Origin of the sequence: Kitasatospora sp. NPDC058046, from assembly GCF_042885595.1 — a bacterium.
Lineage (GTDB): Bacteria > Actinomycetota > Actinomycetes > Streptomycetales > Streptomycetaceae > Kitasatospora.
In genome coordinates this window covers 224,432-339,774 of the sequence record NZ_JBHVRS010000007.1, presented here as the reverse complement: position 1 = coordinate 339,774, position 115,343 = coordinate 224,432, and the positions used below count along the sequence as shown (strand labels likewise).

Here is a 115,343-nt window from a genome sequence, read left to right as displayed (position 1 = left end):
CCTTCAGCAGCTCCCTGGCCTTCGCCGGGTTGCCCGTGGCACCGGCCGGGAACGGGTCGTACGGCGTGTGCCCGAAGGTCTCCTGGGCGGGCAGGTAGGTGGTGGCGGCCTCGGCGAGCGAGGAGCCGCCGGCCGCGTTGACGACCGAGGTGCGGTTGATCGCGTAGGCGACGGCCTGCCGGACCTTGGGGTCGTCGAAGGGCTTGACCTTCGGGTTGAACGCCAGGTAGTTGACGTAGCCGAAGTGGCCGGTGCCGACGCGCGCGGCGAGCGACTTGTCGTCCTTCACCTGGGCGAGCTCGGAGGGGCCGAGGTTGGTGTCGGTGGTGACGGCGGCCGCGTCGGCGCCGGTGCCGGCGGAGAGCCGCTGGTTGATCACCGCCGGGTCGAGCCCGGACTGCACGTCGATGGTGTCCGGGTACGCCTTGCGCTGGTCGTCCGTCGCCGCCGACCAGTTGGGGTTGCGCTTGAGGACGAGGTGGGCGCCGTCGTTCTCGTTCTTGACGACCTGGTAGGGGCCGGAGGAGACGGGGTGCTCCTGGTACTTCGTCCCGGTGTCCTTGGCCTTCGGGACGGGGGCGAACTGCGTCTGGGTGGCGAGGTACGGGAAGTCGCCCTCGGGCTTGTTGAGGCGGAAGACGATGGTCTTCTCGTCCGGCGTCTCGATGGCGTCCAGACCGCGCGCGTCCTTGTACGGGCCCTGGTAGTCCGCGGCGCCGACCAGCCAGTCCCTCAGGAACGGTGCACCGCCCGAGAGTTCGGGGGCGAATGACCTTTCGATGCCGTACTTGATATCGGCCGTGGTGATCGGCGAACCGTCCTCGAACGTCAGGCCGTCCTTGAGGTGGTACGTCCACACCGTCGCGCCCTCCGACGGGGTGCCGGTGTCGGTGGCGAGGTCCGGGACGACCTTGGTGCCGGCCGCGCCGTCGGCCCGGTTGCGGGTGGTGAGGGTGCGGAAGACCAGGGAGGGGACGTTGCCGCCGCCGGAGGTGTAGAGCCGCGCGGGGTCGAACTGGTCCTGCGGGTTCTGGTTGAGGACGGTGAGGGTGCCGCCCTGCTGCGGCGCGGCGTCCTTGCCGGAGCCTCCACCGCCGTCGGCCTTCGGTCCGCACGCCGCCAGCCCGACGACCAGTGCGACGGTGACGGTCGCCGTGGCGAGGCGGCGAGGGGTGAAGGTGGTGGTTCGAGACATCGGAAAGGGGGCCTTTCGCTACCGATGGTGTACGGAGGAAGGCGGGCGACAGTGAGGCCTGGGGAAGTGAGCGGCACCGCGCCCGCAGCAGGGGGCGACGCCCCGACGCGGCGATCACCGCTAAACGCGTCGGGACAGGGAGGATTCAGCGACAGAGATTGTCGGAAACGCAGTGCGCGGCCACGCCGATCAGCGCCAGCTCGATGGCGGCGCACGTGATCGGGTGACGGTCAGACATGCCGAGAAGAATGTATGACGATAAGGAGGATGTCAAAAAGCCCGACCACCATTCGGACAACACGTGAACACCGCGAACACCGGGGGCACCGGGAACACCACGAACACCGCGAACACCGGGAATGTCCGCGACGTATCGGTGGGATGGCCGATGTGCGCGGGTGGGGGGCGTGGCCGGTTCACATTTCGCCGTCGACGCCCCCACCCGGGCCCGCGGCCCTCGGCTCGAGGACGCCGACGGCCCTGCCGCGCCCGCCGTCGCGCCCCGGCCGATCAGATCTCGGAGCGGGCGGTGGCCGTCAGCGGGGCGAAGGTCTGGCGGAGGTCGACGACGGTGGTCGGGCCCTTCACCCAGGCGAGCGGGGCGTGGTGCACCCGGACCCCGGCCGGCTCCTGGAGCAGCGCCTCGCCGGCCGCGTTCCGCGGCCACTCCACCGACCCGGTGGCGGTCCGGGCGGGGACCAGCCAGTAGTCCCCCCGGGTGTAGGCGCCGCCGGGCCGGAAGTACACCTGGACGCCGTCCTCCAGGTCGAGCCAGGCGCCCTCCGCGAGCTGCAGGGCGCCGCCGGCCAGGGGCAGGGCGTCCCGGCCGCGGGCCTCCCGGTGGTCCCAGCGGCGCAGGAAGGGGTGGAGCTCGGACAGCCGCCCGACCCCCGGGACCGGCTCGGCGGACAGCCGCACCCGGCGGCCCGGCAGGTCGATCTCCTCCACCTGGAGCAGGTTCGCCGCCTCGTCCCGGCTGACGTACGCGCTGTCCGCGACCTCGACCCGGTCGCCCACCGAGAGGCCGAGCTTGTCGTCGTCGCCCAGCGTGTCCAGGGCGACCCAGACGCCCTCGACCGAGGCGATCGGGAGGACGACCGAGCCGTTCTCCCGGGACCACTTGAAGGTGGCGCCGCCCTCGGCCGAACCGCCGTGGTGGACCTCCACCCGGTACAGCTGGTTCTCCGGGCCCCGGTAGCCGGCCTCGGGGTGCGCCAGGCACGGGTCCTCGCCGGCCCGCTCCGGCCGCCGGGCCCGCGCGGCCAGCCAGGAGGAGGGCCGTTCGCGGGGCGCGGCCCAGGCGTCGAAGGCCTCCAGCACCCGGGACGGACCGCCGTCCGGCACGTTCAACTCCGAGGCGGGAAGGGCCAGTACCTGCCAGACGACCTTGGCCCGGGCCGCCGTGTCGGGCATCGCCGCGCCGAGCGCGACCTCGCGGATCTCCGGGTCCTCCACGGCGGTGACACTGCGCTCCCAGACCTTCAGGTAGACCAGGAACGGGAACGCGTCGGGCAGCCGGTCGCCGGGGCGCTCCTGGTCCCGGTAGGCGTCCGGCTGGTCCCAGTACGTCCAGCCGGCGGGCGCCTCCCGGGTCTCGGCGCCCCAGACGCCGTCGTCGGGCACGGCGGTGCCGGGCCCGGGCCGGTCGGCCTCGCACAGGACGCCGTCCACGTAGTACCGGCCGCCGCCGATGGCGAGGTCGTCCAGGTCGTGGTTGCCCGGCAGGTAGCCGATCGCGAACCCGGCCGCGCCGGCGGGCCCGCCGCGCCGGCCGATCAGGTCGGTGGCGAGCGTGCGCAGCTGGTGGCGCTCGATCGCGGCCTGCTCGTTGGCGTCGGCGTCGAGCTGGACCCGGCCCTGCTGGGTCAGCACCGCGGAGTAGTGCCTGCCGGGCCGGAAGGTCAGGCGCGAGAAGTCTGCGTGCACGGGGTCCCTCTCACAGTCAACGGTCTTCAGTCGGTTGGGAGTCGGTCAGGGGTCGGTCAGGTGGCGAAGAAGAGGCCGGCGTCGGTGCCGGCCGGGGTGTACTCGGCCAGCCGCGCCCGCAGGTTGTCCTCGCGCTGGGGCTGGAACAGGTCGTGGAAGGCGCCCAGTTCGGAGCGGTCCTCGGCGCCGCGGGTGATCTCCGGCGCGCAACCGGCGGCCGGCCGGCCGTAGCCGGGCGTGCCGTACCGGAGGCTGGTGAAGAGCGGGCGCACCCGCTGCGCCTCGGTCTCGCGCAGCCGCTCGGCCCGCGCCGGGTCCAGCTCGCCGCGCTCGACCAGCTCGGTCACCGCCGAGCGCACCCGGTCGGGCTGGCACTCGTACCGGCGGGGGGTGCGCGAGCCCGGGGGCACGTAGCAGAACCGCAGGCAGCCGAGCGAGCGGCGGGCCACCCGCATCCGGCCGGTGAAGACGCTGTCCTCGGCGATCCGCACCGCGTGGGTGTGCACCTCGCCGACCACCGTGGAGCGGTGCGCGTGCAGCACCGCGTAGGCGTGCTCGCAGTCGGGCCCGGAGAGCGCCGGGCGGTCCGGCCCGGTGGCGTCCAGGATGCTGTCGGCCAGGTGGATCTCCAACGGGTCGTCGTCCACCTCGTCGCCGACGACCTGGATCGTGCCCAGGATGCTGCGCTCGATCCGCACGCAGGCCGTGGTGTGGTCCAGCACCAGGCTGGGCTCCTGCGGCGCGTGCGGTTCGCAGTGCGGCTCCAGGGACCAGCCCGGCACCAGGGTGCAGTGCCGCAGCGTGACGGAGGCGAGCGGCCCGGTGACGTTGACCCCGCGACCGGTGACCAGCAGGCCGTCCAGGACGAGCCGCCCGCCCGCGCAGGTGCCCCGGACGTTGAGCGCGTCCGGCCGGTTGCTGTACCAGTCGAGCAGCCGGATCACCGGCCGGGCGCCCTCGGCGGCGCGCAGTTCGAGCCGGTCGTCGGCCTCCAGGTCGAAGTCCAACTGCTCCTGGTAGGCGCCGCTGTGGGTGATCTCGATGACGGCGGAGCCGCCCGCGGTGCCGTCCCGCTGGTCGGCGCGCCACTGCTCGTACGCGTCGTTGATCCGCTCGAACGGCCGGCCGGGGCCGACCTGGTAGAGCGTCCGGTGCCGGGCCTCCGGGCGGTCGCGCGGGTACTCGCCGCCGCCGGTGTCGTCGCCGAACGCGTAGTGGTAGTCGACCCAGACGCCGCGGCGCGGGGCGGAGCGGGCGCCGAAGGCGATCCGGCCGAGCAGCGGGTCGACGGCGACCTGGCCGCGCTTGGGCCGGTAGGTCCAGTCGGTCAGGTCGGCCACCACGATCTCGGCGGGCGGGACGGGCTCCGGGGAGCCGTCGCGCCAGATGGCGAAGCTCTTGCCGGGCCCGTAGTAGTCGGCCGTGCGCTCGGCCAGCTGCCGGCGCCGGATCGGGGCCGGCACGGTGTCGGCCGTCGCGGGGTGCGCGCCGGCCGGCCCCGGCTCGGGCCGGGTGACCAGCGGGGCGTCGTTGCCGAGGACCGAGAAGGTGAAGAGGTTCCTGGCCCGGTCGACGCAGTAGGCCGGCGCCCGGGTCACCGGGTACGGCTTCAGCCGCCACACGTACAGGGCGACACCGGCCGGGGTGTAGCCGCCCTGGCGGCGCGGGGAGGCGGCCCGGCGGACGTCGACGGTGTGCGCCTGGCCGTCGAAGGGCCCGCCGAGCAGGTCCAGCGCCGCGCCGCGCCGGACGTCGACCAGCCGGCCCCGGCCCAGCCGCTGCCGGTCGGCCGGCTCCTCGTCCGGGCGCAGCAGCCGCACCGGCTGGGTGCCGGCGAGCAGCCGGGAGAGCTCCACGGCGCGGGCAGGCCAGTCGGCGACCGAGGCGGACAGCTCCTCCAGCAGGGCGAGGGTGCCCTTGCGGCGGCGGTTGGCGACCGTGTTCGCGACGTCCTGGCGGGGCGCCAGCCGGGCGGCGAGCCGGTCGCGGGCCGCGATCCGCTCGGCGGAGGCCTCGCCGTGCAGGCCGGTGGCGAGCACCTCCTCGTAGCCGGGCAGGATCCGGTAGCCGACCAGGTCGCCGAGGTAGGCGACGGCCCAGTCGGCGGCGGTCTCCACGAACCAGTCCTGGTAGCCCTGGTCGACGCCGCCGCGGACGACGTCCACCTGTTCGGCGATGACGGCCAGCAGGGCGCGCAGCGGCTCGCCCGCGTCGGCGTCCCGCAGCCGGTGCCACTGGGGCAGCAGCTCCAGCAGCCCGTCCGGGTCCCTGGTCATGCCCACCTCCGATGGATGCGCTGGTTCATCCGCGGATCTCCTTGAGGATCAACGTGTCGGGCAGGTCCGGTGCCAGTACGGCGAGTTGGGCCGGCCGGATGCCGCGGAACACCGTCACCACGCGGCCGGCCGGCAGCGGGCGGGTGTCGGTGACGGCCGGGTTGAGGCGCAGCAGTTCCGCGAGCGGGACGCCGTTGCGGGCGGCGATGTCGGTGAGCGTCTCGCCGGCGGCGTCCCGCACCCGGTAGCGCTGCTCCTCGTAGCGGGCGAGCCGGGCCGGGACCGTCGGCTGCGGCCGCGCGAGCCGGGCGGCGAGGTTCTCCAGGCCGTCCGGGGTGAGGCTGCCGGGCACGCCGGTGAAGGCGTCGACGTCCACCCGGTCCACGCCGGGGATGGCCTGGGCGGCGGCGAGCACCTCGGACAGGTGGGCGGGCTGGCCGAGTTGGCGTCCGGCGTAGCCGAGCCGGTCGAGCAGGGTGCGGCGCACCGCCGGTTCGACGAGGTCCCAGGAGTGGTCCGGGGCGACCTTGACGCCCGCGGCGACGACCAGCAGGACGAGCTCGCGCACGGCGACCCGGACGGGCAGCCGCGGGTCGCCGTAGGCGGTGAGCGAGGACCGCAGGGTGCGGAGCAGGTCGGAGTCGGCGGCGAGCGGGATGTCGTCCACCCCGGCGACCGTGACGTGGACGAGCTCGCGCCGGCCGTCCGAGAGCCGGGTGGCGCTGGCGCGCCCGATGCCGGCCCGGGAGCGGGTGAAGTCCTCGTAGTCGGGCACCGAGACCAGCCGGTCCAGGGCGGTGACGGCGAGCGGGATGGTGCGCCTGGCCAGGCCCGGTCCGTCCGGTCCGGCGCCGCCGGTGGCGGGCAGCGGGTTGACGACGGCGGAGACGCCGAGCGGGCGGGTGGTGAGCTGGGTGATCCGGCCGGCGCCGACGTTGCCGCTCTCGCCGATGCCGATCCGGTAGCGGGCGCGGACGTTCTCCCGGCCGGTGGCCAGGCGCGAGCCGTGCACGCCGTCGCCGAAGGTGACGGTGGTGCGGCCGTCGGCGGCGGTCGCGGTGACGTAGACCCGTTCGTCCGGGCCGCGTCCGGTGAGGCTGTCGACCTCGTGCCAGAGCACCCCGTCGACCCGGACCTCCAGGGTGCTGCGCGCGCCCCCGGGGGTGTCGGCGGCCAGCCAGGTGAGCGGCGACTGCCAGAGGGTGAAGCGCTGGCCGGGGACGCCCGCGTCGCCGCTGCCGATCGCCTCGTCGCGGGTGGCGCCCTGGGTGGCGCGGACGACGTTGCCGAGGACCTGGACGGTTTCGCGCCGGTAGCGGAAGGCGAGCGGGGCGCTGAGCGTGACGGTGGTGCGGACGGTGTCCCCGGGCAGGAGCGGGTCGACGCCCTGCTCGACGCCGGCGATCATGGCCAGTTCGGTGCCGCGGACGCCGGTGGTGTGCGGGAGGTCGGTCCGCTCGCCGCTGACCGCGATCCACCGGCCGGGGGTCAACCCGTCGTAGAGCCGGGCGAGTTCGATCCGGTCGCCGCGGACGTCCTCGGTGACGGGCTCGTCGGCGAGCCGCAGCGACTCGCCGCGGGCGTAGACGGTGGCGTCCCGCAGGTGCGAGAGCTGGGTGTCCTGGTCGTCCAACCAGGGCTGCTGCAGGGAGAGTTCGGTCACCTTCCCGGTGATGCCGAAGTCGGCGCGGGAGACCACGCGCACGTCGGTGACCCGGGTGATGACCTCGGCGAGGTCGCGGCTGCCCGGGATGCCGCCGTCGAGGCCCTTGCGGGGGCGCTGGATCACCACCCAACTGCCGGGCGCGATCTGGTCGTACACGGCGTCGAGGGTGAGCACCGTGCCGGAGACCGGCTGCAGCTTGGTGGTGAGGGCCACCTCGACGGCCGGTGCCGACTGGTCGGTGCCGGCGTAGCGGTGCACCCGGACGTTCAGCTCGCCGGACTCGCCGGTCCGCTCCTGGCCTGGGTCGAGCTGGTAGTCGAGCGCGGGGCCGGGCCCGCCCTCGACCTTCACGTGCACGCGGCCGTCGGCCTGGGGGCGGGACACGAAGACCGTGCGCTCCGGCAGTTCGGCCAGCAGCTGGGCGCTGACGCCGGGCTCCGGGGCGGGCGCGGGTACGGTGGTCCGCAGGGCGGACGGCGGCGGTACGGGCGGTGCCGTCGGCTCGGTGGTGACGATCTTGACCTGGCCCGGCCCGAACGGGAAGGTGTGGTCCCACGGCAGCGAGAACCCGCTGTGCACCAGGCTGCCCGCCTCGACGTACGTGAAGTCGGCGGTCTTCGGGACGGCGCCGGCGTCGTCGAAGGCGATCCGGACGCTGACCAGCGTGCTGCCGGAGAGCGGCCAGTCCACGTAGCGGTCGATCCGGCCGTCGGTGCCGTAGACGGGCTTGAGCGGCGCGGTGGCGCCGAACGGGGTGGCGACCACCCGCATCGCCTGGATCTCGTGCACGGCCAGCGGCGCCGTCAGGTCGACCTGCCGCCAGGCGGGGTAGAGGCCGTCGCGCAGCCGGGGGTCGAGCGCGGACAGCAGCTGCGCGCCGAGGTCCGAGCCGGGCGCGAACAGGCGCTGCGGGTCGCGGGCGAGGTCCCGCGCGCTGAGCGGGGGCCGGGTGGGGGCGGTGCGCAGCGCGGCCAGCAGCGAGCCGAGTCCGCGGACGGCCGGGTCGGCGGTGCCGGGGCCGGGGGGCCCGGGCTTGTCGGGGGCCTGCGGCGGCTCCAGCTGGTGGGCGCGGTCCCGCAGGCCGGTCAGCTCATCGCCGAGGTGCCCGAACCAGTCGGCCACCGGCTGCTGGGCGTGGCCCAGTTCGGCGGCCTCGGCGGCCCGGTCGACCACCGGGGCGAGCCGGTCGGCGAACTCGGCCGGGGTGCCCAGCGGGCCGGACGGCCGGTCGAGGTCGGCGCGCAGCGGGGCGAGCACCTGCTCGTCGAAGTCCCGGACGATCCGGCTGTGCCCGGGCCTCGGGTTCGGGGCGGACTCGGAGACGGTGATCCAGTCGGCGAGTTCGGCGCGCAGGTCCTTGAGGGTGCGCAGGTCCCGGGGCAGCCCGATCACCGTGACGTCGTTGTCGCGGTCGAGCCGCACCTCGGGCACCAGCCGCAGCATCCGGTGGACCGGGTCGGCGGCCTTGTCGGCGCTGAAGACGAACAGCAGCCGGTCGCCGGGCCGCAGGTTGTTCGCGGTGCCGGCGGCGAAGAGCTCGGCGCGTCCGCCGGGGTTCAGCTGGCCGGGCGTCAGCTGGTACGGGCGGCGGCGCAGCACGGCCAGTTCGTTCCAGGCCGAGCGGGCGGGGAGGTCCTCGGCGGTCTCGAAGGACTGCGGGTCCTCGCCGGGGCCGGGGACGCTCTGGCTGCGGGCGCCGCGCGGGACCACCACGGTCGGGTCCTCGGCCGCCCTCGGGTCGTGGTCGAGCGAGTAGGCGAGGTAGGTGTCGGCGGCCACGCCGGGCCGGGGCCGGTGCCCGACCAGCCGGCCGAGCAGGGCGAGCGAGTCCTCCTCGGTGGCGGTGCGCAGGTAGCCCTCGTTGGCGATCCGCTCCGAGTAGAAGGTGAGCAGGTCGGCGAGCACGGCCCAGGCGTCCAGCAGCGCGATCGCCGGGTCGTCCGGGGTGCGGACGGTCAGGTCGCGCAGCGCCGGGTAGGCGGGGCCGGACAGCCGGGCGAGCAGGCTGTCGAGGAACTCCCCGTAGCGGCCGACCCGGTAGCCGATGGCGTCCAGTCCGGGCGGGTTGAACACCGGGACCGGGGTCGCGGTGGCGGTGCCCGCGCAGCCGCAGGTGCACTGGCCGCTCATCGGCCACCTCCGAGGACGATCGAGAGCCGGCCGTTCTCCGGCCGGTCGGGGTCGTTGTCGCACGCGGCGATCTCCAGCGCGCCGAGCCGCAGCAGCCCGTCGTCCAGCTCGCCGTCCTCCCGTCCGAACTGCCGCCGCAGCCTGGTCACTTCAGCGCTGACGACGCCCGGCACGGCGGCCGCCGCGGCCACCAGCCTGGAGACCCGCACCGGTTCGCCGAAGCCCAGCGCGTCCGGGTGGAAGAAGCCGAGCCGGCCGTCCGGCAGGGCGCGGTTGCCGAGCACCCGGCGCAACTCGGCCAGGACGTGGCCGCGTTGGTAGCCGGCGGCGGCGCAGACCCGCAGTTCGAGGTCGATCGGCACCAGCAGGGCGGGCCGGACGACCAGGTCGTGGCCGATCCGGCGGTACGCCTCCAGACCGTGCCCGACCGCCTCCAGCAGGGCCGGGCCGGCCACCGCCTGCCCGAACGGCTCGACGGCGACGTGCACCTCCTGCACACTGCCCGTCCAGCGGAGCGCGGCCGCGGCCCGCCGGACGCCCGGCAGGGCGGCGGCCAGCTCCGCGTAGTCGGCGGCCGTGACGGCGCGCAGCCTGGTGCGGCCCAGGGCCAGCGGGGCGAGCCGGCGGACCTGGTCGACCGGTTCGGGCTCGACCCCGCCGGTCGCGGGCAGCGGGTTGCGGACCAGCCGCACCGCCTCCTGCGGCCGGGCGGCGGCGCCGCGCCGGTTCGACTGGGGCGGCCGGTCCCGGCAGACCACCAGGTGGTTGACGGCTTCCGCGCCCACGTTCCCGGCCGTGCCGTTGCCGATCCGGTACGCGACCTCCAGCGTGCCGCCGGGTGCGGGCGGCAGGCCGTGGCGGCCGTTGCCGAAGCGCAGCGCGAGGCGCCCGTCGTCCTCCAGCTCGCCCACGAAGTGCCGGTCCCGGCGGCCGTCGGCGAGCAGGTCCCGGCGGGGCGTCCACTCCTGGCCCGCCGAGGCGGCCCGGACCTCGGGCAGGGCGGCGCGCGGGTCCTGGACGGCGATCCCGGCCGCGGGGCCGGCCAGCGCGGGGGAGTCGGGGTCGAGCCCGGCGGCGTACCGGGCGCCCCAACTCTGGGCCACCTCCCAGACGGTGGGCCGCCCGAGCACCCCGCCGGAGCGGGCGCGCGCGGTGAGCACCTCCAGGCGGCGCAGCTTGGCGGCGAGCAGGCCGGTGCGGCGGGCCAGCAGCTCGCGCAGCCCGGCGGCGGGCCGCTCCGCGAGCCGCAGCTCCTGCACCACCCGGGCGCCGAACAGCACGGTTAGTTCGGCGAGTTCGGCCCGGGAGAGGTGGTGGCCGTCGCACGCCCGGTGCCACAGCCCCTCCAGCCGCAGCCGGACCCGCTCCGGAACGCCGGCGAGCAGGGCGGCCTGCCCGGCGCAGACGTGCGCCCGGTCCGGGTAGGCGGCCGCCTGGGTCACCGGCGCGTAGCGCAGCAGCGGACGGAAGGGCTGCGGCAGCACGGGGTAGCGGGTCTGGTCGAGCAGGGTCTCCAGCGCCGCCGCCTGGGCGTCGGCCGTGGGCGGCTCCACCACCGCGCCCTCGCCGTCCTCACCCTCCGCGGTCGCGCCGGGCGCGAGCAGCACACTCAGCCCGGCCCGCCGCACCGCCGCCTCGCCGAGCAGCGCGTCCAGGGCGCGGACCTGCTCCGGGCCGAGCTGGCGGCCGTCGCGGGCCTGGTCGAGCAGTTCCCGGATCGCCTCCGCCGCCGGGCTGCCCTCGGCGCGGTCCTCGCAACCGCACCCGCCCGGCCCGCAGGGCGCCGTACGGACCGGCTCCGGCGGCACCGGGAAGGCCTCCGGGGCGCCGCCGCAGAAGGTGAGCGAACGGCCGTGGTCGACCAGGGCGACGTTGCCGCGGGCGACGCTCACGTCGGCGATCGGGCCGCAGTCGCTGCCGCCGTGGGAGGACAGGCAGACCGGGAAGGCGAGCGCGTCCTCCGGCGCCCAGGTGACCTCCAGCACGGGCTGGTCGTACAGCTCGTCGACCAGCGGGGTGACGGAGGTGAGCCGGACGGCCTGGCGGTGCGCGGGGTCGGCGTCGGCGGGCGCGCCGGTGCGCGGGCCGAGGACCTCCTCGATGACCAGCAGGTCGCCGGGGCGCAGCGCCAGGTGGCGGGTGCGGGGCTCGGGCTTGTCGGTGCCGGGCCGGTCGCCGGGCGGGGCGGTGTCCTCGCGCGGGGCCGCCCCGGGCCGGTCCTCGCGCGGGCACGGGTCGGTGTCGGGCCGGTCGTCGCGGAGGGTGGCGGAGGTCGCGCCCCGGGGCAGGACGCAGTCCTGGTCGCCCCAGGTCCAGAACCGGATGGTGTTGTGCGCGGGGTGCAGCACCAGGTCCGCCCCGCCGAGCGGCTCGAACACCTCCACGGCGGCGGTGCGGGCGAGCACGTCCAGGTCCTCGTCCGGGATCACCGTGGACAGCTCCGGGCGCTCCTGCGGGCCCAGCCGGCCGACGTCGACGGCGGCGAACCGGAAGGTGCCGGACCGCAGGGTGACGGAGCGGTCCACCGCCAGCGCGACGAACGCCCGGGCGTTGCAGCCGTCGTGCACCGCGTAGTCGACCAGCCGGACGTGCCGGCGCACCGACACCCGGCGGCGGGCCGTGTCGAGGTACGCCTCGGTGGCCACCGCGTCCTGCTGGTAGGAGAGCTGGTCGGCGGTGTAGGCGAGCAGCTCGACCAGGGTGACGCCGAGGTCGGGCAGGTGCCGCTCGGTCCAGCCGGGGACGGTCAGGCTCATCCGGTCCAGCACGAGCCGGCGCAGGCTCTCGTAGTCGCGCGCGGTGTAGTCGATGACCGGGGCCGGCCGGACGGCGGGCGGACAGCCCTCGTCGGTGCGGCAGTCGTACGGGGACGGGCGGTCGGCGCCGAAGGAGAACCCGGTGTGCGCGTACCGCGGGTCGAAGCCCGGGAACGGGCGGGTGCCCGGCCGGCCGTACGCGTCCGCCAGGACCACGCTCAGCCGGTAGCGGGAGGTGTCGCCCGCCCGGTCGAGGGTGACGAGCATCCGGTCGTCCAGCTCAGGGTCGTCCGCGCGCTCGATGTCGACCGCGAGGGCGCGCAGACCGGTGATCCGGCGGCCGCCGTCGACCCGGATGTTCTCCGGGCCCAGCTCGTCCGGCGCCCGGCCGAGGAAGGTCACCGTCAGCGTGCGCCCGTCGTCGCTCGGCTCGGCGCCGTCCAGCCCCAGCAGCCGCGCCGCGCGCACGTCGGCCCGGCGAAGCTCCGTGCCGCACTGTGAGGTCGGGAATTCCGTCTGGCCGGTCATGCCGCCACCCCGCCCTCGAACACGTCCTGCCGTCGGGTGCCCGTCCGGCGGACGACGTACGCCAGCTCGACCCGCACCACGTTGTCCTCGCTCTCCACGTCGAGCGCGACGACCTCGATCACATCGCCGAGCCACCGCTGCAGCGCCGCCTGGACGGACAGCTGCAGGGTGGCCGCCAGCTCCGGGCTGTTCGGCGCGAAGACCAGGTCGAGCAGCCCGCAGCCGAAGTCCGGGTGCATGACCCGCTCGCCCGGGCTGGTGAACAGCAACTGCTCGATCAGGTCGCGCACATGGTCGTCGTACGCCGCCCCGGCGGTGCGCCCGCGGCTGTCGATCCGGAACGGGAAGGCGAGGTCCGTCCGGGCGGGCCCTGGCGGTGGTGCCATCAACTCGGTGCCGCTGACGGGCTGTTGGGTGGATCGCGTGGTGCTCATACCCCCTCCGCCCGCTGTTGGACGACGGTGACGACCGGCGGCCCCTGAGGGATCTGCTCGGCGCTCTGGCACAGCCCGGTGGCGGACTGCGGCAGCGCGGGCGAGCCGTTCACCCGGATCCGGGCGGACGGCAGCACCCAGCGGATCGTGACGCAGGGCTGCGGCTTCCCCGCCACGGTGAACGGGCAGCCGGTCACGGTGTACAGGTCGGCCGTGCTGGTGACGGCCTGCCCGGCGACCAGCACCCGGCCCTGGGCGGGCACCGCCGTCGCCTGGGCGCCGTGCGGGCAGATCACCGTCGCATTGACGTGCAGCAGTTTTCCGGACAAGACAATCTCCCCCCGTCAGGTCACGCTCAGGGCGTCCTGGTTGATGGTCACGGTGGCGCCGACCAGCGCGATCGAGGCGCCCTGGCCGTTGCTGATCCGGATGCCCGAGTCGTTGATCACGATCGAGGCCCCGCTCGGGATGCGCAGCGTGATCCCCGTGGTCGGGTCGTCGGACAGCACGATCACCCGCCGCCCCGAGGTCTCCAGCACCATGTTCGGGACGCCCGGCGGCCCCGTCGTCGCCTCCACCGGGACCTCCGATGCGGAGCCGTACCAGCAGCCCGTCCAGATCGGGTAGCTCTGGTCGCCCTGCTCGAACTCCAGCCACACGCCCGCCCCGACCGGCGGCACGGCGTAGTGCCCCATGCCCGGGCCGGCCACCGGGAAGCACGGCATCGCCCAGGTCGACACGGCGTCGCCCAGGACGTCGGGCACCTGGGCCTGGATGCGGCCGATCCCGAGCGGGTCGGTGTTGGTCACCACCGTTCCCCGGTACTTGCCGAGGTAGCGGGTCGGTTCGGCCATGCTGGCAACTCCTGCTGGTCGGGGCGGCCTTGCGGGACTTCGACGCTCTGCGGTGCTGCGGTGCTGCGGTGCTTTGGTGGTGCGGTGCTGCGGGACTTCGGTGTTACGGGACGACGGTCGGCTGGAGGGCGATCAGGCCCTCGCGGGCCAGCGTGAAGTTCTGGGTGTACGAGCCGCGCTTGAGGTTGTGGGTGACGCTCTTGACGAAGTACAGCCCGTCGTAGGTGATCCCGGCCCCTCGGACGCCGACCAGTTCGCGCGGCCGCAGCACGTGCCCGTACCGGACGACGTCGAGCTGGCCCGAGCCGGAGACGGCGTCCGCCGACTGCATCGCCTTGGCGATCGTCTCGGCGACGGCCTGCGAGGTGTCCTTCTTGGCGGTGTCGGCGATGACCTTCTTCTTCAACGCCGGCGCCGGCCTGAGCGCGAGCGGCGGCCGCAGGATGCTGACCTCCGGCACCGGCAGGATCGTCGACACCTTGGTCGCCGGCAGCTGGATGCGCGCCTCCGGCTCCTCGCGGGCGGTGCCGTCGAAGGCGAAGGTGAGCTGGTCGACATTGGACAGCGCGTCCATGTTCACGTTCAGCGCGTGCTGCGGGACGCCCAGCCGGACCTCCGGCCCCCAGTAGGCGCGGCTCATCCCCGGGACCGGCCCGGGGTCCAGGTAGAACACGTAACCGTTCGCCTTCGCCAGCTCGTTGACGTAGCCGAGGTCGGTGCCCTTCTGGAAGTCGATCCGCCGGGTCGGCATCGGCGTCTGCGGCACCAGCTCCGGGACGACCAGCGGCACCATGCCGTACTGCCCGTACTTGCCGATGATCGCGGCGACCCGGGCCGCCGGGGACATCGCGGGGAAGGGCACGCCGGCCTGCTCCTCCAGGTCCATCAGCACCGTCAGGTCCTCACCGGTGACGGTGAGCGTGGACTGGCCGGGCTGGTTGCTGATCCCGACCTCCTGGCGGATGATCACCCCGTCCATCAGCACGGCCGGCGTCCCCGTGACCACCGCCATCAGCACGACCCTGATCTTCGGGTCGAAGAAACCGCCCGGCAGCAGCGCGGTGTTGATCAGCCCGTTCTTCGACAGGTCGAAGGCCAACTGGAACCCGCTGCGCTGCCCCGACGCCACCGTCACCTGCGCCGACAGCAGCGCGTCGGTCACCGGCTGCGGCACCGGCACCGGAATCTGCGGCCCCATCAACAGGCTCAGGTGGATCGACCCGATCGCCCCACCCCCCGTCACCGCCGAGGCGTCAACCACTCCCCACCCCCGGCCCCGCCCCCGGCACCGCGCCGGGCAGCGCGATCGTGATCCGCCGCCCCGGCGTCGCCGTCAACTCCCGTGGATCGAGCACCGGGTTGGCGTCGGCGATCCGCCACCACTGGTCGGCGCTGCCGAGGTAGCGGTAGGCGAGCAGATCGGGACGGTCGCCTGCACTGACGGTGTGCTCGGCGAGCGGGGTCAGCCCCTCCGCACTCGGCAGCAACCGTCGTCTGAGATAGGGGACTTGACGCCCGTCCGGCTCCGTGTGCAACGCGACCGGGACACCGTGGTACCGGCTGGTCAACGGGTACGGCGAGGGCGCCGGCAGCGCGTTCAGCGGGTCGACGGTCACTGGAACCCCCCTCCCACCCCGAGCGCGCCCAACCGGCCGTCGGCCGCGGCACCGCCCAGCCGCTCCTTCTGCGCCAGGTGCGCGAGATACAGCTCCGCCCCGCGGTGCCCGGTCGGCAGATCACTGACGGTCAGGACGCGCAGCCCGATCGCGACAGCGGCCCTGATCGGGTTGAGGTCGATGTCGAACGCCTCCTCCGTGATGGTCAGTTCGGTCAGCCGCACCGGCAGGATCCGCTTCCCACCCCAGGTGAAGAGCGTCAGCGGCGCCTCGATCGGCGTGACCTCCAAGGTCCCGAGCGAGGCCAACGCCTGGTTCGCCCGCACCTGGGCACTGGTCGGCTGCACCAGCAGCTCGAGCGTCGCCAACTGCGGATGAATCCCGTTCGGCGCCGGAAGGTCCAGCTGGTCGGTCGCGTCCAACTCCGCCGTGAACTTCCAGGTCTCGACAGCCGGCCCCTTCAACCGCAACGCCTCCGTCCGGTCCCCGGTGCCGTCCGCTCCTGCCACCTGCGGCGCCAACGACCGTTCAAGGCTGTCCGGATTGAACTGCAGCACCACGATCCGCTGCGGCGTCCCCCGCAGCGGATCGACGACGACCAGCCCGGCCCTGATCGGCTTCGGCGCATCCGTGTATCCCGTCACGAATCCTCCAGGCCGAATCGATCGAATGCGTCGAGAACACCCGCCGCGAATTCCTTGATGAAAGTGTTGGGATCGCTTTCTGCTAGCTGTCGAACAGCCTTCCGGAAAATTGGCCATTCAGAATACGAAACCGCCCACAGTGCCCCTTCGCGGATCACGTCGTCGGCGGACCGCAAGGAGCTCGAGATCCGCTGGACCAGACGCTCGTCCGGTTCGAGCGGTGCACCGAGACCCGCACGGGCCACTGCCACGGCCTCGTCGTTCGTCCCACGCGCCGAATCCAGCTCCGCGATCAGTTCGTCGACTGTGACGACCTCGGGATGAACCTCGAAGACTGCCACTGCCATGCCGGCGGTCTCAGGACCGAGGCGACTCGTCACCATGGCGAAGGAACTGCGGATCGTGTCCTCCTCGATGTAGGTGACAGTCAATCCGGGGAGGATCTCCCAGGTGGCCTGCAAAGGGGTGCCGCGCTCGGCATCCGCCGGCCGGTACGCCACCTGGTCCCACGAGGGCCATTCTGTGATCAGCTCCATGACCGGCAGCGAATTCTGTTTCCGGAAGATGTAGCGCCGAGACCGGTGACCGCCGGGTCGCTTGATCACGTTCATTTCACGAGTCCTTTGTCAGGATTCCACCAGGGCAGTTCCTGCTGCAATCGCCGCACGATGCTCTCATATATTTTCCGGCGCGTCGCCTCGGCATTCCCCTGTGATTCCTCGAGATCGATTTCTCCGAACGTGGAGACCCATCGTCGTATGAGTTCTATCTCGCGATCGGCCAAGTTGTTCGCATCCTGCTGCTGCTGAAGCTTCTGGAGGGAGTTGAACTCCGTCGTGCCATGCTCCTTGCGGTATGTTGCCCGGGCGCTCTTGAGCTGTTCCCGGGCGCTCGATTCCGCGTCCGGGTCCTTGGCCTTCCTTGCCTTGTAGAGTGCAATCTCGGCTTGATCCAGCGGCTTCTTGGCATTTTTCGCCTCCTCTTCTCTCTTTCGCCAGGCTTGATTTTTCCGCAAGTCGCCCTGCAGGAACTCGGGAGGCGCTCCCTGGCTCGTCAGTTTATTGATTCTCCTTGCTATTGACGAATCCAGTGCGCCCGGCTTCCTTTTCAGTTCCTTCTTCAATGCGGTGGCCGCACTCGACGATCCCTCCGGCACCATGTTGTGCATATTGACCACTTCCCGGAAAAGGCGGTCCCGCTTCTCCTTGTCCGGCTCCTGTGCGACCAGCTTGTAGAAATCCGAGTGGAGAACGGACAGAACGCTCGTGCCGGGATTCCTCCTCCCCTCGAGATCGTGAGCGAGGAATCCGAACAGTGCAACCTCCCCCGGGTCGGCCCCGAAGTCCTCGGCGCGTGAGCTCTGGAATGTCGAAAGAGCTCGCGCGGTCTCCTGGGACTTTCCGCTGGCTATGACCCTCTCCACGGAATCGGCATAGCGCCCGCTATCGTCCGTTGTGCCGTTCTCGTTCATCTTGGTCAGGAAGTGGCGTCCCTGATCATTCGGGAGACCGCTCAGCTTTCGGTGCTCGACCCGTCCGCCGCCATCCCCCTCAAACCTGATGATATTTTGTTGGAAGGGCCGACCCAAACTCTCGGTCAGGGAATCGCTCACCTGCATCATGTGCTCGTTTTCGCCAATCGTGAGCTCGCCCTCGGTGTTCGTTTTGGCGGTACGCCCGACCTTCACTTGACCGCGTATGTCCTGCTCGACGGCGCGAATAAATACCAGAACAGGCTCGGGGTCCAGGGAGACCCCGTTCAGCACCAGTTTCTGCGGGTTGATCCTGGCGATGTCGGCAAAAGATCCGGTGCCGCTCGAATCCAGTTCGGTCAGGCGGTACCACACCCGTAGGCTGGCCAGCACCGCCTTGTGCATCCGGTGGCCGACGCCCCGGCCCAGCAAGCGCTGAAGCCTCGGCTTGATCCTGGCGACGATCAGGTCCAGGCGCTGCTGCTTCGCCTCGGGCGAGTTCTCGCGCTTGCGGCGTTGGGCGCGTTGCTGTTGGCGCTTCTGGTGCCAGGTGCGGAGGCGGTCGCGTTGCTTGCGGTAGGCGTCGCGGATCCTGTGGGCGCCGTTGGTGAGGGCGCGGCCCAGCTTGCTGTTGAGGACCTTGCGGCCGAGGGTGCGGGCGGCCGTCCGTACCCGGTTGAGTGCCGCCTTGACGGTCTGGCGGGAGGAGTTGAGGGCGCGGCCGACGGGGGAGGTGGGGCGGCGCGGGGTGGTGGGCTTGGGGCGGGTGGCGGTCGGGCGGTGCTGGGCGGGGCGCTCCGCGTGCTGCACGGTGTGCCGGGCGGGGCCGGTGCGGGCAGGGCGGGCGGGCCGGGCGGGACGGCCGGGGGCGGGCCGGCGCCGCAGGGACTGGGTGGCCCGGCGCAGGCTCGCGCGGGCCTTGTTGACGGCCCGGCCCGCCGCCTTGCGGGCACCGCGACCCGCCCTGGCCAGGCCCTTGAGGATCCGCTGGGCGATCCCCTTGAGCTTGGTGCCGACCGCCTTGCCGGCTCCCTTGAGCTTGCTGAGCAGGAAGTTGGAGATGAAGTCGAGCAGCGCGACCACGCCCGCCGCGACGGCGTCGGCGAAGAGGCAGGCGGCCGATCCGGATTTGACGGCCTTGAGGAAGGCGACGAACTTCCCGATCGCCGCGATGATCTTGCTGATGGTGTTCCAGGCCGCCATCAGCCCCTGGATGATCGTCATGATCGCACCGGCCGCCGGCACGATCATCGAGACGAGCTTCTCGACGACGATCGACACGATCATCCCGGGCAGTGCCGCGACGATCGCCTGCCAGGCCATCCGGCCGATCTGGGCCATCGAGATGCAGCCCTTGACCAGGACGTTGACGATCGTGGACGTCAGCCCGACGACCGACTCGACCTTCTCGTTGAACCAGGTCCGTACCGCGCTCTTGATCGCGCCCCACAGGTAGTGCTGGATGCCGTCGACCGCGGCGGTGCCGAGCTTCTTCAGCCAGCCGCCCGGGTCGGGGGCGATGTCGCCGATCAGGGCCGCGAACTCGCCGAAGACGGCGATCGCCTTCTGGACGAAGTCGATCGCGTCCATGACGGCCTTGCGGACCGCCTCGATGGCGGCCTTGAGTCCTGCCTCCAGCGCGTCCAGCAGTGCGTTCAGCCCGGCGGCGAGCGCGTCGAGGAGCTTGTTGACGGCGTTCTTGAGCCGGTCCGCCCACTCGTTGACCTTGGCGATGGCCTTGTCGCGCCACTCCTCGATCTTCTTGCGGAACTTGTCCCGCAGTTCGGGGAAGGCCGCCAGCAGGACGTCGCAGATCTTGATGAGCGCGTCCGCGAGCTTGTCGATCAGCTCGACGGCGAACTTCCGCGCCTGGTCGATCGCCCAGTTCGCGAACTTCCGGAAGCCGTCGATGATGTCGTTGATCAGGCCGCGGAAGAAGTCGAAGACCTTGGTGACGGCCTCGACCAGTGCGTCGAAGGCCGCCTTGACCTTGGACTTGACCCAGCCCCACCAGCCTTCGGACTCCTCCTTCTTGCGGTCCTTCTCCTTCTGGGCCTTCTCCTCGGCCTCCTTCCGCTTGTCCTGGATCTTCTGGTTGTCCTGCTGCTGACGGTCCTGGACGTCCTTGTCGGCCCCGGCGCGCTTCTTGTCGATCTGGCCGGTCTTGTCGGTGTGCTCGGCCCCGGCGTCCTGGTCCGCGGTGGTGATCTTCCCGTCCTGCTCGGTGCGCCACTGCTCGCGTTCGGCCTTGACCTTCTCGGCGGCGTCGCCCCGTTCCCCGGCCTGGGCCTGGGCGTTGTCGGCGACCGCCTGGTCGACCTCGGCCTGGTTCTGCCGCCGGGCGTCGGCCTCGCCCTGCTTCTGTTTGGCCTGTTCGGAGCCCAGCCGGCCCTGGCCCTCGCCGACCGCGGCCTGGATCTGCGGGCCGCGTTCCTGCTGGGTGACGATGCCGATGCCCGGCTTGGTGTCGACGGCGCCGCCTGCCCTGGCACCCCCGCGCTTGCCGCCGCCACCGGGGACGGAGGCGGTGAGGGTCTCCTTCGGGACGTCCGGGTAGATCCGGTCCTCGCCCATCGGCTTGGCGGTGTCCTCCCGGCCGACGCCGAGGATCCTGCCGGAGCTCTCCTTGAGCTTGGCGGCCTGCCGGTCGGTGCGTGCCGGGTCGCTCTCCCCGGTCAGTTCGACCTTGGGCGCGGCGCCGACGGTGGTGTTCAGCGCCGGGTCGGTCGAGGGGACGCCGTCGACGGCGACCTGGGCCTGCTGCACCTCCTGCGCCGAGACCTGGTTGCCCGCGTCGTCGGCGACATTGGGCGGGGCGACCCGGTCGCCGGGGTTCCGGCCCTCGACCTTCTTCTGGTCGGCCGTCCGCTGCCCGCCGTCCGCGCCCTCCGGGCCGACCCGCTCCAGCCGCTCCGTCACGGCTTCGGCGGGCGGCGCGGCCTCGGGTGCGCCGGACTGGGTCTGCGGTGCCCCGGACGGGCGCTGGGTGGTCGGCGGGGCGGCCTGCAGCCGGGCGTGCTGCTCGCCGACCGTACGGTCCACCGAGCCGTCCACGCCGTCCAGGGTGGTGGCCATCTGATCGGGCGGCAGGCTCGCGGCGGTGGCCAGCGCGCTCTGCGGGTCCTGGCCGGAGACGTCGGGCGCGGCCGGTTTCTGCTGCTGCTCCTGCCCGCCCTGGGCGCCCCCGGCGGCGGCCGCGCCTCCGCCCCCGGCCGCACAGCCGCCGCCGGCGCCGCCGGTGCCGTCCTGCTCCGCCTCGGTGGTGGGCTGCTGGGGGCCCGCGCAGGCGCCGCCGCCCGCCTCCAGCGAGGCGTCGGGGGCGGCCTGGGCGGTGAGTCCGCCGGGCGCGTCGGCCTGCTCGGCGGCCGGGCCGGGGGCGGCGTCCAGGGCGGTGTCGGGGGTGGCGCCGGGCGCTGCCCCGGGAGCGCTGTCGAGGACGGCACCGTCCCCGCCGACCGGCCCGCTGCCGCCGACCGGTCCCGGCGTCGCGGGGGCGGTACGGTCCGGGCCGCTCGGCTCGGGCGACGCGGCCGCTTCGGGGGCCGCCTCGGGTGCGGGTTCGGCCTCGCGCGCCGCCTCGGCGGGCGCTTCGGGCTGCGGCGCCTCCGGCTGCGTGGGCTCGGCAGGGGCCGGCGCCGGGGCCGCGGCCGGGTTCGCGGTGGGTTCGGGGCCGATCTCCTGCTCGACCGGCTGCTCCGGCTGGAGGTCGCGGGCGCTCCGGTCCTCGGCCTCGGTGGCGGGGGTCGGCTCGGGGGCGGCCTGCGGTGCCGCCCCGGGCTCTGCCTGCTCGGGGGGAGCCGGGGCCGCCTCCGCGTCGTCCTCCGGGCGGCTGTCCCGCTCGGCCTGCACCTGCTCGGCCTTGGTCGCGGGCGGCTCGGGGAACTCCGGCGCCTCGGCCTGCGCGGGGGGCGTGCCGTCCGCCGACAGGGTGAGCTGATCGGCCGTCGGGACGGCGGATACGTCGAGGTCGGCGGAGGGCAGGAAGTCCCCGGGCTTGAGCTCGGGCCCGGGGACGGCCGACGACTGCCGGTCCTCGCCCGCGGCGGGCGCGTCGTGGACCTCGGAGTCGGCGCCGGGCTCCATGCCCAACGGCCGTTCCTCGTCAGGGGTTTCGCCCTGTCGGTGGTCGCCCTCCAGCAGGCCGTGCCGGGCCAGCGGGCTGTCCTCGGCCCGCGCGATCGCGTCCAGGCGCTCGGGCTTGACCGGCGCGGTCTGCGGCAGAAGCCCGGCGGCGGGCTCCTGCGGCTTCGTGCCGGCCGAGGGCCGGGTGCCGATGCCCTGCTGCTCGGCCTCGGGCGATCTGGGTACGGTGGCGGCGACCGGCTGGGCGGCGCCCTCCTCGGCCGGTACGGGCGCCTGTTCCGGGCCTGCCGCGGGCGCCTCCTCGACAGCCGACGGCTGCGCCTCCGTGGGGAGTTGAGCCTGACCGGCCTCCGGCTGCGCGGCGGGCTGTGCGGCCGGTGGGCTCTGCGCGGCCTCGCCCTCCGCGGGTGGCGCCTGCTGTCCGTCCTGCTGGTCCGGGCGTTCCTCGCCGCCGTCCTTGTCGTCCTTGTCGTTCCTGCCCTCCTTGCCGCCGTGGCCCTTGCGGTGCTTCCGGTGCTTGCGGCGAGCCTTCGGGTCGTCCGACTGCCGTGCCTCGTCGTCGAGTTGTTGCTTCCGGTCCCGTTCCTCGCGGTCCTCCTGGTCGGTCCGGTCGCGGTCGTCGGTGGTCCGGTCGGCGGCATCGGTCACCGGCTCGGGGGTCTGGGCGGCGTCCACGTCGGCCGGGCGGTGCTCGGCGGCCTCGACCAGTTCCAGCACCCGGGTGTAGTCGGAGGAGGGCAGCAGGACCGCCAGCCGGTCCAGGACGGAGGACTGCAACTCGGGCGCGAATCTGGCGAGTTGGAGGCGTACCCGGCCGGAGGAGTCGGTCGGGTCGCCGCGCAGCGAGCGCAGGATGCCGGACGCCAGCCGGTCGACCAGGGTGGCCGGGTCGAGCCGTTCGGTGCGGAAGCGGTCGGCGTCGACGGTCGCGTAGCGGAGCCAGCCCGGTGTGGCGCTGGGCGTCGCCGTCGTCGGCCGGTCCCCGCTCGCGCCCTGCTCCGCCTCGCGTTCGACGGCGTCCTGCGGCAGGCTCACCGCGCCCAGGTCGCGGCCGGCCCGCAGCGCGCCGAGCGGGTTCGGGGCCTGGATGGTGTGCAGCAGCTCGTGGGTGAGCAGCCGGCGACCGTCCTCGGCGGCCGGCCGGTACTTGCCCTCGCGGAAGAAGAGGTCCGGGCCGACCGCGACGGCGTCCGCGCCGATCAGCTCCGTCAGCGCGGCGGAGTCCCGGTCGGTGTGCACCCGGACCCGGCTGAGGTCGTGGCCGAGCCGCGCCTCCAACTCCCGGCGCACGCCCGGGTCGAGCGGTTGGCCCGCGCCGGAGACGATCTCCTTCGGCTCGGGGGTACGGGCCTTCGGGGCCCGGGTCTTGCGCCGGGCCTGGCCGCCCTGCTTGGTGTCCTGCGCGGAGTCCCGTACGGAGGCCTTGAGTTGCGTCACGTCCGCCCCCGTTCCACGTGCCGCCCGGTACCCGAGAGCCGCCCACCACCCGAGCGCTGACCAGTACCCGACAGCCCGGCGTGCACGGCGCGGGCGAGCGCCTCGCCGAGCCGCTGCGGTGAGGCGCCCGCCGGCAGCGGCGGCAGGCCGGAGAGCAGGTCCAGCGCGCGGTCGCCGCCCGCCGCGAGCGGTACGCCGCGCGTCTCGACCAGGCGGGCCAGCTCGCCGCGGAACGCCGTCGTCAGCCGCTCGTGGTCGATCCGGTCGAAGCCGTCGAGGACCAGCTCGCCGATCTCGACCTCGATCCGCCCGGCAGCCGGGTGTTCGGGGGCGCCCGGCCCGCCTCCGTCCCGCGCGTTCACACCCATCCGCCGACCTCCGAGGGCGACAGCGAGCGCTCCAGCTTCAGGTACTCGGTGCGCGCGGCGGCCAGCATGTGCCGCATCTGCACCGGGCAGCCCTCGTCGGCGGCCAGGAAGGCCGCGGACAGCGCGATGTTGCGGATCGAGCCGCCGGCCACGGTGAGTTGGGCGAGCCGCTCGGGGTCGAGGCCCTCGCTGGGGGTCCGCGGGGGGATGACCCGCCGCCAGATCTCGGCGCGTTCCGGCACCCCGGGGAACGGGAAGTCGACCACGAACCTGATCCGCCGCATGAACGCCGGGTCCAGCGCCTTCTTCATGTTGGTGGTGAGCACGGCCAGGCCCCGGTAGGCCTCCATGCGCATCAGCAGGTAGCTGACCTCCAGGTTGGCGTAGCGGTCGTGGCTGTCCTTGATCTCGCTGCGCTTGCCGAACAGTGCGTCGGCCTCGTCGAACAGCAGCAGCGCGCCGCCGCGTTCGGCGGCGTCGAAGACCCGCCGGAGGTTCTTCTCGGTCTCGCCGATGTACTTGCTGACGACCTGGGAGAGGTCGATGACGAACAGGTCCACCCCGAGCCGCCCGGCGACGACCTCGGCCGCCAGCGTCTTTCCGGTGCCCGAGCCGCCGGCGAACAGCGCGGTCACCCCCAGGCCGCGCCGCAGCACCGACTCGAAGCCCCACTCATGGTAGACCGTGCCCCGCCGGTGGACGTGGGCGACGATCTCGCGCAGCGTCGCGCGCTGGCGCTCCTCCAGGACCAGGTCCTCCCAGTCGGCCCGTGGCTCGACCCGCCGGCCCAGCTCGTCCAGGGACATCCGGGCCTCCACCAGTCCGGCGTGCCAGGCCAGTTCGCCGACGTCCTGGTCCTTCTCGGCCGCCCGCCGGGCCGTTGCGGCGGCCGAGCGGATCACATGGCCGGGCAGGGAGAACTGCGCGGCCAGTGCCCGGAGTTCGTCCTCGGCGATGCCCGGCGCGCCGTCCAGCGCCTCGGTCCAGATGCCCAGCTGCTCCTCGGGGCCGAGCGTGGGCACCGTCAGCCGGGCGCGGTCGGAGGCCCCGGCCGACCGGGGCTCGTCGCCGGACACCACCAGCGGCACCGCCAGGCTCGCGAGGAAGGCCTCCGCGCCGTTCGGGGACCGCGGCTGCTCCCGGGCCGGCTCCCCGTCCTCGACCAGCAGCGCGGCCGGGATCAGGATCGCCTCCCGCTGCCACAGCCGGGCGAGCTGCTCGCGTTCGGCGGGCTCGGTGGGCAGGTCCTCGCGGTGCGCGACGTAGAGGCCGAGGCCGGAGCGGTGGGCGGCCGCCGAGGCGATCTCCCAGCGGGTGCGGCGGTCGGCGCCGCTCAGCTCGGCGTGCGGCGGGCCGGTCAGCCCGGCCGCGGACCACCCCTGGGCCAGCTCGGCCGCGCACCGCTCGTGGGGTTCGGGCAGTTCGCCGGGCGGTCCGACCCGGGTGAGCAGGCCGTGCAGCCGTACGTCCAGGTAGGGCACGCCGACCAGGAAGTGCAGCACCCGCTCGTCGATCCGCAGCCGGGAGGCGGTGATCGCCGTCTCGTCGTCCAGCTCGATCAGCCGGAAGCGGCGCAGCGGGCCCACCGGGGTGAGCGCGCTCCAGTGCGGCCGGTCCAGGGCGGCGAGGGCAAGCGAGAAGGTCGGGTACCCGCGCCCGGGGTCGCCGCCGGCCGCGGCGCACCGGGCGGCGGCGGTGGGGTCGATCTCGGGGGCGGCGGCCAGCACGAGGACGTCCCGCTCGAAGGGGGTGAGCCCGAAGGAGGCGGCGAGCGCGTCCAGGGCGGTGGCGGGCTGCCGCCGACCGGTGCGGCGGGTGCCGGGGGCGGGCGGCTCGGCGGTACGGCCCGTGCCAGGGGTCGACGGCGGGGCCGGCTCGGCGGTACGGCCGGCCGCGTGCGCGTCGACCCGTGCGAGCACGGCGGCGACCGCGGCCGACAGCGACTGCCGGTGCGACTCGTCCGCCAGGCCTTCGCGGTCCTGCCTGCGGCGCGTTGCCATCTCTCCCTCCGTCCCGTCCGTTGTGTCGGTGCGTCCTGTGGTCAGTGCGTCAGGTCCACCACGGGACCGGTGAAGGCCCCGTCGCCGGACACCGTCAACTCGCTCGGCACGCCGTCCACTTGGACCCGGGCCAGGTACACCGTCGGCCGGACGCCGGTGACCGGCACCCGGACCGCGTACGGGTCGCTGCGCGGCTGCGACGGCACGGGCGCGCGGAACTGGTAGCTCGCCCCGGTGCGCCCGGTCGGCGGGCTCAACTCGTCCAGCAGCAGCAGGACCTGCTGGTCGTCCCGGAGCGGGAGGTCCAGTCGGACGTCCACCTGGGCCGAGACCCCGGCCGGTCCGTCGGTACGGTCCGCCGTACCGATCGGCGCGGCGATCCGCGGCTGCCGGGCGAAGGTCTGCGCGTTGGACTCCACGGCGAGGTGCTCCGCGGCGGGCCGGCCGTCCAGCGCCAGGCCGTGCAGCACCTGCAACTGGTACACGCCGGGCGGCAGGTCCGCCGGGACGGCGACCACCAGCCGGTCGTCCCGCACACCGCCTGGGGCGACCGGCACCCGGCGCCCGCCCAGCCGGGCCACGACCAGCTCCGCGCGCAGACCGGAGCCGACCACGACCAGCTCCCGGTCCCTGGTCACCGGCCCCTCCTCGGGCGCGCCGGTGGACCCGGCCGGGCGGGACAGCACCCGCTCGACGACCGGCCCGCGGGACGGCACGGCCCGGACGGTGCGGCGCAGCACCGGCTTGCCCGCCACCGGATCGACCTTGCCCTCCACGAACACGGCGGTGGCCTGATAGGTCACGGACAGCGCGTAGGGGGTCTGGAGCAGCGTGCTCCACAGCTTGGACATCTCGTCGACGTCCATCGTGGTGGGGGTGAATCGCACCCGCTGCGGCGAGGCGGCGAGGTCCGTCCCCACGAGGTACGGCTGGGCGGCCGCCTCCTCGATCAACTGCCGCGACAGCGCGGGCTGTTCGGTCAGTGTCCGGACCACGCAGCCGAGCAGCCGCTGGCCCACCAGCTGGGACTCCTCGCCGTAGCAGCTGATCAGGTAGTGCAGGTCGAGGGCGGCGGCCGGCCGGGTCAGCACGGTGCCGTCCGTCGCGCGGGTGGGCGCGTCGTGGTTGCGCAGCGAGGCGTTGGGCGTGACCTGGTAGAGGAACACGGTGATGGTCGGGTCGGCCGGCGGCTCGGTCGGCGGCTTGCGGGTGCCGACCTCGACCGCGAACGGGATGTCGGGTGAGAGCGCGCGGGAGACGAGCAGCCGCAGCGCCTCGGTCACCGTGGCGATCGCGAGGTGGTTGCTCATGCGCCCGCCTCGCTTCGCCCGGCAGGGGCGTGTGCCCGTGCGCGACGTGTGACGGCCCGCAGGCCCACTCGCCTGGTCATGGCCGCTCCCGGTCGAGGTACGCGCCCAGGTCGAGCGCGGGGGAGGGGCGGGCGGCCGCCGCCCGGCGCGGGCCGGCCGGGGCGCGCTCCGCGGCCCTGACCTCCACCCGCCCGATCTGGACCCGGACCACCCGCTCGGCCGGCCGCTGCCGGCCACGCGCCGCCTGAGCGGCGGCCCGAGCGCCCGCGGCGGCCGGGCGCCGGGCGGCTGGCGCGACGCCGAGCCGTCCCGTGGCCGGTGGCGGGGCTGCCGCCTGTTCCGGGCCCGGCGGCCGGACCGGTGCGGTGACCGCCGGTACGGCCGCCGGGCGGGCGGCCGTACCCTCCGTCCCGGGCCCGGCGGCCGCGGCCGGCGCGACGCGAGCGGGCGCGAGCGGGTGCGTGACCAGCAGCGGCGTGCGCGGCAGCGGGAGCGCGGCCGGAGGAGTCGGCGGCGCCTCGCGGAGCGCCGGCCGGAGCGGCCCCTCGGACGGCAGCGGACGCGGTGCCGCCGACGGCCGGGGGAGTGGCGCGGGCCCGGGCTGTCCGGCCTCCCGGCCCGACGCGGCGGCCTCCCCGACGGGCGGCGGCGCCGCCCCGAGCGTCTCGATCCGTTCGAACGGCCCCGGCAGGCGCGGCCGGACGCGGACGGTGTCCCCGCCGGGGCCGCCCTTCGCGACCAGGCGGTCGAAGTAGTCAGGCATCTGCGCACAGCTCCAGGTAGTAGCGGCGCCGCAGCGGGCTGAGCGCCAGGACCTCCGGCTCGCTCCAGCCGTAGGCGGTGGCCAGCAGGTGGACGTCGAGCAGGGTCGCGCGGGCCCAGGCGTCCAGCTCCTCCCAGAGGTAGGAGGCGATGTCCAGTTCGGCGAGGGCCTGCCGGCCGCAGTCGGGGCAGCCGAGGTTGAGCCGGACGTCCGCGCAGGGGTCGGCCGCGGCGGCGGCCTCGGCCACCTGCCGCTGGACCGGCTCGGGGAGCCGCCGGGCGGGCACCGCCTCCCCGTCGTGCTCGGCGCTCAGGACGCAGCGTTCCAGCAGGACGGTCCTGGCCTCGCCCGCGGGGGCCTGTTCGGCGGCGGCCAAGTCGCCGGTGGTGGGCAGCCGGAAGCCGACCCGCCAGCCGTCCGACTCCACCCGCAGCGGCCCGGCGGCCGGTCGACCGGCACCGACCACCTGTCCGGCGTCGAAGTCGAACTCCATCTCCTCGGCGCAGTCCGGGCAGCCCACCCGTACGGTGAGCTGCTCGCCGAACAACTCGCCGCGCAGGCCGAACAGTTCGGCGTCCCGCTCGCCGACCGGTACGGCCAGCAGCTCCTCCGGCCCGGCGGCGGGCCGGGCGACGGCGTGCAGCAGCAGGGCCCGCCCGCTGCGGCCGGCCGCCACCCCGGCCTCCCAGGTGGCCAACAGGGCCGCCTCCCCCGCGAGTTCCATCGCGCTCAGGCCCCTCAGGCCGGCTGCTGGAACGAGGGCTCTTCCGGCTCGGGCGTCTCCTCGTCCCGTTCCCAGCCCTCGACCTCCAGCTTGAGGCTCTGGATGGCCACCGCGTTGGCGTTGGCGTCCAGTTCGCCCAGCACCTGGTACTCGCTCGGCCAGGCCCGGTACAGCTTGTGGGCGACCGCCACCTGGCCGGCCTCGTTGAGCACCTGGATCACCAGGTCCTTGCGGAAGTCCCGGAGCGAGACCTCCGCCCCGCGGCCCGCGCCGACCATCCAGACCTTGTTGGCCCAGCGGTCGAACTCCGGGTCGTGGGTGACCCCGCGCTCCAGGGTGACCGCCTCGAAGTCGGTGCGGCCCGGTGACTTGCGCGGCGCGCTCGGATCGCCCCCGCTGCGGTGCTTCACCACCTCGGTGGTGCGCTTGAGCGGGCTGATCTTGCTGATTCCGGCGACGACCCGTCCGTCCCAGACGACCAGGAACTTGAAGTTCTTGTACGGATCGAACCGGTGCGGATTGACGGTGAACTCGACCATGGAGATCCTAAACCTCGAACTGTCCGGCGAGTTGCTCGATTTTGACGATCACGAATTCCGCGGGCTTGAGCGGCGCGAACCCGACCACGACGTTCACCACGCCGCGGTTGACGTCGTCCTGGGTGGTGGTGTCCCGGTCGCACTTGACGAAGTAGGCCGAGCGCGCGGACGTGCCCTGGAACGCGCCCTGCTGGAACAGCGAGTGCAGGAACGTGCCCACGTTCAGCCGGATCTGCGCCCACAGCCGCTCGTCGTTGGGCTCGAACACGACCCACTTCGTGCCGCGGTAGAGGCTCTCCTCCAGCATCAGCGCGAGGCGCCGCACCGGCACGTACTTCCACTGCGAGCCGAGCACGTCGGCGCCGGCCAGGGTCCTGGCCCCCCACACCACGGGGCCCACCACGGGGAACGTCCGCAGGCAGTTCACCGCGAGCGGGTTCAGCAGGCCGTTCTCCCGGTCCGTCATCGGGACGGTCAGGGCGCGCACCCCGGGCAGGCCGGCCTCCGTGCCCGCCGGGGCCTTCCACACGCCCCGCTGGCCGTCGGTGCGCGCGATCACCCCGGCGACGGTGCCGGACGGCGGGAAGGCGCGCAGCCGTCCGGTGAGCGGGTCGACCAGCTCCAGGTGCGGGAAGTACAGCGCCGCGTGGTCGCCGCGCACCGAGTCGAAGGCGGACAGGCCGGCCCGGGCGGCGTCCAGCGTCGTCCACGCCTGCGGCGAGTCGACGATCAGGAACATCCGCTTCTCCACGCAGAGCGCCTGGGCGGCCGAGACCACCGTGACGGCGTCGTCCACGTCGGCGTAGCCGGCCAGTTCGGGCAGCACCAGCAGGTTGACGTCCTGCACGTCGCGCAGCGCCTGGATGCCGGTCTTGCCCGCCTCGCTGCCGATCAGGTCGGTCAGCCCGGGGGCCCCGCCGTCCTGGCCGCCGGCGAGCGCGAAGACCGGCGGGCTGACCGAGCCCTCCAGGCCGAGGTTGTTGGCCGCCTCGCCGAGGAAGCGGACCACGTCGGCCGGGTCGGTGGAGCCGGCGACGGCCTGGAGCTGCCGGCCGAAGGCGGTCACCCGGGTGCCTGCGAAGACCCGCCTGCCCGGGGCGTCGGGCAGCGCGCGGAGCTTGCGTTCGAGCAGCAGGGCGAGCTCGGTGACGGTGGTCGGCGCGGCGCCGTCCACGGCCGGGTCGTGGATCCTGACCGTCCGCGTGACGTCGCCGATCTTCACCTGGACCTCGTGGGTGAGGTCGGGCAGGGCGGCCGCGAACGGCTTGGACACGGTGCCCACCGGGTCCGGCCGGCTCGCCGCCCGGACCTTCACCCGGACCACCGCCGAGCCGCTGTTCACCACCGTCTCGGCGAACCGCGGGCTGCCGTCCTGGACCGACAGGTCCGCGAAGGACTCCCGGACCGCGCCCGAGGTGTCGAACACCTGGAGGTTGAACGTGTCGCCGGGCGTGGGCGTCCGGTAGTCCACGGCGACCCGCAGCGTCCCGCCCCAGAGCCCCGGCTCGACGGCCGTGACGTCCAGGACCGGGGTCGCGGTGGAGGTCTGCGTCGAGGTGAGCGTGGCGGCCGCGGCGGCGCCGGTGCCGGCCGCCGCGACCCGGACGACGACCGCGACCGAGCCCCCGTTCAGGAAGAACTGCTGGACGGCGTAGCTGACCGGGCTCTGCGCCGCGAGCCCGCCGAAACGGCGTTCGAAGTCCGCGAAGCTGGTGATGGTGACCGGCTGGTCGAGCGGGCCGCGCCGGGTGGCCCCGACGAAGGCGGTCACCGAGGTGCTCACCGCGGTGATGGTACGGACGCTGCTGGGAAGTTCTTCGATGTAGACGCCGGGGTAGGTCGGTATCGTCGGCAAATTCCCCCTCCGTTCACTTCGTGCATCAAGGGACCGATGGTGCCCGATGCAGTGGTGGCAGGCTCAGTTTCATAATCGGGTGACTATTCGTCAAGGCCTGAACTGAGAAACTTAATTGTATTACTGCGCCTATTTCGTGGGGTTGCGGAGCAGGGAATTCCGCAACCCCGGGTCGGTCTCCCGTCCGGCCGGTCAGCCGCCTTCGGGCAGGTTCCGGTAGTCGGGGCGGGCGGCCGGTGGCGGCGTGGGCGACTCGGTCGCCGTCGGTGCGGCCGGTGCGGTGGCCGCCGTGGTCGGCGTGGCCGCTACCGGCTTGGCGGCCGCCGGCGGCTGGTAGGACGGGGGCCTGGCGGCCCCCAGGAACCAGCCCCAGGTCGCGCCGAACCGGTGCTCCAGGAAGCGGAACACCGCGTAGTAGGCCGTACCGAAGCCGGTGACCAGGGCGGAGGTGACGGAGGCGTTGTCCAGGTGGAGGCCGAGCCGCGCCGCCTGCACCGCCAGGAACGCCACGATGTAGGGCACACAGGTGCGCCACAGGGACAGGGCGATTTGGTACATCGATCCTCCTCGGACGACGTCGGCCGGTGACTGCGGAACAGCCGGCGACCGCGGATCGGCCGGTGGCCGTGGATCAGCCAGTGACTGTGGATCGGCCGGTGGCCGTCGATCAGCCGGTGACCGTGAAGCCGTGCGCCTGGCCGAGCCGCGTCAGCGAGTCGATGCCGGGGATGCCGTCCGCCTGCTGCCCGCTGTACCCGTACCGGCGCTGCAGGGCGGCGTAGGCGTCGATGGTGCTGGTCCCGAACGAGCCGTCGACCCACTGCCCGTCGAGCAGCCCCTCGGCGCGGAGCGCCTGCTCCACCGTGTACACGTCGTCCGGGTACGTGGTGGCGCCCTGGGCCGCGTCCGGGTCCTGGCGGGCGGCCGCGACCACCCGGGACTTCGACACCTCGGCCAGCGGGACGGCCCCGCCCAGCAGCCGGCGCAGCGAGGCCTCGCCGGGCACGCCGTCCGCGTCCCCGCCCGAGTACCCCAGACTGCGCTGGTAGTCGGCGTAGTTGAGGGTGTCGGCGTCGGTCCAGTCCGGGCCGGGGCCCTGGGTGTAGTGCGAGCCGAAGTTCGCCGCCACCAGCGCCTCGCCGACGATGGTGACCTGCGGACCGTGCGCGCCGTAGCCGTACGACAGGCCGCCGACGCTGCTCTGGTAGCGGGCCGGCGTCGGGTCGGGCTGCGGCGCGGGCTGGGACGGCGGGGTGACCACCGTCCCGGACGGGCGCGGCGCACCGGACCGCACCCAGGCGTACAGCGCCGGGCCGGGGCAGTCGGTCGAGTAGCCGTCCTGGTGCCCCTTGATCTCCGGGCCCGCCGGACCCTGCTGCTCGCAGTACTCGATCGCGTCCCGCAGCCCGTTGAGCTGCTCCGGGGTCGGCTCCGTCGACCCGGAGGAGCCGACCAGCCCGCACACCGCGTAGTGGGCCTCGTTGAGCGGGACGTCGCCGTTGGCGCTGTTGCGCCGGTTCAGGCCGCGGCCCTCGTACACGAAGCCGTGCTCGCAGACCACGAAGCTGTAGCCGATGTCCGACCAGCCGTCGTCGTTCATGTGCGAGGCCTGGAGGCGCCGCACGTAGGCCGGGCAGGTGTCGTGGGTGTCGAAGGCGTACCGGGTGCCCAGGTAGTGCACCTTCACCCCCGCGCGCGCCCCGGCGTACGGGATCGAACCGTTGGGCTCGCGCCATGCCCGCGCGCCCCACTGGTCCCGGCTCACCAGCTGCAGCCCCGGCCAGTCGGGCACCGAGGGCGTGGGATTCGGCGTCGGCGTCGGCGCGGGCGTGTCGGGGGCCGGGGCCTGGCCGCTGCCGGCCCACGCCCTCAACTCGTCCAGCGAGCCGTTGAAGACGTCCGCGTCGAGCGGGTCGTCGCTGTACTGGTGGAAGCGCCAGGACGCCTGGACGCGCGGCGAACCCGGGGACACGTAGTCCGCGATCCACAGGAAGTCGCCCGCGTTGTCGTCCGTCCGGAACCAGTAGTCCCGGTTGGTGTAGAGGCCGACCAGGTGGTCCGGGTAGCGCTGCTTGACCGCCGCCAGCCACTGGTTCTTCGCCGCGGTCGCGTCGCCGTCGGCGACGGACTGCCCGTACGGCTCGAAGTCCAGCACCAGCAGCTCGCCCGCGGGCACCTGCCCGACGACCCGGCAGAAGTGCTCGATCTCGCCGTCGACCGGGTTCTCCGCGTGCAGGAAGTGGTAGTGCCCGACCACCAGTCCCCGCCCCCGGGCGTCCGCCAGCTTGTCGGTGTACCCCGACTGGCCGGTGCGGCCGCCCTCGGTGGCCTTGATGAAGACGAACTCCGCGTCCCCCGGAATGCCCGACTGGAAGTCGGAGACGTCATAACCCTTCGCGTATGCCATCAGGAAGCTCCCCCTTCGCGCCGATGGCAGCTACGGCCGACCCGCCCGGGCCCGAGCCCGGGACGCGACGCCGACCGGAGCGTCATGCCCACCTCACCGTACCCCTCGGTATGCGTCAACTCCCTTGAAATACAAGGGATCTACGCACTTTCGCCGCATCCGGGAGTGGGCCGTTCCGGGCAATATGCCACTGGCACTGGAGGGTCGTACGCCCTGTCCTGCCCCGGTGTGCAGCCGAGGCTGCCGGGACCGCCGGATCCGTCGGCCGGCTCCGATCGGGGTGCGCGGGGAGGGTGCGCGAGGAGTGCGCGCGCCCTCCTGAGGTCGTACAGGAATCAATGATTCCGGAAATGCTCGATCGCTCACCAAGCACCGGTCACCCCTTGTTGTGACCTTTACCACAGCTTGATGCGGCGGGGCGGATTCCCCTATCGGATTCCCGTGGCCGGATCGTTCCATGATGGCCTGATGTGACATGACCATTCGTCAAACATTGAAATCGAATGGCAATGTGGGCGCCGTCGTACCGACCCTTCTGCACCAGGTGTACTGATCGTGTACACGACGAAGAATGGCTGAACTGTGCGCATGACCCGTTCGGATCGCAACGACGCGACCACGCGGCCCCGCCTCGCCGGCGAAAAGCTCACTCTGGAGGAGTTCTCCGAGCTCGCCGGCCAGGTCGGGGGCTATCCCTATGTGAAAGTCGTACTCGACCGCGACGAGTCGGTGCTCCACTTCATCGACAGCGCCGACGGCACCCTCCACGTCCGCTACATCGCGTGCGAGATCCTCGGCATGTCGATCGACGAACTGGCGCGCGGACTCGATTCGTTCAATGACGACGTGTACCGGAATCCCGACCGTCGCTTCTATCTCGGCACCCTCGCCCGCCACACCCGCCGCGCCGCGGAAAACGGCCACGAGGCCGACACCTTCCTGTCCCTGGAAACCGTCGACGTCGACACCATGTCCCAGGACATGCTCCGGTTCTTCTACCACCGGGTGCGCGAGCACATCGACCCGTCGCTGCCGCTGGTCCTCAAGCCGGCCGGTCACGAGCAGGAGGGCTACCTCGCCCGCATACCGGAGACCGAGATACCGCGCGTCCTGTCCCACGAGCTCTACTCCGCGGCCTCCTACGTACCGCTGAACGCCGGGACCGCCCACGGACGGCTGCGCGTGTTCGGCTCGGAGGACGAGTACCGGGCCGACCCCGAGCCGCTGGAGTGGCGCGACATCGTGGTGATGCCCCGGGTGCCCGAGGACATCCCCAGGGTCTCCGGCATCATCCACACCGAGCACACCACACCGCTCTCCCACATCAACGTGATGGCCGCCGGATGGCGCATCCCCAACGCCGTCGGCGTCGAAGCCGCCGAGCGCATCGACCGCGCCGGGCTGCGCGACCGATGTTGGGTGCACTACCGCGTCGAAGCCGACGGCGGAGAGCTCCTCCTCGAAGCCGCCCGGCCCGGCGACCGCGAGGAAGCCCCGCCGACCCCGCCGGCCGACCGCGTCGCCGTGGACCTGCCCGACCTCACGCCCACGCCGGTCACCCCGCTGTCCGCACTGCGCGAAGGGGACCACGTCCGGTTCGGCACCAAGGCCGCCAACCTCGGCGAACTCACCCACCTGCTCCAGCACGGCTCACCGCGCTGGCTCGGCTTCTACAGCGTGCCCCGGCCGCCCCGGGACAACCTGCTGCGCTACCTCGCCCGGCAACTCGGCGCCCCGGAGGACGCGGACAGGACCGAACTGGACGCCGCCGCGCAGCTCCTGGTGAAGGAGTACGCCCACGTGCCGCGCGGCATCGTGCTGCCGTTCTCCCTCCAGCAGCGCTTCCTCGACTCCTCGGCGGAGCTCCGCACCGCCGTCGACCGGCTGGACTCCGTCCTCCGGGACGGGACTTCGCTCCACGAGGGGACGCGGATCGAGGAACGGATCGAGGAACTCTGCCTCGACGCCCAGCGGCTGATCCGCGACACCCCGCTGCCCGACCCGATCCGCACCGAGATCGACCGGGCGATCGACCGGCACCTGTACGGCGCCCGCGTCCAGGTCGTCCGCAGCTCCTCCAACGCCGAGGACCTGGCCGGCTTCTCCGCCGCCGGACTCTACGAATCGGTGGCCGACGCCAGCGGTACGGACGCCGTCCTCGACGCGGTCCGCGAGGTCTGGGCCTCGCTGTTCTCACCCCGCGCGGTCCTGCTGCGCCGCCAGGCGGGCATCCCCCTGGACCACTGCCGGATGGCCGTGATCGTCCAGGAACAGGTCGGAGCCACCGTCGGCGGCGTCCTGGTCACCTGCAACCCGCTGAGCCCGCAGGACTTCCGCAACGTCTACCTCAACATCTCGCCGCGCTCCGTGACCGACGTGGTCTCCGGCCGGGGCGCCCCGCTCCAGTACCTGTGCAACACCATGGAAGGCGGCAGCCGCACCGTCTCGCTCGGCACCGCCGGCACCGACCTGGACGCCGGAACCAAGGACCTCGTACGCCGACTGGCCCTGATCAGCAGGCTGCTGCAGTCGCACTTCTCGCCCGACGAGACGTACGCAACCCCGGTCGACATCGAGTGGGCGATCGAGGGCGACCAGATCAGCCTGCTGCAGCTGCGCCCCTTCCGCACCGCCGGCTGACGTGGCCGGCCGACACCGTCGGCTGATGTCGCCGGAACACCGCACGGGCCCGCGCACGAGCGCGCCCGTGTGCCCCTCCGCGCCCTTTCCCGCGGCCGCCCACGAGTGAACTTCCCTCAGGAGCAAGTACGTTGAACCGGATTCTGTACGTCTACGTCAAGGGCGGCGCCCCGCTGGAGTACGCCTTCCCGCGCATCGCCGCCTGCGGGGAGCTGCACGTCCTCGCACTGGCGCCGCTGCCCGCGTCCGGGGAGGACGTGTGGCGGCCCAGCTGCACCAGCATCGAGCTGGTGCCCGAGGCGCCGCGCGGGGACGACCTGGTCGAGCTGATCGTGGAGTACGCGAAGGCCATCGGAGCCGACGCGGTGCTGACCCTCTCGGAGTTCGCGGTCCTCGCCGTCGCCCAGGCCGCGATCCGCCTCAACCTGGCCGGCCCCGGCGAGGGGATCGTCCGCGCCAGGGACAAGCGGCTGATGCGCGAGGCCTGGGCCGCCGCCGGGGTGCCGATACCCGCGTTCCGCCGGGTCGACAGCCTCGCCGACCTGGACACCGCGCTGGCCGAGTTCACACCCCCGCTGCTGCTCAAGCCGGCCTGGGGTGCCGGCTCGGTCGCCCAGATCGTGCTGGACAAGCCCGAGGACGCCGCCCCGGCATGGGCCGAGATCGAGCGCGGACTCCAGGCCGGCAGCCGGGTCGGCATGAACGAGCTCTACGCCGCCGACACCGACCACGACCGCCTCGTCGAGGAGATCGCCCAGGGCTCCACCGAGGGTTGGTACGAGGAGCCCGGCTACGGCGACTACGTCAGCGTGGAGGGGATCGTCGCGGACGGCGTCTACCGCCCCCTGGCCATCACCGCCAAGCTGCCGACCGTACCGTCCTTCGTCGAGGTCGCCAGCACCTCGCCCTCCGTCATGACGGTGCCGGTCCAGCGCCGGATCGAGGAGGTCTCCCGACAGGCCGTCGACGCGCTCGGGCTGGAGAACTGCGGCACCCACACCGAGCTGAAGCTGATGAAGGACGGCGAACTGGTCGTCATCGAGACCGCGGCCAGGTTCGGCGGCCTGCTCACCACCAGGCAGGTCCACGAGGTCTTCGGACTCGACCCGATCGGCATGCTGGTCCGCCAACTGCTCGGCGAGCGCGTCGACTACCCCGAGGCCATGCCCACCACCGGCACCCGGGCCGCCGCGTCACTGGCCGTCGTCCCGGCCGACGCCTCGGGCGTGCCCTGGCAGAGCACCCCGCTCTGGAACCCGCAGGCCGTCGACTGGCAGAGCCTGCTCTCCCCGGGCAGCACCATCGAAGCCGTCCCCGCCTTCGCGATGCCCGCCGGCCGACCCGTCCCCGCCTTCGACCCGTCCGCCGGCTCGCGCAACTGGCTCGGGGTCTACCTGCTCAGCGCCGTCGACGCCGCCACCCTGCAGCGCGACTGCAACGCCGTGCTGAACGGCATGGAAGCCGCCCTGCACCGGGCCGCCTCCTGACCCCCTTCCTCCTCCGATCCCCTCCCTCTCCCTCTTTCTCCTTCTCCCCGAGGTTCCATCATGCGTGTACTGTTCGCCGGCGCACCCGGCCTGGGCCACCTCTTCCCGCTGGTCCCGCTGGCCAGGGCGATGCGCGAGCTCGGCCACGAGGTCGCGGTGGCCTCGATGGACGGCGGCGAAGGGGTCGCCGCGTCCGGGCTGCCGTACCTGCCCATCGCGCCCGGGGTCGACTGGCGCAAGGAGATCAGGGAGGCCGGCCGCACCCGGCGGCCCGACCTGATGCGGCGGGTGGTCGAGAGCAACTCGGCCGACCGCGAGGCCTTCGTCCCACTGGCCGCCCACGTCAACAGCCGGGTCGCCGACGAGACGGTCGAACTCGCCGCACAGTGGCGGCCGGACCTGGTGGTGTACGAGTACCAGTTCCCGGTGGCTTTGCTCGCGGCGACCCGCCTCGGCGTGCCCGCCGTCCAGCACGACCTCGGATTCGCCCGCACCCCGAAGCTGCGCGCGCTGATGCTCGCCGAAATGGCGGACACCTTCGCCCGGCACGGAATCGACCGGCTGCCCGACCCGGCGGACACCATCGACCTCGCGCCGCCCAGTATGGCCGGCGACGAGCGGTACGGCTCCTCGATGCGGCCCGTCGCCTACAACGGCGAAGGCGAACTCCCCGCCCAGCTGGCCGCACCCGCCGACCGCCCGCGCATCGCGGTGACGCTGGGCACCGTCCCGCCCAAGACCGACGGCCTCACCAGGATCGAGCGCGTCATCGCGGCAGCCGCCGACATCAACGCCGAGTTCGTCCTCGCCACCGGCGACCTCGACCTCGGCACGCTCGGCAGCCTGCCGGACAACGTCCGCCCGTACGGCTGGGTCCCCTGGCAGGCCCTGCTGTCGACCTGCGCCGCCGCCATCCACCACGGCGGCAGCAGCACGGCCCTCGGCGCCCTCGACGCGGGCATCCCCCAGCTGGTCCTGCCCGACGGCTCCGACCGCTTCATCACCGCGGCTGCCGTCCACCAGCGCGGAGCCGGCCTCAGCGCGACCGCCGAGGAGATCACCCCGGCCCTGCTCCACCGCCTCCTCACCGACGACACCCTGACCCGCGCCGCCCGCGAGGTCAGCACCGAAATCGCGGCGATGCCCAGCCCGACCGCCGTGGCGTCTCACCTCATCACCCTCGCCCGCCGCACCCCCTGAGCCACCCCGCCCGGCAACTCCCGAGAGCCTGCCCCGAGATCCCCACACCAGTTGGCCGCCGTGAGACAGGGGCCCACTCGGTCAGCACCGAGACGCCACAATGAGAGCCCCCCGGCACGCGCCGGGGGGCTCCCTTTCTGCGCGGGCCTACCAGGTAGAGGAGCAACCCCCGCGAGCGCGGGGCCGACAGCACCCGGGCCAGCCTGCCCAGCGCCCTGGTGGAGCAATCCCCGCGAGCGCGGGGCCGACACTTCCTGACCTGCGGTGATCTGCGTCAACTGGCGCCGGTTGATTCAGTTCGATTCGGTGGGCTTCCCAGAGCAGACCTCATCCGCCGATCGTTGTCTATTTGTGAATCCAAGGTCGATTGTCAGGGCCTCGATCTACGCTCCGAAGCGTACTCGGACATGGAGGTCGAGACATGGCCGATGACCGCTGGCAGTGGTACCCGGCGACAGCAGCACCGCCCTCGGCGCACTCGACGCGGGCATCCCCCAACTCATCCTGCCCGACGGCTCCGACCGCTTCATCACCGCAGCCGCCGCGCACCAGCGTGGCGCAGGCCTCAGCGCGACCGCCGAGGAGATCACCCCGGCCCTGCTCCGCCGCCTCCTCACCGACGACGCCCTGACCCGCGCCGCCCGCGAGGTCAGCACCGAGATCGCGGCGATGCCCAGCCCGACCGTCGTGGCGGAGCTCCTCACCACCCTCGCCCGCCCCACCACCTGAGCCAGTCCGCCCGACGCCCGGCGCCGTCCGCACGGGGAACCCCCTTTGTGCGGATGCCGCCCGGCGCCAACGCGCCTTCCCGTCCGGCACCTTCTAAGCGCCTGCATCGCGACCCCTACGCCCGCCTGCCGACGTACGCCGAAGGCCCCCTTCTGCGAGGTCTGTCAGGCAAGGGAGCAACCCCCGCGAGCGCGGGGCCGACAGGATCACGCCGAGACGGTTGGCGTCCCTCCGGGAGCAACCCCCGCGAGCGCAGGGCCGACGTACGGCCAGAGAGCGATGTCGATCAGGCCACGGAGTAACCCCCCGCGAGCGCGGGGCCGACTTCCTGGGGTTGCACGGGGGCCGGGGTGATGCAGAGCAACCCCCGCGAGCGCGGGGCCGACGACGACTACCCGGGGATCTGGGCGCCGGGCGAGGAGCGACCCCCGCGAGCGCGGGGCCGACGTGACCAGGGAGTCGAGGCGGCCGTACACCGTGGAGCAACCCCCGCGAGCGCGGGGTCGACGCCGCGGTCCGGGTTGCCCCGGACCTGACCCGGGAGCAATCCCCGCGAGCGCGGGGCCGACAGCACTGGAAGGCGCATGACTTCCGCGCTCAGGGAGCAACCCCGCGAGCGCGGGGCCGACGGAGGAACCCGATGCAGAGCGAAACGATCACCGGAGCAACCCCCGCGAGCGCGGGGCCGACGCCACCCAGCCGAGGATGGTGGTCGTGGGCGTTGAGCAACCCCCGCGAGCGCGGGGCCGACGAGCTGGGAGAGCGCGATGACCGGGATCTCGAGGAGCAACCCCCGCGAGCGCGGGGCCGACGGGACGACGCTGCCGGTCCACGGGCTCGTGCCGGAGCAACCCCCGCGAGCGCGGGGCCGACTGGGACTTTTGAAGCGTGCAGCACTGTCCGTCAGAGCAACCCCCGCGAGCGCGGGGCCGACCGGGGTCGCGGGGATCTTCTGGTCCGCGAACGGGGAGCAACCCCCGCGAGCGCGGGGCCGACACGATGCGGTACCGGCCGGTGTAGCCGGTGGGGGAGCAACCCCCGCGAGCGCGGGGCCGACCACGCTGCCCAACCAGGTGGACACCGCGAAGCGAGAGCAACCCCCGCGAGCGCGGGGCCGACTCCCACCGGTACATATCCCGATAATCCATCGGAGAGCAACCCCCGCGAGCGCGGGGCCGACAGGGCGGAGGGCATCGCGGAGGTCGAGACCGAGGAGCAACCCCCGCGAGCGCGGGGCCGACCCGCCGTTGGCGTCCGGCAGCAGGAGTCGGACGGAGCAACCCCCGCGAGCGCGGGGCCGACCGTCCTGGCGGGAGCCCCTGACGGTACCGCCGGGAGCAACCCCCGCGAGCGCGGGGCCGACCTGCTCCCACTTGGTCTGTCTGGTCACACCGAGGAGCAACCCCCGCGAGCGCGGGGCCGACGGGATCACCGTCCTGATCCTCGTCCGGGTCCCGGAGCAACCCCCGCGAGCGCGGGGCCGACATCTGCGGGAGGTAGGTCTCGGCGGTCTTCTGGGAGCAACCCCCGCGAGCGCGGGGCCGACGGCCCCAAGGACGTCATGGAGCACGCCGAGAGGGAGCAACCCCCGCGAGCGCGGGGCCGACACTTCCTGACCTGCGGTGATCTGCGTCAACTGGCGCCGGTTGATTCAGTTCGATTCGGTGGGCTTCCCAGAGCAGACCTCATGCGCCGATCGTTGTCTCTTCGTGAATCCAGGACGGATTGTCAGGGCCTCGATCTACGCTCCGAAGCGTACTCGGACATGGAGGTCGAGGCATGGCCGGTGACCGCTGGCAGTGGTACCCGGCGACAGCAGCACCGCCCTCGGCGCACTCGACGCGGGCATCCCCCAACTCATCCTGCCTGATGGCTCGGACCGCTTCATCGCCGCGGCCGCCGTACACCAGCGCGGAGCCGGGCTCAGCGCGACCGCTGAGGAGATCACACCGGCCCTGCTCCACCGCCTTCTCACCGACGACACCATGACCCGCGCCGCCCGCGAAGTCAGCACCGAAATCGCGGCGATGCCCAGCCCGACCACTGTGGCGAAGCACCTCACCACCTTCGCCCACCCCACCACCTGAGCCCCCCGCCCCCGGCGCCGGCCGCCGTCCGCACGGAACCCCCCTCCGTCCGGACGCCGCCCAGCGCCGACCGATCCGGGGGCCCACCGCCCGTCACCGGACGGTCCGTCAGACCCGCCCCAGGTGCAGCGGCAGGTGGTTCAGCTCCCAGCCGACCGGGCGGTCGCCGGGGATCAGGGTGCCGGGGTCGGCCGCGAGTTGCAGTCCGGGGTAGCGGTCGAGGAGCCGCCCGAAGGCGATGGCCGCTTCCAGCCTGGCCAGCGCCGCGCCCAGGCAGAAGTGGATGCCGTACCCGAACGAGAGGTGGTGGTCGGCCTGGGCGGCCCGCTTCCGGGTCAGGTCGAGCCGCTCGGCGCGGTCGTGGTGCCGCAGGTCGAGGTTGGCGGCGTCGAGGTGGGGGTGGACGGCCTCGCCCCTGCGGATTTGCACGCCCCGCAGGACGAGGTCGCGGTCGGCGTACCGCAGGCGCGCGGAGGGCACCGGGCCGCACCAGCGCAGCAGTTCCTCGACGGCGTGCGGCAGCAGCGCGCGGTCCCGGCGCAGCAGGGCGAGCTGTTCGGGGTGGGTGAGCAGGGCCAGGGTGCCGTTGGCGATCAGGTGGGCGGTGGTCTCGTGGCCGGCCAGGACGAGGATGAGGGTCATGCTGACCATCTCGTCCTCGCTCATTGCCGCGTTGGAGGGGCCGCCGTCCGGGCCGCCGTTCGGGCCGATGTCCGCGCTGTCGTCTCGCGCCTGGAGCATCCCGCTGATGAGGTCGCTGCCGGGCTCCGCGCGGCGGCGGTCGATCAGCTCCCGGACGTGCCGGACCAGGGCGGGTGTCGCCGTCCGCAGCCGTTCGGTGTGGCCGGCCGTCAGGTTCCGGCTCCAGTCGGACCAGAGGTGCCGGTCGGGCTCTGGGACGCCGACCAGTTCGCAGATGACGGCGACCGGCAGCGGGTAGGCGAAGTGCTCGACGAGGTCGACGACGCCGAACTCGTCACGGTGGTCGGGCAGTTCGTCGATCAGCCGGTCGGTGATCAGCTCGATCGACGGGGCGAGGAGCTGAATGCGGCGGGCGGTGAACTCGCGGGACACCAGCCGGCGCAGGCGGGTGTGGCGCGGGGGGGTCCAAGTCGACGATGGCGTTGAGGAAGTAGTGGTGCGTCTCCGGCAGTAGCCCAAGCGCGGTCAGGCCGGCGATGCGCGGGTCGGGGGAGCCGTCGGCGGCGAGGGTGGAGGGTGCGCTGGTCAGGCGGGGGTCGGTGAGGACGTCGCGTACCTCGGCGAAGCCGGACGCCACCCAGCCCATGGACCCGTCGGGCATCCGGCTCTCGCGGACCGGACACCCGCCGGCGTGCTCGGCGAGTACGGGTGCGGGTGCAGGTACCGGCGTTGGTACGGGTGCCGGCGATGCTACCGCCTGGTCGTTCGGCATCGTGCGTCGTCCCTTTCCGGGCCGGCCCGGTGCCCCGGGCATTTGGTCGGACCTCTGAGGCGGTCGGACATCTCTGCGGCGGAGGCTTCCCGGGAGGCGAAGGACGTCCAGGGCCCGGGCCCGCCGGGCGCTCACAGGTGAAGCGGGAGGCGGGTGAGGCGGCGGCCCACGCCCGGCACGTGGACGCGTTCCAGCCGGTCCGGGGAGACGGCCAGCCGGAGGCCGGGGAACCGGGCGGTCAGCGCGCCCAGCAGGACCTGCGTCTCCAGGCGGACGAGGGCGGCGCCGAGGCAGAAGTGGGCGCCGTGGCCGAGGGCGACGTGGTCGTCCTGCGCGTCCTGGTAGCGGGTGATGTCGAGCCGGTCGGCGTCGGGGTGGTACCGGCGGTCGCGGTTGGCGCCGAGGAGGGAGAGGACGACGGCCTCGCCGGCCCGGATGCGGGTGCCGTACAGGTCGATGTCCTGAGCGGCGAAGCGCGGCCGGGTCGCCGGGACGGAGCCGCCCCAGCGCAGCAGCTCCGTCACGGCGGAGGGGAGCAGGACGGGCTCGTCGCGCAGCAGTTCCAGCTGGTCGGGGTGGGCGAGCAGGGCGGCGAGGCCGTTGGCGAGGAAGTAGGCGGTGTTCTCGTAGCCGACGTTGGTCACCAGCATCGTCATCGTGACGATGTCCCGTTCCGGGAGAGGAGGTTCACCGTCCGGGGAGGGCGTCACCATCGCGCTGATGAGGTCGTCGCCGGGGGTGCGCCGACGCTCCTCGATCAGCGCGAGCACGTGGTCCACGAGGGCGGGCGCGGAGTCGCGGACGAGGTCGGTGTCCAGGCCGTTGAGGTCGTCCGCCCAACGGCGCCACAGCGGGCGGTCCTGTTCGGGAATGCCCACCATCTCGCAGATCACCGTGATCGAGAGGGGGAAGGCGACCTCCTCGATGAAGTCGACACTGCCGTCGGCGGCCGCCCGTCCGGGCAGCTCGCTCAGGAGCCGGTCGGTGATCTGCTCCACCCGGGGCCGCAACGCGTGGATGCGGCGCGCGGTGAAGTGCGGCGTGACCGCCTTGCGCAGCCGGGTGTGGTCGGGCGCGTCGAGGTCCAGCAGGGCGCGCAGCAGGTACTGGTTCATCCGCTCCGGCAGGCCGAGCCACCGGATCTGCGCCATGCGGGGGTCCTCGCCGGTGAACCCCGGCACGGAGAGCGGGGACTGCACCAGCCGCGGGTCCCCGAGCCCGGCCCGAACGTCGTCGAACCGGGTGATCATCCACGCCGGCAGCCCGCCGGGCAGGGTGATCCGCACGACGGGCGCCTGCTCCCGCAGTCCGCCGAGTACGTCCTCGGGCAGCTCCGGGCACTGCGGATCGAAGATCAACGGGCAGGCGGAGAACGTCGGTTGGCCGGGCGCGTCGGAGTCACGGTCGGAAACCTCGCGCGGATTCGCCGGGCTGGTGGTCATGACGCACCCCACTCTGAGAACGCACTGCTCATGCCCCTGCAACTCCGACCCGCCGGGATCGGTCACGGCCTCGTCCCCCGCAGGTGTGACGCCTGGACACCGCCTTGCCCGCGCTGGCCGAAGCCCGCCGCGGAGTCCGGACGAAGTCCCACAGCGCCATGGCGGACCGGGGCCGCCAGCCGCAACGCACCTACGCCACCACCGACCTCAGCGCGACCGCCGAGCAGATCACCCCGGCCCTGCCCCACCGCCTCTTCATGACGACGCCCTGACCCGCGCCACCCGCGAGCTCAGCACCGAAGTAGCAGCGATGCCAAGCCCGACCGCCGTGGCGTCGCACCTCGCCACCCTCGCCCACCCCACCACTGAGCCACCCCGCCCCACCGGCCACGCCCACCCGTACGGTGCCGAGCGTCGCCTGCACGGAACCTCTCTCCTTGCGGCCGCCGTCCGGCCCCGACACGCGCTCTCGACCGGCACCTTCCGAGAGCCTGCACCGCGACCTCTACACCCGCCTGCCGACGCACGCCGAAGACTTCCTTCTACGAGTGCCTGTAAGGCCAGGGAACAACCCCCGCGAGCGCGGGGCCGACCCAGTGAGGGCCTCGATCAGCTGGGCATTCGACGAGCAACCCCCGCGAGCGCGGGGCCGACCCGGCTGGGCTGGACTACCCGACCGAACTCGAAGAGCAACCCCCGCGAGTGCGGGGCCGACGACCAGGAACTCGGTGCGGCCCCGGGTCGGGAGGAGCAACCCCCGCGAGCGCGGGGCCGACGCGCGGACGGGGGCGCTGAGCACCGGCGACCCGGAGCAACCCCCGCGAGCGCGGGGCCGACATGTGGCGCGTGTCGATGTCGTACGTGACCTGGGAGCAACCCCCGCGAGCGCGGGGCCGACCACTGGGGTGCGGGGCGGTGGGCATGAGCAGGGGAGCAACCCCCGCGAGCGCGGGGCCGACGCAAACCCGCAGCTCAAAGCCCACGTAGAGGGGGAGCAACCCCCGCGAGCGCGGGGCCGACGACCTGAACAACTACGAGCACCTGCGGAAGCTGGAGCAACCCCCGCGAGCGCGGGGCCGACACTTCCTGACCTGCGGTGATCTGCGTCAACTGGCGCCGGTTGATTCAGTTCGATTCGGTTGGCTTCCCATAGCAGACCTCATGCGCCGATCGTTGTCTCTTTGTGAATCCAGGGTGGATTGTCAGTGCCCCGACCTAGGCTCCGAAGCGTACTCGGACATGGAGGTCGAGGCGATGGTCGATGACCGCTGGCAGTGGTACCCGCCTGAGGTAGAGGGCTGGTTGGGTGCCCTGTGGGGCAAGTCTGCCGGGCGGGCCGGAGGGACGGCCAACCTGTTGTTGTCGCACATGCTGGACACCGCTGCCGTGGCGGAGATCGTCTGGGACCGATACCTGCCCCCGGTGACGCGGCGGCGTCTGGACGCCGTCGCGGGCGGGCCGGGCAAGGGGCGACGGCTGTTCGCCTGGCTGTGCGGGATCCATGACTGCGGCAAGGCCACCCCGGTGTTCCAGTGCCTCGACCCCGCTGGCGAGGCCGCGGTCCGCCAGGCGGGCCTGAGCTGGGACAAGTACGCGGTGAAGGGGGTGTCCTGGCGGCACGACAAAGCCGGTGCCCGCGTGTTGAGGGCGCTGCTCACCGAAGCGACGTGGTCGAAGGAGCAGGTCGGTTGGGTCTGGCCGCTGGTCGCCGGCCACCACGGTCTGGTCCCGACCCTGGGGCAGCTGAGCCCGCCGAAGAGGAACGAGAGGCTGCAGGGAAACAGCCGGCCCTGGAAGCTCGCGCAGTCGGCGCTGGTGGAGGTCTTCTCCCGGGAGCTCGGCTACGAGGGCGAGGCGCCGCTTGCCGCCGTCGAACCTCTGGAGGTGCCGAGCCGAGCGGTGCAGCTCCAGCTGGCCGGCTTCGTGGTGATGGCGGACTGGATCGCCAGCGACGAGCGGCACTTCACGGGCGTGTCGGATCTGGCGAGGGTGACGATGCCGCAGGCGCGGCAGCGGGCTGCGGCAGCGTGGGCGCGGCTCGGACTGCGTGGTGGGTGGGGAGCGCTGCCACTGCCCGGTCCGGAGGCGTTCCGGGACCGTTTCGGCCACGGGCCCAGGCCTTCGCAGGAGTTGGTCCTTGACGTGGTGCGCCGGATGGGCGGGCCGGGCCTGGTGATCGTCGAGGCTCCGATGGGGGAGGGGAAGACGAAGGCGGCGCTGGCGGCGGCCGAGCTGATGGCCGCCCGTCACGGCGCGGACGGAGTGTTCCTGGGCATGCCGACCCAGGCGACCGCGGACCCGATGTTCACCCAGGTCCGGTCGTGGCTGCGCGAGGTCGGCGACGGCCTGGAGGACCAGGTCGCGCTGCTGCACGGCAAGCGTATGGTCAACAAGCAGTGGCGCGCCCTCCTGGAGGGCACCGGTGAGTGGGGGCAGGACGCCGACTCCTACTACTCGTCCGTGGGGGAAGACGAGTTCGGGATGTCGACCGACTGCTTCGACGGCTGCGAGGGCGGGGAGCGCAGGGTCCCCGCCGAGTGGTTCCTGGGCCGTCGCCGAGGTCTGCTGAGCCCGTTCGCGGTCGGCACCATCGACCAGCTCCTGTACGCCGCGACCCGCACCAAGCACGTGATGCTGCGTACGGCCGGCCTGATGGGCAAGGTCGTGATCCTCGACGAGGTCCATGCCGCCGACGTCTACATGTCGCAGTTCCTGCTGGAGGGCCTGTGGTGGCTCGGACAGGCCGGCGTGCCGGTGGTGTTGCTCTCGGCGACTCTGCCGCCCGAGCAGCGGCGTGATCTGGCCGCTGCCTACCTGGCCGGCACGCAGTCCGCGGAGGCCCCGGCGGCGCCGGAGCTTCCCGAGCCGCAGGGCTATCCGAGCGTGACGGCGGTCTGGCCGGGGCGGGACGGGCAGCCAGAGGTTCTCGTGGAGAGCACCGAGTCATGGCGCCACGATCTCCAGGTACGGATCGAAGTGCTCCACGAGCAGCCGGCGACCGATGCCCAGGCCGCGGACGACGACACCGGGCCGGCGGACGCCGCCGTGACCGACTACCTGCGGGAGCGGCTGACCGACGGCGGATGCGTGCTGATCATCCGCAACACCGTGGCCCGCGCCCAGGCCACGTTCGACGCCCTCCACAAGGAGTACGGCGCCGACGTGCGGCTCCTGCATGCCCGCCTGCACGCAGGCCACCGGGCCGACCGCACCCAGGAGGTGCTGGAACTCCTCGGCCCGCCGAGAGAAGGATCCGACCGCCCCGGCAGGCTGATCGTCGTCGCCACCCAACTCGCGGAGCAGTCCTTCGACGTCGACGCCGACCTGCTGATCACCGACCTCGCGCCCATGGACCTGCTCCTCCAGCGCATCGGCCGCCTCCACCGCCACGACGGCGTCAAGCGCCCCCACGCGCTGTCCCAGCCCACCGTCGTCGTCACCGGCATCGGCCTCGACGGCGACAGGGCGCCGTACATCCTGCGGGCCTCCGAGGGGATCTACGGCCGCTACCTCCTGCTGCGCACGGCCGCCGAGGTCGGGCGGGCGGCGACGTCCGACGAAGGCGCATGGAGCATCCCTGGCCAGGTGCCGGACCTGGTCGCCCGGGTCTACGGCACGGACCCGGTCGTCCCGGCGGCCTGGGCCGAGGCCGAGGCGCAGGGCTGGCAGGAGTGGGAGGAACGGCAGACCGAGCGTCGAGCGAAGGCTGCCGGGTACCTGCTGACCCGTGCCGGTGAGCACGGGGCCCAGACGCTAGCGGGTCTGCACTACGGCGCCCTCGGCAAGCTGGCCGAGGGGCAGTTCGAGGCGCTCGTCCGGGACGGCGACCCGAGCGCGGAGGTCGTCCTGGTGCGCCGTCTCGGGGAGGACGACGTCCGAGCAGTGACGGGCCGAAGCCTCGGCCCGAACGGCGAGGTCGCGGCGGAGGTGGTGGACGACGTGCTCTCCGGCACGGTACGCCTTCCCGCCAGGCTGACCGAAGCGGCCGAGCAGGCGCTCGGTCCGCTGTCGGGCTGGCGGGACCATCCATGGCTGCGCCACAGCCTGGCCCTGGAGCTCGACGGACAGGGCGAAGCGGTCATTGGCGACTTCCGGCTGCGCTACGACGACCTGCTCGGCCTCGTGGTGAGCGGAGGAAGACCGTACCGATAGCGGGGTGTGTGGGCAGGAGAGACAGAGTGCCGCTCCGCCCACACGACTCCAAACCCGCGAACGCGGGGCCTACTTGCAGCCGGGACCGGCTCGCAGACAGAGCCAGGGGCCATCCCCGCGCACAAGATCCTGCGGGGCCGAGGAGCAATTCAAGCATTCGCCCTACAGCAGACCTTCACCGATGCCACGATGAATCAGCGGCGAGCTAGACAGAGCCAGTTGGGAGACCAGTGCGTGCCTGGGTACAACCTTGTCGATGAACCGTGGCTGGCGGTGCGCCCCGTCGGCGGCGGGCCTCCCGTGGAGCTGGGGATCGCCGAGGCCCTGGCCCGGGCCCACGAACTGGAGGGCCTCGTCGTCGAGTTCTCGACCCAGCTGCCGGCCGTCCTGCGCCAGGTCCTGCTGCCCGTCGTCGCCCACGCCACTGGCGCACCCGCGACCCTCCGGAACAAGGGCGACCGGCTCGCGCAGAAGGACGGGTTCACACAGGACGAACTGGACAGGCTCCAGGCCCACTTCGACAAGCACCGCGCGCAGTTCGACCTCTTCGACCCGGTCTCCCCCTTCGCGCAGGTCGCCGGACTGCGGACCGCCAAGGACGAGACGAAGGGCTCCGCCGCCCTGGTGGCGACCGCGGCGAGCGGCAACAACGTCCCGCTGTTCGCCAACCGCAGCGACGCGGACCCGCTCGACCTGACGCCGGCCCAGGCCGCCCACTGGCTCCTGAACGCCCACTGCTGGGACACCGCCGCCATCAAGACCGGCGTCGTCGGTGACGACCAGGTCAAGGCGGGCAAGACCACGGGCAACCCGACCGGCCCGCTCGGCCAGCTCGGCGTCATCGTCCCCACCGGGCGCACCCTGTACGAGACCCTCCTGCTGAACCTCCCCATCACCCCGCCCGAGGTCCTCGGCGTCCCGCAGTGGATGCGCGGCCCGCACGAACCCGCCTGGAAGCCCCGTAAAGCCGAGGGCCTCCTCGATCTGTGGACGTGGCAGGCGCGGCGGATCCGCCTCATCCCGCACCAGGACGAGACCGGTCGGCCGAGGGTTGCGCGGGTGGTCGTCAGCGCCGGTGACCGGCTCACGCCGATGTCCGAGCAAGAGCCGCACACCGCCTGGGCGTTCACCGCGCCCGCCAAGAAGCCCGCCGCCGCCCTGCCCGAGCGCAGGCCGCGCCGCCACACCCAGGGCAAGGCCGCCTGGCGCGGCCTGGACGCCCTCCTCGCGCCCACCCGCCAGAGCTCCGACGGCGCCTTCGAGACCAGCGTTCTGCTCGACGAGGTCAGCGCCCTGCGGGAGGACGGCCGGCTCCCCGCCGACTACCCGCTGCAGGTCGAGACCTTCGGCATGGTCTACGGCACCCAGTCCGCCATCGTCGAGGACGTCATCCACGACGCCATCCCCCTGCCCCTGCTCGCCCTCCACCAGGACAGCGAGGCCCACCAGCTCCTCCTGGACGTGGCCGAGCAGGCGGAGCAGCTCGCGAAGGCCGTCAACAACCTCTCCGCTGACCTGCGCCGGGCCGCCGGCGCCGACCCCATCCCCTGGGACAAGGGCCAGCGCCCCGGCGACCTCCTCCTGCACACCCTCGACCCCCTGGTGCGCCGTCTGCTCGCGGGCGTCCGCGACGCCGGAGCCGACGACGAGGTCCTGGAGCGGGGCAGGCTCGCCTGGGAGGAAGTCGCCCACCACCGCGCACGGGACGCGGCGAACGAACTCCTGCTGGCCGCCCCGGCCACCACCTTCACGGGCCGCACCGTCACCCCGGCAGGCAAGTCGGGCAAGTCGCAGACCTACAAGCTCGGCACCGCCGGCGCCAACTTCCGGCACCGGCTCGACGAGATCCTTCCCCGGTACGCCGACGCCGTCCGGGAAGCGGCCGCCGCCCGCGCCGCCGGGACCGGACGCGCCCTCGAACCCGATCCCGCCCCTGGAGCGGACCTTGACGACTGAGCACACCACCACCGCCAAGCAGCGCCGGTACTGGGACGAGCACACCGCCCCCGACCACACCTGGCGACTCGACCCCCGCACCAAGCAGCCGCGCCGACCCCCCGGCGAGGACCTCGCGGCCATGCGCTCCGGCCTCGGCCGCCCCGTCATGGACAGCCCCAAGATGTGGCCGCTCTACAGCTGCGAGGTCAACGACGTCCTCGCCCTGCGCGACGAGGTCTCCGACGAGCAGAAGGCCGAGCACGCCGCCCTCGCCCTCTACGGCCTGCACCAGCAGAGCCAGTCCAGGCCGATGCACCGCCGCGGCGTCAAGCTCGGCGAGGCCCTGCGGGCGCTGCGCCGCAGCGGCAAGTTCAGCGAGGAGGCGCTCGACACCCGCGTCGCCCAACTCGCCGGTGCCACCAGCGTCTCCGCGCTGCTGGTCCACCTGCGCGGTCTGGTCACCCAGCTGCGCACCGTCGGACAGCCGCTGGACTACGACCACCTGATGGCCGACATCCAGGCCTGGCACCACACCGACCGGCGCCCGCAGGTCCGCCTCAAGTGGGCCGTCGGCTACCAGGCTTGGAAGGACAAGGCACCCGCCGACTGATCGCCCGCCGACCGATCGCCCGCCGACCTACGCCCGGACCGCCACCTTTCGAGGAGCAGCGCATGACCGACCGCCTCTACATCGACGTGCACATCCTGCAGACCGTCCCGCCGGCGAACCTCAACCGGGACGACAACGGCAACCCGAAGGAGGCCTACTTCGGCGGCAAGCGCCGCTCCCGCGTCTCCTCCCAGGCCTGGAAGCGCGCGACCCGCATCCACTTCGCCGAGAGCCGCGACCGGCAGGACCTCGCCACCCGCACCAAGCGGATCGCCGCCCAGCTTGCCAAGGCCATCGCCGAGCGCACCGGCCTCGCCGCCGAGGATGCGCAGCGGATCGCCGACGCGCTGATCAAGTCGACCGGGATCTCCGCGGGCAAGAAGGAGGGCGACACCGCCTACCTGCTCTTTTACGGGCGCCGCCAGCTGGACGCCATCGCCGCCCTCGTCGCCGACACGGCCGCCGACCTCGCCGCCCTCGACGCCAAGGCCCTCGACGAGGCGGTCAAGGCCCTGCCGGTCAAGGAGCAGCTGCAGACGGGCCACCCGGCCGACGTCGCGCTCTTCGGCCGCATGGTCGCCGACATCCCGGGGCTGAACGTGGACGCCGCGACGCAGGTCGCGCACGCGATCTCGACCCACGCCGCCGAGCTCGAGTTCGACTACTACACGGCGGTCGACGACGAGAACGCGGCCGACGAGACGGGCGCCGGAATGATCGGCACCATCGGCTTCAACTCGGCCACGCTCTACCGCTACGCGACCGTCGGCCTGCACCAGCTGCGGGAGAACCTCGGCGACGACAAGGCCACCGTCGACGCCGTCGACCTGTTCGTCGACTCCTTCGCCCGTTCCATGCCGACCGGTTACGGCAACTCCTTCGCCCACCGCACCCGCCCGAGCCTGGTCGCCGTCGTCGTGCGCGCCGACCAGCCGGTGAACCTCGTCTCCGCGTACGAGAACCCGGTCCCGGCGAGCCGGGGCATCGTCGCGGAGTCCGCGCGCCGCCTCGCGGGGGAGTTCGCCACCGCCACCGAGCAGTGGGGCGACACCCCGCTGTACGTCGGCATCTGCCACACCCTCGGCACCGCCGACGCCGACGAGACCGGGCAGCAGCTGGCGGAGGCCTTCGGCGCGAACCGCACCTTCCCCGAGCTGCGCGAGGGCCTGCGCACCGCGCTCATCGAGCGGGTGAACGACAACTGATGCCCGCCGACCCCACCCCCACGACGGTCCCGAAGGACGAGGCGCAGGCGGTCCTCGTGCTGCGCCTCGCCGGGCCGCTCCAGTCCTGGGGCGACCGCAGCGCGTTCAACCGCCGCGACAGCCGGCCCCAGCCGACCAAGTCCGGTGTCGTCGGCCTGCTCGCGGCCGCCGCGGGCCGCCCGCGCGAAGCGGACATCACCGACCTGGTCGGCCTGCGCCTGGGCGTGCGCATCGACCAGCCCGGCACCCTGCTGCGCGACTACCACACCGTCAGCGACTACCGGGGCCGGGCGCTGCCGCAGGCCGGGGTGAACGCCAAGGGCGTGCAGAAGCCGACCTCCCCGGCCAAGGACACCCACGTCACCCACCGCTACTACCTCCAGGACGCGGTGTTCGTCGCCGCCGTCCAGGGCCCGGCCGCCCTCGTCGAGACGCTCGCCGAGGCGATCCGCCGCCCCGCCTTCCCACTCGCCCTCGGCCGGCGCTCCTGCGTGCCCACCCAGCCGATCACCCTCGGCGCCGTGCGCGACGGCACCCTGGAGGACGTCCTCGCCGACGAGCCCTGGCAGGCGGGCGACGCGGCCAAGAGCGCCTACCGGCGGCGGGCCGAGCGAGCCGCGGAGCCGTTCTCGCCGCACCGGATCGACCTGGCCGCGACCTTCGACGACCCCTCGGGCGATGACACCCTCCAGGACGTCCCGCGTTCCTTCGACCCCCGCGAACGCGGCTTCTCCACCCGGCGGATCCGCCACGCCTGGCTCACCGTCCCCACCGGCCTCGCCCCGTCCACCACGACCGCGCAACCGTCCGCCGCCGCCTCCGCCGGCCACGACCCGTTCGCCCTGCTGGGCTGGTGACCCGATGACCTACCTCTCCCGCGTCCGTATCAACCCGCTGCGCGCCGCCAGCCGCACCCTGCTCGCCAACCCCCGCGCCCTGCACGGCGCCGTGACGGCCGGCATCCCCGACACCGAGCCCGGCGACCGGATCCTGTGGCGCCTGGACGCCGACCACCCGCGCCGCCCGATGCTGCTGGTCCTCACCCCCTCCAAGCCGGACTGGACCCACATCGTCGAACAAGCGGGATGGCCCGACGCCGACGGCGAGCACTACGCGATCCGCGACTACAGCCCGCTGCTCGGCCAGCTCGCCGTCGGCCGCGAGTTCGCCTTCCGCCTCAAGGCCAGCCCCGTCCAGAACACCTCCAAGCCCGAGAAGCCCAGCGCTCACCACACCAAGAGCGCCGCCGAACTCCACCACCGCTCCTACCGCTTGGCCCACCGCACCGCCGCCCAGCAGCTCGCCTGGTTCCTGGACCGCACCGAGCGCTGGGGCTTCACCGTCCCCGAGGCCCGCACCGACCACCCGGCACCGGGCCTTGAACCGTCGGACTCCGACGCCCCCGCCGACGCGCGGCCCGCCCGTGAGGTGCGGATCACCGACCGCAGCCGCAGCACCTTCACCAAACCCGGTACCCGCACCGCCGTCACGCTCACCACCGCCACCTTCGAAGGCCGCCTGCGCATCAGCGACCCCGCGCTCCTGCAGACGGCGCTCCTCGGCGGCATCGGCCCGTCCAAGGCCTACGGCTGCGGCCTGCTCACCCTCGCGCCGCTGCCCGCCGGAGCCCGCTGACCGATGGCCGACATCTGGTGGAAAGCCCACCCCCACGACCTGCACCGCCTCGCCGACCGGGTCTCCAGCGTCTACGTCGAGCGCAGCCACATCGACCGCGACGAGAACGCCGTCGTCGTCATCAACAAGCGCGAGACCGTCCGCGTCCCGGCGGCGATGGTCGCCGTCATGCTCCTCGGCCCGGGCACCCGCATCACCCACGGCGCCGTCAACCTCCTCGCTGACTCCGGCACCACCGTGTGCTGGGTCGGCGAGCAGGGCGTGCGCATGTACGCCGCCGGCCTCGGCCCCAGCCGCGGCGCGGCCCTCCTCAACCGGCAGGCCTGGCTGGTGAGTCGGACGAAGGAACGCCTGGCCGTCGCACGGACCATGTACCGCATGCGGTTCCCCGGTGAGGACGTCAGCACCGCCACCATGCAGCAACTTCGCGGCCGCGAGGGCGCCCGCATCCGCAAGCTCTACCAGGCCGAAGCCCGCCGAACCGGCGTCCCCTGGAACGGACGGGTCTACAAGGCCGGCGACGCGTACGCCGCGGGCGACGACCTCAACCGCCTCCTGTCGGCGGCCAACGCCGCGCTCTACGGGATCTGCCACGCGGTCATCACCGGCCTGGGCGCCAGCCCCGGACTCGGCTTCGTCCACACCGGACTGGCCACCTCGTTCGTCCTCGACATCGCCGACCTCTACAAGGCCGAGTACACGATCCCCCTCGCCTTCGACCTCGCCCAGCAGGGCCACACCGAGGAACGCGACGCCCGCCTCGGCCTGCGCGACCGCATCGCCCAGGACAAGCTGCTGGGCCGCATCGTGAACGACGTCAAGACCCTCCTCAGCCCGGAGGGCACCGAGATGCCCGACGTCGAGGTCAACGAACTCTGGGACGAACGCGTCGGCACCGTCCAAGGCGGCGTCAACTGGTCCGGCACCGAAGGCCCGCCGGTCCCCGCCGCCTCCGACCCGGGCATGGGCGACGACCACCTGGCCATCATCGGCCCGGAGTTCACCCAGGACACGAGCAGCCCATGACCGTCATCCTCCTCATCGCCGCCCCCGAAGGCCTCCGCGGCCACCTCACCCGCTGGATGGTCGAAGTCAGCGCCGGCGTCTTCGTCGGCACCCCCAGCCGCCGCATCCGCGACCGCCTCTGGGACCTCCTCGCCACCCGCATCGGCGACGGCCAAGCCGTCCTCGTAGAGCCCGCCACCAACGAACAAGGCTGGACCGTCCGCACGGCGGGCAAAGACCGCTGGAAGCCCGTCGACTTCGACGGACTGATCCTCTCGGCCCGCTCCCGCCGATAGACCCGCAGGTCACGAAGTGTCGGCCCCGCACGTGCGGGGATGACTCCGCCGTCTCCGGCGTCGTCAAGGCCGCCGGCCTGTCGGCCCCGCACGTGCGGGGATGGCTCCGCGGCCAACCGGATCTCGACTTCGCGCCTGCCGTCGGCCCCGCACGCGCGGGGATGGCTCCCATCGCGCCACCTCTCGGCTCTCCTTCGGAAAAGCCGTGAGGTGGCGGTTTGTTGTAGTTGCGGGAGATATGATCGATCTGTCGCCAACCCTCGCCATGCACCTCGGCCGCATGGCGATCGTCGCGCAGGACCTGCCCGCCTCGACGCGAGCGCGGGTCCCCGGCGCGATCGAGCCGCACTTCACGCCGACGGCGAGGACGGGTCGGTAGGCTGCGGACATGCGTTCCGTGGTGTTCGACATCGGCGAGACCCTGACCAGCGACACCAGGTACTGGGGTGACTGGGCCCGGTGGCTCGGCGTCCCCACTCACACGATGTCCGCGCTGGTCGGGTCCGTGCTGGCCGAGGGCCGCGATAACGCCGACGCGATCCGGATCATCAGGCCGGGCGTGGATGTGGCCGCCGAGTGGCGGGACCGGCAGGCGGCCGGACAGGGGGACTATCTCGACGAGTCAGACCTGTACGCGGACGTCCGTCCGGCGCTGGCCCGACTGCGCGAGGCTGGGCTGTGGGTGGGCATCGCGGGTAACCAGAACTCGGTGGTGTCGGATCTGCTGCGCGGCCTTGACCTGCCGGCGGATGCCATCGCCACCTCTGCCGAGTGGGGCGTTTCCAAGCCCTCGCCGGAGTTCTTCGAGCGGGTGATCGAGTGGGCGCCTGGTGAGCCTGACGGGATCGTGTACGTCGGTGATCACCCGGCGAACGACATCACTCCGGCCCGGGCGGTCGGCCTTCGGACCGCGCACCTTCGCCGCGGTCCGATCGGGCTCACGACCAGTGCGCCTGCCGCAGACTGGACGGTCAACTCGCTGACCGAGCTGGCCGACGCGCTGATCGGCCAGTAGCAGAACCGCCTCGGCGGCGTGCCCGCCGAGGCGATCCAGTCCGGCGCCGGAGGGGTGCCGGTACCGTTCCGAGTGCGACCACGGAACGGAGCCACTCTGTGCCCGAAATCACCGCCCTGGGCCTGCGGATCGAAACAGCGCGGCACTCAGCGAAATTGACGCGTCGTCAACTGGAAGCGCTGTCCGGCGTCTCGTACAGCACCATCCGCAAGGTCGAGCGCGCCGAACGGTGGCCAGGCGACGGCATCCTGGAGGCACTGGCCCACGTACTCGGCCGCACCCCGGAGGAGCTCCTGGACGGCCCCGGCCGTACCGACAGCAGAGTGCACGCGGCCGTCCCCGCACTGCAGCGCGCGATCGCTGCGTACGACCTGCCAGAGGACGGCCTGGTCCGCCCCCTTCCGGAGCTGGCGGCGGCCGTCGACCGAGCGGTCGAGGACCGGGTGCAGTCGCAGTACGCCCGGCTCGCTGAGGACGTGCCGGGCCTGCTGGCGGAGCTGTTCCGTGCGGTCGATCAGGCACTCGCCGCCGACCACGCCCAGGCCGCCCGTTGCCTCGTGCTGGCCATTCGGTCAGCGGACGCGGTGGCCTACAAGTACGGGTACCGTGATCTGTCGGCCAGGCTGGTTGAACTGATGCGGTGGGCTGCCGCGCTGGCCGCTGATCCCGCCCTTGAAGCCGCAGCTGCCTACGTTCGCATGGAAACCTTCTTTTCTGCCAACCAGCTCGACCCCGGCCTGCGGTCGCTCAGGGCCGCCATCGATCGGGTGCCACCGCTCAGTACGGAGCCGCTCATGGCTGCCGCAGCGGCCCTGCACATGCGGGCCGCGGTGGTGGCCGGCCGCATGCGGCGGCCCGACGATGCCCGAGAGCACCTGAGGGATGCCGAGGCGCTGGCCTCCCGGGTGAGGGAGCAGCTGTACGACGGCACCGCCGTGGGCCCGGACAGCCTGGAGATCCACCGCCTGGCGGTGGCGGTGGAGTTGGGTGAGCCGGGTGATCTGCGGGAGGCAGTGGATGCCGCGACACGGTGGGCGCCGCCGTGGGACCTGCCTGCCGAGCGCCGCTCTCACTACTACATCGACCTCGGAAGGGCCCAGGTACAGCTGGGCCGACCGCAGCACGCTGCCGACAGCCTCCTGGTGGCCCGGCAGATTGCGCCGCAGCACGTCCGAGAGCACGGGCAGGTACGGACCGAGCTGGCGACGATGGTCCGGCTGACTCGCGGACGCGATGCCCGGGTGATGGCGCTGGCCCGGTGGGCGCGGGCCGTGTAGAGAGCCGGGGTGCCACAGGTTGTGGCACTTCTGGGGGCAGTGGCCGGGGATCGTGGTCCGTGTGACAGGGACACCGAACGAGATCGCTGTGGACCCGGCCACGATCAGCCCTGCACGTCTCCATGGCGAGGCGTGCGTACGGTGCGGCTCCCCTGAGCCGCCGCTGATCGCGGCCGGTCACGTCTACACCCCGACCAGTGCTACCTCGGCTCCGCTCGGCTGGGCCGTAGTTGCGCACCTGAGCTGCATGGAGGAGCAGTGACCTTCCACCTGCCCACCGTTCAGCCCGCAGCCGCTCGTCGTCCGCCCCGCGCGGCGCCCCCGAGCGACGCGGACGCGACCTGGGCCCGGATGCGGCGAGACGAGCACCGGTCCGTCGCCGGCGGCTGCCCCCGCTGCGACGTGCCGTGGCCGTGCCCCGCCGCCGCGGACGCGCGGGAGCGCATGATGGAGGACCAGTGACGGAGCAGACACAGAGCCAGGTCGACACCCAAGCCCCGGCCGACCCTGGCGAACGGGTGTGCGGTCACTGCCGCACCTGCGGCCGGTACGGCCTCGGTACCTACGACGGGCAACTCGGCGCGAGCCTCTACGACTGGATCGCCGACCACGTCGGGTGCCTGAAGCGAGACACGGAGGCGAAGTGGTGACCGGCGACGCGGATGCGTCCTCTGCCTGGATCACCGCGGAACTCGACCAGGCCCGGGCCGTACGGAGGGACGGGCGGCGGACCCTGGACTTGGGGGGCAACGTTCCCGTCGACGCCGGTCAGGAGCTCTGGCTCCGAGCGGTTGCCGTAGCCATGGTGATCAGCGAGGGCAACGAGTGAGCGCCGTCGGTGGGATGCCTGGCGGGGCACAGGATGAGTGGGGGTTGTGCACTGGCTGCTGGACATGGGTCAGGGGCCCGGTCCTGAGGGATATCACGGCGTACACCTCCGAGGTGGCCCACTGCTAGCCGGACGCCTCCCCTGATCCGAGTACAGGAGGTCTGCCGTCACTGCCCGCAGGGCTGGCCGGCGGACCTCCTCCGGGGCGACCTGCTCGGTGAACGTCAAGGCTGCGACCGTGTGGCGATGCTCGCCGAGGTGGTGTCACATGCGCGTGCAGTCCGTGCCGTACCGGGCCCGGCGCTCTGGTGTCGGCAGCCGCTCCGGGGCGATCCGTGCCGCGTGCGGGACGCCTTCAACAGGGCCCACAGAGTCCGTCACGAGTGAAGCTCTGCCCGACCACCCCGAGGTGCAGAACCCGGCCCACCACACCTCGCAGCCCGGTAGCCTGCCGCACAGCGACCAGCCCGCGGCCGCCATGGCCTGCCCGATGTGCGGGTCGGGCGCCACCTACCAGACCATGGACGGCCGGTGGGGCTGCACCCAGTGCGGCTCGACCTGGGCCTGAGCAAGCAGGAGGACGGCAGCATGCCGATCTGCGCCGAGTGCTGCACAGCGGATGCAGTCATCGAGGACCTGGACGTGGACCCCCCTCGGCCGTGGTGCCTGGGGTGCGCCACCGCCCTGGTCGCCGCAGGTGACCCGGTGATCAACTACCGGTCCCTGACAGCCTCGGCAGCCGAGTACTCGCGTACTCTGACGGCCCGCAGCACCGCGACGTTGCCGTTCGGGTAGTTGCCGACCGACCACACGACGAACGCGCCCCCGCCCGGCCGAAGCCGAGCGGGGGCGCGGTAGTTCAGAGGCAGAGCCCAGCGAGGACAGCCACCAGCGCGGCCAGCAGCCCCGAGACGATCCCGACGACCGAGGACACCGGGCTGCGCACCTGTCACCGGTCCGCTTACGGCACTTCCTCGGCCGCAGTACGGGCGCGCTCACCTTCGACCGGGCGCCGCTCGTGGTCGGCGAGCGTGGGTGCTGTGGAGCCACCCCGCGAGCGCGGGGCCGACGGCGGGTCGCACTTCGTGCTGGGTGAGCCAGCCGAGTAACCCCCGCGAGCGCAGGGCCGACCCGCGACGTGCGGATCATTTGACGTCGAAGACCGGAGCAACCCCCGCGAGCGCGGGGCCGACGCATCGAACGCCGGAAACGTCGATGTGGACATGGAGCAACCCCCCCCGCGAGCGCGGGGCCGACCAGGCCTCGAACCGGCGCCAGGCCAAGCCCGGGGAGAAACCCCCGCGAGCGCGGGGCCGACCGAAGCGCCTGGGCCTCCGTGAGGAGGCGCGAGGAGCAACCCCCGCGAGCGCGAGGCCGACAGCACCGGCCGGTGGTCGGGGATCGGCTCGACCGAGCAACCCCCGCGAGCGCGGGGCCGACCGGGAATCCATCACCATCGTGGACCGCTACCGGGAGCAACCCCCGCGAGCGCGGGGCCGACATATCGGAGTCAAGCCCCGATGTCGGTATCGCAGAGCAACCCCCGCGAGCGCGGGGCCGACGCCCCCGCCTCAACAGGCGGGGGCGCTTCCGGAGCAACCCCCGCGAGCGCGGGGCCGACGCCTTGCCGCAGGCGCCCCGGCACTGGCAGCGGGAGCAACCCCCGCGAGCGCGGGGCCGACTGATTCCGTGACGGAACCGGAATCCTCTACCCGGAGCAACCCCCGCGGCGCGGGGCCGACATCCGCGACCTGAACGAGCATGCGTGGGACACGGAGCAACCCCGCGAGCGCGGGGCCGACGCGCACATGGACATGGACGCCCTTGTAAGCCGGGAGAAACCCCCGCGAGCGCGGGGCCGACATGACGGGCTTGCCACTCACCTGGAATGTCAGGGAGCAACCCCCGCGAGCGCGGGGCCGACACCGGACCGCATTGGGCGGCGAGGGCCGCCAGAGAGCAACCCCGCGAGCGCGGGGCCGACCACGTGGTGCAGTTCAGCGGCGGGATCGGCTCGGAGCAACCCCCCGCGAGCGCGGGGCCGACTCGTCGTAGCGCACGACCAGCGAGCCGTTCTCGGAGCAACCCCCGCGAGCGCGGGGCCGACGGGCTGACGGTTGTCGGCTCGCTCACCGCTGAGGAGCAACCCCCGCGAGCGCGGGGCCGACAGGGCCGTTCTTGTTCGGCTCCGGTCTTTCCCGGAGCAACCCCCGCGAGCGCGGGGCCGACAGAAAGGTCGTCAGCTCCAAGGTGAAGAAGCTGGAGCAACCCCCGCGAGCGCGGGGCCGACGACGACATGGTGCTGCTGATCGCCGACGCCGGGGAGCAACCCCCGCGAGCGCGGGGCCGACAGTCCTGTGGGTGGGGAAGGAACGCAGCCGGGCGAGCAACCCCCGCGAGCGCGGGGCCGACCTCATCGAGCACGAGGCGGGCCCGCGGCCGGAGGAGCAACCCCCGCGAGCGCGGGGCCGACCTGTCGGAGCCGGTCGAGGATGTCGAGCGGGATGAGCAACCCCCGCGAGCGCGGGGCCGACGCAGCCCAAAGAAGGGCCCCAAGAGCTGATGGTGAGCAACCCCCGCGAGCGCGGGGCCGACAATATCTGCGGCATCGGTGACGTTGAGCTGCGGGAGCAACCCCCGCGAGCGCGGGGCCGACGCTTGCTGACCTGCGGTGATTCGCTTCAGCGAGCGCTATTTGATTCAGTTCGATTCGGTTGGCTATCCATAGTAGAGCTCATGGGTTGTTGGTGGTGGAGTTGGCTGGCCTTGTGGTGATGGTGGGCTGGATGGCAAGTGGCGAGCGGGACTTCGCAGGCGGGCTGACGCTGACCAGGGGCACGGTGGAGGTTCCCGGGTCGAAGACGCTTGGGGACGGCGGGGTGAGGAGGTGCCCCGGTGTGCGGTACAACCGCGCGCCGGGGCACCTCTGGGCTGTCCAAGTGGTGTGACAAGCCGGTTAGTTGTCCACGTCGTAGGCCACGGTGACCGGGGCGTGGTCGCTCCACCGCTCGGCGTGGGTGTCGGCGCGCTCGACGCGGGCGTCGGTGGCGCGGGTGGCCAGTGTGGGGGTGGTGACCTGGAGGTCGATCCTCCAGCCGGAGTCGTTGTCGAAGGCGCGGCCGCGGTAGGACCACCAGGAGTAGGGGCCGGTGCGGTCGGGGTGGAGGGCGCGGACGACGTCGACGTAGCCGGCCTCGTCGTAGACGCGGGAGAGCCAGGCGCGTTCTTCGGGGAGGAAGCCGGCGGACTTCTGGTTGGCCTTCCAGTTCTTGAGGTCCTCGGGGCGGTGGGCGATGTTCCAGTCGCCGCAGACGACGACCTCGCGGCCGTCGGCGGCGGCGCGGGCGCGCAGGGCGGTGAGGTGGAGGAGGAATTCCGCCATGAAGCGTTCCTTCTCCTCCTGGCGCTCGGTGCCGACTTCGCCGGAGGGGAGGTAGAGGCTGGCGATGGTCAGGCCGGGCAGGTCGATTTCGACGTACCTGCCCGAATTGTCGAATTCGTCCGAGCCGAATCCGATCGCCGTGCGCTGCGGCTCCGCGCGGGAGAGGACGGCGACGCCGGCCCGGCCCTTGGTGGCGGCGGGGGCCCAGACGGCGTGCCAGCCGTCCAGGTCGCGCAGTTCGACGGGTAGCTGCTCGGGTTCGGAGCGCACCTCCTGGAGGCAGACCACGTCTGCCTCGGTGCCGGCCAGCCATTCGACGAAGCCCTTCCTGGCCGCCGCCCGGATTCCGTTCACGTTCACACTCGTCACCACGATCACCCGAGCAGCCTACCGACTGGGCGTTCCCGGCCCGAACCGTGACGCGCGGGGTCGGGCGGGTCCCGTCGGAGGGTGTCGATGGTGGTGACAGCGGCTGACGGGAGCTGTCGTGAACGCGGCATGAAGATGTGCGGCAGTCCCATCGAGCCCCGCCATTGGTCTTGACCATCTCCGGACGGAGCACCTAGGGTCACTTACTGCAAGGACCTTTAATAAAGAAGGACGGATAAAGGCCCGCTCTCCCACCTGCCGCGACTGCGGACAGTGGGCTCGGGATCCGCCCTCCTTGTCGCAGGGCGGACAAACTCACGGGTGGAGGACGCGGTGGGGACGACAGGACAGCTTTCGGCGGTGCCGGAGCCGAAGTACTGGCACCTGCGCACGGTGCTGCTGCGGGCCATCGACTCGGAGTTCTCCACCGGTCAGGTGCTGCCCAACGAGCGCGAGCTCTCGGCCCGCTTCGGCGTCGCCCGGGCCACGCTGCGTCAGGCGCTCGACCAGCTGGAGCTGGAGGGCCGCCTGGTGCGCCGCCGGGGGATCGGCACCCTGATCGCCGCCCCGCGGGTCGGCGTCCCGGTCAACCGGCAGGAGGAGGGCTGGCCCGGCACCGCGCGCAACCAGGCCTGGCGGACGGTCGACTGCACCACCGCCCCCGCCTCCGCGCAGCTGGCGAAGGGCCTCGGCATCGCCGAGGGCGCCACCGTGCACACCGTGCGCCGGGTCCGCCTGGTGGAGGGCCGCGCGGTGGCCAGCGAGTCGCTGCACGTCCCGGCCGCCGCCCTGCCGCACCTGCCGGGCTTCCGTGCCGAGAGCGACCGCGCCCGTTCGGTGCTGCGCCAGCTGGAGCGCCTGGAGGTGGACGGCGAGTCCCGCTCGGTCGAGCTGGGTGTCGCCGAGGCCGAGCAGGCCGCCCTGCTGGAGCGCCCGCCGGGCGCGCCCGTCCTGGTCATGACCACCCAGTACGCCTCGGCCGGCCGGCTGGTGGCGCTGGCGGTGGCCACCTACCGGGCGGACACCTGCAAGCTGACCTTCGGCGAGGCCGGACTCGTGGAGGTCACCCCGGTCGGTGCGACGGCCGAGGTCCGTACCGCCTCCTGACGCACCACCCGTGAACCCCTGAACCCCTGAACCATTTTCCGGAAACCCTCAGGTCGAGGCCCGGGCGCCAACTGGCGTCCGGGCCTTTGCCGTTGGGGGCTCTGAGGCGACCTCGGTCGGGGCGCCTGATAGCGTCCGAGCGGCAGCGGCGGAGGCCGGAGCACCTCCGGCTGGAGCTGGGCGGGCCGGTGGACGTGGCAGCTCTGGTGGCCGATCCGCCGTGGGACGCGGGCAGCGTCGAGGTCATCGACGAGGTCGAACTGCCGGACGGGCTGGGCTACGTGGTCCACGGTGACAGCGGCCTCGGGCACCTTGGCTTCATCGGTCGGCTCGGACCGGACCGCGGACTGCGATGGCTCCTGACCACGTCGACCGGCAACCCGTTCGTCGGGGCGTCCGTCGACTGGCCGTTGGCGCACTTCGTCAACGACTGGGGCAGCACGCTCACCCTCGACCTGACCGACCCGGACTTCGCGCCCTGAGGTGACCCCCGCTCCTTGAGCGCGGCGTCAGGCCCGGGGCGGGTCGACGGCGAAGAGCTGCTCCTCGACGTGGTCGAGGGCGACGCGCAGGGCGCCCATCGCCACGACCTCCGAGCCGAGGGCCGCCAGGGCGACCTCGGGGGCGCGCAGGGTGAACTGGGCCAGGCGTTCGCGCAGCGGGTCGAGGACGCCGTCGAGGCCGGCCGCCCAGCCGCCGATGACCACCAGCTGGGGGTCGATGGCCAGGACGAGCGCGGCGACGCCCTGGACGAGGCGGGTGAGGAAGCGGTCCATGGCGACCTTGGCGACCTCGTCGCCCTCCCGGGCCAGCCGCAGCACGCGGGCCACGGCGGCCTCGTCCAGCGGGTTGAGGGGCTTTCCGGTGGTGGACAGCAGGCGCTCGGGGGTGACCTCCTGGCCGAGCAGGTGCAGGGCGCCGATCTCGCCGGCCGCGCCGCCGAAGCCGCGGTGCAGCCGGCCGCCGATGAGGGAGCCGGCGCCCGGGCTGAGGCCGGCCATCACGAAGACGACGTCGTCGGCGCCGACCGCCGATCCCTGCCAGTGCTCGGCGATGGCGGCCAGGTTGGCGTCGTTCTCGATCAGGACCGGGCAGCGGAACGAGCGCCGCAGCTTGGCGCCGAGGTCGAGGCCGGTCCAGCCGGGCATCGCGGTGCCCAGTTGGACGGTGCCCTCGCGGTCGACGATGCCGGGGGTGCCGATGCCGACCGCCCACAGGTTGTCGCGGGAGATGCCGGCCTTGCGCAGCACCTCGGCGACGGCGGTGCGGACGGCGGCGAGCCGGTCCTCGGCGTCGAGGGTCTCGTCCACCGGCTTGAAGTGACTGCCCACCACCTCGCCGGTGAGGTCGGCGAGGATGACCCGGATGTCGTGCACGCCGATCTCGATGCCGAGGATGTGCCCGGCCTCGGCGCGGAAGCGGAACCAGCGGGCGGGGCGGCCGCGGCGGCCGGTGCCCGGCTGGCCGTCCTCCCTCGGCTGCTCGACCTCGGCGACCAGTCCGGTCTCGACCAGGCCCTCGATCACGCCCTCGACCGTCGGGCGGGAGAGCCCGGTCTCGCCGACGAGCTGAGTGAGGGTCACGGAGTGGCCGTTCCGCAGCGCCCGAAGCGTGACCGCCGCGTTGATCCGCCGCAGCAGCGAGGAGTCTCCTCCGGTGAGCCGATCCGCCAATGCGATGCCCTTCGCCGTTCGCGCGACTGCCCTGGCGCGCGGTGTCGAGTGCGCGGTGCCCACCGAATGGCCCGCGGGGGTGCGCCCCCGGAGAACGCGGCAGGGCGGCAGGGGGCCGCCTGCGCGAGGGCCGGAGGACAAGCGGAGCCTACCCGGGGACGGGCCCGGGCGGCGAGGATCTCCGCAGCTCATCCAGGCTTCGGTATCGAAATGGTACGGATCGGGTGGCGGTGCGTGATCCGGACTTCACCGCCCGGCCACGGCGGGCCGGTAGGGGAGCCGCCGGGACAGCACCGACCGGAGGGAACGTTCCGACAGCAGCGGGCCGAGACCGCGCCGGGAGCCGACCGACAGGACGCCGAGGGTCGACCAGGCCGAGCCGATCGAGCCGAGGGAGAGGACGGAGCCGATCGAGCCGATGGACAGCACCGAGCCGATCGAGCCGATGGACAGCACCGAGCCGATCGAGCCGAGGGAGAGGGCGGATCCGATCGAGCCGGTCGACAGCACCGACCCGATCGAGCCGGTCGACCGGACGGACGCAATGGAGCCGATCGAGCGGAGGGAGCCGACGGACCCGCGGGCGGGCCGGGCCGGACGCGCGGAAGTGGTCATGACTTTTGAGCGTAGCCAGCCACACCCCCGCCCGCCCGTCAGTCCACCCGGGCCGCGAACAGTCGCTGCCCCAGCAGCCCCATCGGATGTCCGTCCTCCGGCAGGGTCAGCACCGTCGGGCAGCCCGCGGCGGTGAGCGCCGCCCGCCACTGCTCGGCCGGGAGGGCGGTGAGGCCGTGGGCGTCGCCGGTGATCAGCAGGTCGAGCTGTTCGGTGGTGGGGGCGAGCAGCAGGAGCCGGCCGCCGGGGGCGAGCAGCCGGACCAGCGCCGGGACGTCCTGCACCGGTTCCACCGCCAGCCCGCCCGCGCCCGCCACCGCGCCCCCGCCCGCGCTCGCGATGACGACGTCGTAGCGCCCGCCGTCGGGGGCCGAGTGGTGCTCGGTGTTCGGCCGGGGCCGGGTGGCGAGGGCGCGGGCGACGGCGGGCTCGCCGCCCTCCGCGTCCAGTTCGAGGACGCGCAGCGGCCCGGGCCCCTGGTGGGCCTCGGCGGTGCCGCGCACCAGCGCGCCGAGGGCGGCGCCGAGGAAGCCGCGGGAGGCGGCCCAGCGGACGGGGGAGGCGTCCGGCCGGGGGGCCTCCTGGCCGGTGATCAGCCGGGGCAGCCGCAGGGCACCGCGCCGGACCCGGTCCAGGGCGGCGGCCGGGCCGAGCCCGTCGGCCCAGGTCTCGGCGGCGGGGCGCCAGGCCTCCCGGACCTCGGCGGCGTCCGGCCCGGGCCGGCCGTGGAAGACCGGGCCCTGGGCCCCGCCGTCGTGCCGGGTGAGCAGGCCGTGCCGGGCGAGTGCGTCCAGCCAGCGGACGACCCGGGGGCGCTGGGCGGGGGTGACCATGGCGGCGGCGAGGACCTCGGCCTCGGGGTAGCCGCGGGCGGGGTCGGTGAGCACGCCGTTCTGCTGGAGGGTGTGCAGGAGGGCGGCGAGTACGGCCCGGTCGAGCTGGGCGCCGAAGTCGTGGACCTGCTCGGCGGTGACGCCGATGCCGTACTTCCAGGCGGCGGCCGAGGCGTTGGCGGCGTCGGCGCGCAGTCGGCGGTCGGCGGCCTCGGCGTTGCTGTCCGGGGCGCGGACGTGGGCGAGGACGGCGCCGAGCGCGTCGACGGCGGCGTACACGTCCTCCTGCCGGGGCTCGGGGCCGACGTGCAGGACCAGGCGCAGCGCGGCGAGGTCGTGGGCGGCGAGGCCGGGCTGTCCGCTGAGCCGCCAGAGCAGGGCGGAGGGCAGGCTGAGGTGGGTGGCCCGGGCGGTGGCGACGGCTTCGAGCTGCTGTTCGGGCCGCTGGTCGGGGTCGCCGCAGTGGACGGTGCCGCCGGCGAGCAGGGTGGCGAGGGCGAGGTCGACGGCGAGGTCGGTGACCGGGTGCAGCACGGTGTGCCGGATCGGGGGTGCGCCGAGGACGCCGGCCCAGTAGCGCAGCCGCTGTTCGGCGGCCCGGGCGGCGGAGGGCGGCAGGGCGGCGTGCTCGGCTATGCGGCGGGCGAGGGCCTGGGGGAGTCCGCCCGGCGGGGAGACGCCGAGCAGCAGGCCGATGCCGCTGATCGCGCGCCCGTCGGCGACGACGGCGGGTCGGTCGCCGAGTTCGCGCAGCGCGCTGACCAGGGCGGGAGTCGTGGGCACGGTGATCACTCCGGGGTGCGGGACAGAAACCGCACTACTGAACCATGGGGGCGGGGCGGTGAAGGGCGGAAGCAAGTCAAACTTCTGTAATGATTTTCATATCGGCTAGCCAAGCTCTCGACACGAAGTCGCCGCGAAGCGGTCGGAACTTCACATTCCGGAAGGTCCGCGCGATCCCTTGACAGGTGGTTCGGGTACTGGATCAATGGAGCGCAGGGGGGCTGACCGAACGATCGGTCGGCGATCTCGGCCTGAGCGTCCTCGATGCGGGCGAACCTCGGCAGAGCAGCGAAATCGGCAGAGCAGCGCGAAATCGGCAGAGCAGCGAAGGAGCGACGATGACCGGCACCGCACCCGTCCCGCGCCGACACCTCGGGGAGCCGCTACCGCCCGAGCTCCTGGACGCCGGCGAGCGGATGGGTCCGGACCAGCTGCGCGCCCACCAGCTCACCCGGCTGCGGGCCACCCTGCGGCACGCGTACGACAACGTCGAGCTCTACCGTCGCAAGTTCGACGCGGCCGGCGTCCGTCCCGAGGACTGCCGCACCCTGGACGACCTCGCCCGCTTCCCCTTCACCACCAAGGCCGACCTGCGCGAGGGCTACCCCTTCGGCATGTTCGCCGTCCCGATGGAGCGGGTCCGCCGGATCCACGCCTCCAGCGGCACCACCGGACTGCCGACCGTGGTCGGCTACACCGACGACGACCTCTCCATGTGGGCCGACGTGGTCGCCCGCTCGATCCGCGCGGCCGGCGGCCGGCCCGGCCACAAGGCGCACATCGCGTACGGCTACGGCCTGTTCACCGGCGGCCTGGGCGCGCACTACGGCGCCGAGCGGGCCGGCTGCACCGTCATCCCGGCCTCCGGCGGCATGACGGCCCGCCAGGTGCGGCTGATCCTCGACTTCGAGCCCGAGATCATCATGATCACCCCGTCCTACCTGCTGACCCTGCTCGACGAGTTCGAGCGGCAGGGCGTCGACCCGCGGAGCACCTCGCTGCGGATCGGCATCTTCGGGGCGGAGCCGTGGACGGAGGAGATGCGGCGCGAGATCGAGGAGCGGCTCGACCTGCACGCCGTCGACATCTACGGCCTCTCCGAGGTGGTCGGCCCGGGCATCGCCCAGGAGTGCGTGGAGACCAAGGACGGGCTGCACATCTGGGAGGACCACTTCTACCCGGAGGTCGTCGACCCGTTCACCGACGAGGTGCTGCCCGAGGGGGAGGGCGGCGAACTGGTCTTCACCTCGCTCACCAAGGAGGCGCTGCCGATCATCCGCTACCGCACCCGCGACCTCAGCCGGCTGCTGCCCGGCACCGCGCGGCCGGCGTTCCGGCGGATGGAGAAGGTCACCGGGCGCAGCGACGACATGATCATCCTGCGCGGGGTGAACGTCTTCCCGACCCAGATCGAGGAGATCCTGCTGCGCACCCCGGGCGTCGCGCCGCACTTCCAGCTGCGGCTCGGCCGGCAGGGGCGGCTGGACACCATGACCGTCCGGGTGGAGGCCCGGCCGGAGGCCCCCGCGGAGCAGCGGGAGGCGGCGCGGGCGGAGATCGTCCGGGCGGTGAAGGACGGGGTCGGGATCACCGTCGCGGCCGAGGTGGTGGACCCGTACACGCTGGAGCGCTCGGTCGGGAAGATCAAGCGGGTGGTGGACGAGCGGGGGTTGAGTGAGAGGGGGTGAACCCGGCGGTCGGGCACACGGGTGGGGGCGTCCCGCCGGACGGGTGGCGGGGAGCACCCCCGCGCGGGCCCTATGCTGCGGACATGCCGAGTGAGCTGCGCACTCTCCGATCCGCTCTCCCGCCCGCCCTTCAGCCCGATCCTCAGTCCGATCCTCGGACCGCCGAGGACCTCGCCTTCATCCGGCGGGAGACCGAGCTGAAGCCCGTCCCCTTCGTGCCCGAGATCAGCCTCCACATGGCCGAGGACGCCATCGCCCTGTGGGAGACCACCGAGCGGGCGCGCGGGCGGGCCGGGCTGCCGCCGCCGTTCTGGGCCTTCGCCTGGGCGGGCGGGGTGGCGGTCGCCCGCTACGTGCTGGACCACCCCGAACTGGTCGACGGCCGTACGGTGTTGGACGTCGCGGCCGGCTCCGGGCTGGTCGGGGTGGCCGCCGCGCTGCGCGGGGCGACGGAGGTGCGCGCCGCCGAGATCGACGCCTACGCGGTGGCCGCGATCGGGCTGAACGCCGAGGCCAACGGGGTACGGGTGGACGGCGCCCTGGTGGACCTGGTGGACGGCGACGGCGGGCCCGCCGAGGTGGTGCTGGCGGGCGACGTCTTCTACGAACGGGCCATGGCCGCCCGCTTCCTGCCCTTCCTGGAGCGGGCCGTGGCGCGCGGCGCGACCGTCGTCGTCGGCGACCCGGGCCGGGCCTACCTGCCCCGGGACCGGTTCACCGCGGTGGCGGCGTACCAGGTGCCGGTGGTCGCGGACCTGGAGGACACCGCGGTCAAGACCACGACGGTGTGGCGACTGGGCTGACCGGCCAAGGGCACCGGCATCACGGGCGACGGGCTGAAGCGGGTTCCCGGTCCGGACGGCGGGCTGGGGCGCGCCCGCCGTCCGGACGGCCGCCGAGCGCTGGCGGCCGCTTCCGGGGCGTGGTCGGCTGGGGCCGATGCGTGTGCGAACGGCATCGTCCGGCCGTGTCCGGCGCCGTTCGGCACCCTTCCGGCACCCTTGCTGGCGCGCTGCCGGACCCGCCCACCCGACAGGGGACCCACCATGACCATCACCGAGAACGGACTCAGGATCGCCTCGCCCCAGGCGATCGCCGACCTGCACGCCGGCCTGCCCGACTTCGAGCAGGCCCTCGCCTTCTACCACCAGCACCTGGCGCCGGACACCGCCGTCGACCTGTCCGTCGCGGAGAACGTCCTGCTCTACCACGACTCGATGCAGCAGGACGTCTTCGAGAAGATCCGGCTGATCCCCGAGCTGAACATCAAGTACATGGCCCCGGTCGGCATCCCGTGGCTGCGTCAGCAGGCGGCGGACCTGCTCACCCGGGCGTTCGGCCGCACGGTCGTGATGGAGGACGTCTTCGGTTGCGCCGGGGTCTCCTCCGCGCTGGAGTGCATCGCCTACGGGCTCATGCGGCGGCAGGGGACGGGCGGTGTGCCGCTCAAGCCGGGGGACGAGGTGCTGATCCCGGCGCCGTACTGGCAGGGCTTCAACTGGTCGTTCCAGGAACGGCCCAAGCTGAAGTGCGTCCCGGTGCACCTGCCCACCCACGGGGAGGACCGCTACCGGCTCACCCTGAACCTGATCGTGAACGCCTACGAGGCGCGGAAGGAGGCCGGACACAACCCGCGGCTGCTCGTCCTCACCAATCCGCACAACCCGCTGGGCGTCAACTACCCGAAGGAACTGCTCGACGAGATCTACGGCTGGGCGCTCGCGCACACCGACCTCCACATCATCTCCGACGAGATCTACTGCCACTCCCAACTCGACACCGGGACGACGCCGTTCACGAGTGCGGTGGCCCTGGACGCGTACCAGGAGCACGCCGACCGGGTCCACCTGGTCTGGGGCTTCGCCAAGGACTTCGGGCTGTCCGGCTTCCGCACGGGGTTCGTCATCTCCAAGAACGAGGCCGTGCACCGCGCCATGCTCGGCAGCGACGACCCGGCCGAACAGACCCGCGCACTGCCCTGGTTCACCCCGTTCGACTCGCTGAAGACCTACGTCATCGGGGAGCTGTTCAAGGCCACCGTCGACGGGGAGCCCTACCCGGTGTACGCGATGCGCGAGTACCGCACGCTGCTGAGCGCGAGCTTCCGCAGGACCAAGGACGCCCTGGACGCCGCCGGGATCGAGTACGTCCACCAGGACGGCGACAACGCCGCGATGTTCTTCTGGCTCGACCTCACCAGGTACCTCGGCAAGCGCGCGCCCGGCGAGCACGTGAACGGGCTGCCGGCCATCGGGCCGGACGGGCTTGACCCGAACGAGGAGTGGCTGTTCCGCTACCTCGCCGCCAAGCCCACCGAGGTCTCCCTGCTGCCCGGCGGGACCATGCACAACGCGGAGCCGGGCTTCTTCCGGCTCTGTTTCACCAGCCGGATGCCCGACGACGTCGAGGCCGCCGTGCGGCGGGTGGGCGTGGCGCTGCAGCAGCTGAAGTAGCCGGAGCGGCCCAAGCGGCTCAGGTAGTCGTACGGCGAGCGGCACCGGGTACGCCCCGGTGCCGCTCTTCCGCTGCTCAGCCGCGCAGCCGGGCCAGCCAGGCCTCGACCTCGTCGGAGCGGCGCGGGAGGTCGGCGGAGAGGTTCTCGTTGCCGTCCTCGGTGACCAGGATGTCGTCCTCGATCCGCACCCCGATGCCCCGGTACTCCTCCGGCACCGTCAGGTCGTTCTCCTGGAAGTAGATGCCCGGCTCGACGGTGAGCACCATGCCCGGCTCCAGCGGGCCGTCGACGTGCTCCTCGGTGCGGGAGTGGGCGCAGTCGTGGACGTCGATGCCCAGCATGTGGCCGGTGCCCGCCAGGGTGAAGCGGCGGTGCAGGCCCAGCTCGTACACCTTGTCGGCGCTCAGGTCGCCGAACAGGCCCCAGGCGGTGAGGTGTTCGGCGAGCTCGCGCTGGGCGGCGTGGTGGAAGTCGCGGAACCGCCCGCCCGGCCGGACGGCCGCGATGCCGGCCTCCTGGGCCGCGTACACGGCGTCGTAGACCTTGCGCTGGAGCTCGGTGAAGCGGCCGCTGACCGGGAGGGTGCGGGTGACGTCGGCGGTGTAGAGGTGGTTGGTCTCCACGCCGGCGTCGAGCAGCAGGAGGTCGCCGGGGCGGGCGTGGCCGTTGTTGCGCACCCAGTGCAGGGTGGTGGCGTGCGGGCCGGCCGCGGCGATGGTGCTGTAGCCCACGCTGTTGCCCTCGACCCGGGCGCGGACGAAGAAGGTGCCCTCGATCAGCCGCTCGGCGGTCTCGGAGTTGGTGCCGAGGACGCGGACCACGTCCTCGAAGCCGCGGGCGGTGGCGGCGCAGGCGAAGCGCAGCTCCTCGATCTCGAACGCGTCCTTGACCAGGCGCAGCCCGGACAGGAAGACCTCGAACTCCTCGTCCCGCTCGGCCGTGATCCGGTCCGCGAGGGCCTCCTCGACGCCCGCGTCGTGGCGGCGCAGCACGCGCGCCGGGCCGGTGGCGGCGCGCAGGTCCGCGCGGGCGGTGCGCACGTCCCGGCAGGGCAGGCCGAACAGCCGCTCGCTCTCGGTCAGGCTGTTGCGGCGGCCGTCCCACAGCTCGCCGTGGCCGTCCAGCCAGAACTCGCCGTTGTCGGTGCGGGAGCGGTCGCGCAGGTAGAGCACGGCCTCGTGGCCGCTGTCCCCGGTCGGGGCGAGCACCAGGACGCCGTCCTCGGACTGGTCGCCGGTCAGGTAGGCGTAGTCGGAGGAGGGGCGGAACGGGTAGTCGGTGTCGTTGGCCCGCACCTTGGGGTTGCCGGCCGGGACGACCAGCAGCTCGCCGGGGAAGGCGGCGGACAGCGCGGCGCGGCGGCGGGCGGTGTGGGCGGCCTGCGGGACGGGCTCCAGGGCGGTGCGCTCGGTGTCGGCCCAGCCCTGCTTCATGCTCTCCGCGAGCTCGTCCGTGACCCCGCGGGTCAGGCCGTTCTTCCGGTACTTGATGGTCTCGGCGGGCTCGGTGGTCTCGGCGGGCTCGGTCACTGCGGTCTCCTGGTGAGGGTGAGGGCAGCGGGGTGTTTCGCTACGCTGCCCCGTCCGTCGGTGTGCGTCCCGTACGGTATATCGAACACTGCCGCAAGAGAAGAGGCCCAGCGTGAACGACGCCGAGGAATCCGTCCGGGGCGTCCTCGCCGCCAACCTGAAGCGGGTGCGGGCCCAGCGCGGACTGTCGCTGTCCGAGCTGTCCCGGCGGGCCGGGGTCGGCAAGGCGACGCTCTCCCAGCTGGAGTCCGGGGCCGGAAACCCGACGCTGGAGACGGTGCTCGGGCTGTCCAGGGTGCTCGGCGTGCCGATCTCCGACCTGGTCGAGGCCCGGCCGGCCGGCGAGGTGACGGTGGTGCGGGCGGCCGAGGCCGAGGTGCTCAGCGGGCGGGGCGTCGACCTGCGGCCGCTGCGCCGGATCGAGTCCGGGGACACCGTGTTCGAGCTCTACGACCAGGTGGTGCGCACCGGCGCCGCGCAGGAGTCCGGCGGACACACCGGCACCGAGCACACCGTCGTCCAGGCCGGCCGGCTGGGCGTGCGGGTGGACGGCCGCGAGATCGAGTTGGGACCGGGCGACTACATCGGCTTCGACGCCGCGCTCCCGCACGCCTACACCGCGCTGGACGGCGAGCCGGTCCGCTCGGTGCTGGTGCTGCAGTACCGGGCCGAGCAGCACGGCCACCTCGCCGAGGCCTCGCCGGTCCGGCCGGCCGCGTGGGGGCTCTGGCACTGACGCTCCGGCGCCGGGGCTCCGGTATCGGACGGCCTGGCGGGCGGTTCGGTGGCCGGCTCGGCGGGCGGTTCGATGGACGGTCGGATCGTTCGGAATACCGAACGAGCGGGTGGGTGCGGCAGGATGATCATCATGACGGACGCACTCACCTGGCTCGCCGAACCCGAATCGATCGCCTACGGAGGTTACAGCGTCGTGCTCGCCCGCGGCCTGGAGCCGGAGGAACTGGCGGCCCGGCTCGCCGAAGGGCTCCCGGAGCGCACCACGCGGCCGCTCGACGAACTCACCGCCGAGGACCTGGTGGAGGAGTACGAGCTGGAGTTCGCCGGCGGCATCGAGGACATCGCGCTGCACCACGGGCGCAGCGGCGACCTCGCCTTCGCGGTGGCGTACGGCTACTGGCAGGGGGAGCTGAGCGTCCGGCCGGAGGTCTCGCGCGGCGGCGCCGAGGTCTACCACCTGGAGTTCGAGGAGGAGAACGGCAAGCCGGTGCCGCCGTTCTTCAGCGCCCACCGGGACGGGCGGGAGGTCTGCTCCCTCAACCTCCACCTGGACCCCTCCTGGGGCCCCGGCGACGTCCAGGGCGAGCCGGCCACCGCCGCCGCCCTGACGGCCGAGCTGGCCGCCGTCGGCCTGCCCGACCACGACCGCGCGGGCGACGACCTCCACCGCACCTGCCTGGAGGTGCTCGGCCGCCACTTCGGCCTCACTTTGCTGCGTGATCTGGTGCGGGAGGCCGAGCTCCCGGCCCTCCTGCTGGAGACCGACTGACGGGGGCGGCTGGCCGAGGCTCCGGCCGGCGCGCCCCCTGCCCTGACCCTGATCCCCCCGGCGGCCGCGGAGGCGGCGCGCCGGGCGGGGTGGGGTGCGGGGTCAGAGCCGTTCGTCAGCCGAGCGTCAGCGACCGGGAGCGGGTCCGCCAGGCCTTGTCATCGGCGCGCTTGAAGGAGCGTGACATCGCTGATCAACTCCCCTCTCCGATGGGTGACTCGGCGGGCTCCCGTGCTCACCTGGGTGCCTGACGCCGATTCTGTGCGAGGTCGGTGGGCGAGGAGAATCCCAGAAATCTGGGACATGCCCGTGCCACCCTTCGCCGTGAAGGCCCGTTCGGGCGCGAGGGCGGTCGGCCTGGACTCCGAGGTGTGCGGCCCGAAGCTGGAGCCGGGGTGAACCGGGCCGAGCCGGGCCCCGGGTGCGTCAACCCGCCGTGCGGATGTCCGCCCTGGGGCGCGAACTGCGCGGGAACGGCCCGTGAATTGTTCCCCGGTCGGGTGACGGTGCGGCCGGTCGGTGGGGCCCTGCGGGCATCATGGGCCGCGACACGGGACGTCGCGGAACAGGGAGTCGACCGATGGGTAGGCCGATGGCGGAGTTCGGTTGCGCGAAGTGCTACGGCGAGGACGAACGGGCGGTGTGGGGGCGGCAGCGGGAGGGCTTCGAGCACGAGGCGGAAGTGGTGGACGGCTCGCGCTTCGCCGTCAACCTGCGGCGCTGCCTGGGGTGTTCGCAGCGGTTCGTGTGGATCTTCACCGAGGTCGTCGACTGGATGGGCGGGGACGACGCCCAGTACGTGACGATCATGCCGGTGACCCCTGAGGAGGCCACCGGCCTGAGGAGCGGCACCCTGCGCCCCCACGCCCTCGGCGCCCTCGGCCGCGACCGCCGCCACCTGAACCACGACTGGCCCACCGGTGGCCCGGCCCGACTGCACTGGCGCTCCGGCCGCTTCCTCGTCGCCGGGGCCCGCTGAGCAGTGGTGCCGCCGCCCTGCCGAAGCGGCAGGGCGGCGAGGGAGTCAGACGCTCCCGAACTCGCCGGACTTGACGCCCGCGATGAAGGACTGCCAGGCGTCCGTACCGAAGGCGAGCTGCGGGCCGTCAGGGTCCTTGCTGTCGCGGACGGGGAGGACGCCCGGGAGGCCGGGGGCGACCTCGATGCACTGACCACCACCGTTGCTGTACGAGGACTTCAACCAGGAGGCGGGCTTGACCGTCGCGATGGGGAACATGGCTTGGAACTCCTTGAGCCGGGTGCGGATGAGCGCCAGCGAGTCCGCACATGAGAGGGCTTGGGCCTGGAGCCAATCGTAAACCCTTGACAGGGAACGGATCTTGTCCTCGTCGTCCCGCTCGGTGGCGGCATCGAGTGGGACACCGAAGCGCGCTGGCTCACCGACACCGAACAGTGAGATGCCCCATGAGCAGCATGATCGACAAGATCACGGCGGAGGACCGTCGCGCCGCGGCCGACGTCCTCGACGACCTCCAGGCCGTCCTGAACGCCGCCGACGTGAAACTCCCGTCCCTCGGCATCGACTGGCGCTCGGCCAAGGCCACCGGCGTCATCCTGATCGACCTCGGGGCCGCCCGGCCGGACGTCATCGAGCGGCTGGTCGTCGTCCTTCGCAGAGGTATGCGGCCGTAGCCGGAGCCGGTGTCATCACCGCCGGAAGCCTCGTGTTCGCGGCATCGGTCCTCCTGCTGATTCCCGAGCGCGTGCCTCCGGTGGCGAGCGCCCTGGTGTTCGTCCTCGTCTTCCTCGCCGCCTCGACGGGCGCGTGCATGCTCGTGGCGGGCTGGATGAGAGTACGTGCATAGCAGCGCGGGCTTCGAGTCGTCTCGAAGCCCGCGCCGAATTCCCCGTCCCTCAGGTGCCGTTGAGGGCGTAGCTGCGGAACGTGGCGAGCAGGGGCAGGACTTCGGTCTTGCTCGGGTCCTCGGTGACGGCCCGCATCGCGTCGATCACCGTGTGGGCGATGATCTTGATGACGGGGAGGTCCTCCGACGGCGCCAGGGTGCCCCAGGCCTTGAGGGTCTGGGTGAGCAGGGCGCTCATCCGGGCACCGATGTTGGAACTGACGGCGTCGGAGATCTCCGCGATCTCCTCGTCGCTCATGGTGGCGCGCAGCCCGAACGCGAGCGCCATCAGGGTGTCCATGGCGTGCTCGCCGTACGCGGCGACCAGCGCCGGGAGCGGCCGTTCACCGGGCCCGCTCGCCGCCAGGGCGGTCAGTGCCTCGTCGTCGTCCTTGAACGCCGCCTCCAGGGCGGCCAAGGCCCGCAGGGCCTCGTCTGCGGTGAGCCCGTCTGTCATGGAAGAACGGTATTGAGCCATCCCGGCTTCCGACAGTGGCGGAAGCCGGGATCACCCCTTCGAGCGAAGCGGGCCCTATTCGGGCCGGTACGCGCCCTCGAAGTGCTCCGCATCCCAGCCGCCGCCCAGCGCGTGGGCGAGCGAGGTGCAGGCGAGGGCGGCGAAGTCCTCGGCGTGGCCCGCCCGTTCCGCCAGAATGATCGACATGACGATCCGTGGAGTGCTGTTCGATGTCGATGGAACCCTGTACGACTACGAGAAGGCCGAGGAGTTCGGTCTTCACGAACACCTGGTGGCCGAAGAGCTCTCCGACCGGTTCGAGTCGCCGGCGGAGGCGCTGCGTGTGTGGCGGGAAGTCAGGGAGGAGGAGTACCCGCGCTTCCTGAGCGGCGAGTTGACGTTCGCCGCCCAGAAGGCCGAACGAATACGGCGATTCCTCGCCCAGGCCGGGGTGGTCGGCGCACTCGAGGTGACGGACGAGGCGGCTACGGCGTGGTTCGCGAGCTACGCGATACGGAGGGACGCGGTCCGGCGGGCGTTCGACGATGCTCAACCGACGCTGGGCGCGTTGGCGGGTCGATTCCGACTCGGTGTCGTATCGAACTCGGTGACCGCGCACCAGCGCGCGAAGCTGGAAGCGATCGGGCTGCTCGGCTACTTCACGGAGCCGTTGGTCTGCTCCCAGGAGCACGGTGCCGCCAAGCCGGCGGCGAGCATCTTCCTGGCGGGCTGCGAGGCCCTGGGATTGGCGCCCGCCGAGGTGGCCTACGTGGGTGACGACTACGAGAAGGACGCGGTCGGAGCGCGGGACGCAGGGTTGCGGGCCGTCTGGCTGGACCGCTCGGTTTCCCGAGGGCCCGGTGCCGTGGACGCGGGTATCCGGGTGATCGCCTCGTTGACGGAACTGACGGGTTTGTGATCGGGCAGGTGGCGCACTGGAGCGGCACTGGACCGACAGCCGGACCGCGGGAGGTTCCGGGATCGGCTTCGCGCCCTCGACGAGGCCCGGCCTAGTCGGGCCGGTGGGCGTGCGCGAACTGCTCGGCATTCCAGGTGCCGCCGAGTTCGGGGGCGAGTGCGGTGACGGCGAGGGCGGCGAAGTCCTCGGCGCGGCCCGCGCGTTCCGGGAGGGCGCCGAGGAGGGGGGCGCCGGCGGAGCGGGGCAGGTCGGCGAGGTTGCAGCGCTCGGCGAGGCCGGGCTCGGCAGGCCAGGAGCCGACGAGCACGCCCGCGAGGGGGAGTTCGCGGGCCGCCAGGGCCTCTGCCGTCAGGGAGACGATGTTGAGCGTGCCGAGTCCGGCGGAGGCGATCAGCAGCACCTCGGCCGGGAGCCCGGCGTCGAGCACCGCCCGGGCCTGGTCGGCGAGGGTGCGGCCCTCGTCGTCGTAGCGGACCAGCAGTCCGCCCGCGCCCTCCACCAGCACCAGGTCGTGGGTGGCGGCGAGTTCGGCGACCTCGGTCACCACCTCGGCGGGGGAGAGGTACGGCATCCCGGCCCGCCGGGCGGCGGTGTCGGGTGCCAGCGGCTCGGGGTAGCGCACCAGTTCACGGATCGTCAGTTCGCCCGCCAGGCGTCGGACTTCGGCCGCGTCCCCGGGCTCTTCCGGCGAGACGCCGGTCTGCCCCGGCTTGAGCACCGCGACCTTCAACCCGGCCCGCAGCGCCGCCGAGGCGACGGCCGCGGTGGCGACGGTCTTGCCGACGTCGGTGTTGGTCCCCGTCACGAACAGGATGCGCGCGTTCATCCGGACACCGCCGCGGCGGTCACGGCGGCGGCGATGCGTGCCACGTCCTCGTCCTCCGTCACATAGGGGGGCATGGTGTAGATCAGGTCCCGGAAGGGCCGCAGCCACACGCCTTCGCGCGCCGCCGCCTCGGTCGCCGCCGGGACGTTCACGGGGTGGTCCAACTGCACGACGCCGATGGCGCCCTGGACCCGTACGTCCTGTACGCCGGGCAGTCCGGCCGCGGCCGCGAGGCCCTCGGCCAGTCCGGACTCGATGCGCTTGACCTCCACCGACCAGTCCTGCCCGAGCAGCAGCTCCAGCGAGGCGTTGGCGACGGCGCAGGCCAGCGGGTTGCCCATGAACGTCGGCCCGTGGGCGAGCACCGGCACCTCGCCGCGGCTGATCCCGTCGGCGACCTCGCTCGTGCACAGCGTGGCGGCCAGCGTCAGGTAGCCGCCGGTCAGCGCCTTGCCCAGGCACATCACGTCCGGCGAGACGCCCGCGTGGTCGGCGGCGAACAGCGCGCCGCTGCGCCCGAAGCCGGTGGCGATCTCGTCGAAGACCAGCAGCACCCCGTACCGGTCGCACAGGTCGCGCAGCATCCGCAGGTAGGCCGGCGAGTGGAAGCGCATCCCGCCGGCGCCCTGGACCACCGGTTCGACGATGACGGCGGCCAGCTCGTCGGCGTGCCGGGCCATCAACTCCTCGAACCGCTCCGCGTACGCGGGGTCGAGCGGGGCGTCGAACCCGGCCGGCGGCTCGGGGGCGAACAGCTGGCCGGGCAGCACCCCGCCCCACAGGTGGTGCATCCCGCCGTCCGGGTCGCACACCGACATCGGGTGGAAGGTGTCCCCGTGGTAGCCGCCGCGCCAGGTGAGCAGCCGGCGCTTGGCCGGCCGCCCGGTGGACTGCCAGTACTGGAGGCACATCTTCATCGCGACCTCGACGGCCACCGAACCCGAGTCGGCGAGGAAGACGTGCCGCAGCGGCTCCGGGGTGATCTCCACCAGCGTGGCCGCCAGCCGGACGGCGGGCTCGTGGGTGAGCCCGCCGAACATCACGTGGCTCATCCGCCCCAGCTGGTCGCGCACGGCCTCGTCCAGCACCGGGTGCCGGTAGCCGTGGATCGCCGCCCACCAGGACGACATCCCGTCGACCAGCTCGCGCCGCCCGCCCGCGACCGGTTCGGCCAGGCGCAGCCGGACCCCGGAGGCGGACTCGACCACGTACGGGGTGGCGGTCCCGGGCATCGGCCCGTACGGGTGCCAGACGTGGGCGCGGTCGAGGGCGAGCAGGTCGGTCGCGGATACGGGCGGCTGGAGCATGGTGCGTTCTCCGGAGGAGTCGGAACTGTCAGGCGTTGGGCGCGAGTTCGGTGCCGGCGCCGCGGCGGCGGACCTTCACCAGGTCGCCGCGGAGCTCGTCGTCCGATGCCTCGGACGCCTCCCCGGCCGGTGCGGCCGGGCCGTGGGCGTGCCCGCCGCACGGCCCGCAGCCGCCGCCGCTGCCGCACGCGGAGGCCGCGCTGCCGCAGCCGCCGGAGGCGTGGCCGGCCTGGGCGGCCTCGGCGACGTCCGCGCGGTGGCGCGGCAGGGTGGCCTCGCCGGCGCCCTCGACCTCGAAGCCGGCGTCCTTGATCATGTCGAGGTCGGTCTGCCCGGCCTGGCCCTCGCTGGTCAGGTAGTCGCCGAGGAAGATGGAGTTGGCGATGTGCAGGCCGAGCGGCTGCATCGAGCGCAGGTGCACCTCGCGCCCGCCCGCGATCCGTACCTCGGTGTCCGGGTTGACGAAGCGGACCATCGCCAGGATGCGCAGGCAGCGCTGCGGGGTGAGGTTCCACTCCTTGGCGAGCGGGGTGCCCTCGAACGGGATCAGGAAGTTGACGGGGACGGAGTCCGAGCCCAGCTCGCGCAGCGCGAAGACGACGTCGACCAGGTCCTCGTCGCTCTCGCCCATGCCGGCGATCAGGCCGGAGCAGGCGGACAGCCCGGCGCCGTGCGCCTTCTGCACCGTGTCGACCCGGTCCGCGTAGGTGTGGGTCTTGGTGATGGTCCCGTAGGTGCCCTCGGAGGTGTTGAGGTTGTGGTTGTAGGCGTCGGCGCCGGCCGCCTTGAGCCGCTCCGCCTGGTTGTCGGAGAGCAGGCCGAGGCAGACGCAGATCTCGACCTCGGGGTCGGCGTCCTTGATGGCGGCCATGGTGTCGGTGACCCGGTCGATGTCGCGGTCCGTCGGGCCGCGGCCGCTGGCGACCAGGCAGACCCGCTTGGCGCCGCCGGCCACCCCGGCGCGGGCGGCGTCGGCGGCCTGGTCCGGCTTGAGCCAGGTGTACTTGAGGATCTCGGCCTTGGACCCGAGCCGCTGCGAGCAGTACGAGCAGTCCTCCGGGCAGAGCCCGCTCTTCAGGTTCACCAGGTAGTTGAGCTTGACCCGGCGGCCGAACCAGCGGCGGCGCACCTTGCCGGCGGCGGCGACCACGTCGAGCAGCTCGTCGTCGGTGGTGGCGAGGACGGCCAGGGCCTCCTCGCGGGTCGGGACTTCGCCGCGCAGGCCCTTGGCGGTGAGGGTATCGAGCAGATCCATGGGGCGATCCTGCCTGGTGGCGATCGAGCGGCGCCAGAGCAAACCCGCCAGAAGATCGGTGTGAGGATGTGCCGATTGCCACAGTGTCGAAGGTCACGGCTCCGCCGCTGGTCACGAGCTTGACGCGGGGCCGGACCTCCGGTTACCGGCCGGTAGCGACCGGGACGGCGAGCGGGGTGCCGGACGGCCGGCGGCCGACCGGCGGCGGGCCGGTGGCGGGCTCCGGCGGACGATGATCCACAACCCCCGACCCCGTGATCCACGCCACGCCGGGGGTGCTTAGAATCTGCGCCATGACCACGCAGGGGGAGCACACCCCGACTCCGGGAGAAGGCCGGGACGACCGGGCAGGGCAGCGGACCGGCGGGGGCGCCGACACCGACGGGGGGACGGACCTCAGGCGGGGCCGCCGGCTGACGGGCCGTCGAGCGGCCGGCTGGATCGTCGTCGTCGGAGTGGTCGCGGCCGGCGGATGGCTCATCACCCGCCCGATGCCCGGCGACTACATACCCGGGCTCGGCCCGTCCACCAAGGACTCGTCCGCGACGCCGCGCGTGGTGGGCGCCCCGCCGCCGCGCACCGACCCCGAGGCCCTCAACGTCGACAACCTCTTCCCCGCCCAGCGGCCGGTCGAGGTCGGCGCCTTCAAGGCGCGGCGCAACGGCGTCCGGCAGGGCGAGAACTGCGTCGAGGTGCTCCAGGACCGCGGCCAGGACCCGCTGAAGGACACCGGCTGCCAGGGCTACCTGACCGTCAGCTTCAGCGGCCAGGACCACCCGGTGCTCAGCAGCGTCACCCTGCTGCGCTTCCCCGACCAGCCCTCCGCCGCCAGGGCCGCCGACGCCCTGCGGACCAAGCCCGGGGCGGTCGCCTTCATGCTCGCCGACACGACCACCGGCCCCGTTCAGGCCCCGGGCGCCAAGCAGGGCGGCGACCCGCGGGTCGAGGCGGTCGGGCACTACGTGACGGTCACCAGCTCGCGGCCCGGCGACGGCCGCCCGGCGGGCTCCGCCCCGAGCGGCACCGGGGCGCCGACCACGCCCGGCCAGCCGGCCACCGGCGCGGCGCCCAGCACCGAGCAGACCCTGGACGAGGCCACCCGGGCGCTCTCCTACGCGGCGGGCTCGCCGTTCGCCTGGATGTGACGGCGCTCCCCGGCCGCGACAGCGGCCCGTCCTGACGTGACGACGCCCCCGGAAGCCGAAGCCTCCGGGGGCGTCGACGTACAGCCGGTTCAGGCCCCGGCTCAGCCGCCGAGCCGGTCCACCGAGGTCACCCGCAGCACCGCGCGGCCCTCCTCGTCCGAGCCGTACAGGTCGACCTCGGCGCTGATGCCCCAGTCGTGGTCGCCCTCCGGGTCGTCGAAGATCTGCCGGACCCGCCAGGAGGAGTCCTCCTCCTCGATGAGCAGCATCTTCGGGCCGCGCGCGTCCGGGCCGGTGCCGAGGTCGTCGTACTCCTCCCAGTACCCGTCCATGGCGTCCGCCCAGCGGTCCGCGTCCCAGCCGTACTCGCCGTCCAGGTCGGCGAGCTCCTCGTAGTGCTCCAGCGCGCACAGCTCGACCCGGCGGAACATCTCGTTGCGCACCAGGACGCGGAAGGCGCGGGCGTTGGCGGTGACCGGCGCCGGCTTGTCGTCCAGCCGCACCTCGGCGGCCTGCGGCTCGGTCGGGTTGGCCAGCTGCTCCCACTCGTCCAGCAGGCTGGAGTCGACCTGGCGGACCAGCTCGCCGAGCCAGGCGATGACGTCCTTGAGGTCGTCGGTCTTCACGTCCTCGGGGACGGTCTGCTCCAGCGCCTTGTACGCGCCGGCCAGGTAGCGCAGCACGATGCCCTCGGTGCGGGCCAGCTCGTAGAAGCCGACGTAGTCCGAGAAGGTCATCGCCCGCTCGTACAGGTCGCGGACCACCGACTTCGGCTGCAGCTGGTGGTCGCCGATCCACGGGTGCGCCCGGCGGTACACCTCGTAGGCGTGGGTGAGGAGCTCCTCCAGCGGCTTCGGGTAGGTGATCTCCTGGAGCCGCTCCATCCGCTCCTCGTACTCGATGCCGTCGCGCTTCATCTCGCCGACGGCCTCGCCGCGGGCCTTGTTCTGCTGCGCGGCGAGGATCTGGCGCGGGTCGTCCAGGGTCGCCTCGACGATGGAGACGACGTCCATCGCGTACGAGGGCGAGGTCGGGTCGAGCAGTTCGAAGGAGGCCAGCGCGAAGGTGGACAGCGGCTGGTTGAGCGCGAAGTTCTCCTGGAGGTCCAGGGTGAGGCGGACGATCCGGCCCTCGGCGTCCGGCTCCGGCAGCCGCTCCACCACGCCGCCCTCCAGCAGCGAGCGGTAGATGGCGATCGCGGTGCGGATGTGCCGGCGCTGCGCGGCCCGGTCCTCGTGGTTGTCGGTCAGCAGCTTGCGCATCGCCTCGAAGGCGTTGCCCGGGCGGCCGATCACCGACAGCAGCATGGCGTGGCTCACCTTGAACCGGGAGACCAGTGGCTCCGGGTCGGCGCCGATCAGCTTGTCGAAGGTCTCCTCGGTCCAGCCGACGAAGCCCTCCGGGGCCTTCTTCCGGACGACCTTGCGCTTCTTCTTCGGGTCGTCCCCGGCCTTGGCGATCGCCTTGTCGTTCTCGATCACGTGCTCCGGCGCCTGGGCCACCACCTGGCCGACGGTGTCGAAGCCGGCCCGGCCGGCCCGGCCGGCGATCTGGTGGAACTCGCGGGCGCGCAGGATGCGCACGCGCTGCCCGTCGTACTTGGACAGGGCGGTGAACAGCACCGTGCGGATCGGCACATTGACGCCGACGCCGAGCGTGTCGGTGCCGCAGATGACCTTCAACAGGCCCGCCTGGGCGAGGCGTTCGACCAGCCGGCGGTACTTCGGCAGCATGCCCGCGTGGTGCACGCCGATGCCGTGGCGCACGTAACGGGACAGGTTGCGGCCGAACTTGGTGGTGAAGCGGAAACCGCCGATCAGGTCGGCGATGGCCTCCTTCTCCGCCTTCGAGCACATGTTGATGCTCATCAGCGACTGGGCCCGGTCCACCGCCTCCTTCTGGGTGAAGTGCACGACGTAGACCGGCGCCTGGCCGGTCTGCAGCAGCTCCTCCAGGGTCTCGTGCATCGAGGTGCGGCGGTACTCGTAGAACAGCGGCACCGGGCGGGTCGCGTTGCGCACCACCGTGGTCGGCCGGCCGGTGCGGCGGGTCAGGTCCTCCTCGAAGCGGCGGACGTCGCCGAGCGTCGCGGACATCAGCAGGAACTGCGCCTGCGGCAGCTCCAGCAGCGGGATCTGCCAGGCCCAGCCGCGGTCCGGCTCCGCGTAGAAGTGGAACTCGTCCATGACCACCTGGCCGATGTCCGCCCGGGTGCCGTCGCGCAGCGCGATCTGGGCGAGCACCTCGGCGGTGCAGCAGATGATCGGCGCGGTCGGGTTGACGCTCGCGTCGCCGGTCATCATGCCGACCTGTTCGGTGCCGAACATCTTCACCAGGTCGAAGAACTTCTCCGAGACCAGCGCCTTGATCGGCGCGGTGTAGAAGGTCCGCTTCCCCTCCGCCAGCGCGGCGAAGTGCGCCCCCGCCGCCACCAGGCTCTTGCCCGACCCGGTCGGCGTCGCGAGGATCACGTTGTTCCCCGACACCAGCTCGATCAGCGCCTCCTCCTGTGCCGGGTACAGCGTGATCCCGCGCTCCTCCGACCAGGCTGCGAACGTCTCGTACAGCGCGTCGGGGGTGGCGGGCTTCGGCATCAGATCAAGGAGGGTCACCCGGCTATCTTGCCTGCTCGCCGCCACCCCGGGCAAAGCCCGGTGCCGCGAGGGGAGGGCCGGAGGGGGTTCCGCGGACGTCGATCACGCGGTGCGGGACGGCGGCGGGGCGTCCGTCCCGCTCCGGGGCGTCGCGGCGGATCGGCGGTAAAGCGCGCGGTGGACCAGGGGGAAACCGGTGGGAAGCCGGCGGGAAACCGTGCGGCGGACCGGCGGGAAAGCGGAGGGAAACCGGCGGGAACGGGGGAAACGCCGTGGTCGGCCGGGGTGCGCGGCCCGACGGAGGAACGGGTTCGTCCGGAAACGAGGATACCGGGAAGGAAGTGGGCGAAGACGTTTGAGCGTGCGTCAACTGTCTTTCCAGTACGACACGTTCACGGATTGCGGCGCACGGCATTGTGGACCCGGGGATGGGTTAACCTCCTTCTGGCATGCTCACGTCCCGATCTCGAATTGGGGGATCCCATGGCAATCGGACGACGACAACTCCTCGCCTCCGTCGCGCTCACCGCCCTCGCCGCACCCGTCCTGACCAAGGCGACGGCGACCCGCGCGGCCGCGGCCGAACCCGGAGCCGCAGCCGTACCCGTACCCGGAGCCGCGGCCACCGGCTCCGGACCGCTGTTCATGCAGATCGTCGCGCACGAGGACGACGACATCCTCTTCATGAACCCGGACCTCTCCAACGCCCTCGCCGACGGCACGCCGTCCGTCACCGTCTTCGTCACCGCGGGGAACGCGACCGGCGACCCCTGCGCCACCGTCTGCTGGGACACCGCCGGCGAACCGCTGCGCACCTGGAACCGGCAGATGGGCGCCGTCAACGCCTACTCCCGGATGACCGGGGTCGGCGACACCGACCCGGCCACCGACGAGGTCGGCCACTGGACGGCCGAGGCCTGGACGGTCGCCGGCAAGCAGGTCGAACGGTACGTCCTCAAGGGCCGGCCGGTGCACCTGATCTTCCTCAACCTGCACGACGCCCGGCTCGGCGGCGTCCTGGCCGGCGGCACCGACACCACCGTCGTCCCGAAGGACAGCCCGCTGTCCGGGCCGTCCACCTACACGGCCGCCGACGTCGTCGAAGTACTGCGCCAGCTGATGGCGACCTACCGGCCGACCGTGCTCCGGGCCCAGGACGAACTCCCGGACCGCCGCTACTCCGGCGACCACTCCGACCACGTCGCCGCCGCGAAGTTCGCCGGCCAGGCCGCCGGCCTCTACGGCGGCAACCTGATCCAGGTGAACTACCGGGACTACAACATCGGCGACGCCCCGGTGAACCTCGACCCGGCGACGGCCGGCGCCAAGGGCGTGTTCTTCTCCGAGTACGCCGGCCATGACCACTCGGACGGGAACTACTCCGCCCTCTGGTTCTCCCGGATGTACTACCGCTGGTCGCGCGGCACCTCCTGGGCCGGGCTCAACCAGGACGGCCGCCCGCAGGTCTTCGTCGTCCGGGCCGGTGCCCTCCACACCTACTGGCGCCAGGCCGACGGCAGCTGGGGCGGCCCGCTCCGGATGGCCGACCCCGGCGGGCGGATCGCCCCCGGCATCGCCGTCGGCACCAACGCCGACGGCCGGCTGGAGGTCTTCGCCCGCCGCCTCACCGACCACCACCTCCTCTCCCTGCCGCAGGCCGTGCCCAACGGCCGCTGGTGGGACAGCTGGGCCGACCACGGCAACCCCAACACCGGGCTCGGCAACGAGGACCAGGTCGGCGTACCCGCCGTCGCCAACTCCCTGGACGGGCGGCTGGAACTCTTCGTCAAGAACGGCGGCGGCGGCCTCAGCGGCATCTGGCAGACCACCCCGGGCGGGGTGTGGACGGGCACCTGGACGGACTTCGGCGGCACCGACCTCCAGGACCCGGTCACCGCGATCCGCAACGGCGCCGGGGCGATCGAGGTGTTCGCCGCCACCCGCACCGCCGTCCTCGGCTGGCACCAGAGCACCCCGAACGGCGCCCTCACCGGCCCCGACCCGATCCCGGACGCCCGCCCGGCCAGCCCGCCCAAGGCCGCCCTCGACCAGGACGGCCGCATCGAACTCGCCTACCGCGAGGTCGGCACCGGCGCGGTGCTGGTCAGCTACCAGACCCGGCCCGGCGGACCGTGGAGCCGGACCCCGGCCCCCCTCGGCGGCCACGGCGGCGTCGGCGAACCGGCCACGGCCACCCTCGCCGGCCGCGTCGTCCTGTTCGAACGCAACGCCGCCGGCGGCGTCAGCACCACCGCCCAGACCGCCCCCGACAACGGCTACGGCCCCTGGCAGGACCTCGGCGGCACCGTCCTCGACCACCCGGCCGCCCTCACCGACGGCACCGGCGTCCTCCACCTCTTCGCCATCGGCACCGACGGCCGGGTGTACCTCCGCACGGCCACCACCCCCACCACCTTCGGCCCCTGGCAGAGCCTGCCGCTCTGACCGCCTCTTCCGGCGGCTGTTCGGGAGCACTCCCGAACAGCCGCTGGAGTGGATGACCGGCGACATCACCCGAGGAAATCGCGACAGGATCAGCGCGTCGATATGTGCCGATCCGCACATTGCCCGACACGCGGCGGCATGCCAGAGTGCCGGGCATGAACCATCCGCTCGCGGCCGAGCCGCGCCCCTCCGTCCTCGCCGCTCCCGCCCCCGCGCACGTCTTCGACTGGCTTGACGAGACGGCCGCGATGCGGGCGGAGGCCGGGCTGACGCGGACGTTGCGCAGTCGGGGGGCGGACGACGCGGTGCTGGACCTCGCGGGGAACGACTACCTGGGGCTGACCAGGCATCCGGTGGTCGCCCGGGCGGCGGCGGACGCGGCGCTGCGGTGGGGCGGGGGCTCGACGGGGTCGCGGCTGGTGACCGGGACGACGGCGCTGCACAGCGAACTGGAGGAGGAGCTGGCCGAGTTCTGCGGGATGGAGGCCGCGCTGGTGTTCTCCTCCGGGTACACGGCCAACCTCGCGGCGCTGACCGCGCTCACCGACCCGGACACCCTGATCGTCTCCGACGCCTACAACCACGCCTCCCTCATCGACGGCTGCCGGCTCTCCCGCGCCGACGTCCACCGGGCCCCGCACAGCGACCCGGCGGCGGTGGCCGAGGTGCTCGCCGGGCGGGCGCGGCGGCGGGCGCTGGTGGTCACCGACTCGGTGTTCTCGGTGGACGGCGACGCGGCCCCGCTGCCCGCGCTGTCGCAGGCCGTCCGCGCGCACGGCGCCGCGCTGCTGGTGGACGACGCGCACGGGCTGGGCGTGCTCGGCCCCGGCGGCACCGGGGCGCTCGCCGCGGCCGGGCTGGCCGGGCAGCCGGACACGGTGGCCACCGCCACCCTGTCCAAGTCGCTCGGCTCGCAGGGCGGCGTCGTCCTCGGCCCGCGCCGGGTGATCCGGCACCTCACCGAGACCGCCCGCACCTTCATCTTCGACACCGGCCTCGCCCCGGCCGCCGCCGGGGCCGCCCTCGCCGCGCTGCGCCTGCTGCGCGCCGAGCCGGCCCGCGCCGAGCGCGCCCGCGAGGTCGCCCGCACCCTGGCCCGGCAGCTCACCGCCGCCGGGCTGCACGCCTGCGAGCCGCAGGCCGCGGTGGTCTCGGTCCGCGCCCCGGGCCCGGAGGCCGCCGTCGCCTGGGCCGCCGACTGCCGCCGCGCGGGCCTCGCCGTCGGCTGCTTCCGCCCGCCGTCCGTCCCGGACGGCATCTCCCGCCTGCGTCTCACCGCCCGGGGCGACCTGACGGACGGGCAGATCGCCGAGGCCGTCCGCATCGTCGCCGAGCTGGCGCCGGTGGGTGCGCGGGGCTGAGGCTCCGGAGCGGACGGAGCGTCCTACTTCTTCTTGGCCCGGCTCGGTTGCACCCGGGTGGGTTCGCCGGCGGCCTTGGGGTGGTCGGGCGGGTAGGGGAGTTCGCCGAGGCCCTCGTCGTGGAGCTGCTTGTCGTACAGCTCCAGCAGGGGCTCCAGGCGGAAGGCCTGGCCGTCCATCCCGGCGTTGAGGTCGCCGAGTTCGGCGAAGCGGGCGGGGAGGGTGCGCAGGTCGAAGTCCTCGGGGGCGGCGTCGTCCAGCTCCTCCCAGTGCAGCGGGGCGGAGGCGGTGGCGCGGGGGCGGGCGCGCAGGGAGTAGGCGGAGGCGATGGTGCGGTCGCGGGCCATCTGGTTGTAGTCGACGAAGATCCGTTCGCCGCGCTCCTCCTTCCACCAGGCGGTGGTGACCTTCCCGGGCATCCGCTGTTCCAGGACCCGGCCGAGGGCGATCACCGCGTGCCGCCCGTCGGTGAAGGTCCACTCGGGCACCAGCGGCACGTACACGTGCAGGCCGCGCCCGCCGGAGGACTTGGGCCAGCCGCGCAGCCCGTACTCCTCCAGCAGGGCGCGCAGTTCGTGGGCGGCGCGGACGGCGTCGTGGAAGTCGGTGCCGGGCTGCGGGTCGAGGTCGATGCGCAGCTCGTCGACGTGGCCGGTGTCGGAGCGCCGCACCGGCCAGGGGTGGAAGGTGAGGCAGCCCAGGTTGGCGGCCCACAGGACGGCGGCCGGCTCGGTGGGGCAGATCTCGTCGGCGGAGCGGCCGCTGGGGAACTCGATCCGGGCGGTGGGCAGCCACTCCGGCAGGCCCTTGGGCGCGCGCTTCTGGTAGAAGAACTCGCCGTCCACCCCGTCGGGGAAGCGCTGCAGGGTGGTCGGCCGGTCGCGCAGTCCGCGCAGCACCCCGTCGGCGACGGCCAGGTAGTACTGCGCGACGTCCAGCTTGGTGAAGCCGCGCTCGGGGTAGTACACCTTGTCCGGGTTCGACAGCCGGACGGTGCGCCCGGCGACTTCCAGTTCCACGGCTGAGCCCATGCCCTTCACGCTAAGGGCCGGGCGCCCGGCGCGCGCCCCGGGGCGAAGCGGGCGAGGATCGTTCGCATGGACCTGCCCGTGATGCCACCGGTGGCGCCGATGCTCGCCAAGTCGGTGGCCGAGATCCCGCCCGGGATGCAGTACGAGGCCAAGTGGGACGGCTTCCGTTCGATCGTGTTCCGCGACGGCGACGAGGTGGAGCTCGGCAGCCGTACCGGCAAGCCGCTGACCAGGTACTTCCCCGAGCTGGTCGAGGCGTTCCGGCGGGAGCTGCCGCCGCGCTGCGTGCTGGACGGCGAGGTGGTGATCGCCCGGGACGGCCGGCTGCGTTTCGAGGAGCTGCTGGAGCGCATCCACCCGGCCGCGAGCCGGGTGAAGCTGCTCGCCGAGCGGACCCCGGCCTCCTTCGTCGCCTTCGACCTGCTCGCCCTCGGGGACGAGAGCCTGGTGGACGAGCCGCTGTCGGTGCGCCGCCCGGCCCTGGAGGCCGCGCTCGCCGACGCCGCCGACCCGGTGTTCACCGCCCCCGCCGCCACCGACCTCGACCTCGCCCGGACCTGGTTCGCCGAGTTCGAGGGCGCCGGGCTGGACGGGGTGGTCGCCAAGCCGCTGGAGCAGCCGTACCGGCCGGGGGAGCGGAGCATGTACAAGATCAAGCACGAGCGCACCGCCGACTGCGTGGTGGCCGGCTACCGCGAGCACAAGAGCGGCCCGGTGGTCGGCTCGCTGCTGCTCGGCATCTTCGACGACGGCGGCAGGCTGCAGCACGTCGGCGTCTGCGCCGCCTTCCCGATGGCCCGCCGCCGCGAACTCGCCGAGGAACTGGCCCCGTTGCGGATGGACGACCTGTCCCGGCACCCGTGGGGCGGCTGGGCGGACGAGGCCGCGCACGCCGAGGGCCGGCTGCCCGGCGCGGTCAGCCGCTGGACCGGCGGCAAGGACCTCTCCTGGATCGCGCTGCGCCCCGAGCGGGTGGTCGAGGTCGCGTACGACCACATGGAGGGCACCCGGTTCCGGCACACCGCGCAGTTCCGCCGCTGGCGCCCGGACCGCACGCCGGAGAGCTGCACCTACGCGCAGCTGGAGGAGCCGGTCTCGTACGACCTCGGCAGGGTGCTGGGGATCTGAGGACCGGGAGGCCGAGGACGTGACAGAGGCCCGACCCGGTGAGCCGGGCCGGGCCTCCCGTACGGTCGGCGCGGGTGGTCAGGAGATGTGCAGCGTGGCGGTGGCGCCCGCGGTGGGCGAGGCCGTCGGGGACGGCGAGGCCGTGGGGGAGGCGGTCGGGGAGGCCGTGGGGGAAACCGAGGGCGAAGCGGTGGGGGAGGCGGTGGGAGACGCGGACGCGGACGCGGAGGCGGAGGCCGAGCCCGAGGCGGGCGGGGTGGGCAGCGTGTAGACGTTGTTCGGCGAGACGATCTGGGTGATCGCCCGCGCCACGAACGTCGAGGGCTCCGAACCGTCGTGCAGGATGTCGGTGTTGAGCATGATGGACAGGCTGGCCTGCGCCTGCGGCAGGTAGAGCACCACGCTCTCGTACCCGGGCAGTGAGCCGTTGTGGCCGATCCACCCGTGGGTGGTGAACACCCCGAAGCCGTAGCCGAGGTCGGGGGTCGGTCCGGTGGCCTTGGTCTTCAGCCGCTCCGCCTGGGTGGCGGGCTTGAGCAGCGGCTCGCCGGTGGCCAGCACCTTCGACCAGGTCCGGAAGTCGGCGATGGTGGAGATGGCGGCGCCGGCCGCCCAGCCCCAGGACGGGTTCCAGGTGGTGGCGTCCTCGACCGCGCCGGTGAGCGTCTGGTTGGTGTAGCCGTGGGCGTGCGGGTCGGGGAAGGCGGCGTCGGTCGGCAGGCTGGTCTTGGTGAGCCCGGCCGGGGTGAACACCTGCTGGTTCAGGAAGTCCTGGAGCGGCTGCCCGCCGACCTTCTCGACGACCAGGCCGAGCACGATCAGGTTGGTGTTGGAGTACTCGAACTGGGCGTCCGGCTGGAAGTTCGCCGGGTGCTTGAACGCGTACGCGAGCAGCTGGTCCGGGGTGAAGGGGCGGCTCGGGTCGTTGAAGAAGGCCTGCTGGAAGTCGGAGTCCAGGGTGTAGTTGAACAGGCCGCTGCGCATGTCGCCGAGCTGGCGCAGGGTGATGCCGTCGCCGCCGGGCACGTTCGGGACGTACTTGGAGACCGGGTCGTCCAGGCCCAGCTTGCCCTGGTCCACCAGCCGCAGGACGGCGGTGGTGGTGAAGGTCTTGGTGACGCTGCCGATCCGCATGTACAGGTCGGGGGTCATCGGGGTCCCGGCGTCCTTGTCGGCGACGCCGAAGGCGCGCTGGTAACTGCCGTCGGGGGTGGCGTAGTCGACGATCACCCCGGGGATGGCAACCTGGCCCATCACCTGCTTGATCGCGTCGTCCAGCTGGGTCGTGACGGCCGTGGTGAGCGGCACCACCCCGCCGGAGGGGCTGCCGCCCGGCGTGGCGGACGGGCTGAGCGCGGCCGGTTCGGCGGTCACCGCCGGACCGGCCTGCCGTGCGGGCTTCGACTCCCCGGAGCAGGCGGAGACGGCGAGCAGGCCGGTCAGCGCGAGGGCGGCGGAGGCCACCCGTACGGCGGAGGCCGCCCGGACGGAGCGGGGGACGCGAACGGAGCGGGGAACGGACGGTCGCGGCCGTCGGGTGTCGGTCATCGGCGCAGGCGCCTCTCTGGGGCGGACGGCCCCGTGGCGAAGGGCCCCGGAGCGCGGCTCGGCCGGGCCGGAGCGCTGCTCCACGGGGCCGTGGGGGAACGTCGTCACCGTAAGCACCCGCTTCGTACCGCCGCGCGCGGGTCGGCGGCCGACTGGACCGAACGGGAGCACCGTCAGCCGAGTGCCCCGCCCGGCTGGCGGCCGGTGGTCGTCCACTCCGAGGGTCGAGTACGGGCCCGGGGCGGGTCGGCCGGCCGGCCGCCGCGCGGGGTCGCGGCGCCCCGCCCCGCCCCGCGCCGAGCCCGCCCCGCGCTCGGCCGGACGGGTGAGCACCGGCACGCCGCGCCCGCCCGCGCACCCGCCGCCGACCACCGCTCGGGCACGATCGTTCAGCCCAGCTGTGGCCGCCCTTAAGAATTCCTCGATGGACCGCACCCCCTCCGACCAGGCAGATTTCTGCCTGCCCGGAGCGCGTCCGCCAGGAGCGGCCGAACCGGGCCTCCTCGGCCTGCCCCCGTACCCGCAGGCCGTCCCACCCGCACGTCAGGAGCCGCCGTGAAGGCACTCGTCAAGCAGCAGGCCGAGCCCGGGCTCTGGCTGATGGACGTCCCCATGCCCGAGATCGGCCCCGGCGAGGTGCTGATCAAGGTGCTGCGGACCGGCATCTGCGGCACCGACCTGCACATCCGCAAGTGGGACGGCTGGGCGCAGCAGACCATCAGGACCCCGCTGGTGCTCGGCCACGAGTTCGTCGGCGAGGTCGCCGAGCTGGGTGCCGGCGTCACGGACATCGCGGTCGGCGACCTGGTCAGCGGCGAGGGCCACCTGGTCTGCGGCAAGTGCCGCAACTGCCAGGCCGGCCGCCGCCACCTGTGCCGCAACACCGTCGGCCTGGGCGTGAACCGGGACGGCGCGTTCGCCGAGTACGTGGCGCTGCCCGCCTCCAACGTGTGGGTGCACCGGGTGCCGGTCGACCTGGACGTGGCCGCGATCTTCGACCCGTTCGGCAACGCCGTGCACACCGCGCTGTCCTTCCCGCTGGTCGGCGAGGACGTGCTGGTCACCGGCGCCGGCCCGATCGGCATCATGGCCGCCGCCGTCGCCAAGCACGCCGGCGCCCGCAACGTGATGATCACCGACGTCTCCCCGTACCGCCTCGACCTGGCCCGCAAGGTCGGTGTGACGCTGGCGCTGGACGTCTCGCAGCACACCATCGAGGAGGGCCAGCAGAAGCTCGGCCTGCGCGAGGGCTTCGACGTCGGCCTGGAGATGTCCGGCCGCCCCGAGGCGATGCAGTCGATGATCGCCAACATGACCCACGGCGGGAAGATCGCCATGCTCGGCCTGCCCGCCGAGCAGTTCCCGGTGGACTGGGCCTCGATCGTCACCTCGATGATCACCATCAAGGGCATCTACGGCCGGGAGATGTTCGAGACCTGGTACGCGATGTCCGTGCTGCTGGAGGGCGGCCTGGACCTCGCTCCGGTGATCACCGGCCGCTACGCCGCCACCGACTTCGAGGCCGCCTTCGACGACGCCGCGAGCGGCAACTGCGGCAAGATCATCCTCGACTGGACCGCCTGAGCCCGGCTCAGCCCCGCCGAAGCTCCCCCGCCGAACCCGCCGAACCGCCCCGCCGAACTGATTGAGGAGACCGCAGTGTTCGACAACGTGCGTGCCGACGTCGCCGCCACCCTGGACGAGATCCGCGAGGCCGGGCTGTTCAAGCCCGAGCGGGTGATCGGCACCCCGCAGAGCGCCGCCGTCACCGTGACCGCCGGCGGCCTGCCCGGCGAGGTGCTGAACTTCTGCGCCAACAACTACCTCGGCCTGGCCGACCACCCCGAGGTGCTCTCCGCCGCCAAGGACGCCCTGGACCGCTGGGGCTACGGGATGGCCTCGGTCCGCTTCATCTGCGGCACCCAGGACGTCCACAAGGAGCTGGAGGACCGCCTCTCGGCGTTCCTCGGCCAGGAGGACACGATCCTCTACTCCTCCTGCTTCGACGCCAACGGCGGTGTCTTCGAGACCCTGCTGGACGACCGGGACGCCGTCATCTCCGACGCGCTGAACCACGCCAGCATCATCGACGGCATCCGGCTCAGCAAGGCCCGCCGCCACCGCTACGCCAACCGCGACCTGGCCGACCTGGAGAAGCAGCTCCAGGACACCCAGGACGCGCGCCGCCGCCTGATCGTCACCGACGGCGTGTTCTCGATGGACGGCTACGTCGCCCCGCTGCGCGAGATCTGCGACCTGGCCGACCGCTACGACGCCATGGTCATGGTGGATGACTCGCACGCCGTCGGCTTCGTCGGCCCGAACGGCCGCGGCACCCCCGAGCTGCACGGCGTGACGGACCGCGTGGACATCATCACCGGCACCCTCGGCAAGGCGCTCGGCGGCGCCTCCGGCGGCTACGTCGCCGCCCGCCGGGAGATCGTCGCCCTGCTGCGCCAGCGCTCCCGCCCGTACCTGTTCTCCAACTCGCTGGCCCCGGTGATCGCGGCCGCCTCGCTCAAGGTGCTCGACCTGGTCGAGAAGTCCACCGAGCTGCGCGAGCGGCTGGCGGCCAACACCGCGCTGTTCCGGGCGAAGATGACCGAGGCCGGGTTCGAGATCCTGCCCGGCGACCACCCGATCGCCCCGGTGATGATCGGCGACGCGGCCAAGGCCGGCCGGCTCGCCGAGCTGCTGCTGGAGCGCGGCGTGTACGTGATCGGCTTCTCCTTCCCGGTGGTGCCGCACGGCCAGGCCCGGATCCGGGTGCAGCTGTCCGCGGCGCACTCCACCGAGGACGTCGAGCGCGCCGTCGCGGCCTTCGTGGACGCGCGCGCCGCCCTGGAGGACTGACCTCCACCCAGGCCGCCCGTGGGCCGGACCGCTCGGAATCGGACCGGCCCACGGGCTCACCAACCGCCGTGCGGCGCAGGCGAATCGATCCGCCCCGTGCCGTACGCCAGAGACCACCTGCCCCACCCTCCCGCTGCGGGGGCGGGACGCCGGCCCAGCCGACGTCCCGCCCCCGTCGCGGTTTTCGGGCGGCGGCCGGTCAGTCGTCCCAGCCCTCGCCCTGACCGTCACCCTGGTCGTCGCCCTGGCCGTCGTCGTCCTGGGCGGCGTCGAGGCCCTGGTGGCGGCCCGCGGGCTTGGCGAACACCTGGGTGTTCTCCTCCGCCGCCGGGCCGTCGGCGCCGGCGACCAGGTTGCCGCTGGTCGAGTCGAACAGCACGGTCCGGCCCGAGGCGGCCACGACCGGGTCCCGCGACGAGCCGTTGCCGAACGAGCCGTCCGGCGCGGTGGAGACCCGCTCGGTGCGGCCGGTGCGCAGGTCCTGGCGGTAGACGTCCCAGCCGGGGTGCTGCGGGCCCGGCACCAGGTTGTCGGCGGCGGACTCGAAGTAGATCCAGCGGTTGTCGGCGGTGATCGAGCCGTGGTCGGAGGAGCCGACCGAGCTGGTGCCCGGCAGGCCGCCGCTGACCTTCGTCACGGTGCCCTTCTTGAGGTCCCGGACGTAGAGCACGGTGTGGGAGCGGTGGCCGCCGGTCGAGCCGCCGGGCTCGGCCAGGGTGTAGACCGCGTGCCGTCCGTCGGGGCTGATCGTCGCCTCGAAGCTGGCGCTGCCGATCTGGCCGTCGAGGCCCGCGCTCACCGCCGTGATCTTCCCGGACCGTACGTCGTAGGTGTAGTAGGGAGCGGCGTTCGGACGGGCCAGGGTCGGCTGCGCCGCGTTCTGCGGGACGTTCTGGCGCGCGGCCTCGGCGGCGCTCGGGGTGAGGTCCACGTCGGCGGGAGCGGCGGCCGAGGCGGTGGTCGCGGCGGCGAGTCCGGGCGCCTGCTCGTCCGGCAGCAGGTTGGAGATGGAGCCGAAGCCGATGGTGCGGCCGTCCGCGCTGATCGTCGGCCGGAAGGAGGTGCTCTCGCCCGGCTTGCCGTGCACGTCGCGGGTGACCAGCCGGGTGGTGTGGGTCCAGCGGTCGGTGAGGTAGACGTTGATCTTCCAGGTGTAGGGCCTGGCGAGCGAGGGGGCGGTGCCGGAGTCGGGCTCCGGCTCCTCCACGACGGTCGGGTCCAGGTCCTTCCGGGAGGACACGAAGACCACGTACCGGCCGTTGCCGCTGACCTGCGCGTTGTACGAGCCGTGGTACTGGTCGGCGTCGGTGTTGGTGGGGCTGTCGCTGACCAGCTCGGTGCGGCCGGTCCTGCGGTCCCTGATGTACACCTCGGTGCGGTTCTTGACCTGCGCGCCGGGCGCCACGTTCTCGTCCTCGCTGTCGAAGACGACGTAGCGGCCGTCGGCGCTGATCCCGGCCTGGTCGGTCGAGCCGCTCAGCGCTCCGCCCGCGTCGGACAGGTTGACCTGTTCGAGGCGGCCGGTGCGCAGGTCCTTCACATAGGCGTTGCTCCAGCCCACCGGGGGGTTGGGCAGCAGGTTCGTGGCCCGGGAGGTGAACAGGGCGTAGCGGCCGTTGGCGCTGATGCCCTGGGTGGTCGACAGGTTGTCGGGCGCCGCGCCGTTCGGCCCGACGCTGACCTGGGTGGTGCCGCGCGGCAGTGGGGCGGCCTGGGCCGGGGCGGCGGTGACGGCGAGCACGGCGGCCGCGGCCAGGATGCCGCCGCCACCGGCCAGCCACCGGTTGCGGGTCGTCCGGGTGGTACGGGACATGAGGTCTTCCCCCCTCTGATCACCCGGCCGGGCTCCCTCCCGACGGCGGGCTTTCGCAGAGCCAACCGTCGGGAGGGCAGGGGGGTCAACGTCCTCGGGTGATCTCGGCTGAAAATACGTCAACAGACGTATGCCGCAAGGGAATCAGGCCATCAGGGGCGGCGCAGGAAGACGTCCGCGGCGCCGTTGGTGTCGCCCGGCACCAGGTTGCCGTCACCGGCGGTGAAGAGCACCGTGTCGCCGGCGAAGTCGACGAACGGGGCCGTGGAGCCGGTGCTGCTCTGCCCGCCGTCCCGGGTGAGGCTGACCCGTTCGATCGCCCCGGTCCTCAGGTCGCGGCGGAAGATGTCGCTGACGCCGTTGGTGTCGCCGGGGACGAGGTTGTCGGCGCTGGAGTCGAAGTAGACCCAGCGGCCGTCGAAGGTCATGGCGGGGTAGTGGGCGCCCTCGGTGGTCGTGGTGCCGGGCAGGAAGGCGTTGAGCCAGGTCAGCTTGCCGGTGGCCAGCTCCCGGGCGTACAGGTCCATCCGGTAGCGGTAGGAACCGGGCCGGCCGATGTGGACCGGCAGGCCGAAGAGGGCGTAGCGGCCGTCCGGGCTGAGCCGGGGGCCGATGCTGGTGCCGCGCAGGTAGCCCTGGTCGTCCACGCTGGCGCCGGAGACCTTGCCGGTGTCGGCCTTCCAGACGAAGTAGGGGTAGAAGCGGGGCTTGGCCAGTCCGGGCGCACCGGCGTCGGTGCCGTCGGTGCCGGCGCCCGGTTCGGTGGCGGCCGGGTCCTGCGGGAGCAGGTTGCCGGCCCGGGAGCTGAAGCCGACGGTGGAGCCGTCCGCGCTGATCGTCACACCGTAGGAGGAGTTGTTGGGGGCCTCACCGTCCGCGCCGGTGGTGACCACCCGGGTGGTGCCGGTCCAGCGGTCGGTGACGAGGACGCTGAAGTAGCGCGGATTCGAGCCCGGGGCGAGGTCGGTGCGGTTGGAGGTGTAGGCGATGTAGCGGCCGTCCCGGCTCAGCGAGGGCTCGGCGGAGAACGCGCCGTCGGGGGAGCCGCCCGGGCCGACCGGCTCGGTGTGCCCGGTCCAGCGGTCGCGGACGAAGACGTCGCTGCTGCGCACCACCTGGCCCGGCACCACGTTGGTGGCGCTGGTGCTGAAGGCCACGTACCGGCCGTCGGCGCTGATCGAGGCCTCGCTGGTGGGTGCGTTCAGCCGGGAGCCGTCGTCGGCGACGCTGACCTTCTCGACGTGCCCGTTGCGCAGGTCGCGGACGTAGACCTCGTCGGAGTTCGGGGTGCCGGGTTCCGGCAGCAGGTTGGTCGCGGTCGAGGTGAAGAGCGCGGAGCGGCCGTCCTCGCTCAGTCCGAGCGCGACGGAGTCCCCGTTGAGCTGCTCGCCCTTGGCGGTCTCGCTGATCCGGGCGGTGTCGCCCTTGGGCGGCTTGGCCTCGGCGGCGGGCAGCGCCGCGCCGGCGGCCACGGCGGTGGCGGCCAGCACGGCGGCGGCGCGGGCGAGCCGGCGTCGGGCGGGTGTGTGCGTCATGGATCGTCCTCCCCTGGTGGCGGTCCCGGGCCCACGACCCCCGCGGCCCGGTTTGAGGAGAGCCAAGCGTCGTACGGATCATCGGTCAACGACCGGCGGCGATCTCGGGCGGAAATACGCCACCGGTCGTATGCCATAAGGGAGATGAGTGGCGGTCGGGCCGTCACAGGCGACGGAGGAAGGCGTCCGTGACGGCGTTGGTGTCCCCCGGGACCAGGTCGCCGTCGTCGGCGGTGAAGAGCACCGCGTCTCCGGTGGCGTCCACGGACGGACTGTAGGAGGGGGAGGTGCTCGGCGCGCCGTCCCGGGTGAGGCTGACCCGTTCGATCCGGCCGGTCCACAGGTCGCGGCGGTAGACGCTGCTCTGGTTCCTGACGTCGTCGGGGAGCAGGTTGCCGGCGGAGGAGTCGAAGTAGACCCAGCGGTCGTCGGCCGTCATGACGGCGCCGGAGGAGGACCCGTTCGCCGTGGTGCCCGGCAGGCCGGCGCTGACCTCGGTGACCTTGCCGGTGGCCAGGTCGTGGACGTACACGTCCAGCCGGACGCCGCCGTGGCCGGGCAGGCCGGTGCCGTAGACGGCGAGGCTGTAGACGGCGTAGCGGCCGTCGGGGCTGATCCGGCCGTCGCTGCTGCCGCTCAGCTGCCCGGTGCCGTCCACGCTGCCGGCGACGATCGTGCCGGTGGCGGCCTTCCAGACGTAGGAGGGGTGGTGCATGGGCCCGCCGGTCACTCCCGGCGACCCGGCGTCGGAGCCGTTCTCGTCGGAACCGGGGCCGGCGGGGGTGGCCGGAGCCTCCGGGAGCAGGTTGCCGGCCCGGGAGGTGAAGGCGACGGCGGAGCCGTCCGCGCTGATCATCGGATCGAGGGAGTAGTTGCTGGCGGGCTCGCCGTCCGCGCCGACGGTGACCAGGCGGCTGGTGCGGGTCCAGCGGTCGGTGACGTAGATGTTGTTCCTGCCGCGCCGCACGGGGCCCGGGGCGAGGTCGGAGCGGTTGGAGACGTAGGCGACGTAGCGGCCGTCCCGGCTGATGCTGGGGCTGGTGGATCCGAAGCCGCTCTGGTCCTCGGTGCCCGGCAGGGCGGCGGCGGTGACCAGTTCGGTGTGCCCGGTCCAGCGGTCGCGGACGAAGACGTCGCTGGGGTGGGCCGGCTGGCCGGGCACCACGTTGGTGGCGGTGGTGCTGAAGGCCACGTACCGGCTGTCGGCGCTGATCGAGGCGTCGGTGGTGGGGGCGTTCAGCGGGGAGCCGTCGTCGGCGACGCTGACCTTCTCGACGTGCCCGTTGCGCAGGTTGCGGACGTAGACCTCGTCGGAGTTCGGGGTGCCTGTTCCGGGCAGCAGGTTGGTGGCGGCGGAGGTGAACAGGGCGGAGCGGCCGTCCTCGCTCAGCCCGAGCGCCCTGGAGGGGCCGTCGAGCTGCTCGCCCTTGGCGGTCTCGCTGATCCGGGCGGTGTCGCCCTTGGGCGGCTTGGCCTCGGCGGCGGGCAGCGCGGCGCCGGCGGCCAGGGCGGTGGCGGCCAGGACGGCGGCGGTCCGGGCCGGCCACCTGCGGGTGCGTGCGGTGGGCATGAGGTCTTCCTCCCCTGGGATCGCCCGGCCGGGCTCCCTCCCGGCGGCGGGCTTTCGCAGAGCCAACCGTCGGGAGGGCCGGTGGTCAACGGCCGGGGGTGGTCCCGCCGCGAAATACGCCAACAGGCGTATCCGGCACGGGAGTCAGGGCGTCACCGAGGGAGTCGGGGCGTCACAGGCGGCGCCGGAAGACGTCTGTGAGGTCGCTGTCGACGACGGGCGCCAGGTTGCCGTCCTGGGCGCTGAACAGCAGCGTCGTGTCGTCGGCGTCGACCTGCGGGAAGGCGGCGGAGGTGGTGCTCTGGGAGCCGTCGTGGGCGAGGGAGACCCGCTCGGTGTGCCCGCTGCGCAGGTCGGTGCGGAAGACGTCGGCCTGCTCGTTGGTGTCGCCGGGCACCAGGTCGGCGACGTCGGAGACGAAATACACCCAGCGGTCGTTCATCGGCATCACCGGGTCGTAGGAGGAGTCGCGCGGGGTGGTGCCGGACAGTGGCTTGTTGACCTTGGTGGTCGTGCCGGTGGCCAGCTCGCGGACGTACACGTCCTGGTGGCGGCCGTGCGAGCCGGGGCGGCCGCCCTCCTCGAAGACGGTGTAGGCCGCGTAGCGGCCGGAGGGGCTGATCCGCCCGTCGTTGCCGCTGTTGACGAACTCGCCGGCCTCGTTGTAGCTGGCGCCGGTGATCTTCCCGGTGCGGGCGTCCCAGACGTAGTACGGGTAGGCGCGGATGGCGGCCAGTTCGGCGCGGGCGGAGGCGGTCCGCGGGGCCCGCGCGGCCTCGGCGAGGTCCGTGCCGTCGGCGGGGTCCGCGGCGGCCGCGGCGGCCGCGGCGGAAGCGGCGGCGAGCGCGGGCGGGGTCTGCTCGGCCGGGAGCAGGTTGCCGGCCCGCGAGGTGAAGCCGATGACGGTGCCGTTCGCGCTGATCGTCGGGCGGAAGGAGTTGTTGTCGGCCGGGGTGCCGTCCGCGCCGGTGCTGACCACCCGGGTGGTGTGGGTCCAGCGGTCGGCGAGGAAGACGTTGAACTTGCCGCGGCGCACGCCGGGGGCGAGGTCGGTGCGGTCGGAGGAGTAGACCACGTAGCGGCCGTCGGCGCTGATGGCGGCGTTGAAGGCGTTGCGGATGCTCTGGTCGTCGCCCGCGCCGGAGACGCCGTCGCCCGCGGAGAGCAGCTCGGTGCGGCCGGTCCAGCGGTCCCGGACGAAGACGTCCGAGGGGTGCTTCGGCTGCCCGGGCACCGCGTTGGAGGCGTAGCTGCTGAACACCACGTACCGGCCGTTGCCGCTGATCGCCGCGTCGTTGCTGCCGTTGTCCAGGGCGGAGCCGTCGTCGGCGACGCTGACCCGCTCGGTGTGGCCGTTGCGCAGGTCCCGCACGTAGACGTCGCCGAGGACCCCGGCGCCGCCCGGCAGCAGGTTGGTCGCCGCCGAGGAGAACAGGGCGTAGCGGCCGTCGCCGCTCAGCCCGAGCGCGAGGGAGGTGCCGTTCAGCGGCTCGCCCTTGGCGCCCTCGCTGACCCGGGCGGTGTCGCCCTTGGGCGGGCGGGCCTCGGCGGCGGGCGTCGCGGCGCCGGCCACGGCCACGGCCACCAGGACGGCGGCGGTACGGGCCAGTCGGCGGCGGGTGCGTGCGGTGGTCATGGATCATCCTCCCCTGATGACGGTGCCGGGCCGTCGACACCCCCGTGGCCCGGTTGGGGAAGAGCCAAGCGCCGTGCGGGTGTCCGGTCAACGGACAGGAGCGATCTCGTCCGGAAATACCTCACCGGTCGTATCTCCGGCCGAAATCTCCCACGCCGGTACAACCGTCCCGCCGTACGGGGCGGGTGGCCGACGAACGGGAGCCGTCCCGACCGGCCCGCGCGGCCGTCGGCGGACCCGGTGGAACCGTGCTCCGGTCGGGTGCGCCGTGCCGCGCTGGCAGAATTGGTCCGTGATCGACGCACGACGGCTGCGGACCCTGCGGGCCGTGGCGGACCACCGCACCGTGACCGCCGCGGCGGCCGCCCTCTACCTGACCCCCTCCGCGGTCTCCCAGCAGCTGGCCGCCCTGGAGCAGGAGACCGGCCACCACCTGCTCGCCCGGGAGGGCCGGGGCGTGCGGCTGACCGCCGCCGGGGAGATCCTGCTCGGCCACGCCGACGTGGTGCTCGCCCAACTGGAGCGCGCCGAGGCCGACCTCGCCGCGTACAGCGCGGGCGTCTCCGGGGAGGTGACGGTCGCCTCCTTCGCGACCGCCATCGCCTCCGTGCTCGCCCCGGCCGTCGGCCTGCTCACCGGGCGCGCGCCCGGGGTGCGGCTCAAGGTGCTGGACGCCGAGGGCGACGCCAGCCTGCCGATGGTGCTGGACGGCCGGGCCGACCTCGCGGTGGCCGTCGAGTACCGGGGCGCCCCGCGCGCCGACGACGCCCGGCTGACCAGGGTGCCGCTGTACGCCGAGCCCTTCGAGGCCGTCCTGCCGCTCGGCCACCGGCTGGCCGCCGAGTCCGGCCCGCTGGCCGTCGCCTCGCTGGCCGACGAGCCGTGGATCGGGCCGTACCCGGGCAACCCCTGCCACGACGTGGTGCTGCTGGCCTGCGAGCACGCCGGGTTCCAGCCCCGGCTGCTGCACTCCTCGGACGACTTCCGGGCCGTGGTCGCGCTGGCCTCGGCCGGCCTCGGGGTGGCGCTGGTGCCGCGCTCGGCGCTGCGCGGCGTCGACCTCGGCGAGGTCGCGGTGCGCCCGGTGGACAGCGAGCTCGCCACCCGCCGGGTCTTCGCCGCCGTCCGGGCCGGCGCCGACGGGCACCCGCTGGTCCGGCCGGTGCTGGACTCCCTCGCCGAGGCGGCCGCCGCGGGCGCGTGAGTCGGGCGTCTCAGTCGCGGTCCGGCGTCATCGGGCCTTCACCGGGCCGCCGTCGGGGCGGACCCCGGCGAACTCGTCCAGGACGGCCACCCGCAGTTCGTGGGCGCCGTCCGCGCGGGTCCGCTCGTAGTAGAGGTACCAGCGGCCGCGGGCCGAGACGAGGTCGGCGTACCGGACGTCCAGCCAGGGGCCGTCCGGGGTGAGGCGGTGCCAGGCGCGCAGGTCGGCGGAGGCGGCCAGGCCGCAGCGCTCCTCGTAGTTGCCGGCGGCGTCCGCCGAGCCGTCGTAGAGCGCGAGCCAGCCGCCCCGGCCGTCGGGGAGGACGGTGGTGATCCGGGACTCGTAGCCGTCCCAGGCGCCGGCCGGGCCGACGTCCAGGGCCTCGGCGGCGCGGCCGGGCGGGGCGGTGAAGCGCAGCCCGTCCGGGGAGAGCGCGAGGGCGGTGGGCTGGACGGTGAGGCCGGTGGTGTGGATGTCGGCACTCGCGTGGGCGCGGGCCCGCTCCTCGGGGGTGAACGGCCGGGCCCGGGAGACGGTGGCGAACAGGTGGACGCCGGCGTCGGTTTCGAGCAGGTACGGGTCCTTGACGCCCTCGGTGCCGGTGGTCGCGGCGGTCAGGACGGGGGTGCGGGCGCCGGGGTCGAAGGAGTCGGGGGTGTCGGCGCTCAGGGCGTCGATGCGCCAGCGGTTGTCGGCCGGGTCGACGTGGCTGAGGTGGAGCAGGTAGCCGCCGTCGCGGCGCAGCAGGGCGAGGCGCTCCATCGAGGGGGAGCCCAGTTCGTCGCTCCGGACGGACCACAGGTCCCGGAAGGCGATGCCGTCGGTGCTCTCGGCGACGGCGCAGCGCCAGCCGCGGTCGGGCCCGCCCGCCGCGCCGCGCGGGCGGCGCTCGCGGTAGGTGAGCAGGAAGCGGTCGCGGTCCGGCTCGTACCGGACGCCCGGGCAGCCGGCCCAGTAGCCGGGTTCGGGGCGCTCGGGGGCGCGGACCAGGTGGGAGGCGCTCAGGTCGGGCGCGGCGGGCAAGGCGGCGGGGTGCGGCACGGGACCGTCCTTCGAAGGGGTCGGGAGGGGATGAGAAGAGTTTCTATCAGATCGATCAAAAGTCCGAGCGGCTCGCGGTAGGCCGGGCCCGGTCGGCTGGCCTGCGTCTTCCCGCTCCCACCTGCCGGATGTCTGTGAAGCCGATGTTTCGCCCGATGGCGATCGCACGACACCGACCGGCTGGGCCTTGACCGGCCCCCGGAGATCACGGCTAGCTTCTTCTCAGAGTCGATCAAACACCGCCGACCCCGACCCGAGGAAGCCCCGCCCCGATGACCGCCCCCACCACCGACGCGCCCGGCTACGCCGGTCTGGGCCTGTACGTCGGCGACCTCCACAACCACTGCGGCATCAGCTACGGCCACGGGAGCATCGAGGACGCCTACGCCAACGCCCGGCTCCAGCTCGACTTCGCCAGCGTCACCGGCCACGGCTGGTGGCCCGACCTGCCCGAGCGCACCCCCGAGCTGGCGAGCCTGGTCGACTACCACACCGAGGGCTTCGCCCGGCTGGCCCGGCTCTGGGACCACGTCCAGGACGTCACCGCCGCCGCCCACGAGGACGGCCGCTTCGTCACCTTCCAGTCCTTCGAGTGGCACAGCCTCGCGTACGGCGACCACTGCGTGTACTTCGACGGCCCGCGCGGCGAGATCATCCGGGCGGCGGACCTGGAGCAACTGCGCGCCCGGCTGCGGGAGCTCGCCGCCCAGGGCGTACGGACCTGGGCCCTGCCGCACCACATCGGCTACGGGCCGGCCCGCCGCGGCATCGACTGGGCCTCCTACACCGAGGAGTTCGCCCCGGTGGTGGAGATGGTGTCGATGCACGGCTGCGCCGAGTCCGACGAGGCGCCGCGCGGCTACCTGCACACCATGGGCCCGCGCGCCGCCGCCGGGACGGCCGTCCACGGCCTGCGGCTGGGCCACCGCTTCGGGCTGATCGGCTCCACCGACCACCACAGCGCCTTCCCCGGCAGCCACGGGCACGGCCGGGTCGCGGTCTGGGCCCCGGAGCTGACCCGCGACGGGATCTGGACCGCCGTCCAGCAGCGCCGAACCTACGCGATCACCGGCGACCGCATCCTGCTCGCCACCTCCGTCAACGGCGCCCCGATGGGCGCCGAGGCCCCCTCCGCCGACCGGCGCCGGATCCAGGTCACCGTCCAGGGCCGGGACGCGCTCGACCACGTCGAACTGCTGCGCAACGGCGTCCCCGTCCACCGGGTCAGCCGCCCCGAACTGCTCGCCCGCGCCGCCGCCGAGGACACCTTCACCGGCACCCTGGGCTTCGCCGTCGGCTGGGGCCGGCGCGGCGAACCGGTGCACTGGGACGTGGAGTTGCGGATCGAGGGCGGGCGGCTGCTGGACGTCCAGCCCCGGCTGCGCGGCCCGGAGACGGTCGCACCGGCCGAGGCCGAGCCGGACACCTACCGGCCGTCCCACTGGGAGCGCACCGGGCCGGGCGGGGTCCGGCTGCGGACCGTCACCGACGGCAACCCCAACACCGCCACCGACAGCACCCAGGGCTTCTCGCTGCGGATCGAGGGCGACGCGCGGACCAGGCTGGTCGCCGTCGTGAACGGCGTCGAGACCGCCCACGCCGTCGGCGAGCTGCTGGCGGGCGCGCGGACCGGCTTCACCGGCGGGTTCGTCTCCGGCGCCTACCGCTTCGACCGGGCCGTGCCCGACCGGGAGACCACCGCAGACTTCGAGCTGACCGACGAACGCCCCGGCGGCGACGGGGACTTCTACCACGTGAGGGTACGACAGGTGAACGACCAGTGGGCCTGGTCCAGCCCGACCTGGGTGGGACCGGCCGGCTCCTGTCGCTAGGGCCGGTTGATCCCGTCAGCCGGCCCCGACCACCGGTCGCCCGTACCCGAACCCGAGATGGAGAAGAACCCGTGTCCCGACTCCCCGGCCGCCTCGCCGGCGCCGTGCTCACCGCCGCCCTGGCCGTGACCGCCGCCGCTCCCGCCCACGCCGCCGCCCCCGCACCCGCCCCCGCGGCCGTGACCGCCGCCACCGAGGTCTTCGCCGACGACTTCGAATCCGGCACCCTCGCCGCCTGGACCCGCCAGCGCGTCGACGGCAACGGCAGCATCACCGTGGCCCCCGCACCCGCCGGCGGCACCGGCCAGGCCGCCCGCTTCAGCGTCCCGAACGACGGCGCCTCCTACCGCTCCGAGGTCGCCGTCAACTCCCTCGGCTGGGGCAGCTACCGCTTCGCCCTCGCCGACTACCTGCCCGCCGACTGGGTGCGGACGTCCACCGAGACGATCCTCGCCCAGTGGCACGGCTACCCGCTCGCCGACGGCAGCGACACCAAGCCGCCGATCGCGCTGACCGTCAAGGACGGCAGCTGGCGGCTCAAGGTGCACTGGCTGACCGACCCGAGCACCGTCCAGGAGGCGGTGATCCCGCTCGGCGACGTGCAGTTCGGCCACTGGAACCAGTGGGCCTTCGACATCACCTGGTCCACCGACACCACCCCCGGCGCCGTCACCGTCTACCGGGACGGCGCGCAGGTCGGCGCGTACAGCGGCCTCAACAACTACCACCAGAACCAGTCGCCGTACTTCAAGACCGGCATCTACCGGGCCAACTGGAACCCGGCCAAGAACATCCCCTACCCGACCGGCGGCCCCGACGTGGTGGCCTGGAGCGACAGCGTCGTCGTGACCAGGTACTGACACCGCACCCGCCGACCGAGACCCCGAGAACCGAAGAGGTAGCACCACCATGAGCGACGCGGCCCGCCACCACGGCCTGCCCCGAAGAGGCTTCCTCGGCCTGAGCGCCGGAGCGGTCCTGCTGGCGGCGGGCTGCCGCTCCGCCACCGAGGACGCCGCAGGCGGGGCCGCCGCCCCCGCCACCGCCTCCGCGCCGGACCTCCAGATCGTCTACGGCGCCGCCCCCGACCCCACCCAGCTGCTCCACCGCGGCCCGGACACCCCGGTGTTCGTCAACCTGGTGCTGGACCGGCTGGTCGACCTCGACCCGCAGACCCTCCAGCCCGTGCCCTGGCTCGCCACCTCCTGGGAGTGGAGCGCCGACCGCACCAGGCTCGTGCTCAAGCTGCGCGAGGACGTCACCTTCCACGACGGCCGCCCGCTCAGCCCGGACGACGTCGTCTTCTCGCTCACCGGCGCGGCCAAGTCCTCCCAGGTCAAGCCGCTGCTGGAACGGCTCGCCGACATCCGGGCGAGCGCCCCGAACGAGGTCACCCTCACCCTCGCCAAGCCCACCAGCAACCTGTTCGACGCGCTGGCCTTCAACCCCGTGGTGGACGCCCGCACGTACGTCGACGGCAAGGCCGCCGACAGGGTCAACGGCACCGGGCCGTTCACCTGGCAGGCGTTCAAGGGCGGCAACCAGCTCGACCTGGCCCGCTACGACCACTACTGGCAGAGCGGTCGGCCGCACTTCGAGCGGATCACCGTCCGGTCGGTGACCAGCAGCCAGGCCGCGCTGTCCGCCCTCCAGTCGGGGCAGTCCCACCTGATCGGCGCGGTGCCCGGGCGCGACCTCAAGGTGCTCGGCGGGAACCCGGCCTTCACCGTGCAGTCCGCCAGGTCCTCCTACCAGCAGGCCTTCCTCGGCGTGAACGTCACCAGCGGGCCCTTCGGCGACCGCCGGGTGCGCCAGGCCCTCCAGTACGCGGTGGACCGCGACCGCATCGTCGCCCAGGTGTACGGCGGCCACGCCGAGGCGAGCAGCCTGCCCTGGCCCTCCAACACCCCCGGCGTCACCCCCGACCAGGTCACCCGCTACCCGCACGACCCGGAGAAGGCCCGCGGGCTGCTCCGGGAGGCCGGCGCCGAGGGCACCCGGGTGCCGCTCACCGCCGCCAACTCGCCGGTCTTCGCCTCCCTCGTGGAACTGGTCAAGTACGACCTGGAGCAGGCCGGGTTCGGCGTCGACGTCCAGCTGCTGGACAACGCCGCGCTCCAGCCGAAGATCCAACAGGGCACGCTGGACGGGCTGTTCATCGCCAACCACGGCATGGTCAGCGTCTCCCCGCTGAGCGGGATCACCGTCTCCGGCCCGCTCCAGGTCGGCCGGAACACCTCGCACGTCACCGACCCCGCCTACGCCGAATTCCAGTCCCGCGCCTTCGCCGCCGCCGGCGAGCAGGCCCGGGCCGAGGTCAACCACGACCTGTCCGAGTACCTGCTCGCCGAGTCCTTCCACATCACCCTCGCGCACGCCTGGGAGACCTACGCCCTCGCCTCCTCGGTGCGCGGCGTGGCCACCAGCGCGCTCGGCTATCTGCGGCTCGACGACACCCGGCGCACCGCCTGACACACCGCCGGACGTACCGACGGGCGCCGTCGCCGCGCCGCATCGTCGGACGCACCGCCTGACGGCCGTCCCAGGGCGACCCCCACCGCCCTGGGGCGGCTCCTCCGACCCCCTTGGAGTACCCCCGTGCCCTACTGGACCAGAAAGGCGGCCGGCGCGCTGGCCACGCTCTGGCTCGCCTCCGTCGCCGTCTTCCTGCTGCTCCGCCTCGCCCCCGGCGACCCGGTCTCCGCCGCGCTCGGCGCCGAGGCCGACCAGGAGCAGCGCGACCGGCTCGCCGGCAGCCTCGGCGTGGACCGGCCGATGCCCGTCCAGTACCTGGGCTGGCTGCACGGACTGCTCACCGGGGACCCGGGCAGCTCCTTCCACTACCGGGAGCCGGTCACCCGGCTGATCGGCCAGAGCGTCGGCAGCACCGTCCAACTCGCCCTCGTCGCCGGGCTGCTGATGCTGGTCCTCGGCCTGCTGCTGGGCGTCGCGCTGGCCGCCGAGCGCCGCGGCCGGCTCGCCCGGGTGCTCGACCCGCTGGCCACCGCCCTGCTGGCGCTGCCGGTGTACGTCACCGCCGTGCTCTTCGTCTTCGTCTTCGCCGTCCTGCTGCGCCTGCTGCCCGCCGGCGGCGAGCGGGACCTGTTCACCGCGCCGGACCTCGCCGTCCAGTACCTCGCCCTGCCCGCCGTCGCGCTCGCGCTGCCGGGGGCGGCGGTGCTGGCCCGGCTGCTCGCCACCGAGCTGCGCCGCACCCGGCAGGAGGAGTTCGTGCTGACGGCCGTCGCCAAGGGGGCCTCGCCCCGGCGGGTCCTGGCGCGCCATGTGCTGCCCAACAGCCTGGCCCCGTTCTGTGTCGAATTCGGCCTGCACCTGGGCGAGTTGCTCGGCGGCGCGGTGGTCGCCGAACAGCTCTTCGCCCGGCACGGCCTGGGCCAGCTGCTGCTGGACGCCATCAACCAGCGGGACTACCCGGTCGCCCAGACCCTGATCATGCTCGCCGTCGCCGTCGCCGTACTCGTCCAGCTCGGCTCGGAGCTGCTGGTCGGCCGGCTCGACCCGCGGATCGCCCGCGCCGGCACCGGGGAGGACCGGTGACGAGCACCCTCGCCGTACGCCGCCGCCGGTTCGCCCCGCCCGCGCTGCCGGCCGCGCTGCGCACCCGGCGCGGCCGCACCGGCGCGCTCCTCGTCCTCCTGGTGGTGCTGCTGGGGCTGCTCGGCCCGCTGCTCGCCGCCGACCCCTACCGGCAGGGCCCGGACGCCCTGGCCGGGCCGTCGGCGGCCCACCTGCTGGGCACCGACGAGGTCGGCCGCGACCTGCTCGCCCGGGCCCTGGCCGGGATCCGCACCGAACTGCTGGTCTGCCTGCTGGCCGTCCCGGCGGCCGCCGTGCTCGGCACCGCGCTGGGCCTGCTCGGCGGGCTGAACCGGCTGCTGGGCGAGGCCGTCCAACGGTTGTTCGACCTGCTGCTCGGCCTGCACGGCGTCCTGCTCGGCCTCGCGCTCGCCCTGCTGGTGCGCCCGGGGCTGGGCACCGTGGTGGCCACCATCGTGCTCAGCGCGCTGCCCTCCTTCGGACGCCAGGCGCGGGCGGCCCTGCTCGCCCAGCTGGCCCGCGACCACGTGGTGGCGGCCCGGGTGCTCGGCGTGCCGCGCGGCCGGATCCTGCGCCGCCACGTGCTGCCGAACGTCGTCGACGCCACCACCGCGCTGCTGGCCGTCGCGATGGCGCACGCCGTCAAGACCGAGGGCGGCCTGAGCGTGCTGGGCCTCGGCATCCAGCCGCCCGCCCCCTCGCTCGGCACGATGATCAACACCGGCTCCAAGTACCTCTTCCTCCACCCGGGTTACGCCCTGGCGCCGGTCGTCCTGCTCGGCCTGCTGGTGTTCGGCCTGACCCTGCTCGCCGACTCGTTCAACCGGGAGAGACTGCGGTGACCACGACCGATGCCCTCACAACGGCCCGGGCCAAGACCGCCGTTGCCGTGCCGGGCCCGCCGCTGCTGGAGGTGCGCGGCCTGCGCGTCACGGCGGGCGGCGGCGAGGCGGTGCGCGGGGTGGACCTCACCGTGCGGCCGGGCGAGATCCTCGGCCTGGTCGGCGAGTCCGGCTCCGGCAAGACGCTCACCGCGCTGGCCGTCAACCGGATGCTGCCGCCGGGCTGCCGCAGCACCGGCGGCACCGTCCGGTTCGACGGCACCGACCTGCTGGCCCTGCCCGAGCCCGCCGTGCGCGCGGTGCGCGGCCGGCGGATCGGCATGGTCTTCCAGGACCCGCTGGCCCACCTCAACCCCCGGATGCCGGTCGGCCGCCAGCTCGCCGAGGCCGCCCTGGTGCACGGCGCGGGCCGCCGCGAAGCCCGGACCCGGGCGCTCGAACTCCTCGACCTGGTCGGCATCGCCGAGCCCGCGCGCCGCTACCGCGACCGGCCGCACGAGTTCTCCGGCGGCATGCGCCAGCGCGTGCTGATCGCCATGGCGATGGCCAACCGGCCCGAGCTGCTGATCGCCGACGAGCCGACCACGGCGCTCGACCCGAGCACCCGGGTGGAGATCCTGGACCTGCTGGTCCGGCTGCGCGACGAGACCGGCACGGCCGTCCTGCTGATCACCCATGACCTCGGCGTGGTGGCCCGCAGCTGCGACACCGTCCAGGTGATGTACGCCGGACGGATCGTCGAACGGGCGCCCACCGCAGGCCTGTTGGCCGCGCCCCGGCACCGGTACACCGCCGGGCTGCTGGCCGGCGTGCCCCGGCTGGACGGCCCGCCCGGCGCGCCGCTCACCGTCATCGGCGGACGCCCGCCGGCGGCGGGGGAGGTGCTGACCGGCTGCGCCTTCGCACCGCGCTGCGCGGCCGCCACCGACCGCTGCACGACCTCGGCGCCGGGTTGGACCGACACCGGCGACTCCGGCTTTTCCTGCCATCTCCCGGTGGCACAGGCGGTGGTGACGGAACGTCAGATCGTCGAGGCGCGACGGGCGGAGCGGGTCGCCGAGCCCGTCCTGGTCGCCGAGGGCCTCACCGTCCGCTACGCCCGCCGCCGGCCCCCCGCGCTGGACGGCGTCAGCCTGGGCGCCGCGCCCGGCCGGGCGGTCGGGGTGATCGGCGAGTCCGGCTCCGGGAAGTCCACCCTGGCCCGCGCGCTGCTCGGGCTGGTGCGCCCGCAGGCCGGGACGGTCCGGGTGGACGGCCGGTCCTGGGCCGGGGCCGACCGCGCGGAGGAACGCGAACTGCGGCGCCGGGTACAGCTGGTCTTCCAGGACCCGTACGCCTCGCTCAGCCCCCGGATGACGGTGCGCGAGGCGCTGGCCGAGCCGCTGACGACCCACGGGCTGCGGGACCGCGACCCGCGCGGGCTGTGCGAGCTGGTCGGCCTGCCGGAGGCGGTGCTCGACGCCCGGCCGCACCGGCTCTCCGGAGGCCAGCGCCAGCGGGTCGCGATCGCGCGGGCGCTGGCCGTCGGCCCGCAGGTGCTGGTCGCCGACGAGCCGACCTCCGCGCTGGACGTCTCGGTCCAGGCGCAGATCCTCAACCTCTTCGCCGACCTGCGCGAACAGCACGGCGTGGGGCTGGTGTTCATCTCGCACGACCTCGCGCTGGTCCGGCACCTCTGCGACGAGGTGCTGGTGCTGCGGCACGGCCGGGTGGTCGAACGGGCGCCCGCCGCCGAGCTGTTCGCCGCGCCCGCCCACCCGTACACCCGGGAGCTGCTGGCGGCCGCCGGCGCGCCCGAACCGCCCCGCCCATGACCGGACCCTGGAGCCCCATGCCTGCCGTGAACCCCTCCCGCCGCCAACTCCTGCTCGGCACCGGCGCGGTGGCCGCGCTCTCGGTGCTCGGCCCGCCCGCCGCCGCGGCGGCCCCCGCCGCGCCCGCGGCCCGCGAGCCCGAGGTGACCGGACTCGGCCCCGGGAACAGCGACTTCCCCCTGATGAGCGCCACACTGATCGACGACACCCTGTGGATCGGCTCGCGCAACCTCGCCCCCGCCCGGGTGATCGGCTACCACCTGCCGACCGGCCGGGTCACCGCCACCGTCGACCTGCCCACCGGCAACTTCGTCCAGGGCTCGGCCGCCCACGGCGGCGTGCTCCACCTCGGCGTCACCGACGCCCCGGGCGCGGCCAACCTCTACCGCTTCGACGGCACCCTCGCCGCGCTCGGCAGCGTCCCCGGCGCCGACGTGCGGGACGTGGCCGTCGCGCCCGACGGGACGGTCTACGCGACCGGACGGCAGAAGGGCCGGGCCGCCGGTCCCGGCCTGTACGCCTGGAGCCCGGCCACCGGCGCCGTCACCGAGGTCGCCTCCCCGGCGCCGAACGCCACCCAGGGCCGCGCCGTCGCGGCCACCGCGACCCACGCCTACCTCGGCGTCGGCAGCAACCTCGCGGGCGGCGGCGGGGCGACCCGGGCCAGCCTGTACGCCGTCGAGCGGGCCACCGGCGCCGTCACCGACATCACCCCGCCCGACCTGCGCGGCGACACGATCATCCGCCGGATCACCGTCCTCGGCGACGACCTGCTGGCGGTGTCCACCGAGGGCGCGCCCGCCCACGTGGCGCTGCTCGACCCGGCCGACCACCGGGTACTGCGCTCCTTCGCCGTCCCCGGCACCAAGAGCGTCACCAACTTCCAGCGCCGGGGGGACACCCTCTGGTTCACCTCCACCGAGCACGGCGTGCTGTGGCGCCACGACCTCGCCACCGGCGCGCTCGACCAGCTCGCCGTGCCGGTGCCGGACGGCAACTCCTGGGGCCTCGGCCGGCTCGGCGACACCCTCGCGGGCGTCACCGAGGGCGGCACCGTCTGGACCCTCGACCTCGGCACCGGGGCCGTCGCCACCCGGGACCTGGTCGAGGCGGGCGCCCCCGCCGCCGCCCAGCTCGGCATGTCGGTCGCGGCCCGCGCCGGGCGGGTCTACGTCGGCGGCAACGGCTCGCTCGCCCTGCACGACCTGGCCGCCGGGACCGTCCGCAAGCTCCCGGTGCCGGGCGAGGCCAAGGACACCGTGGTCCTCGACGACGGCACCCTCTACCTGGGCGTCTACTCCTCGCAGGGCATCTGGCGCTACCGGCCGGGAAGCGACCCGGCACCCGTCAAGGAGGCCGCGCTGCCGCAGGAGCAGAACCGGCCGCAGGTGATCCGCCGGGACCCGGACAGCGGCCTGCTGCTGCTCGGCGTCCAGGCCGACACCACCGGCGGCGGCTCCTTCGTCACCTACCGCCCGGGCAGCGGCCGGCCCACCGTGCACACCGACCCGCTCGGCCCCGAGCAGCTGGTGCGCGCCGTCGCCGCCGGGCACGGCCAGGCCTTCCTCGGCGGCGACAACGCCCGGCCCACCGGCCCGCGCGGCGACCTGGCCGCCTGGGACCCGGTGGCCGGCCGCGAGCTGTGGCGCACCGCGACCGACCTCGGCGCGGGCGTCAGCAGCCTCGCCGTGCTCGGGAACACCCTGTACGGCCTGACCGTGAACGGCCGGGCGTTCACCGTCGACCTGTGCGGCTCGCGGCGGCCCGGGTTCGTGCCGGTGATCGGGCGGCGCGCCGACCTGGGGGCGGTGTCCGGCGCCAACCCGCGGCTGCTGGCGCTCGGCGGGGCCCTGTACGGGGTCAGCGAGCGCAGCCTGTTCCGGCTGGACCGCGACACCCTGGCCGCCACCGTGCTGGTCGGGCTGGACGCCGAGTGGTACAGCGGCGCCCGGCTGGCCGCGGACGAGCACGGCGTGCTCTACACGCTGCGCGGGCGCGAGCTGATCGCCGTCCGGCCGTAACGACCGCGAGGGAAGGGGCCGGCCCGGGCGGGCCGGCCCCTTTCGCGTCAGCGCGCGGCGTGCGGCACGAAGCGCGCGAACGGGTCGGCGACCTCCGCGCAGTGCCCGGCCAGCAGGCCCCGGAAGCGGTCGAGCAGCGCCGCGTGCCGGGCGTCGACCGCGAGGTTGACCAGCTCGCCGGGGTCGGCGGCGAGGTCGAAGAGCTGCTCCCGGTGGTCGCCCCAGGCGTAGCAGACGTACTTGTGCCGCCCGGCGCGGACCATCCGGCCCAGGGCGTTGTTGAAGCCGGGGATCTCCCAGCGGGTCTCGACCACCACGCTGTCGTGCGGCCGCGGCGTGCGGACGCTGCGGCCGGGCAGCCCGTCCGGCCCCTCGATCCCGGCCAGGTCGCAGAGCGTCGGGATGAGGTCCAGCCCGGCCGCGACCAGCCGCTCGTCGACCGCGCCGGCGGCCACCCCGGGGCCGGTGACCACCAGGGGCACCCGCACGCACTCCTCGTACAGGGCCCACTTCTGGTTCCAGCGGTGGGCGCCCGCGCCGTCGCCGTGGTCGGAGCTGAACACCACCACGGCCTCCCGGTCGCCGCCGCGCTCCGCCAGCGCGGCCAGCAGCAGGCCGATGTGCCGGTCCACCCGCTCCACCAGGGCGTAGTAGGCGTGCCGGTAGCGGCGCCAGTCGTCCTCCCGCCAGTGCTCCGTCGGGTGGGTGTGCGGCTGGGCCAGCCGGGCCAGCCGGGGCAGCGCCGGATCGTACGGCCCGACCGGGAAGTTGGCGGGCAGCGGCGGGAGTTCGGGGACGGGCGGCGCGGGCGGGAGCGGGCCGGTGCGCGGGTCCTGGCCGCGGGCCCACTCGCAGATGCCGTGCGGCTCCAGGAAGGAGGCGACCAGCAGGAACGGCCGCTCGCGCGGCGCGCGGACGAACCCGGCGGCGGCGCGGGCGAGTCCGGCGTCGTCCCCGCCCGCCGGGTGGATCCGGCGGAAGCCCCGGTCGGCGGGCAGGTCGAGCTCCGGCAGGTGCCACTTGCCGCCGTAGCCGCAGTCGTACCCGGCCTCGGTGAACAGGCGCCCGAGCAGCGGGTCCTCGGGGCCGCCGGTGTTGCCGGTGACGCCGACGGTGCTGGGCAGGCGGCCGGTCATCAGGCTGGCTCGGGAGGGGGTGCAGAGCGGCTGGGCGCAGTAGGCGTTGGGGTAGCGGGTGCCGGCGGCGGCCAGCGCGTCCATCGCGGGGGTGCGCAGGTACGGGTTCCCGGCGGCGCCCATCGCGTCGGCGGTCTGCTGGTCCGTCAGGATCAGGACGACGTCGGGGCTCTGTGGATCCGGCACGGGTCAGGCCATCCGTTCGTAGGTGTGCGGGTCGAGCGCCCGGCGCAGTGGGGCCCCGTCCAGCCAGCGCTCGAACTCGCCGACGACCAGGTCGCCGAGGCGGCGGCGCTCCAGCCCCCGGCTGCCCGCCAGGTGCGGGGTGACGACCACGTTGGGCAGGGTGAACAGCGGTGAGCCGGGCAGCGGCGGCTCGGGGTCGGTGACGTCCAGCACGGCGAAGAGGTCCGGGCGTTCGGCGAGGACGGCCAGCAGCGCGGGCTCGTCCAGGACGGCTCCGCGCGCGGTGTTGACCAGGGTGGCGCCGGGCTTCATCGAGGTCAGCAGCCGCCGGTCGACGAGGCCTCGGGTCGCGGGGAGCAGCGGGGTGTGCACGCTCACCACGTCGGCGGCGGCGAAGAGTTCGTCCAGGCCGACGGCGCGCACCCCGGGCGGCACCGGGGCGTACGGGTCGTGCGCGAGGACCTCGACGTCGTAGCCGCGCAGCATCTCGCAGACCAGGCGCCCGGCCGCGCCGAGCGACAGGACGCCGACGGTGGA

Annotated in this window: 89 protein-coding genes and 2 CRISPR repeat arrays (2 of these 91 running past the window's edge); of the genes, 43 read left to right on the top strand and 46 right to left on the bottom strand. The window is 73.4% G+C overall.

Annotated features, from left to right (window positions below; all coding sequences use genetic code 11):
* The 23 genes from ACFVU7_RS17780 to ACFVU7_RS17670 form a co-directional block, all read right to left on the bottom strand.
* A protein-coding gene (locus ACFVU7_RS17780) for an ABC transporter substrate-binding protein (protein ID WP_388045872.1) crosses the window boundary here: on the bottom strand, nucleotides 1-1,195 show its 5' portion. Its footprint begins 527 nt before the window's first position; the window shows 1,195 of its 1,722 coding nt (coding positions 1-1,195); it begins with the start codon at nucleotides 1,193-1,195; the stop codon falls past the left edge of the window.
* A gap of 145 nt (nucleotides 1,196-1,340) precedes the next feature.
* Nucleotides 1,341-1,433, bottom strand: coding sequence for an Ms4533A family Cys-rich leader peptide (locus tag ACFVU7_RS17775; protein WP_310593099.1), 93 nt, complete (start codon nucleotides 1,431-1,433; stop codon nucleotides 1,341-1,343).
* Nucleotides 1,434-1,705: 272 nt separating this feature from the next.
* A complete protein-coding gene (locus ACFVU7_RS17770; RefSeq protein ID WP_388045870.1) occupies nucleotides 1,706-3,121 on the bottom strand; it encodes a DUF6519 domain-containing protein in 1,416 nt (471 codons plus the stop codon).
* A 56-nt stretch (nucleotides 3,122-3,177) separates the two neighbouring features.
* Entirely contained in the window at nucleotides 3,178-5,397 is a 2,220-nt protein-coding gene (locus tag ACFVU7_RS17765) for a hypothetical protein (RefSeq protein ID WP_388045868.1), read from the bottom strand.
* Between the two features lie 25 nt (nucleotides 5,398-5,422).
* Nucleotides 5,423-9,193, bottom strand: coding sequence for a putative baseplate assembly protein (locus ACFVU7_RS17760; RefSeq protein ID WP_388045866.1), 3,771 nt, complete (start codon nucleotides 9,191-9,193; stop codon nucleotides 5,423-5,425).
* Entirely contained in the window at nucleotides 9,190-12,477 is a 3,288-nt protein-coding gene (locus ACFVU7_RS17755; protein ID WP_388045864.1) for a putative baseplate assembly protein, read from the bottom strand. Before ACFVU7_RS17755 ends, ACFVU7_RS17760 begins: the two co-directional genes overlap by 4 nt.
* Entirely contained in the window at nucleotides 12,474-12,863 is a 390-nt protein-coding gene (locus ACFVU7_RS17750) for a GPW/gp25 family protein (protein ID WP_380741774.1), read from the bottom strand. Before ACFVU7_RS17750 ends, ACFVU7_RS17755 begins: the two co-directional genes overlap by 4 nt.
* 44 nt (nucleotides 12,864-12,907) lie before the next feature.
* Nucleotides 12,908-13,240, bottom strand: coding sequence for a hypothetical protein (locus tag ACFVU7_RS17745; RefSeq protein WP_074006030.1), 333 nt, complete (start codon nucleotides 13,238-13,240; stop codon nucleotides 12,908-12,910).
* A 15-nt stretch (nucleotides 13,241-13,255) separates the two neighbouring features.
* Nucleotides 13,256-13,765, bottom strand: coding sequence for a phage baseplate assembly protein V (locus ACFVU7_RS17740; RefSeq protein ID WP_049657827.1), 510 nt, complete (start codon nucleotides 13,763-13,765; stop codon nucleotides 13,256-13,258).
* A 103-nt stretch (nucleotides 13,766-13,868) separates the two neighbouring features.
* Nucleotides 13,869-14,963 carry a hypothetical protein gene (locus ACFVU7_RS17735; RefSeq protein WP_049657830.1) on the bottom strand — a complete coding sequence of 365 codons (1,095 nt, stop codon included), beginning with the start codon at nucleotides 14,961-14,963 and terminating at the stop codon, nucleotides 13,869-13,871.
* Between the two features lie 55 nt (nucleotides 14,964-15,018).
* Nucleotides 15,019-15,381 carry a hypothetical protein gene (locus ACFVU7_RS17730; protein WP_220450028.1) on the bottom strand — a complete coding sequence of 121 codons (363 nt, stop codon included), beginning with the start codon at nucleotides 15,379-15,381 and terminating at the stop codon, nucleotides 15,019-15,021.
* Nucleotides 15,378-16,025, bottom strand: a complete 648-nt coding sequence (locus tag ACFVU7_RS17725) for a hypothetical protein (protein WP_388045862.1) — start codon at nucleotides 16,023-16,025, stop codon at nucleotides 15,378-15,380. The genes ACFVU7_RS17730 and ACFVU7_RS17725 overlap by 4 nt, the downstream gene beginning before the upstream one ends.
* Nucleotides 16,022-16,636 (bottom strand): hypothetical protein, encoded by a 615-nt coding sequence (locus tag ACFVU7_RS17720; RefSeq protein WP_388045861.1) that lies wholly within the window; start codon nucleotides 16,634-16,636, stop codon nucleotides 16,022-16,024. Before ACFVU7_RS17720 ends, ACFVU7_RS17725 begins: the two co-directional genes overlap by 4 nt.
* The gene (locus tag ACFVU7_RS17715) at nucleotides 16,633-23,016 is read right to left on the bottom strand and encodes a DUF4157 domain-containing protein (protein ID WP_388045860.1); all 6,384 of its coding nucleotides are present in this window, start codon (nucleotides 23,014-23,016) and stop codon (nucleotides 16,633-16,635) included. Before ACFVU7_RS17715 ends, ACFVU7_RS17720 begins: the two co-directional genes overlap by 4 nt.
* Complete coding sequence (locus ACFVU7_RS17710; RefSeq protein WP_388045858.1) at nucleotides 23,013-23,384, bottom strand: hypothetical protein; 372 nt, start codon at nucleotides 23,382-23,384, stop codon at nucleotides 23,013-23,015. The genes ACFVU7_RS17715 and ACFVU7_RS17710 overlap by 4 nt, the downstream gene beginning before the upstream one ends.
* Complete coding sequence (locus ACFVU7_RS17705) at nucleotides 23,375-25,384, bottom strand: ATP-binding protein (RefSeq protein ID WP_388045857.1); 2,010 nt, start codon at nucleotides 25,382-25,384, stop codon at nucleotides 23,375-23,377. The genes ACFVU7_RS17710 and ACFVU7_RS17705 overlap by 10 nt, the downstream gene beginning before the upstream one ends.
* Nucleotides 25,385-25,425: 41 nt before the next feature.
* The gene (locus ACFVU7_RS17700) at nucleotides 25,426-26,694 is read right to left on the bottom strand and encodes a DUF4255 domain-containing protein (protein WP_388045855.1); all 1,269 of its coding nucleotides are present in this window, start codon (nucleotides 26,692-26,694) and stop codon (nucleotides 25,426-25,428) included.
* Nucleotides 26,695-26,770: 76 nt separating this feature from the next.
* Nucleotides 26,771-27,457 (bottom strand): hypothetical protein, encoded by a 687-nt coding sequence (locus tag ACFVU7_RS17695; protein ID WP_388045852.1) that lies wholly within the window; start codon nucleotides 27,455-27,457, stop codon nucleotides 26,771-26,773.
* Entirely contained in the window at nucleotides 27,450-28,181 is a 732-nt protein-coding gene (locus tag ACFVU7_RS17690) for a hypothetical protein (protein WP_388045851.1), read from the bottom strand. The genes ACFVU7_RS17695 and ACFVU7_RS17690 overlap by 8 nt, the downstream gene beginning before the upstream one ends.
* A gap of 14 nt (nucleotides 28,182-28,195) precedes the next feature.
* On the bottom strand, nucleotides 28,196-28,720 hold the full coding sequence (locus tag ACFVU7_RS17685) for a phage tail protein (RefSeq protein ID WP_049649365.1): 525 nt from the start codon (nucleotides 28,718-28,720) through the stop codon (nucleotides 28,196-28,198).
* 7 nt (nucleotides 28,721-28,727) lie between these two features.
* Entirely contained in the window at nucleotides 28,728-30,575 is a 1,848-nt protein-coding gene (locus tag ACFVU7_RS17680) for a phage tail sheath family protein (protein WP_388045849.1), read from the bottom strand.
* Between the two features lie 192 nt (nucleotides 30,576-30,767).
* Nucleotides 30,768-31,133 carry a hypothetical protein gene (locus ACFVU7_RS17675; protein ID WP_388045847.1) on the bottom strand — a complete coding sequence of 122 codons (366 nt, stop codon included), beginning with the start codon at nucleotides 31,131-31,133 and terminating at the stop codon, nucleotides 30,768-30,770.
* Between the two features lie 109 nt (nucleotides 31,134-31,242).
* On the bottom strand, nucleotides 31,243-32,982 hold the full coding sequence (locus tag ACFVU7_RS17670) for a peptidoglycan-binding protein (RefSeq protein ID WP_387823794.1): 1,740 nt from the start codon (nucleotides 32,980-32,982) through the stop codon (nucleotides 31,243-31,245).
* Between the two features lie 588 nt (nucleotides 32,983-33,570).
* Between ACFVU7_RS17670 and ACFVU7_RS17665 the strand changes: the two genes are divergently transcribed.
* From ACFVU7_RS17665 to ACFVU7_RS17645, 5 genes are all read left to right on the top strand, one after another.
* Entirely contained in the window at nucleotides 33,571-35,622 is a 2,052-nt protein-coding gene (locus ACFVU7_RS17665; protein ID WP_388045845.1) for a PEP/pyruvate-binding domain-containing protein, read from the top strand.
* A 131-nt stretch (nucleotides 35,623-35,753) separates the two neighbouring features.
* Nucleotides 35,754-37,109, top strand: coding sequence for an acetyl-CoA carboxylase biotin carboxylase subunit family protein (locus tag ACFVU7_RS17660; RefSeq protein ID WP_074006016.1), 1,356 nt, complete (start codon nucleotides 35,754-35,756; stop codon nucleotides 37,107-37,109).
* Between the two features lie 60 nt (nucleotides 37,110-37,169).
* Nucleotides 37,170-38,309: a nucleotide disphospho-sugar-binding domain-containing protein gene (locus tag ACFVU7_RS17655; RefSeq protein ID WP_388045843.1), complete on the top strand. Its 1,140-nt coding sequence runs from the start codon at nucleotides 37,170-37,172 to the stop codon at nucleotides 38,307-38,309.
* Between the two features lie 441 nt (nucleotides 38,310-38,750).
* Nucleotides 38,751-39,038, top strand: a complete 288-nt coding sequence (locus ACFVU7_RS17650) for a nucleotide disphospho-sugar-binding domain-containing protein (protein WP_380741972.1) — start codon at nucleotides 38,751-38,753, stop codon at nucleotides 39,036-39,038.
* 1,799 nt (nucleotides 39,039-40,837) lie between these two features.
* A complete protein-coding gene (locus ACFVU7_RS17645; protein WP_380741974.1) occupies nucleotides 40,838-41,125 on the top strand; it encodes a glycosyltransferase in 288 nt (95 codons plus the stop codon).
* A 108-nt stretch (nucleotides 41,126-41,233) separates the two neighbouring features.
* Here the strand turns inward: ACFVU7_RS17645 and ACFVU7_RS17640 are convergent, their stop codons facing one another.
* Entirely contained in the window at nucleotides 41,234-42,199 is a 966-nt protein-coding gene (locus ACFVU7_RS17640) for a cytochrome P450 (RefSeq protein WP_388045841.1), read from the bottom strand.
* Nucleotides 42,200-42,670: 471 nt separating this feature from the next.
* The gene (locus ACFVU7_RS17635) at nucleotides 42,671-43,981 is read right to left on the bottom strand and encodes a cytochrome P450 (RefSeq protein WP_388045838.1); all 1,311 of its coding nucleotides are present in this window, start codon (nucleotides 43,979-43,981) and stop codon (nucleotides 42,671-42,673) included.
* Nucleotides 43,982-44,545: 564 nt separating this feature from the next.
* Nucleotides 44,546-45,062: a CRISPR direct-repeat array (repeat unit 28 nt; unit sequence GAGCAACCCCCGCGAGCGCGGGGCCGAC).
* A 158-nt stretch (nucleotides 45,063-45,220) separates the two neighbouring features.
* Here ACFVU7_RS17635 and ACFVU7_RS17630 point away from each other — a divergent pair.
* From ACFVU7_RS17630 to ACFVU7_RS17565, 14 genes are all read left to right on the top strand, one after another.
* Entirely contained in the window at nucleotides 45,221-48,133 is a 2,913-nt protein-coding gene (locus ACFVU7_RS17630; RefSeq protein ID WP_074006068.1) for a CRISPR-associated helicase/endonuclease Cas3, read from the top strand.
* A 234-nt stretch (nucleotides 48,134-48,367) separates the two neighbouring features.
* Entirely contained in the window at nucleotides 48,368-50,089 is a 1,722-nt protein-coding gene (casA, locus tag ACFVU7_RS17625; protein ID WP_079272869.1) for a type I-E CRISPR-associated protein Cse1/CasA, read from the top strand.
* Nucleotides 50,079-50,681: a type I-E CRISPR-associated protein Cse2/CasB gene (casB, locus tag ACFVU7_RS17620; RefSeq protein WP_074006010.1), complete on the top strand. Its 603-nt coding sequence runs from the start codon at nucleotides 50,079-50,081 to the stop codon at nucleotides 50,679-50,681. Before casA ends, casB begins: the two co-directional genes overlap by 11 nt.
* Nucleotides 50,682-50,743: 62 nt before the next feature.
* Nucleotides 50,744-51,886, top strand: coding sequence for a type I-E CRISPR-associated protein Cas7/Cse4/CasC (gene cas7e / locus ACFVU7_RS17615; RefSeq protein ID WP_074006009.1), 1,143 nt, complete (start codon nucleotides 50,744-50,746; stop codon nucleotides 51,884-51,886).
* A complete protein-coding gene (cas5e, locus tag ACFVU7_RS17610) occupies nucleotides 51,886-52,743 on the top strand; it encodes a type I-E CRISPR-associated protein Cas5/CasD (RefSeq protein ID WP_074006008.1) in 858 nt (285 codons plus the stop codon). The genes cas7e and cas5e overlap by 1 nt, the downstream gene beginning before the upstream one ends.
* A gap of 4 nt (nucleotides 52,744-52,747) precedes the next feature.
* Nucleotides 52,748-53,521: a type I-E CRISPR-associated protein Cas6/Cse3/CasE gene (gene cas6e, locus ACFVU7_RS17605; RefSeq protein ID WP_388045834.1), complete on the top strand. Its 774-nt coding sequence runs from the start codon at nucleotides 52,748-52,750 to the stop codon at nucleotides 53,519-53,521.
* 3 nt (nucleotides 53,522-53,524) lie between these two features.
* Nucleotides 53,525-54,547, top strand: coding sequence for a type I-E CRISPR-associated endonuclease Cas1e (gene cas1e, locus ACFVU7_RS17600; protein ID WP_074006006.1), 1,023 nt, complete (start codon nucleotides 53,525-53,527; stop codon nucleotides 54,545-54,547).
* Complete coding sequence (gene cas2e, locus ACFVU7_RS17595) at nucleotides 54,544-54,822, top strand: type I-E CRISPR-associated endoribonuclease Cas2e (RefSeq protein ID WP_117486717.1); 279 nt, start codon at nucleotides 54,544-54,546, stop codon at nucleotides 54,820-54,822. Before cas1e ends, cas2e begins: the two co-directional genes overlap by 4 nt.
* 238 nt (nucleotides 54,823-55,060) lie before the next feature.
* Nucleotides 55,061-55,201, top strand: a complete 141-nt coding sequence (locus ACFVU7_RS17590; protein WP_388045832.1) for a hypothetical protein — start codon at nucleotides 55,061-55,063, stop codon at nucleotides 55,199-55,201.
* 9 nt (nucleotides 55,202-55,210) lie between these two features.
* Nucleotides 55,211-55,837 carry an HAD family hydrolase gene (locus tag ACFVU7_RS17585; protein ID WP_049649347.1) on the top strand — a complete coding sequence of 209 codons (627 nt, stop codon included), beginning with the start codon at nucleotides 55,211-55,213 and terminating at the stop codon, nucleotides 55,835-55,837.
* A 98-nt stretch (nucleotides 55,838-55,935) separates the two neighbouring features.
* Entirely contained in the window at nucleotides 55,936-57,114 is a 1,179-nt protein-coding gene (locus ACFVU7_RS17580; RefSeq protein WP_388045830.1) for a helix-turn-helix domain-containing protein, read from the top strand.
* Between the two features lie 458 nt (nucleotides 57,115-57,572).
* A complete protein-coding gene (locus ACFVU7_RS17575; RefSeq protein WP_387823840.1) occupies nucleotides 57,573-57,764 on the top strand; it encodes a hypothetical protein in 192 nt (63 codons plus the stop codon).
* A gap of 588 nt (nucleotides 57,765-58,352) precedes the next feature.
* Complete coding sequence (locus ACFVU7_RS17570) at nucleotides 58,353-58,511, top strand: hypothetical protein (protein ID WP_387823843.1); 159 nt, start codon at nucleotides 58,353-58,355, stop codon at nucleotides 58,509-58,511.
* Nucleotides 58,475-58,738 (top strand): hypothetical protein, encoded by a 264-nt coding sequence (locus tag ACFVU7_RS17565; RefSeq protein ID WP_387823846.1) that lies wholly within the window; start codon nucleotides 58,475-58,477, stop codon nucleotides 58,736-58,738. Before ACFVU7_RS17570 ends, ACFVU7_RS17565 begins: the two co-directional genes overlap by 37 nt.
* A 247-nt stretch (nucleotides 58,739-58,985) precedes the next feature.
* A CRISPR array of direct repeats spans nucleotides 58,986-60,599; the repeat unit is 22 nt; unit sequence CCCCCGCGAGCGCGGGGCCGAC.
* A 300-nt stretch (nucleotides 60,600-60,899) separates the two neighbouring features.
* Here ACFVU7_RS17565 and ACFVU7_RS17560 read toward each other — a convergent pair.
* Nucleotides 60,900-61,703, bottom strand: a complete 804-nt coding sequence (locus tag ACFVU7_RS17560) for an exodeoxyribonuclease III (protein ID WP_388045828.1) — start codon at nucleotides 61,701-61,703, stop codon at nucleotides 60,900-60,902.
* A gap of 324 nt (nucleotides 61,704-62,027) precedes the next feature.
* Here ACFVU7_RS17560 and ACFVU7_RS17555 point away from each other — a divergent pair, with 324 nt between their 5' ends.
* Both ACFVU7_RS17555 and ACFVU7_RS17550 read left to right on the top strand, forming a co-directional pair.
* Nucleotides 62,028-62,801 (top strand): GntR family transcriptional regulator, encoded by a 774-nt coding sequence (locus ACFVU7_RS17555; protein WP_074003854.1) that lies wholly within the window; start codon nucleotides 62,028-62,030, stop codon nucleotides 62,799-62,801.
* A gap of 188 nt (nucleotides 62,802-62,989) precedes the next feature.
* Entirely contained in the window at nucleotides 62,990-63,283 is a 294-nt protein-coding gene (locus ACFVU7_RS17550; RefSeq protein WP_387967417.1) for a hypothetical protein, read from the top strand.
* A gap of 27 nt (nucleotides 63,284-63,310) precedes the next feature.
* Here the strand turns inward: ACFVU7_RS17550 and ACFVU7_RS17545 are convergent, their stop codons facing one another.
* The 3 genes from ACFVU7_RS17545 to ACFVU7_RS17535 all read right to left on the bottom strand — a co-directional run bounded on the left by ACFVU7_RS17545 (nucleotide 63,311) and on the right by ACFVU7_RS17535 (nucleotide 66,705).
* Nucleotides 63,311-64,474, bottom strand: coding sequence for an ROK family protein (locus ACFVU7_RS17545; RefSeq protein ID WP_049649337.1), 1,164 nt, complete (start codon nucleotides 64,472-64,474; stop codon nucleotides 63,311-63,313).
* Nucleotides 64,475-64,720: 246 nt separating this feature from the next.
* Entirely contained in the window at nucleotides 64,721-65,089 is a 369-nt protein-coding gene (locus ACFVU7_RS17540) for a hypothetical protein (RefSeq protein ID WP_388045826.1), read from the bottom strand.
* 38 nt (nucleotides 65,090-65,127) lie between these two features.
* Nucleotides 65,128-66,705: a hypothetical protein gene (locus ACFVU7_RS17535; RefSeq protein WP_388045824.1), complete on the bottom strand. Its 1,578-nt coding sequence runs from the start codon at nucleotides 66,703-66,705 to the stop codon at nucleotides 65,128-65,130.
* A 338-nt stretch (nucleotides 66,706-67,043) separates the two neighbouring features.
* Here ACFVU7_RS17535 and paaK point away from each other — a divergent pair, with 338 nt between their 5' ends.
* The 3 genes from paaK (at nucleotide 67,044) to ACFVU7_RS17520 (ending at nucleotide 70,846) form a co-directional block, all read left to right on the top strand.
* Nucleotides 67,044-68,393, top strand: coding sequence for a phenylacetate--CoA ligase PaaK (gene paaK, locus ACFVU7_RS17530; RefSeq protein WP_388045822.1), 1,350 nt, complete (start codon nucleotides 67,044-67,046; stop codon nucleotides 68,391-68,393).
* A gap of 83 nt (nucleotides 68,394-68,476) precedes the next feature.
* A complete protein-coding gene (locus tag ACFVU7_RS17525) occupies nucleotides 68,477-69,196 on the top strand; it encodes a methyltransferase (protein ID WP_107086481.1) in 720 nt (239 codons plus the stop codon).
* A 243-nt stretch (nucleotides 69,197-69,439) separates the two neighbouring features.
* On the top strand, nucleotides 69,440-70,846 hold the full coding sequence (locus tag ACFVU7_RS17520; RefSeq protein WP_388045820.1) for a pyridoxal phosphate-dependent aminotransferase: 1,407 nt from the start codon (nucleotides 69,440-69,442) through the stop codon (nucleotides 70,844-70,846).
* A 76-nt stretch (nucleotides 70,847-70,922) separates the two neighbouring features.
* Here the strand turns inward: ACFVU7_RS17520 and ACFVU7_RS17515 are convergent, their stop codons facing one another.
* A complete protein-coding gene (locus ACFVU7_RS17515; RefSeq protein ID WP_388045818.1) occupies nucleotides 70,923-72,377 on the bottom strand; it encodes an aminopeptidase P family protein in 1,455 nt (484 codons plus the stop codon).
* Between the two features lie 112 nt (nucleotides 72,378-72,489).
* Here ACFVU7_RS17515 and ACFVU7_RS17510 point away from each other — a divergent pair, with 112 nt between their 5' ends.
* From ACFVU7_RS17510 to ACFVU7_RS17500, 3 genes are all read left to right on the top strand, one after another.
* On the top strand, nucleotides 72,490-73,113 hold the full coding sequence (locus ACFVU7_RS17510; protein ID WP_074003770.1) for a helix-turn-helix domain-containing protein: 624 nt from the start codon (nucleotides 72,490-72,492) through the stop codon (nucleotides 73,111-73,113).
* Between the two features lie 132 nt (nucleotides 73,114-73,245).
* Nucleotides 73,246-73,884: a DUF6461 domain-containing protein gene (locus ACFVU7_RS17505; RefSeq protein ID WP_388045815.1), complete on the top strand. Its 639-nt coding sequence runs from the start codon at nucleotides 73,246-73,248 to the stop codon at nucleotides 73,882-73,884.
* 580 nt (nucleotides 73,885-74,464) lie between these two features.
* A complete protein-coding gene (locus ACFVU7_RS17500; RefSeq protein ID WP_375873604.1) occupies nucleotides 74,465-74,863 on the top strand; it encodes a hypothetical protein in 399 nt (132 codons plus the stop codon).
* Between the two features lie 45 nt (nucleotides 74,864-74,908).
* On the opposite strand, the gene ACFVU7_RS17495 is transcribed toward ACFVU7_RS17500, so the two are convergent.
* Entirely contained in the window at nucleotides 74,909-75,121 is a 213-nt protein-coding gene (locus ACFVU7_RS17495; protein WP_388045814.1) for a DUF397 domain-containing protein, read from the bottom strand.
* A gap of 188 nt (nucleotides 75,122-75,309) precedes the next feature.
* On the opposite strand from ACFVU7_RS17495, the gene ACFVU7_RS17490 reads away from it, so the two are divergent.
* Entirely contained in the window at nucleotides 75,310-75,537 is a 228-nt protein-coding gene (locus ACFVU7_RS17490) for a hypothetical protein (protein WP_049653014.1), read from the top strand.
* Between the two features lie 222 nt (nucleotides 75,538-75,759).
* Here the strand turns inward: ACFVU7_RS17490 and ACFVU7_RS17485 are convergent, their stop codons facing one another.
* Together ACFVU7_RS17485 and ACFVU7_RS17480 are read right to left on the bottom strand one after the other, a co-directional pair.
* Entirely contained in the window at nucleotides 75,760-76,206 is a 447-nt protein-coding gene (locus tag ACFVU7_RS17485) for a hypothetical protein (protein ID WP_074003766.1), read from the bottom strand.
* A 75-nt stretch (nucleotides 76,207-76,281) separates the two neighbouring features.
* Nucleotides 76,282-76,413 (bottom strand): hypothetical protein, encoded by a 132-nt coding sequence (locus ACFVU7_RS17480; protein ID WP_380780197.1) that lies wholly within the window; start codon nucleotides 76,411-76,413, stop codon nucleotides 76,282-76,284.
* Here ACFVU7_RS17480 and ACFVU7_RS17475 point away from each other — a divergent pair.
* A complete protein-coding gene (locus ACFVU7_RS17475; protein WP_388045812.1) occupies nucleotides 76,412-77,125 on the top strand; it encodes an HAD family hydrolase in 714 nt (237 codons plus the stop codon). The two genes, ACFVU7_RS17480 and ACFVU7_RS17475, sit on opposite strands and share 2 nt — an antisense overlap.
* Before the next feature lie 91 nt (nucleotides 77,126-77,216).
* Here the strand turns inward: ACFVU7_RS17475 and bioD are convergent, their stop codons facing one another.
* Genes bioD through bioB form a run of 3 tightly spaced genes read right to left on the bottom strand, consistent with a single transcriptional unit; the run spans nucleotide 77,217 to nucleotide 80,513 of the window.
* Nucleotides 77,217-77,951: a dethiobiotin synthase gene (bioD, locus tag ACFVU7_RS17470; RefSeq protein WP_388045810.1), complete on the bottom strand. Its 735-nt coding sequence runs from the start codon at nucleotides 77,949-77,951 to the stop codon at nucleotides 77,217-77,219.
* The gene (locus ACFVU7_RS17465) at nucleotides 77,948-79,258 is read right to left on the bottom strand and encodes an adenosylmethionine--8-amino-7-oxononanoate transaminase (RefSeq protein WP_388045809.1); all 1,311 of its coding nucleotides are present in this window, start codon (nucleotides 79,256-79,258) and stop codon (nucleotides 77,948-77,950) included. The genes bioD and ACFVU7_RS17465 overlap by 4 nt, the downstream gene beginning before the upstream one ends.
* Before the next feature lie 28 nt (nucleotides 79,259-79,286).
* Nucleotides 79,287-80,513: a biotin synthase BioB gene (gene bioB / locus ACFVU7_RS17460; RefSeq protein WP_388045807.1), complete on the bottom strand. Its 1,227-nt coding sequence runs from the start codon at nucleotides 80,511-80,513 to the stop codon at nucleotides 79,287-79,289.
* A gap of 293 nt (nucleotides 80,514-80,806) precedes the next feature.
* On the opposite strand from bioB, the gene ACFVU7_RS17455 reads away from it, so the two are divergent.
* On the top strand, nucleotides 80,807-81,658 hold the full coding sequence (locus ACFVU7_RS17455) for a hypothetical protein (protein WP_143204601.1): 852 nt from the start codon (nucleotides 80,807-80,809) through the stop codon (nucleotides 81,656-81,658).
* Between the two features lie 101 nt (nucleotides 81,659-81,759).
* Here ACFVU7_RS17455 and ACFVU7_RS17450 read toward each other — a convergent pair whose 3' ends face one another.
* Nucleotides 81,760-84,252, bottom strand: a complete 2,493-nt coding sequence (locus ACFVU7_RS17450; RefSeq protein ID WP_369808340.1) for a DEAD/DEAH box helicase — start codon at nucleotides 84,250-84,252, stop codon at nucleotides 81,760-81,762.
* Nucleotides 84,253-84,735: 483 nt separating this feature from the next.
* Between ACFVU7_RS17450 and ACFVU7_RS17445 the strand changes: the two genes are divergently transcribed.
* Nucleotides 84,736-86,697, top strand: coding sequence for a PIG-L family deacetylase (locus tag ACFVU7_RS17445; RefSeq protein WP_388045805.1), 1,962 nt, complete (start codon nucleotides 84,736-84,738; stop codon nucleotides 86,695-86,697).
* 155 nt (nucleotides 86,698-86,852) lie between these two features.
* Nucleotides 86,853-88,058, top strand: a complete 1,206-nt coding sequence (locus tag ACFVU7_RS17440) for an 8-amino-7-oxononanoate synthase (RefSeq protein ID WP_388045803.1) — start codon at nucleotides 86,853-86,855, stop codon at nucleotides 88,056-88,058.
* Nucleotides 88,059-88,081: 23 nt separating this feature from the next.
* Here ACFVU7_RS17440 and ligD read toward each other — a convergent pair whose 3' ends face one another.
* Nucleotides 88,082-89,089, bottom strand: coding sequence for a non-homologous end-joining DNA ligase (gene ligD / locus ACFVU7_RS17435; protein ID WP_380781002.1), 1,008 nt, complete (start codon nucleotides 89,087-89,089; stop codon nucleotides 88,082-88,084).
* A gap of 66 nt (nucleotides 89,090-89,155) precedes the next feature.
* Here ligD and ACFVU7_RS17430 point away from each other — a divergent pair, with 66 nt between their 5' ends.
* Complete coding sequence (locus ACFVU7_RS17430; protein WP_388045801.1) at nucleotides 89,156-90,217, top strand: ATP-dependent DNA ligase; 1,062 nt, start codon at nucleotides 89,156-89,158, stop codon at nucleotides 90,215-90,217.
* 78 nt (nucleotides 90,218-90,295) lie between these two features.
* Here ACFVU7_RS17430 and ACFVU7_RS17425 read toward each other — a convergent pair whose 3' ends face one another.
* Entirely contained in the window at nucleotides 90,296-91,765 is a 1,470-nt protein-coding gene (locus ACFVU7_RS17425; protein ID WP_388045799.1) for a serine hydrolase domain-containing protein, read from the bottom strand.
* A 555-nt stretch (nucleotides 91,766-92,320) separates the two neighbouring features.
* Here ACFVU7_RS17425 and tdh point away from each other — a divergent pair.
* On the top strand, nucleotides 92,321-93,349 hold the full coding sequence (tdh, locus tag ACFVU7_RS17420) for an L-threonine 3-dehydrogenase (RefSeq protein ID WP_049651233.1): 1,029 nt from the start codon (nucleotides 92,321-92,323) through the stop codon (nucleotides 93,347-93,349).
* Between the two features lie 75 nt (nucleotides 93,350-93,424).
* Nucleotides 93,425-94,618 (top strand): glycine C-acetyltransferase, encoded by a 1,194-nt coding sequence (locus ACFVU7_RS17415; protein WP_049651232.1) that lies wholly within the window; start codon nucleotides 93,425-93,427, stop codon nucleotides 94,616-94,618.
* Between the two features lie 199 nt (nucleotides 94,619-94,817).
* Here the strand turns inward: ACFVU7_RS17415 and ACFVU7_RS17410 are convergent, their stop codons facing one another.
* The 4 genes from ACFVU7_RS17410 to ACFVU7_RS17395 form a co-directional block, all read right to left on the bottom strand.
* The gene (locus ACFVU7_RS17410; RefSeq protein WP_387823904.1) at nucleotides 94,818-96,431 is read right to left on the bottom strand and encodes a TolB family protein; all 1,614 of its coding nucleotides are present in this window, start codon (nucleotides 96,429-96,431) and stop codon (nucleotides 94,818-94,820) included.
* A 152-nt stretch (nucleotides 96,432-96,583) separates the two neighbouring features.
* Nucleotides 96,584-97,966: a PD40 domain-containing protein gene (locus ACFVU7_RS17405; RefSeq protein ID WP_049651230.1), complete on the bottom strand. Its 1,383-nt coding sequence runs from the start codon at nucleotides 97,964-97,966 to the stop codon at nucleotides 96,584-96,586.
* 163 nt (nucleotides 97,967-98,129) lie between these two features.
* On the bottom strand, nucleotides 98,130-99,536 hold the full coding sequence (locus ACFVU7_RS17400; protein WP_388045797.1) for a hypothetical protein: 1,407 nt from the start codon (nucleotides 99,534-99,536) through the stop codon (nucleotides 98,130-98,132).
* 172 nt (nucleotides 99,537-99,708) lie between these two features.
* Nucleotides 99,709-101,172 (bottom strand): hypothetical protein, encoded by a 1,464-nt coding sequence (locus ACFVU7_RS17395; protein WP_388045796.1) that lies wholly within the window; start codon nucleotides 101,170-101,172, stop codon nucleotides 99,709-99,711.
* 292 nt (nucleotides 101,173-101,464) lie between these two features.
* On the opposite strand from ACFVU7_RS17395, the gene ACFVU7_RS17390 reads away from it, so the two are divergent.
* Complete coding sequence (locus tag ACFVU7_RS17390; RefSeq protein WP_388045794.1) at nucleotides 101,465-102,376, top strand: LysR family transcriptional regulator; 912 nt, start codon at nucleotides 101,465-101,467, stop codon at nucleotides 102,374-102,376.
* 27 nt (nucleotides 102,377-102,403) lie between these two features.
* Here the strand turns inward: ACFVU7_RS17390 and ACFVU7_RS17385 are convergent, their stop codons facing one another.
* The gene (locus ACFVU7_RS17385) at nucleotides 102,404-103,417 is read right to left on the bottom strand and encodes a hypothetical protein (RefSeq protein WP_388045792.1); all 1,014 of its coding nucleotides are present in this window, start codon (nucleotides 103,415-103,417) and stop codon (nucleotides 102,404-102,406) included.
* A 272-nt stretch (nucleotides 103,418-103,689) separates the two neighbouring features.
* Here ACFVU7_RS17385 and ACFVU7_RS17380 point away from each other — a divergent pair, with 272 nt between their 5' ends.
* The 7 genes from ACFVU7_RS17380 to ACFVU7_RS17350 all read left to right on the top strand — a co-directional run bounded on the left by ACFVU7_RS17380 (nucleotide 103,690) and on the right by ACFVU7_RS17350 (nucleotide 113,484).
* The gene (locus ACFVU7_RS17380) at nucleotides 103,690-105,249 is read left to right on the top strand and encodes a DUF3604 domain-containing protein (RefSeq protein WP_388045791.1); all 1,560 of its coding nucleotides are present in this window, start codon (nucleotides 103,690-103,692) and stop codon (nucleotides 105,247-105,249) included.
* Nucleotides 105,250-105,320: 71 nt separating this feature from the next.
* Nucleotides 105,321-106,109: a polysaccharide lyase gene (locus ACFVU7_RS17375; protein ID WP_388045789.1), complete on the top strand. Its 789-nt coding sequence runs from the start codon at nucleotides 105,321-105,323 to the stop codon at nucleotides 106,107-106,109.
* A 49-nt stretch (nucleotides 106,110-106,158) separates the two neighbouring features.
* The gene (locus tag ACFVU7_RS17370; protein WP_388045787.1) at nucleotides 106,159-107,721 is read left to right on the top strand and encodes an ABC transporter substrate-binding protein; all 1,563 of its coding nucleotides are present in this window, start codon (nucleotides 106,159-106,161) and stop codon (nucleotides 107,719-107,721) included.
* Between the two features lie 126 nt (nucleotides 107,722-107,847).
* Nucleotides 107,848-108,807, top strand: coding sequence for an ABC transporter permease (locus ACFVU7_RS17365; protein ID WP_074003745.1), 960 nt, complete (start codon nucleotides 107,848-107,850; stop codon nucleotides 108,805-108,807).
* Entirely contained in the window at nucleotides 108,804-109,649 is an 846-nt protein-coding gene (locus tag ACFVU7_RS17360; protein ID WP_388045786.1) for an ABC transporter permease, read from the top strand. The genes ACFVU7_RS17365 and ACFVU7_RS17360 overlap by 4 nt, the downstream gene beginning before the upstream one ends.
* Complete coding sequence (locus ACFVU7_RS17355) at nucleotides 109,646-111,463, top strand: dipeptide ABC transporter ATP-binding protein (RefSeq protein WP_388045784.1); 1,818 nt, start codon at nucleotides 109,646-109,648, stop codon at nucleotides 111,461-111,463. Before ACFVU7_RS17360 ends, ACFVU7_RS17355 begins: the two co-directional genes overlap by 4 nt.
* Before the next feature lie 17 nt (nucleotides 111,464-111,480).
* Nucleotides 111,481-113,484 (top strand): hypothetical protein, encoded by a 2,004-nt coding sequence (locus ACFVU7_RS17350; protein ID WP_388045782.1) that lies wholly within the window; start codon nucleotides 111,481-111,483, stop codon nucleotides 113,482-113,484.
* A 47-nt stretch (nucleotides 113,485-113,531) separates the two neighbouring features.
* Here ACFVU7_RS17350 and ACFVU7_RS17345 read toward each other — a convergent pair whose 3' ends face one another.
* On the bottom strand, nucleotides 113,532-114,806 hold the full coding sequence (locus tag ACFVU7_RS17345; RefSeq protein ID WP_388045780.1) for a sulfatase: 1,275 nt from the start codon (nucleotides 114,804-114,806) through the stop codon (nucleotides 113,532-113,534).
* 3 nt (nucleotides 114,807-114,809) lie between these two features.
* Nucleotides 114,810-115,343: the 3' portion of a hydroxyacid dehydrogenase gene (locus ACFVU7_RS17340; RefSeq protein WP_388045778.1), read on the bottom strand. The gene runs 468 nt beyond the window's last position; only the last 534 of its 1,002 coding nucleotides appear in the window; the start codon falls outside the window, past its right edge; its stop codon occupies nucleotides 114,810-114,812.

Excerpts from the sequence above, each read along its gene's own strand:
- ACFVU7_RS17370 (WP_388045787.1), top strand. The coding sequence starts at position 106,159 with ATGAGCGACGCGGCCCGCCACCACGGCCTGCCCCGAAGAGGCTTCCTC.
- ACFVU7_RS17500 (WP_375873604.1), top strand. The coding sequence starts at position 74,465 with ATGGGTAGGCCGATGGCGGAGTTCGGTTGCGCGAAGTGCTACGGCGAG.
- ACFVU7_RS17505 (WP_388045815.1), top strand. The coding sequence starts at position 73,246 with ATGACGGACGCACTCACCTGGCTCGCCGAACCCGAATCGATCGCCTAC.
- ACFVU7_RS17675 (WP_388045847.1), bottom strand. The coding sequence starts at position 31,133 with ATGTACCAAATCGCCCTGTCCCTGTGGCGCACCTGTGTGCCCTACATC.
- ligD (WP_380781002.1), bottom strand. The coding sequence starts at position 89,089 with ATGGGCTCAGCCGTGGAACTGGAAGTCGCCGGGCGCACCGTCCGGCTG.
- ACFVU7_RS17445 (WP_388045805.1), top strand. The coding sequence starts at position 84,736 with ATGGCAATCGGACGACGACAACTCCTCGCCTCCGTCGCGCTCACCGCC.
- ACFVU7_RS17430 (WP_388045801.1), top strand. The coding sequence starts at position 89,156 with ATGGACCTGCCCGTGATGCCACCGGTGGCGCCGATGCTCGCCAAGTCG.
- cas2e (WP_117486717.1), top strand. The coding sequence starts at position 54,544 with ATGACCGTCATCCTCCTCATCGCCGCCCCCGAAGGCCTCCGCGGCCAC.
- bioD (WP_388045810.1), bottom strand. The coding sequence starts at position 77,951 with ATGAACGCGCGCATCCTGTTCGTGACGGGGACCAACACCGACGTCGGC.
- ACFVU7_RS17630 (WP_074006068.1), top strand. The coding sequence starts at position 45,221 with ATGGAGGTCGAGGCGATGGTCGATGACCGCTGGCAGTGGTACCCGCCT.
- ACFVU7_RS17400 (WP_388045797.1), bottom strand. The coding sequence starts at position 99,536 with ATGCCCACCGCACGCACCCGCAGGTGGCCGGCCCGGACCGCCGCCGTC.
- ACFVU7_RS17705 (WP_388045857.1), bottom strand. The coding sequence starts at position 25,384 with ATGGCAACGCGCCGCAGGCAGGACCGCGAAGGCCTGGCGGACGAGTCG.
- paaK (WP_388045822.1), top strand. The coding sequence starts at position 67,044 with ATGACCGGCACCGCACCCGTCCCGCGCCGACACCTCGGGGAGCCGCTA.
- ACFVU7_RS17495 (WP_388045814.1), bottom strand. The coding sequence starts at position 75,121 with ATGTTCCCCATCGCGACGGTCAAGCCCGCCTCCTGGTTGAAGTCCTCG.
- ACFVU7_RS17750 (WP_380741774.1), bottom strand. The coding sequence starts at position 12,863 with ATGGCACCACCGCCAGGGCCCGCCCGGACGGACCTCGCCTTCCCGTTC.
- ACFVU7_RS17710 (WP_388045858.1), bottom strand. The coding sequence starts at position 23,384 with ATGGGTGTGAACGCGCGGGACGGAGGCGGGCCGGGCGCCCCCGAACAC.
- ACFVU7_RS17440 (WP_388045803.1), top strand. The coding sequence starts at position 86,853 with ATGAACCATCCGCTCGCGGCCGAGCCGCGCCCCTCCGTCCTCGCCGCT.
- ACFVU7_RS17450 (WP_369808340.1), bottom strand. The coding sequence starts at position 84,252 with ATGCCGAAGCCCGCCACCCCCGACGCGCTGTACGAGACGTTCGCAGCC.
- ACFVU7_RS17525 (WP_107086481.1), top strand. The coding sequence starts at position 68,477 with ATGCCGAGTGAGCTGCGCACTCTCCGATCCGCTCTCCCGCCCGCCCTT.
- ACFVU7_RS17380 (WP_388045791.1), top strand. The coding sequence starts at position 103,690 with ATGACCGCCCCCACCACCGACGCGCCCGGCTACGCCGGTCTGGGCCTG.
- ACFVU7_RS17350 (WP_388045782.1), top strand. The coding sequence starts at position 111,481 with ATGCCTGCCGTGAACCCCTCCCGCCGCCAACTCCTGCTCGGCACCGGC.
- ACFVU7_RS17475 (WP_388045812.1), top strand. The coding sequence starts at position 76,412 with ATGACGATCCGTGGAGTGCTGTTCGATGTCGATGGAACCCTGTACGAC.
- ACFVU7_RS17720 (WP_388045861.1), bottom strand. The coding sequence starts at position 16,636 with ATGAACGTGATCAAGCGACCCGGCGGTCACCGGTCTCGGCGCTACATC.
- ACFVU7_RS17480 (WP_380780197.1), bottom strand. The coding sequence starts at position 76,413 with ATGTCGATCATTCTGGCGGAACGGGCGGGCCACGCCGAGGACTTCGCC.
- ACFVU7_RS17655 (WP_388045843.1), top strand. The coding sequence starts at position 37,170 with ATGCGTGTACTGTTCGCCGGCGCACCCGGCCTGGGCCACCTCTTCCCG.
- ACFVU7_RS17740 (WP_049657827.1), bottom strand. The coding sequence starts at position 13,765 with ATGGCCGAACCGACCCGCTACCTCGGCAAGTACCGGGGAACGGTGGTG.
- bioB (WP_388045807.1), bottom strand. The coding sequence starts at position 80,513 with ATGGATCTGCTCGATACCCTCACCGCCAAGGGCCTGCGCGGCGAAGTC.
- cas6e (WP_388045834.1), top strand. The coding sequence starts at position 52,748 with ATGACCTACCTCTCCCGCGTCCGTATCAACCCGCTGCGCGCCGCCAGC.
- ACFVU7_RS17690 (WP_388045851.1), bottom strand. The coding sequence starts at position 28,181 with ATGGAACTCGCGGGGGAGGCGGCCCTGTTGGCCACCTGGGAGGCCGGG.
- ACFVU7_RS17695 (WP_388045852.1), bottom strand. The coding sequence starts at position 27,457 with ATGCCTGACTACTTCGACCGCCTGGTCGCGAAGGGCGGCCCCGGCGGG.
- ACFVU7_RS17735 (WP_049657830.1), bottom strand. The coding sequence starts at position 14,963 with ATGGGGCCGCAGATTCCGGTGCCGGTGCCGCAGCCGGTGACCGACGCG.
- ACFVU7_RS17455 (WP_143204601.1), top strand. The coding sequence starts at position 80,807 with ATGACCACGCAGGGGGAGCACACCCCGACTCCGGGAGAAGGCCGGGAC.
- ACFVU7_RS17405 (WP_049651230.1), bottom strand. The coding sequence starts at position 97,966 with ATGACGCACACACCCGCCCGACGCCGGCTCGCCCGCGCCGCCGCCGTG.
- cas1e (WP_074006006.1), top strand. The coding sequence starts at position 53,525 with ATGGCCGACATCTGGTGGAAAGCCCACCCCCACGACCTGCACCGCCTC.
- ACFVU7_RS17700 (WP_388045855.1), bottom strand. The coding sequence starts at position 26,694 with ATGAGCAACCACCTCGCGATCGCCACGGTGACCGAGGCGCTGCGGCTG.
- ACFVU7_RS17540 (WP_388045826.1), bottom strand. The coding sequence starts at position 65,089 with ATGACCACTTCCGCGCGTCCGGCCCGGCCCGCCCGCGGGTCCGTCGGC.
- ACFVU7_RS17635 (WP_388045838.1), bottom strand. The coding sequence starts at position 43,981 with ATGACCACCAGCCCGGCGAATCCGCGCGAGGTTTCCGACCGTGACTCC.
- cas5e (WP_074006008.1), top strand. The coding sequence starts at position 51,886 with ATGCCCGCCGACCCCACCCCCACGACGGTCCCGAAGGACGAGGCGCAG.
- cas7e (WP_074006009.1), top strand. The coding sequence starts at position 50,744 with ATGACCGACCGCCTCTACATCGACGTGCACATCCTGCAGACCGTCCCG.
- ACFVU7_RS17485 (WP_074003766.1), bottom strand. The coding sequence starts at position 76,206 with ATGACAGACGGGCTCACCGCAGACGAGGCCCTGCGGGCCTTGGCCGCC.
- ACFVU7_RS17765 (WP_388045868.1), bottom strand. The coding sequence starts at position 5,397 with ATGACCAGGGACCCGGACGGGCTGCTGGAGCTGCTGCCCCAGTGGCAC.
- ACFVU7_RS17410 (WP_387823904.1), bottom strand. The coding sequence starts at position 96,431 with ATGTCCCGTACCACCCGGACGACCCGCAACCGGTGGCTGGCCGGTGGC.
- ACFVU7_RS17775 (WP_310593099.1), bottom strand. The coding sequence starts at position 1,433 with ATGTCTGACCGTCACCCGATCACGTGCGCCGCCATCGAGCTGGCGCTG.
- ACFVU7_RS17590 (WP_388045832.1), top strand. The coding sequence starts at position 55,061 with ATGATCGATCTGTCGCCAACCCTCGCCATGCACCTCGGCCGCATGGCG.
- ACFVU7_RS17465 (WP_388045809.1), bottom strand. The coding sequence starts at position 79,258 with ATGCTCCAGCCGCCCGTATCCGCGACCGACCTGCTCGCCCTCGACCGC.
- ACFVU7_RS17490 (WP_049653014.1), top strand. The coding sequence starts at position 75,310 with ATGAGCAGCATGATCGACAAGATCACGGCGGAGGACCGTCGCGCCGCG.
- ACFVU7_RS17670 (WP_387823794.1), bottom strand. The coding sequence starts at position 32,982 with ATGGCATACGCGAAGGGTTATGACGTCTCCGACTTCCAGTCGGGCATT.
- ACFVU7_RS17425 (WP_388045799.1), bottom strand. The coding sequence starts at position 91,765 with ATGACCGACACCCGACGGCCGCGACCGTCCGTTCCCCGCTCCGTTCGC.
- ACFVU7_RS17585 (WP_049649347.1), top strand. The coding sequence starts at position 55,211 with ATGCGTTCCGTGGTGTTCGACATCGGCGAGACCCTGACCAGCGACACC.
- ACFVU7_RS17685 (WP_049649365.1), bottom strand. The coding sequence starts at position 28,720 with ATGGTCGAGTTCACCGTCAATCCGCACCGGTTCGATCCGTACAAGAAC.
- ACFVU7_RS17760 (WP_388045866.1), bottom strand. The coding sequence starts at position 9,193 with ATGAGCGGCCAGTGCACCTGCGGCTGCGCGGGCACCGCCACCGCGACC.
- ACFVU7_RS17520 (WP_388045820.1), top strand. The coding sequence starts at position 69,440 with ATGACCATCACCGAGAACGGACTCAGGATCGCCTCGCCCCAGGCGATC.
- ACFVU7_RS17755 (WP_388045864.1), bottom strand. The coding sequence starts at position 12,477 with ATGACCGGCCAGACGGAATTCCCGACCTCACAGTGCGGCACGGAGCTT.
- ACFVU7_RS17395 (WP_388045796.1), bottom strand. The coding sequence starts at position 101,172 with ATGACCACCGCACGCACCCGCCGCCGACTGGCCCGTACCGCCGCCGTC.
- ACFVU7_RS17665 (WP_388045845.1), top strand. The coding sequence starts at position 33,571 with ATGACCCGTTCGGATCGCAACGACGCGACCACGCGGCCCCGCCTCGCC.